The organism is Streptomyces sp. NPDC048696, from assembly GCF_043198895.1.
Lineage (GTDB): Bacteria > Actinomycetota > Actinomycetes > Streptomycetales > Streptomycetaceae > Streptomyces.
On the sequence record NZ_JBICVJ010000016.1, the window covers coordinates 1 to 114,226 of the forward strand.

At 72.0% G+C, this 114,226-nt stretch carries 97 protein-coding genes, 1 tRNA gene and 1 rRNA gene (1 of these 99 cut by a window edge); 35 read left to right on the forward strand and 64 right to left on the reverse strand.

Annotated features, from left to right (window positions below; all coding sequences use genetic code 11):
* Positions 1–289: ribosomal RNA gene (locus ACGFRG_RS28750) — 16S ribosomal RNA — on the reverse strand; the annotation flags it as partial.
* Positions 290–1,039: 750 nt separating this feature from the next.
* On the opposite strand from ACGFRG_RS28750, the gene ACGFRG_RS28755 reads away from it, so the two are divergent.
* The gene (locus tag ACGFRG_RS28755) at positions 1,040–1,513 is read left to right on the forward strand and encodes a hypothetical protein (RefSeq protein ID WP_361433784.1); all 474 of its coding nucleotides are present in this window, start codon (positions 1,040–1,042) and stop codon (positions 1,511–1,513) included.
* Positions 1,514–1,539: 26 nt separating this feature from the next.
* On the opposite strand, the gene proC is transcribed toward ACGFRG_RS28755, so the two are convergent.
* From proC to ACGFRG_RS28785, 6 genes are all read right to left on the reverse strand, one after another.
* Positions 1,540–2,349 (reverse strand): pyrroline-5-carboxylate reductase, encoded by an 810-nt coding sequence (proC, locus tag ACGFRG_RS28760; RefSeq protein ID WP_361433786.1) that lies wholly within the window; start codon positions 2,347–2,349, stop codon positions 1,540–1,542.
* Between the two features lie 99 nt (positions 2,350–2,448).
* Positions 2,449–3,186: an ABC transporter permease gene (locus ACGFRG_RS28765; protein WP_361433788.1), complete on the reverse strand. Its 738-nt coding sequence runs from the start codon at positions 3,184–3,186 to the stop codon at positions 2,449–2,451.
* Positions 3,183–4,070 (reverse strand): ABC transporter ATP-binding protein, encoded by an 888-nt coding sequence (locus ACGFRG_RS28770; protein ID WP_393268555.1) that lies wholly within the window; start codon positions 4,068–4,070, stop codon positions 3,183–3,185. The genes ACGFRG_RS28765 and ACGFRG_RS28770 overlap by 4 nt, the downstream gene beginning before the upstream one ends.
* 135 nt (positions 4,071–4,205) lie before the next feature.
* Complete coding sequence (locus ACGFRG_RS28775; protein ID WP_393268558.1) at positions 4,206–4,982, reverse strand: class I SAM-dependent methyltransferase; 777 nt, start codon at positions 4,980–4,982, stop codon at positions 4,206–4,208.
* 124 nt (positions 4,983–5,106) lie between these two features.
* On the reverse strand, positions 5,107–5,595 hold the full coding sequence (locus ACGFRG_RS28780; RefSeq protein ID WP_393268560.1) for a hypothetical protein: 489 nt from the start codon (positions 5,593–5,595) through the stop codon (positions 5,107–5,109).
* Between the two features lie 54 nt (positions 5,596–5,649).
* Positions 5,650–5,961, reverse strand: a complete 312-nt coding sequence (locus ACGFRG_RS28785; protein ID WP_361433797.1) for an SH3 domain-containing protein — start codon at positions 5,959–5,961, stop codon at positions 5,650–5,652.
* 148 nt (positions 5,962–6,109) lie between these two features.
* Here ACGFRG_RS28785 and ACGFRG_RS28790 point away from each other — a divergent pair, with 148 nt between their 5' ends.
* Positions 6,110–8,302: a PQQ-binding-like beta-propeller repeat protein gene (locus ACGFRG_RS28790; RefSeq protein ID WP_393268563.1), complete on the forward strand. Its 2,193-nt coding sequence runs from the start codon at positions 6,110–6,112 to the stop codon at positions 8,300–8,302.
* 268 nt (positions 8,303–8,570) lie between these two features.
* Here ACGFRG_RS28790 and ilvD read toward each other — a convergent pair whose 3' ends face one another.
* The 4 genes from ilvD to ACGFRG_RS28810 all read right to left on the reverse strand — a co-directional run bounded on the left by ilvD (position 8,571) and on the right by ACGFRG_RS28810 (position 13,096).
* Complete coding sequence (ilvD, locus tag ACGFRG_RS28795; RefSeq protein ID WP_393268566.1) at positions 8,571–10,421, reverse strand: dihydroxy-acid dehydratase; 1,851 nt, start codon at positions 10,419–10,421, stop codon at positions 8,571–8,573.
* A gap of 167 nt (positions 10,422–10,588) precedes the next feature.
* The gene (locus tag ACGFRG_RS28800; RefSeq protein ID WP_361433805.1) at positions 10,589–11,218 is read right to left on the reverse strand and encodes a TetR family transcriptional regulator; all 630 of its coding nucleotides are present in this window, start codon (positions 11,216–11,218) and stop codon (positions 10,589–10,591) included.
* Positions 11,215–12,030, reverse strand: a complete 816-nt coding sequence (locus ACGFRG_RS28805; RefSeq protein ID WP_361433808.1) for a sugar phosphate isomerase/epimerase — start codon at positions 12,028–12,030, stop codon at positions 11,215–11,217. The genes ACGFRG_RS28800 and ACGFRG_RS28805 overlap by 4 nt, the downstream gene beginning before the upstream one ends.
* Positions 12,031–12,163: 133 nt before the next feature.
* Complete coding sequence (locus ACGFRG_RS28810) at positions 12,164–13,096, reverse strand: Ppx/GppA family phosphatase (RefSeq protein ID WP_393268570.1); 933 nt, start codon at positions 13,094–13,096, stop codon at positions 12,164–12,166.
* Positions 13,097–13,136: 40 nt separating this feature from the next.
* Here ACGFRG_RS28810 and ACGFRG_RS28815 point away from each other — a divergent pair, with 40 nt between their 5' ends.
* A complete protein-coding gene (locus tag ACGFRG_RS28815; RefSeq protein ID WP_361433814.1) occupies positions 13,137–13,949 on the forward strand; it encodes a hypothetical protein in 813 nt (270 codons plus the stop codon).
* Positions 13,950–13,984: 35 nt separating this feature from the next.
* Here ACGFRG_RS28815 and ACGFRG_RS28820 read toward each other — a convergent pair whose 3' ends face one another.
* On the reverse strand, positions 13,985–15,664 hold the full coding sequence (locus tag ACGFRG_RS28820; RefSeq protein WP_393268573.1) for a hypothetical protein: 1,680 nt from the start codon (positions 15,662–15,664) through the stop codon (positions 13,985–13,987).
* A 455-nt stretch (positions 15,665–16,119) separates the two neighbouring features.
* Here ACGFRG_RS28820 and radA point away from each other — a divergent pair, with 455 nt between their 5' ends.
* Positions 16,120–17,529 (forward strand): DNA repair protein RadA, encoded by a 1,410-nt coding sequence (gene radA / locus ACGFRG_RS28825; protein ID WP_361433818.1) that lies wholly within the window; start codon positions 16,120–16,122, stop codon positions 17,527–17,529.
* A 36-nt stretch (positions 17,530–17,565) separates the two neighbouring features.
* The gene (gene disA, locus ACGFRG_RS28830; protein WP_361433821.1) at positions 17,566–18,690 is read left to right on the forward strand and encodes a DNA integrity scanning diadenylate cyclase DisA; all 1,125 of its coding nucleotides are present in this window, start codon (positions 17,566–17,568) and stop codon (positions 18,688–18,690) included.
* 270 nt (positions 18,691–18,960) lie between these two features.
* Here disA and ACGFRG_RS28835 read toward each other — a convergent pair whose 3' ends face one another.
* Positions 18,961–19,779: a hypothetical protein gene (locus ACGFRG_RS28835; protein WP_393268577.1), complete on the reverse strand. Its 819-nt coding sequence runs from the start codon at positions 19,777–19,779 to the stop codon at positions 18,961–18,963.
* A gap of 112 nt (positions 19,780–19,891) precedes the next feature.
* Here ACGFRG_RS28835 and ACGFRG_RS28840 point away from each other — a divergent pair, with 112 nt between their 5' ends.
* From ACGFRG_RS28840 to cseC, 6 genes are all read left to right on the forward strand, one after another.
* Positions 19,892–20,506 (forward strand): phosphatase PAP2 family protein, encoded by a 615-nt coding sequence (locus ACGFRG_RS28840; protein WP_393268580.1) that lies wholly within the window; start codon positions 19,892–19,894, stop codon positions 20,504–20,506.
* 63 nt (positions 20,507–20,569) lie between these two features.
* The gene (locus ACGFRG_RS28845) at positions 20,570–21,472 is read left to right on the forward strand and encodes an A/G-specific adenine glycosylase (RefSeq protein ID WP_361434137.1); all 903 of its coding nucleotides are present in this window, start codon (positions 20,570–20,572) and stop codon (positions 21,470–21,472) included.
* 262 nt (positions 21,473–21,734) lie between these two features.
* Complete coding sequence (locus ACGFRG_RS28850) at positions 21,735–22,343, forward strand: SigE family RNA polymerase sigma factor (RefSeq protein WP_361434129.1); 609 nt, start codon at positions 21,735–21,737, stop codon at positions 22,341–22,343.
* A gap of 17 nt (positions 22,344–22,360) precedes the next feature.
* Positions 22,361–22,984, forward strand: a complete 624-nt coding sequence (locus ACGFRG_RS28855; RefSeq protein WP_361434131.1) for a hypothetical protein — start codon at positions 22,361–22,363, stop codon at positions 22,982–22,984.
* Between the two features lie 60 nt (positions 22,985–23,044).
* Positions 23,045–23,749 carry a two-component system response regulator CseB gene (gene cseB / locus ACGFRG_RS28860; protein WP_361434133.1) on the forward strand — a complete coding sequence of 235 codons (705 nt, stop codon included), beginning with the start codon at positions 23,045–23,047 and terminating at the stop codon, positions 23,747–23,749.
* Between the two features lie 34 nt (positions 23,750–23,783).
* A complete protein-coding gene (gene cseC, locus ACGFRG_RS28865; RefSeq protein WP_361434135.1) occupies positions 23,784–25,094 on the forward strand; it encodes a two-component system sensor histidine kinase CseC in 1,311 nt (436 codons plus the stop codon).
* A 173-nt stretch (positions 25,095–25,267) separates the two neighbouring features.
* On the opposite strand, the gene ACGFRG_RS28870 is transcribed toward cseC, so the two are convergent.
* Positions 25,268–26,920: an MDR family MFS transporter gene (locus tag ACGFRG_RS28870; RefSeq protein WP_393268585.1), complete on the reverse strand. Its 1,653-nt coding sequence runs from the start codon at positions 26,918–26,920 to the stop codon at positions 25,268–25,270.
* A 111-nt stretch (positions 26,921–27,031) separates the two neighbouring features.
* On the opposite strand from ACGFRG_RS28870, the gene ACGFRG_RS28875 reads away from it, so the two are divergent.
* On the forward strand, positions 27,032–27,619 hold the full coding sequence (locus ACGFRG_RS28875; protein ID WP_393268587.1) for a TetR/AcrR family transcriptional regulator: 588 nt from the start codon (positions 27,032–27,034) through the stop codon (positions 27,617–27,619).
* 140 nt (positions 27,620–27,759) lie between these two features.
* Here the strand turns inward: ACGFRG_RS28875 and ACGFRG_RS28880 are convergent, their stop codons facing one another.
* Positions 27,760–28,383: a M23 family metallopeptidase gene (locus ACGFRG_RS28880; RefSeq protein WP_393268590.1), complete on the reverse strand. Its 624-nt coding sequence runs from the start codon at positions 28,381–28,383 to the stop codon at positions 27,760–27,762.
* 408 nt (positions 28,384–28,791) lie between these two features.
* Here ACGFRG_RS28880 and ACGFRG_RS28885 point away from each other — a divergent pair, with 408 nt between their 5' ends.
* Positions 28,792–31,944, forward strand: coding sequence for an NACHT domain-containing protein (locus tag ACGFRG_RS28885; protein ID WP_393268593.1), 3,153 nt, complete (start codon positions 28,792–28,794; stop codon positions 31,942–31,944).
* Positions 31,945–32,057: 113 nt separating this feature from the next.
* Here the strand turns inward: ACGFRG_RS28885 and ACGFRG_RS28890 are convergent, their stop codons facing one another.
* On the reverse strand, positions 32,058–34,583 hold the full coding sequence (locus ACGFRG_RS28890) for an ATP-dependent Clp protease ATP-binding subunit (RefSeq protein WP_361431223.1): 2,526 nt from the start codon (positions 34,581–34,583) through the stop codon (positions 32,058–32,060).
* Between the two features lie 450 nt (positions 34,584–35,033).
* Here ACGFRG_RS28890 and ACGFRG_RS28895 point away from each other — a divergent pair, with 450 nt between their 5' ends.
* Positions 35,034–35,741 carry an SCO3374 family protein gene (locus ACGFRG_RS28895; protein ID WP_393268596.1) on the forward strand — a complete coding sequence of 236 codons (708 nt, stop codon included), beginning with the start codon at positions 35,034–35,036 and terminating at the stop codon, positions 35,739–35,741.
* On the opposite strand, the gene ACGFRG_RS28900 is transcribed toward ACGFRG_RS28895, so the two are convergent.
* The 11 genes from ACGFRG_RS28900 to ACGFRG_RS28950 form a co-directional block, all read right to left on the reverse strand.
* Positions 35,720–36,058: an Lsr2 family protein gene (locus ACGFRG_RS28900; RefSeq protein ID WP_361431227.1), complete on the reverse strand. Its 339-nt coding sequence runs from the start codon at positions 36,056–36,058 to the stop codon at positions 35,720–35,722. The genes ACGFRG_RS28895 and ACGFRG_RS28900 overlap by 22 nt on opposite strands.
* Before the next feature lie 154 nt (positions 36,059–36,212).
* Positions 36,213–36,734: an amino-acid N-acetyltransferase gene (locus ACGFRG_RS28905; RefSeq protein WP_361431229.1), complete on the reverse strand. Its 522-nt coding sequence runs from the start codon at positions 36,732–36,734 to the stop codon at positions 36,213–36,215.
* Between the two features lie 9 nt (positions 36,735–36,743).
* Positions 36,744–37,178, reverse strand: coding sequence for a BlaI/MecI/CopY family transcriptional regulator (locus ACGFRG_RS28910; protein WP_361431232.1), 435 nt, complete (start codon positions 37,176–37,178; stop codon positions 36,744–36,746).
* A 179-nt stretch (positions 37,179–37,357) separates the two neighbouring features.
* On the reverse strand, positions 37,358–37,537 hold the full coding sequence (locus ACGFRG_RS28915; protein WP_361431234.1) for a hypothetical protein: 180 nt from the start codon (positions 37,535–37,537) through the stop codon (positions 37,358–37,360).
* A 14-nt stretch (positions 37,538–37,551) separates the two neighbouring features.
* Entirely contained in the window at positions 37,552–38,142 is a 591-nt protein-coding gene (locus ACGFRG_RS28920) for a hypothetical protein (RefSeq protein WP_361431334.1), read from the reverse strand.
* Positions 38,143–38,321: 179 nt separating this feature from the next.
* Entirely contained in the window at positions 38,322–39,197 is an 876-nt protein-coding gene (locus ACGFRG_RS28925; RefSeq protein WP_393268603.1) for an arylamine N-acetyltransferase, read from the reverse strand.
* A 137-nt stretch (positions 39,198–39,334) separates the two neighbouring features.
* A complete protein-coding gene (locus ACGFRG_RS28930) occupies positions 39,335–40,141 on the reverse strand; it encodes a type III pantothenate kinase (RefSeq protein ID WP_361431238.1) in 807 nt (268 codons plus the stop codon).
* Positions 40,142–40,144: 3 nt separating this feature from the next.
* Positions 40,145–41,155, reverse strand: a complete 1,011-nt coding sequence (gene nadC, locus ACGFRG_RS28935; protein ID WP_393268605.1) for a carboxylating nicotinate-nucleotide diphosphorylase — start codon at positions 41,153–41,155, stop codon at positions 40,145–40,147.
* A 2-nt stretch (positions 41,156–41,157) separates the two neighbouring features.
* Positions 41,158–42,906, reverse strand: a complete 1,749-nt coding sequence (locus tag ACGFRG_RS28940) for an L-aspartate oxidase (protein ID WP_393268608.1) — start codon at positions 42,904–42,906, stop codon at positions 41,158–41,160.
* Positions 42,903–43,889: a pantoate--beta-alanine ligase gene (gene panC / locus ACGFRG_RS28945; protein ID WP_393268610.1), complete on the reverse strand. Its 987-nt coding sequence runs from the start codon at positions 43,887–43,889 to the stop codon at positions 42,903–42,905. The genes ACGFRG_RS28940 and panC overlap by 4 nt, the downstream gene beginning before the upstream one ends.
* Positions 43,886–44,785 carry a Rossmann-like and DUF2520 domain-containing protein gene (locus ACGFRG_RS28950; RefSeq protein ID WP_393268613.1) on the reverse strand — a complete coding sequence of 300 codons (900 nt, stop codon included), beginning with the start codon at positions 44,783–44,785 and terminating at the stop codon, positions 43,886–43,888. Before ACGFRG_RS28950 ends, panC begins: the two co-directional genes overlap by 4 nt.
* 118 nt (positions 44,786–44,903) lie before the next feature.
* On the opposite strand from ACGFRG_RS28950, the gene ACGFRG_RS28955 reads away from it, so the two are divergent.
* A complete protein-coding gene (locus ACGFRG_RS28955) occupies positions 44,904–46,118 on the forward strand; it encodes a threonine aldolase family protein (protein WP_393268616.1) in 1,215 nt (404 codons plus the stop codon).
* A 20-nt stretch (positions 46,119–46,138) separates the two neighbouring features.
* Here ACGFRG_RS28955 and ACGFRG_RS28960 read toward each other — a convergent pair whose 3' ends face one another.
* Positions 46,139–46,363 (reverse strand): hypothetical protein, encoded by a 225-nt coding sequence (locus ACGFRG_RS28960; RefSeq protein WP_361431252.1) that lies wholly within the window; start codon positions 46,361–46,363, stop codon positions 46,139–46,141.
* 98 nt (positions 46,364–46,461) lie between these two features.
* On the opposite strand from ACGFRG_RS28960, the gene ACGFRG_RS28965 reads away from it, so the two are divergent.
* The gene (locus tag ACGFRG_RS28965) at positions 46,462–47,553 is read left to right on the forward strand and encodes a DUF5937 family protein (protein WP_361431254.1); all 1,092 of its coding nucleotides are present in this window, start codon (positions 46,462–46,464) and stop codon (positions 47,551–47,553) included.
* A 45-nt stretch (positions 47,554–47,598) separates the two neighbouring features.
* On the opposite strand, the gene ACGFRG_RS28970 is transcribed toward ACGFRG_RS28965, so the two are convergent.
* Positions 47,599–48,573, reverse strand: coding sequence for a zinc-binding dehydrogenase (locus ACGFRG_RS28970; RefSeq protein WP_361431257.1), 975 nt, complete (start codon positions 48,571–48,573; stop codon positions 47,599–47,601).
* A gap of 177 nt (positions 48,574–48,750) precedes the next feature.
* Here ACGFRG_RS28970 and ACGFRG_RS28975 point away from each other — a divergent pair, with 177 nt between their 5' ends.
* The gene (locus ACGFRG_RS28975) at positions 48,751–49,065 is read left to right on the forward strand and encodes an ArsR family transcriptional regulator (protein ID WP_361431259.1); all 315 of its coding nucleotides are present in this window, start codon (positions 48,751–48,753) and stop codon (positions 49,063–49,065) included.
* A gap of 175 nt (positions 49,066–49,240) precedes the next feature.
* Here ACGFRG_RS28975 and ACGFRG_RS28980 read toward each other — a convergent pair whose 3' ends face one another.
* Both ACGFRG_RS28980 and ACGFRG_RS28985 read right to left on the reverse strand, forming a co-directional pair.
* Entirely contained in the window at positions 49,241–49,915 is a 675-nt protein-coding gene (locus tag ACGFRG_RS28980) for a response regulator transcription factor (protein WP_361431262.1), read from the reverse strand.
* Positions 49,916–50,005: 90 nt separating this feature from the next.
* Complete coding sequence (locus ACGFRG_RS28985) at positions 50,006–51,220, reverse strand: sensor histidine kinase (RefSeq protein ID WP_361431265.1); 1,215 nt, start codon at positions 51,218–51,220, stop codon at positions 50,006–50,008.
* Positions 51,221–51,404: 184 nt separating this feature from the next.
* Between ACGFRG_RS28985 and ACGFRG_RS28990 the strand changes: the two genes are divergently transcribed.
* Both ACGFRG_RS28990 and ACGFRG_RS28995 read left to right on the forward strand, forming a co-directional pair.
* On the forward strand, positions 51,405–52,358 hold the full coding sequence (locus ACGFRG_RS28990; protein WP_393268622.1) for an SAM-dependent methyltransferase: 954 nt from the start codon (positions 51,405–51,407) through the stop codon (positions 52,356–52,358).
* Between the two features lie 361 nt (positions 52,359–52,719).
* Entirely contained in the window at positions 52,720–53,862 is a 1,143-nt protein-coding gene (locus ACGFRG_RS28995) for an NADH-quinone oxidoreductase subunit D (protein ID WP_361431270.1), read from the forward strand.
* A 111-nt stretch (positions 53,863–53,973) separates the two neighbouring features.
* Here ACGFRG_RS28995 and ACGFRG_RS29000 read toward each other — a convergent pair whose 3' ends face one another.
* The 4 genes from ACGFRG_RS29000 to ACGFRG_RS29015 form a co-directional block, all read right to left on the reverse strand.
* A complete protein-coding gene (locus tag ACGFRG_RS29000; RefSeq protein ID WP_393268626.1) occupies positions 53,974–55,011 on the reverse strand; it encodes a hypothetical protein in 1,038 nt (345 codons plus the stop codon).
* Between the two features lie 105 nt (positions 55,012–55,116).
* Positions 55,117–56,103 carry an ABC transporter substrate-binding protein gene (locus ACGFRG_RS29005; RefSeq protein WP_361431274.1) on the reverse strand — a complete coding sequence of 329 codons (987 nt, stop codon included), beginning with the start codon at positions 56,101–56,103 and terminating at the stop codon, positions 55,117–55,119.
* Between the two features lie 80 nt (positions 56,104–56,183).
* On the reverse strand, positions 56,184–56,870 hold the full coding sequence (locus ACGFRG_RS29010; protein WP_361431276.1) for an ABC transporter permease: 687 nt from the start codon (positions 56,868–56,870) through the stop codon (positions 56,184–56,186).
* Positions 56,870–57,556, reverse strand: a complete 687-nt coding sequence (locus ACGFRG_RS29015; protein WP_361431279.1) for an ABC transporter permease — start codon at positions 57,554–57,556, stop codon at positions 56,870–56,872. Before ACGFRG_RS29015 ends, ACGFRG_RS29010 begins: the two co-directional genes overlap by 1 nt.
* A gap of 174 nt (positions 57,557–57,730) precedes the next feature.
* Between ACGFRG_RS29015 and ACGFRG_RS29020 the strand changes: the two genes are divergently transcribed.
* Entirely contained in the window at positions 57,731–58,879 is a 1,149-nt protein-coding gene (locus ACGFRG_RS29020) for a betaine/proline/choline family ABC transporter ATP-binding protein (protein WP_361431281.1), read from the forward strand.
* 30 nt (positions 58,880–58,909) lie between these two features.
* Here the strand turns inward: ACGFRG_RS29020 and ACGFRG_RS29025 are convergent, their stop codons facing one another.
* Complete coding sequence (locus ACGFRG_RS29025; RefSeq protein WP_361431283.1) at positions 58,910–60,022, reverse strand: alpha/beta hydrolase-fold protein; 1,113 nt, start codon at positions 60,020–60,022, stop codon at positions 58,910–58,912.
* Positions 60,023–60,175: 153 nt separating this feature from the next.
* Between ACGFRG_RS29025 and ACGFRG_RS29030 the strand changes: the two genes are divergently transcribed.
* A complete protein-coding gene (locus tag ACGFRG_RS29030; protein ID WP_361431286.1) occupies positions 60,176–62,020 on the forward strand; it encodes a phosphatidylglycerol lysyltransferase domain-containing protein in 1,845 nt (614 codons plus the stop codon).
* A gap of 216 nt (positions 62,021–62,236) precedes the next feature.
* On the opposite strand, the gene ACGFRG_RS29035 is transcribed toward ACGFRG_RS29030, so the two are convergent.
* Positions 62,237–63,730 carry an MFS transporter gene (locus tag ACGFRG_RS29035; RefSeq protein ID WP_393268633.1) on the reverse strand — a complete coding sequence of 498 codons (1,494 nt, stop codon included), beginning with the start codon at positions 63,728–63,730 and terminating at the stop codon, positions 62,237–62,239.
* Positions 63,731–63,876: 146 nt separating this feature from the next.
* On the opposite strand from ACGFRG_RS29035, the gene ACGFRG_RS29040 reads away from it, so the two are divergent.
* From ACGFRG_RS29040 to ACGFRG_RS29065, 6 genes are all read left to right on the forward strand, one after another.
* The gene (locus ACGFRG_RS29040; RefSeq protein ID WP_361431289.1) at positions 63,877–64,359 is read left to right on the forward strand and encodes a MarR family transcriptional regulator; all 483 of its coding nucleotides are present in this window, start codon (positions 63,877–63,879) and stop codon (positions 64,357–64,359) included.
* A 16-nt stretch (positions 64,360–64,375) separates the two neighbouring features.
* On the forward strand, positions 64,376–65,236 hold the full coding sequence (gene folP / locus ACGFRG_RS29045; RefSeq protein WP_361431292.1) for a dihydropteroate synthase: 861 nt from the start codon (positions 64,376–64,378) through the stop codon (positions 65,234–65,236).
* Positions 65,233–65,685 carry a nuclear transport factor 2 family protein gene (locus ACGFRG_RS29050; protein WP_361431295.1) on the forward strand — a complete coding sequence of 151 codons (453 nt, stop codon included), beginning with the start codon at positions 65,233–65,235 and terminating at the stop codon, positions 65,683–65,685. Before folP ends, ACGFRG_RS29050 begins: the two co-directional genes overlap by 4 nt.
* Before the next feature lie 163 nt (positions 65,686–65,848).
* A complete protein-coding gene (gene folB / locus ACGFRG_RS29055; RefSeq protein WP_361431297.1) occupies positions 65,849–66,208 on the forward strand; it encodes a dihydroneopterin aldolase in 360 nt (119 codons plus the stop codon).
* A complete protein-coding gene (gene folK, locus ACGFRG_RS29060; protein WP_361431300.1) occupies positions 66,205–66,819 on the forward strand; it encodes a 2-amino-4-hydroxy-6-hydroxymethyldihydropteridine diphosphokinase in 615 nt (204 codons plus the stop codon). The genes folB and folK overlap by 4 nt, the downstream gene beginning before the upstream one ends.
* A 52-nt stretch (positions 66,820–66,871) precedes the next feature.
* Complete coding sequence (locus ACGFRG_RS29065) at positions 66,872–67,354, forward strand: DUF3180 domain-containing protein (protein ID WP_361431302.1); 483 nt, start codon at positions 66,872–66,874, stop codon at positions 67,352–67,354.
* A 106-nt stretch (positions 67,355–67,460) separates the two neighbouring features.
* Here the strand turns inward: ACGFRG_RS29065 and folE are convergent, their stop codons facing one another.
* From folE to dacB, 6 genes are all read right to left on the reverse strand, one after another.
* Positions 67,461–68,066, reverse strand: coding sequence for a GTP cyclohydrolase I FolE (folE, locus tag ACGFRG_RS29070; protein WP_361431338.1), 606 nt, complete (start codon positions 68,064–68,066; stop codon positions 67,461–67,463).
* 108 nt (positions 68,067–68,174) lie between these two features.
* Positions 68,175–70,202: an ATP-dependent zinc metalloprotease FtsH gene (gene ftsH, locus ACGFRG_RS29075; protein ID WP_361431304.1), complete on the reverse strand. Its 2,028-nt coding sequence runs from the start codon at positions 70,200–70,202 to the stop codon at positions 68,175–68,177.
* A 181-nt stretch (positions 70,203–70,383) separates the two neighbouring features.
* Positions 70,384–70,923, reverse strand: a complete 540-nt coding sequence (gene hpt / locus ACGFRG_RS29080) for a hypoxanthine phosphoribosyltransferase (protein ID WP_067161225.1) — start codon at positions 70,921–70,923, stop codon at positions 70,384–70,386.
* A gap of 45 nt (positions 70,924–70,968) precedes the next feature.
* Entirely contained in the window at positions 70,969–72,054 is a 1,086-nt protein-coding gene (gene tilS / locus ACGFRG_RS29085) for a tRNA lysidine(34) synthetase TilS (RefSeq protein WP_393268640.1), read from the reverse strand.
* Between the two features lie 209 nt (positions 72,055–72,263).
* Positions 72,264–73,394, reverse strand: a complete 1,131-nt coding sequence (locus ACGFRG_RS29090) for a zinc-dependent metalloprotease (RefSeq protein WP_361431309.1) — start codon at positions 73,392–73,394, stop codon at positions 72,264–72,266.
* 54 nt (positions 73,395–73,448) lie between these two features.
* Positions 73,449–74,837 (reverse strand): D-alanyl-D-alanine carboxypeptidase/D-alanyl-D-alanine-endopeptidase, encoded by a 1,389-nt coding sequence (gene dacB, locus ACGFRG_RS29095; RefSeq protein ID WP_393268802.1) that lies wholly within the window; start codon positions 74,835–74,837, stop codon positions 73,449–73,451.
* A 211-nt stretch (positions 74,838–75,048) separates the two neighbouring features.
* On the opposite strand from dacB, the gene ACGFRG_RS29100 reads away from it, so the two are divergent.
* The gene (locus ACGFRG_RS29100) at positions 75,049–75,543 is read left to right on the forward strand and encodes an inorganic diphosphatase (RefSeq protein ID WP_101389400.1); all 495 of its coding nucleotides are present in this window, start codon (positions 75,049–75,051) and stop codon (positions 75,541–75,543) included.
* 128 nt (positions 75,544–75,671) lie between these two features.
* Positions 75,672–77,321 (forward strand): threonine/serine exporter family protein, encoded by a 1,650-nt coding sequence (locus ACGFRG_RS29105; RefSeq protein WP_393268645.1) that lies wholly within the window; start codon positions 75,672–75,674, stop codon positions 77,319–77,321.
* 176 nt (positions 77,322–77,497) lie between these two features.
* Here ACGFRG_RS29105 and ACGFRG_RS29110 read toward each other — a convergent pair whose 3' ends face one another.
* Positions 77,498–78,199, reverse strand: coding sequence for a VTT domain-containing protein (locus ACGFRG_RS29110; protein ID WP_361431315.1), 702 nt, complete (start codon positions 78,197–78,199; stop codon positions 77,498–77,500).
* Between the two features lie 198 nt (positions 78,200–78,397).
* On the opposite strand from ACGFRG_RS29110, the gene ACGFRG_RS29115 reads away from it, so the two are divergent.
* Positions 78,398–78,763: a YbjQ family protein gene (locus ACGFRG_RS29115; protein WP_188272907.1), complete on the forward strand. Its 366-nt coding sequence runs from the start codon at positions 78,398–78,400 to the stop codon at positions 78,761–78,763.
* 61 nt (positions 78,764–78,824) lie between these two features.
* Positions 78,825–80,252, forward strand: a complete 1,428-nt coding sequence (locus ACGFRG_RS29120) for a glutamate decarboxylase (protein ID WP_361431317.1) — start codon at positions 78,825–78,827, stop codon at positions 80,250–80,252.
* 145 nt (positions 80,253–80,397) lie between these two features.
* Here ACGFRG_RS29120 and ACGFRG_RS29125 read toward each other — a convergent pair whose 3' ends face one another.
* The 3 genes from ACGFRG_RS29125 to ACGFRG_RS29135 form a co-directional block, all read right to left on the reverse strand.
* A complete protein-coding gene (locus ACGFRG_RS29125) occupies positions 80,398–81,015 on the reverse strand; it encodes a PadR family transcriptional regulator (protein WP_361431319.1) in 618 nt (205 codons plus the stop codon).
* A gap of 66 nt (positions 81,016–81,081) precedes the next feature.
* Complete coding sequence (locus ACGFRG_RS29130; protein ID WP_393268649.1) at positions 81,082–82,539, reverse strand: aldehyde dehydrogenase family protein; 1,458 nt, start codon at positions 82,537–82,539, stop codon at positions 81,082–81,084.
* Between the two features lie 122 nt (positions 82,540–82,661).
* Positions 82,662–83,525 (reverse strand): helix-turn-helix transcriptional regulator, encoded by an 864-nt coding sequence (locus ACGFRG_RS29135; protein ID WP_361431324.1) that lies wholly within the window; start codon positions 83,523–83,525, stop codon positions 82,662–82,664.
* Positions 83,526–83,836: 311 nt separating this feature from the next.
* On the opposite strand from ACGFRG_RS29135, the gene ACGFRG_RS29140 reads away from it, so the two are divergent.
* Entirely contained in the window at positions 83,837–84,340 is a 504-nt protein-coding gene (locus ACGFRG_RS29140; protein WP_361431326.1) for an ATP-binding protein, read from the forward strand.
* A gap of 102 nt (positions 84,341–84,442) precedes the next feature.
* Here ACGFRG_RS29140 and ACGFRG_RS29145 read toward each other — a convergent pair whose 3' ends face one another.
* Positions 84,443–84,682: a DUF397 domain-containing protein gene (locus tag ACGFRG_RS29145; protein ID WP_361431328.1), complete on the reverse strand. Its 240-nt coding sequence runs from the start codon at positions 84,680–84,682 to the stop codon at positions 84,443–84,445.
* Positions 84,683–84,988: 306 nt separating this feature from the next.
* Between ACGFRG_RS29145 and ACGFRG_RS29150 the strand changes: the two genes are divergently transcribed.
* Positions 84,989–85,504, forward strand: coding sequence for a hypothetical protein (locus ACGFRG_RS29150; RefSeq protein WP_393268653.1), 516 nt, complete (start codon positions 84,989–84,991; stop codon positions 85,502–85,504).
* 12 nt (positions 85,505–85,516) lie between these two features.
* Here the strand turns inward: ACGFRG_RS29150 and ACGFRG_RS29155 are convergent, their stop codons facing one another.
* Both ACGFRG_RS29155 and ACGFRG_RS29160 read right to left on the reverse strand, forming a co-directional pair.
* Positions 85,517–87,628 carry an FUSC family protein gene (locus tag ACGFRG_RS29155; protein WP_393268656.1) on the reverse strand — a complete coding sequence of 704 codons (2,112 nt, stop codon included), beginning with the start codon at positions 87,626–87,628 and terminating at the stop codon, positions 85,517–85,519.
* A 370-nt stretch (positions 87,629–87,998) separates the two neighbouring features.
* A complete protein-coding gene (locus tag ACGFRG_RS29160; protein WP_393268659.1) occupies positions 87,999–89,165 on the reverse strand; it encodes a DUF2786 domain-containing protein in 1,167 nt (388 codons plus the stop codon).
* A 78-nt stretch (positions 89,166–89,243) separates the two neighbouring features.
* Between ACGFRG_RS29160 and ACGFRG_RS29165 the strand changes: the two genes are divergently transcribed.
* A complete protein-coding gene (locus ACGFRG_RS29165; protein ID WP_393268662.1) occupies positions 89,244–90,938 on the forward strand; it encodes a bifunctional 3'-5' exonuclease/DNA polymerase in 1,695 nt (564 codons plus the stop codon).
* Positions 90,939–91,034: 96 nt separating this feature from the next.
* Here ACGFRG_RS29165 and ACGFRG_RS29170 read toward each other — a convergent pair whose 3' ends face one another.
* The 5 genes from ACGFRG_RS29170 to ACGFRG_RS29190 all read right to left on the reverse strand — a co-directional run bounded on the left by ACGFRG_RS29170 (position 91,035) and on the right by ACGFRG_RS29190 (position 99,656).
* The gene (locus ACGFRG_RS29170; RefSeq protein ID WP_393268665.1) at positions 91,035–92,273 is read right to left on the reverse strand and encodes a hypothetical protein; all 1,239 of its coding nucleotides are present in this window, start codon (positions 92,271–92,273) and stop codon (positions 91,035–91,037) included.
* Positions 92,274–92,365: 92 nt separating this feature from the next.
* Entirely contained in the window at positions 92,366–92,893 is a 528-nt protein-coding gene (locus ACGFRG_RS29175) for a SigE family RNA polymerase sigma factor (protein ID WP_361429562.1), read from the reverse strand.
* 70 nt (positions 92,894–92,963) lie between these two features.
* Positions 92,964–95,975, reverse strand: coding sequence for a BTAD domain-containing putative transcriptional regulator (locus tag ACGFRG_RS29180; protein ID WP_393268668.1), 3,012 nt, complete (start codon positions 95,973–95,975; stop codon positions 92,964–92,966).
* A 399-nt stretch (positions 95,976–96,374) separates the two neighbouring features.
* Positions 96,375–98,180, reverse strand: a complete 1,806-nt coding sequence (locus ACGFRG_RS29185; RefSeq protein WP_393268671.1) for an alpha/beta fold hydrolase — start codon at positions 98,178–98,180, stop codon at positions 96,375–96,377.
* 45 nt (positions 98,181–98,225) lie between these two features.
* A complete protein-coding gene (locus tag ACGFRG_RS29190) occupies positions 98,226–99,656 on the reverse strand; it encodes a PLP-dependent aminotransferase family protein (RefSeq protein WP_361429556.1) in 1,431 nt (476 codons plus the stop codon).
* Positions 99,657–99,948: 292 nt separating this feature from the next.
* Here ACGFRG_RS29190 and ACGFRG_RS29195 point away from each other — a divergent pair, with 292 nt between their 5' ends.
* Positions 99,949–101,460 (forward strand): FAD-binding oxidoreductase, encoded by a 1,512-nt coding sequence (locus ACGFRG_RS29195; protein ID WP_393268674.1) that lies wholly within the window; start codon positions 99,949–99,951, stop codon positions 101,458–101,460.
* On the opposite strand, the gene ACGFRG_RS29200 is transcribed toward ACGFRG_RS29195, so the two are convergent.
* The 9 genes from ACGFRG_RS29200 to ACGFRG_RS29240 form a co-directional block, all read right to left on the reverse strand.
* Positions 101,405–102,238, reverse strand: a complete 834-nt coding sequence (locus ACGFRG_RS29200) for a potassium channel family protein (protein ID WP_393268677.1) — start codon at positions 102,236–102,238, stop codon at positions 101,405–101,407. The two genes, ACGFRG_RS29195 and ACGFRG_RS29200, sit on opposite strands and share 56 nt — an antisense overlap.
* Before the next feature lie 82 nt (positions 102,239–102,320).
* Positions 102,321–102,394, reverse strand: a tRNA-Thr gene (locus tag ACGFRG_RS29205).
* A gap of 96 nt (positions 102,395–102,490) precedes the next feature.
* On the reverse strand, positions 102,491–104,035 hold the full coding sequence (locus tag ACGFRG_RS29210) for an alpha/beta hydrolase (RefSeq protein ID WP_361429550.1): 1,545 nt from the start codon (positions 104,033–104,035) through the stop codon (positions 102,491–102,493).
* A 262-nt stretch (positions 104,036–104,297) separates the two neighbouring features.
* Positions 104,298–105,503, reverse strand: coding sequence for a DNA polymerase III subunit delta' (locus tag ACGFRG_RS29215; RefSeq protein WP_361429548.1), 1,206 nt, complete (start codon positions 105,501–105,503; stop codon positions 104,298–104,300).
* Positions 105,504–105,640: 137 nt separating this feature from the next.
* Positions 105,641–108,919, reverse strand: coding sequence for a dTMP kinase (tmk, locus tag ACGFRG_RS29220; RefSeq protein ID WP_393268681.1), 3,279 nt, complete (start codon positions 108,917–108,919; stop codon positions 105,641–105,643).
* Positions 108,920–109,035: 116 nt separating this feature from the next.
* Positions 109,036–111,840 (reverse strand): type I DNA topoisomerase, encoded by a 2,805-nt coding sequence (topA, locus tag ACGFRG_RS29225; RefSeq protein WP_361429544.1) that lies wholly within the window; start codon positions 111,838–111,840, stop codon positions 109,036–109,038.
* Between the two features lie 343 nt (positions 111,841–112,183).
* Positions 112,184–112,399 (reverse strand): hypothetical protein, encoded by a 216-nt coding sequence (locus ACGFRG_RS29230; protein WP_361429542.1) that lies wholly within the window; start codon positions 112,397–112,399, stop codon positions 112,184–112,186.
* 261 nt (positions 112,400–112,660) lie between these two features.
* Positions 112,661–113,455, reverse strand: coding sequence for an ABC transporter permease (locus ACGFRG_RS29235; RefSeq protein WP_361429540.1), 795 nt, complete (start codon positions 113,453–113,455; stop codon positions 112,661–112,663).
* A gap of 9 nt (positions 113,456–113,464) precedes the next feature.
* Positions 113,465–114,226, reverse strand: the 3' portion of a protein-coding gene (locus ACGFRG_RS29240; protein ID WP_361429538.1) for an ABC transporter permease. It continues 21 nt past the right edge of the window; 762 of the gene's 783 nt are visible here — the last part of the coding sequence; the start codon falls outside the window, past its right edge; it ends in the stop codon at positions 113,465–113,467.

A 114,226-nucleotide genomic window follows, 5' to 3' on the forward strand; every position in this document is an offset into this window, starting at 1 on the left:
CAGGCCGGCTACCCGTCGTCGCCTTGGTAGGCCATTACCCCACCAACAAGCTGATAGGCCGCGGGCTCATCCTTCACCGCCGGAGCTTTCCACCCAAAAGCATGCGCTTCCAGGTCGTATCCGGTATTAGACCCCGTTTCCAGGGCTTGTCCCAGAGTGAAGGGCAGATTGCCCACGTGTTACTCACCCGTTCGCCACTAATCCACCCCGAAGGGCTTCATCGTTCGACTTGCATGTGTTAAGCACGCCGCCAGCGTTCGTCCTGAGCCAGGATCAAACTCTCCATGAATGTTTACCGGTAATCCGGTGCACACACACGTAAGAGCGGAACAACCCGGTCGGAATATGACCAGTTGTCCTCAGCGTCCTCGCTGTGTTGTTGCCTACCCGTCACAAGGACCGGCAGGACTTTTCAAAGGAACCTCCAACCCAACCGTGAACGGTGGGCCGGGGTTGTCAATCTGGCGTTGACTTTTGGCACGCTGTTGAGTTCTCAAGGTACGGACGCTTCCTTTGTTCCCGTTTCCGGGCCCTCCGGGCGCTTCCTTCGTTTCCGACTCTATCAGACCGTTTCCGTTCCGATTTCCTCGGTGCTTTCCAGGTTCTTCGCTCTCGCGTTTTCCCTTTCCGGCGGTTCCGACTCTATCAGATCCTTTCAGGTCTGATTTCCGGTCTCCCGGAGCCAAGTCGGCTTGTCTTCCCGGCTGTTGGGCCGTTCCGACGAGTGAGACTTTAGCGGAATCCTGGCCCCCGATGCCAATCGGGCTGCGTCCTCTCGAACGCGGATTCCTCATTTCGCAAAAGCGCACGAAAAACGAGACGACGGTGATCGCCGTTCGGATCAAGTGGTTGGTGCGGAATGGCTGCCCGGGGACCGACCGGAGTCGGCGCTCACGTCGGGCAACCCGGAGAACACTACGTACGGGCCTAGGGAGTGTCAACCCGGGTCCGGGGGCCTGTCGGCTGGTTCTTTCGGCCGAGACAAGGGGGGCTGGACGACCGATCTGTGGCGGGTGGGGGCGCGCCTAGTTTGGGGCGCATGAGGAGTCTTGTCCGGGTTGCCGGAGTCGCCGTGTGCACCGCGGCCCTGAGCGCCGCCGGGGTCGTCGGGGCGGTGACCACGTACGCGGCCGACGGGGACGAGCATGTCGCCCACATCCGCGCCCGCATGGTCGACACCGTCAATCAGGAGACGCGGCGCGAGATCGAGCGGCTGCGGGCGTGCGGGGACGAGGCGTCGCTGGCGGAGGCGGAACGGCTGGAAAGACGCCTCCGTGACGCGTGCCGGCTCTCGGATCAGCTGCATTCGGTACGGCAGCCCGTCGCCGGGGGCGCCACAGTGCGGAGTGCTTCCACCACCCCGTACTCGTATGAGTACGGGTCTCGGGCGTCCGCTTCCGACTCCGGCGAGGAGCCCGTCAGCACCACGGCGGTCGTGCTCGGGGCTTGTGTACTTCTTGCGGGTGGAGGTGCGACCGTCGCCGCCGTTCGGTGGCGGCGACGGGAGGAGTAGCGGAGGGGTGGAGGAGCGGCCGGGCGTCAGCCGTTGCCGGAGGCCAGTTCGCGGCTGCGGTCGCGGGCGGCTTCCAACGCGGCGATGAGGGCCGCCCGTACGCCGTGGTTCTCCAGTTCGCGGATAGCGCTGATCGTGGTGCCCGCGGGCGAGGTGACGGCCTCGCGGAGCTTGACCGGGTGTTCGCCGCTGTCGCGGAGCATGACGGCGGCGCCGATGGCGGCCTGCACGATCAGGTCGTGGGCCTGGGCGCGGGGCAGGCCGAGCAGGATTCCCGCGTCGGTCATCGCCTCGACCAGGTAGTAGAAGTACGCCGGGCCCGAGCCGGAGAGCGCGGTGGCCGCGTCCTGCTGGGACTCGGGGACGCGCAGGGTCTTGCCGACGCCGCCGAAGATCTCCTCGGCGTGGGCGAGGTGGGTGGGGGTCGCGTGGCTGCCCGCGCTGATGACGGACATGCCCTCGTCCACCAGGACCGGGGTGTTCGGCATGACGCGGACGACCGGGGTGTTCGCCGCCAGGCGCTCCTCGATGAACGCGGTCGGAATGCCGGCGGCGGCGCTGATGACCAGCCGGTCGGGGGTGACGTGCGGGGCGAGCTCGTCGAGGAGGCGGCCCATGTCCTGGGGCTTCACGGCGAGGATGAGGGTGTCGGCGCGCTTGGCGGCGTCGGCGTTGCTGACCGACTCGACGCCGTAACGGGTGCGCAGTTCCTCGGCGCGCTCCGGGCGGCGGGCGGTGACCAGGAGGCCGGCCGGGTTCCAGCCGGCGCGGATCATTCCGCTGAGGAGGGCTTCGCCGATCTTGCCGGTGCCGAGCACTGCGACGGTGTGGGTCATGCGGTCACCCTCCGGGTTGCGTGGTCTCTCCTCGTCATCCTCGCACCGCGCGCGGTGGCGGGGGTCGGGTGTCCGGGGAGCGGTCACGGTCCCGGGCTGTCATGCCGTACGGCGTCGCAGGGTCGCCGCGCCGAGTGCCAGGACGAGCAGGGCGCAGCCGCCGACGATCAGGACGTCCCGCACGAACGCCGTCGTCGGGTCCGGGTGGCTCTGGACCTGGGTCATCGCGTCGACCGCGTACGACATGGGCAGGACGTTCGAGACGGCGCGCAGGGCAGGCTGCATCGTGTCGCGGGCGGTGAGCAGGCCGCAGAGGAGCAGCTGCGGGAAGATCACGGCGGGCATGAACTGGACCGCCTGGTACTCGGACGCGGCGAACGCCGAGACGAAGAGGCCGAGCGCGGTGCCCAGGAGCGCGTCGAGCAGGGCGACGAGCAGGAGCAGCCACGGGGAGCCCAGGACGTCCAGGCCGAGGAACCAGACCGAGATGCTGGTGGCCAGGGCGGACTGGACGACGGCAAGGAGGCCGAACGCGAGGGCGTAGCCCGCGATCAGGTCGCCCTTGCCGAGCGGCATCGCCAGCAGGCGTTCGAGGGTGCCGGAGGTGCGTTCGCGCAGGGTGGCGATCGAGGTCACCAGGAACATCGTGATCAGCGGGAAGATGCCGAGCAGTGACGCGCCGGTGCTGTCGAAGGTGCGGGGCGAGGCGTCGAACACGTACCGCAGCAGCGTGATCATCAGGACCGGGACGAGCAGCATCAGCGCGATGGTGCGCGGGTCGTGGCGCAGCTGACGCAGCACGCGGGCGGCCGTCGCGAGGGTGCGGGAGGTGTTCATCGCGCTGCCTTCCTGCGCTCGGTGGGGGCTGCGGGGGTCACGGGGGCTGCCGTGGCGAGCTCGGCGTGGTCGACCAGGGTCAGGAAGGCGTCCTCGACCGTGGCCGCGCCCGTACGCGCGCGCAGCGCGGCGGGGGTGTCCTCGGCCAGGATGCGGCCCTCGCGCATGAGCAGGAGGCTGTGGCAGCGCTCCGCCTCGTCCATGACGTGCGAGGAGACCAGGATCGTGGTGCCGCGTTCGGCGGCGATGGCGTGGAACAGGTTCCACAGGTCGCGGCGCAGGACCGGGTCGAGGCCGACCGTCGGTTCGTCCAGGACGAGGAGTTCCGGGGTGCCGAGCAGGGCGACCGCGAGCGAGACGCGGCTGCGCTGGCCCCCGGAGAGGCGGCCCGCGAGGGCGTCGGCGTGCGAGGTGAGGGCGACGTCCGTGATGGCGCGCTCCACGGCCGCCGCGCGGTCGGCCCGGTGGGCGCGGCCGGGCTTGAGGACGGCCGCGAAGTAGTCCAGATTCTGACGTACCGTCAAGTCGTCGTATACGGACGGTGATTGCGTGACGTAGCCGACGAGCGGGCGCAGGGCGGGGGCGCCGGCGGGGTGGCCGAGGACCGTGAGGGTGCCGGTGACCTTGGCCTGGGTGCCGACGACGGACCGCATCAGGGTCGACTTGCCGCAGCCGGAGGGGCCGAGCAGGCCGGTGATGCGGCCGCGCGGGACGGCGAAGTGGAGGTCGCGCAGGACGGTGCGGTCGCCGCGTACGACGGTGAGGGCGCGGGCGGTGACGGCGGGCGGTCCGGGGGGTGCGGCGGCGGGCCCGAGGGGCTCTTCCCCGGGCCCGCCCGCCGGTGCCGCGGGGTCGCGGGCGCCTTCGGGCTCGTAATTCATCATGTGTTGAATAATGCGCCCGGTGCGGGCGGCCGTCAAGGAACGAGGCGTTCGGAAAGGCTTACGAACGGCTTCGGGGCGCCCCTCCCAACGGCTTCAGCGCGTGGCGGTCAACGCGTGGCGGTCAACGCGTGGCGGTCAGCGCGTGGCCGTCCAGAGGTCGACCACGTAGCTCTCCTCGACCGTGCCGTCCGGGAAGAGCGCGGACAGCACGCGGCGCTCCTCGGTCAGGAATTCCTGGGCGCGGGCTTCGCCGAGCATCAGGAAGGCGGAGTGGCTGCCGAGGTTCGCCAGATGGGTCGCGAGCGGGACGCGGCGCGTCCAGGGGATGCGGCGCTGCACGAAGTCGAAGACGGGCGGGTCGGGCTGGATCCTGCCGCCGCCCCGGGCGCCGTGCGCGCCTCCCGCGTCGGGGGCGTCGAGGAACGCGCGTACGCGCGCGTCCTGGTCGGCGAGCCACCCCACGGTGTGGTCGGTGGTGTTCCACCACACGGCGAGCGTGCCGCCCGGGCGCAGCACCCGGCGGGCCTCCGGGACGGACCTGGTCACGTCGGTCCAGTGCCAGGCCTGGGCGTACGTGATGAAGTCGGCGCAGGCGCTGGCAAGCGGGAGGTGGTCGCCGTCGCCGCGCACCAGGGGGACGTCGGGGAGCGCACGGCGGAGCTCGGCCGCCATGGCCGCGCCCGGCTCGACCGCGACCACGCGCGCGCCGCGTTCGCGCAGGAGGGCGGTGGCGATACCGGTGCCCGCGCCGACGTCCGCGACCACGGCCCCCTTCAGCGGGCTCGTCGCGCGCTCCTCGACCGCGTCCAGGAGCGCGGGCGGGTAGGAGGGGCGGTTGGCGGCGTACTGGGCGGCGGCGGTGTCGAACGACCGCGCGCGGGTGGTGGGTTGGGGTTCCGTGTCTGAGGCCATGGGGCCAGTCTCGCCCGGGGGCGCGGCCCGGGCCGAGGAGTTTCGGAACGGGGGTTTCGGAACGGGGGCGGGCCCGCAGGGCGCTACTGAGCGCTCCGGCACCGGGGAGTGGACCCCAAGCGCACTACTTGCGCTTCGGCTTCTTCTTGCGGCCCGCCGGGTTCCCCGCCCGGCGGCGTTCGTACGCCGTCACGGCCGCCTCGTACTCCCTGCGGCGCAGGGCCTCGCCCGGGGCCTCGGTCAGGGAGCGGAAGAAGTACGCGAGGAGCGAGCCGACGAAGCCGATCGCCTTCAGGCCCTGGAGGGAGCGCTCGGCGTCGGGGTCGGCCGGGCGGGCGGCGAAGCCCTCCCAGGTCTTGCGGAACGCCATCGCGCTGCACAGCGCGAACATCACCACGACCAGCACGTTCACAAAGCTGCCGGTGTCCGCGATCTGCAGGCCCTGGTACGCGAAGCGCAGCACGAAACACGCCGCGACCGCCGCCGCCAGCGAACCGGCCGCCACGCCGACGCGGCGCAGCCCGTAGCCGTTGTCGTGGCCGACCCAGGTCGTGCCGAAGAAACGGATGGGCTCGGGCTCGGGGCCGCCCCCGCCGCCGGTCTGCTCGCTCATGGGGTCGATTATCCCCCGCGTGCCACGGGCAGCACCGGACGGCCCTGAGCGGCGTTACGAGCAGGAGACCGCCACGTACCCGTCGCTGCCCGTCTTCACATACGCGTCCGACACGTACTGTCCGTTGGCGATGTTGTCCCAGATGTCCGTCGTGCCGTACGGGCCGGAGACCGTCGTCCCGGAGCACTGGCAGTTGATCGGGACGCTCACCCCGGCCGGCAGGACCCTGACCACGGGGTATCCCGTGCCCGGGCCGCTGCGGACGTTCAGGTGGGTGTCGGGCGCCACCGGATACCGCCGCGTGGCCGCGTCCGCCGCCACGCCCGCGGCCTCCGTGTCCACACCCGCGACCTCGTCACCAGTCATCTGCATCTCCCCCATCGGGCGCCATCGGCGTCACTGTGCGTACGCACCCCGCACGCGACCCGCAGGCTAGCAAGCCCTTCGGGGCTCGTACGCATCATCGACTAGGCTCCGAGCGTCGCGCTCGGGGACGAACACACGGGGGTGGGCGATGCCGCCGCTGCGCAGCACGGGGCCGGGGCCGGAAGCGGAGCATCCGGGACCTCCGGAGTACGCCGGGCAGTATCTGCTGGAGTCGACGCTCGGCTCCGGCGGCATGGGTGTGGTCCGGCTGGCCGCGTCCGCCTCCGGGCTGCGCCTCGCCGTCAAGGTCGTGCACGCCGAGCACGCCAAGGACCCGGAGTTCAGGGCGCGGTTCCGGCAGGAGGTGTCGGCCGCGCGGCGGGTGAGCGGGGCGTTCACCGCGTCCGTCGTCGACGCCGATCCGACGGCCGCGCGGCCCTGGATGGCGACGCTCTACATCCCCGGGCCGACGCTCGCCGAGGAGGTCAAGCGGAACGGGCCGCTCGATCCGTCGCAGGTGCGGCGGCTGGGGGCCGGGCTCGCCGAGGCGCTGCGGGACATCCATCGGGCCGGGGTCGTGCACCGCGATCTCAAGCCGAGCAATGTGCTGCTGGCGGCCGACGGGCCGAAGGTCATCGACTTCGGCATCTCCCGTCCGTACGACAGCGATCTGCGGACCGAGACGGGGAAGCTGATCGGTACGCCGCCGTTCATGGCGCCGGAGCAGTTCCAGACGCCGCGCGAGGTCGGGCCCGCCGCCGATGTGTTCGCGATGGGCGCGGTGCTCGTGCACGCGGCGACCGGGAACGGGCCGTTCGACTCGGAGAGCCACTACATCGTGGCGTACCAAGTCGTCCACAACGAGCCGGACTTGACCGGGGTGCCGGACGATCTCGTACCGCTGCTGCGGAGCTGTCTCGCCAAGAAGCCCGCGGACCGGCCGACTCCGGACGAGCTGATGGCGGAGCTGCGGTCGGCGGCGTACGGGACGGAGGCGTTCATCCCGACGCAGCGGTTCCGCAATCCGGTGGAGAAGGTGCCGGTGGCGGCTCCCGGGCGGCCGTGGCCCGCCGCCGACGACAGCGGTGACGACTCCTGCGACATCCCGACGCATCAACGGGCCGCGCAGGTTCCCTCGGCGCCCCGGCCGTGGCGCCGCCGGGCCCGCTGGGCGGCGGCCGCCGTCGCGCTGGTGGCCGTGGTCGCGGGCGGCGTCGTGGGCGTACGGGCGTGGTCCGGCGGTTCCGAACCGGCCCCCGCCGTGGGGCAGGAGGCGGCGCACCGCACCCCGGCGTTCAAGCCGTGGGCGGTCCGGCTGCCGGGCGGCTCGGGCGGGAACCGCACCCCGGCCTGTTCGCTCGCCGGGACGGCCCTGTACTGCGCCGCGCCCGGGGTGACGGCGGCCCGGCTCGATCCGGCCGACGGGCGAGTCCTGTGGTCGGTGACGGCGCAGGGCGCCCACGCGCGCGTGGCCGACGACGGGGAGCCCCGGGTCTCCGGCGGGCTCGTCCTCGTCGTGCCGCCGGGCGCGGGCCGCCTGGACGCGCTGGACCCGGCGACGGGCGCGGTCCGCTGGACCCGTCCGGTGCCGCCGCACGCGTCGGTACGTATGGACGACAGGTCCGTACTGCTCACCGGCACAGGCGAGGTCCGATGCCTGGACAGCGCGACGGGCAAGGAGCGCTGGCGCGGGCGGCCCGCCGCCGCGGCCGCGCAGTGGGTGGCGGCGCCGGGCGGGGCCGCGCTGTACGCCGTCGCGGTGGCCGAGGACGCGGCGTCGTCGCTGGTCACGGCCGTGGCGCCGGGCACGGGCAAGGTGCTGTGGACGAAGCGGCTGTCGGGGGCGCTGTTGCCGGTGGGCGCGTCCGCCGGGTCGCTCTCGCTGCTCGCGGCGGACGCGGACAGCTATACGACGGCGGTCGTACGCCTGGACACCGCGACCCGCTCGGCGCGCCGCACCGCGCTCGCCGCGCCGCTGGACCAGGCGCAGGCGGGTGTGGACGGCGACACGGTGTACGTGTTCGGGGCGGGCGGGGCGTTGCTCGCGGTGGATGCGCGGGCGGGGGTGCAGCGGTGGCGCCTGGAGACGGGCGCGGCGCGCGCGTCGCGGCCCGTCGCGGGCGGGGGCCGGGTGTACGTCACGGGCGCGGACGGGCGCCTCTTGGCGGTGGACTCGGCGCGGGGCGTGCTGGTCGGCCAGACGAATCCCCGCATGCCCGGCGGCCCGAACACCTTCACCCCGAGCCTGCCGTCCCCGGTACCGGCCGGACCCGTGGTGTACGCGAGCGCGCCGGACGGTTCAGTGTTCGGGGTATCGGCGTCGACGCTGTCACGGGGCTGAGGCGGGGGCGCGGCGGGGCGGGTGCGGGCTGAGGCAGGGGGTTGCAGGGTCCGGCGGGGCCGGGGTGCCGCTGTGCCCACCCGTGCCGCCCAGCGGCACGATTGCCCACAGCGACGGCGGGGGGTGAGGGGCGGAGCCCCCGTAGCGGGGTGCAGGGGCCGCAGGCCCCGCGAAAGGGGGGGCTGGGGGCGTAGCCCCCGGGAAAACCCCTCCCTCTCCACCTCGGCACCCCACCGGGCGGTGGGACGGGACGGGGCCAAGTGGGGCGTCAGGCCAGTTTGGACACGTCCCGGACCGCGCCCTTGTCCGCGCTGGTAGCCATCGCCGCGTACGCCCGCAACGCCGCCGAGACCTTCCGCTCACGGGACTTCGGCGCGTACACGCCGCCGAGCGCCTCCCGACGGGCCGTCAGCTCGGCCTCCGGGACGAGGAGTTCGATCGACCGGGCCGGGATGTCGATGCGGATGCGGTCGCCGTCCTCGACGAGCGCGATCGTGCCGCCCGAGGCCGCCTCGGGGGAAGCGTGGCCGATGGACAGGCCCGACGTGCCGCCGGAGAAGCGGCCGTCCGTCACCAGCGCGCAGGACTTGCCCAGGCCCCGCCCCTTCAGGAACGACGTCGGGTACAGCATCTCCTGCATGCCCGGGCCGCCCTTGGGGCCCTCGTAACGGATGACGACGACGTCGCCCTCCTTGATCTCCTTGCGGAGGATCTTGTCGACCGCCTCGTCCTGCGACTCGCAGACGACCGCCGGGCCCTCGAAGGTCCAGATGGACTCGTCGACGCCGGCCGTCTTCACGACACACCCGTCCTCGGCGAGGTTGCCGCGCAGCACCGCGAGGCCGCCGTCCTTGGAGTACGCGTGGGCCGCGTCCCGGATGCAGCCGTTCGCCGCGTCCGTGTCGAGCGTGTCCCACCGCTTGGACTGGGAGAACGCAGTCGCCGAGCGCTCGCAGCCGGGCGCCGCGTGCCACAGCTCGACGGCCTCGGGCGTGGTGGCGCCCGAGCGCACGTCCCACGCGTCCAGCCACTCCTTGATGGAGCGGGAGTGCACGGTGTGGACGTCCTCGTTGAGCAGGCCCGCGCGGTAGAGCTCGCCGAGGATGGCGGGGATGCCGCCCGCGCGGTGCACGTCCTCCATGTAGTACGTGGTCGTGGGCGCCACGTTGGGCGCGACCTTGGCCAGGCACGGGACCCGGCGCGACACCGCGTCGATGTCCTTGAGGTCGTACTCCAGCTCGGCCTCCTGCGCGGCGGCGAGCAGGTGCAGGATCGTGTTGGTGGAGCCGCCCATGGCGATGTCGAGCGCCATGGCGTTCTCGAACGCCGCGCGCGTGGCGATGGAGCGCGGCAGCACGGACGCGTCGTCGTCCTCGTAGTACCGCTTGGTGATGTCGACGACCGTGCGGGCCGCGTTCTCGTACAGGGCGCGGCGGGCGGTGTGGGTGGCCAGGACCGAGCCGTTGCCGGGCAGGCTCAGGCCGATGGCCTCGGTGAGGCAGTTCATCGAGTTGGCGGTGAACATGCCGGAACAGCTGCCGCAGGTGGGGCAGGCGTTCTCCTCGATACGGAGGATGTCCTCGTCGGAGACGTTCTCGTTGACCGCGTCGCTGATCGCATTGATCAGGTCGAGCTTGCGGACGGTGCCGTCGACGAGGGTGGCCTGGCCGGCCTCCATCGGGCCGCCGGAGACGAAGACGGCCGGGATGTTGAGGCGCATCGCGGCCATCAGCATGCCCGGGGTGATCTTGTCGCAGTTGGAGATGCAGATCAGCGCGTCCGCGCAGTGCGCCTCGACCATGTACTCCACGCTGTCCGCGATCAGGTCGCGGGAGGGGAGGCTGTAGAGCATGCCGCCGTGGCCCATCGCGATGCCGTCGTCGACCGCGATGGTGTTGAACTCGCGGGGCACGGCTCCGGCCGCCAGGATCGCGTCGGAGACGATGCGGCCGACGGGGGCGAGGTGGGTGTGCCCGGGGACGAACTCGGTGAAGCTGTTCGCCACCGCGATGATCGGCTTGCCGATGTCCGCGCCTGCTACGCCCGAGGCGCGCATCAGGGCGCGGGCGCCGGCCATGTTGCGGCCGTGGGTGACGGTGCGGGACCTCAGCTCGGGCATTTCGCTTGCTCCTTAGCGTCCTTCTCAGACAGCCTGCACAAAGAGGTGGGGCTGCTTCCGAGCGTACGCTCCGGCTCCAAGATCTGGACAGCGTGTCCGGATGGCGGGATGCCCGACTCGGCATGCGGGCGGCCGCACTCGCCATGCGGGCGGCCGCGGCCCGAGGGTCAGTTCGGGTCCGTCAGATACCGCTGCAACGTCGGCGCCACCATCCGTACGATCTCCTCCGGGTCCGCCGACGCCAGCGGCTCGACCTTGATCACGTAGCGCAGGACCGCGATGCCCACCATCTGCGAGGCGGCCAGTTCCGCGCGCAGCCGGGCGTCGGGGACCTTCAGGTCGGCCGCGACCCGCTCCAGGACCCGGCGCAGGACGAACGCGCGCAGCACCTTGGCGGCGGCCTCGTGGGTGAGGGCCGAGCGGAAGACGGCGAGCAGCTGCGCGCGCGTGGCGGGGTTCTCCCAGACGCCGATGAAGTAGCGGGCCAGGCGTTCGCCGACGCCGTCGATGTCGTCCTCGGCGCCGAGGACCAGCGGCACCAGCTGGACCGGCTCCAGGGTCATCTCGACCGCCGCCTCGAACACCTCGTCCTTGGTGCCGAAGTAGTGGTGGACCAGCGCCGCGTCTACCCCGGCCGCCTTGGCGATGCCGCGTACGGACGTCTTGTCGTAGCCGCGCTGGGCGAACTCCGCGCGGGCCGCCTCCAGGATCCGCTCGCGCGCCCCCGGCCCGGCCTCGGCCTGCGCGCGCGGGGGGCGGCCCCGGCGGCGCGGCGCGGGGGCCTCGGCGGCGCTCACCGGCGCACCGTGGCGGCCAGGTGCAGCCGGGTGAAGGCCAGCGCCTCCGCCAGGTCGGCCTCGCGTTCGGCGGCCGACATGGCCCGGCGGGTGTTGACCTCGATGACCACGTGCCCGTCGAAGCCGGTGCGGGCCAGGCCCTCCAGGAGCTCGGCGCACGGCTGGTTGCCCCGGCCCGGGACCAGGTGCTCGTCCTTGGCCGAGCCCTTGCCGTCGGCGAGGTGGACGTGGGCGAGCCGGTCGCCCATCCGGTCGACGAGCGCCATGGCGTCGGTGCGGGCGGTCGCGGCGTGCGAGAGGTCGACCGTGAAGTGCCGGTAGTCGTCCTTGGTGACGTCCCAGTCGGGGGCGTACGCCAGCATCTCGCGGTCGCGGTAGCGCCACGGGTACATGTTCTCGACGGCGAATCGCACGTCCGTCTCGTCGGCCATCCGCCAGATGCCGGTGACGAAGTCGCGCGCGTACTGGCGCTGCCAGCGGAACGGCGGATGCACCACCACGGTGGAGGCGCCCAGCTTCTCGGCCGCGGCTCTCGCGCGCTGGAGCTTCACCCACGGGTCGGTCGACCAGACCCGCTGGGTGATCAGCAGACAGGGGGCGTGAACGGCCAGGATCGGCACCTGGTGGTAGTCCGACAGCCGCCGCAGCGCGTCGATGTCCTGGCTGACAGGGTCGGTCCAGACCATGACCTCGACACCGTCGTACCCCAGGCGCGCGGCGATCTCGAAGGCCGTCGCCGTCGACTCCGGATAGACCGAAGCCGTCGACAGGGCGACCTTCGCATCCGGGATGCGCACTACTGGTTCTGCCACGGAGACAGCGTACGGGCACCCACAAGAGGGACCGCGAGGGGACCGCCCCTTGGCCGGAACCTGCCGCGTCCCGGTCCTGGGCGGCCCGACAGCCGCCGCGCGCGTCACGCCCGCCGGTCGCGCCCCGCCCCCGTCACCCCACCGGCAGCTGGTCCAGGTGGCGCAGGATGACGCCCTCGCGCAGCGCCCACGGGCAGATCTCCAGCTCCTCCACCCCGAACAGGTCCATCGCGCCCTCGGCCACCAGCGCGCCCGCGAGCAGCTGGCGCGAGCGCCCCTCGGAGACGCCCGGCAGCGCGGCGCGCTGCTCGGCGGTCATCGCGGCGAGCTTGGGCACCCACTCCTCCAGCGCCTTGCGGCTCAGGGTGCGCTGGACGTACACGCCCTCGGTCGAGCGGGCGGCGCCCGCGATCCGGGCGAGCTGCTTGAACGTCTTGGAGGTGGCGACCACGTGGTCGGGCGTGCCGGACCGGGTGAACTCGCCGACCGTACGGGCGATCTGCGCGCGTACGTGGCGGCGCAGCGCCCGTACGTCGGAGGCGTCCGGCGGGTCGCCCGGCAGCCAGGCGGCGGTCAGCCGGCCCGCGCCGAGCGGCAGCGAGACGGCCGCGTCGGGCTCCTCGTCGATGCCGTACGCGACCTCAAGGGAGCCGCCGCCGATGTCCAGGAGCAGCAGTTTCCCGGCGGACCAGCCGTACCAGCGGCGGGCCGCCAGGAAGGTGAGGCGGGCCTCCTCCTCGCCGGACAGGACCCCGAGGTCGACCCCGGTCTCCTCCTTGACCCGGGCGATCACCTGGTCCGCGTTGCTGGCCTCGCGCACCGCCGAGGTGGCGAACGGCAGCAGCTCCTCGACACCCTTGTCCTCGGCCGCGAGCAGCGCGCCACTGATCGTGGCCACCAGCCGGTCGACGCCCACCGGTCCGATCGCGCCGTCCTCGTCGAGGAGTTCGGCGAGCCTCAGCTCGGCCTTGTGCGAGTACGCCGGCAGCGGCGCGCCACCGGCGTGCGCGTCCACCACCAGCAGGTGAACCGTATTCGACCCCACATCGAGGACTCCGAGTCTCATGGGCTGAACGCTACTGCCGTCGCGGACATACGCTTGTCCCGTGCCAAAGACGAAAAAGGCGAAGCCGGGCAAAGCCAAGGCTCCCAAGACCCCCAAGCAGCGAGCGGACGAGCAGGGGGTCGACTTCCCGCGCGCGTGGGTCGAGTTCCCGGACCCGGCCGACGACGAGCAGATCTTCCGCTGCGACCTGACCTGGCTGACCTCCCGGTGGACCTGCGTCTTCGGCAGCGGCTGCCAGGGCATCCAGGCGGGCCGCGCCGACGACGGCTGCTGCACGCTCGGCGCGCACTTCTCGGACGAGGACGACGAGAAGCGGGTGGCGAAGAACGTGGCCCGGCTCACCCCCGATCTGTGGCAGTTCCACGACGTGGGCACCGAGAGCGGCTGGACGCAGGTCGACGAGGACGGCGAGCGGCAGACCCGCAGGTGGGAAGGTTCCTGCATCTTCCAGAACCGGCCCGGCTTCGAGGGCGGCGCGGGCTGCTCGCTGCACATCCTGGCGCTGCGCGAGGGCAAGGAGCCGCTGGAGACCAAGCCGGACGTCTGCTGGCAGCTGCCGGTGCGCCGTACGTACGACTGGATCGACCGGCCGGACGACACGCGCGTGCTGCAGATCTCGATCGGCGAGTACGACCGGCGCGGCTGGGGGCCGGGCGGCCACGACCTGCACTGGTGGTGCACCTCGGCGACCTCCGCGCACGGCGCGGGCGAGCCCGTCTACGTCACCTACCGGCCGGAGCTGACCGAGCTGATGGGCAAGAAGGCGTACGCGGTGCTGGTCGGGCTCTGCGAGGCGCGGCTCGCCTCCAGCCTGCCGCTGGTGGCCCCGCACCCGGCGGACCCGGCGCGCTGACGGAGGGCTCCTGAAGGGCCCGTTCACCGGCCCGCTCATGACGACGGCTGCGGCGCCGACGCTGTCAGGCTCGGCGAGGCCGGTGACGAGGGGGCCGACGGGGTCGGGGACGGCGAGCCGGGCGTCGGCGAGGCGGACGTCGGGGTCGGCGCCGGGGACGTGGGCGGCTGCCGGGTCGGCGTCGGGTTCGGCGACGACGGCGTCCCGGGGGCGGACGAGCCGGGCGAGGACGGCGGCGGGGTGGGCCGGGCGCCCGCCCCGGTGATCCGCACGACCGCGCCCGACGGCTCCACGCCCAGCCGGGCCGACCAGAAGCCGCGCGGCTCGCGCGCGTGGTTGACGGCGACGTACACGGATACGTTTCCGCCCGGCGACAGCACCCCGGCCGTACGGCTGAAGGTGAGCCAGGGCGCGTCCGTCCACAGCGACCACTCCACCGGCGAGCCGCCGGTCGCGGTGATCGTCAGCACCGTCGTACCGCCCGCCGAGCGCGCGGAGACCGAGAGCTCGCCCGGGCCCGCCGGGGTGGAGCCGGAACTGATCACCTCGACGGAGACACCGGCGGGCGGACGGCTGCCCGTGCTGACGCGCGGGTCGGCCTCGGCGCGCGCGTTGCCCGCGTTCTGGTAGCGCTCGTACGGGGTCTGCGCGAGGCCGCCGGGGCCGTCCGCCTCGCTCGCGGTGATCTTGGCGCCGTCGCGGGTCTCGCCGGTCGCGGGCGCGCCACGATAGGCCGCCCAGAGCGCGAACGCGGGGGCCGCCACCACCGTCGCCACCACCGTGGTCGTCACGGCACGCGCGCGCAGCCGGTCCCGGCGGGCCGCGCGGTCCTTGGGGTCCATCGGGAACCCGGCCCGGTCGAAGCGGGGCGCGCCGGCCCGGGTCCTGGGCACGTGGAGCATCGCCGTGTACGCGGCCGCGCGCGGCGCCTCGGCGAGCGGCAGCGCGGCCGGGGTCACCGAGGAGCCCGGCCAGGGCCCGGCGGCGCCCGCCCGCTCGGCGGCGCGGCGGCAGCGCGGACAGTCGTCGACGTGCCGTACCAGCTCCTGGCGCAGGGCGGCCGAGAGCAGCACCTGGTGGTCGCCGGTGAGCCGGGCCACCGACGGGCAGCCGCCGGTCTCGACGACGGCGAGCGCGGCCCGGGTCCGCTCGACCTCGCAGGCGCCGGCGGCGAGCAGCTCGCGGGCGGCCGGGTAGTTCATGCCGAGCACCGAGGCGACCTCGCGCGGGCCCAGCTGATGGCGCACGGCGAGCTCCAGGGCCTCGCGCTGCTCGGGCGTGGTGCCGGCGGCTTCGGGCCAGGCGAGCAGGGCCAGTTCGCGCCCGCGCCGCTCGGCCTCCTCTGCGGAGACGGACCCGGCCGTGCTCTGCTCGCACGGCTCGGCGCGGCCGGTGTGGGCGCCTTTACGCGCGCGTTTGCGCTCGGCGAGCTTGCGCAGACAGGCCCAGCGGGCCAGCGCGTACAGCCAGGCCCGGCGCTCGGCCTCCGGTTCGGGGCAGCGCGCGTGCTGCCGCTCGGAGACGGCGAGCACGTCACCGAGGACGTGCACCGCCTCGTCGTGGTCGCAGAGCACGGACAGGCAGTACGTGAACAGGCCGTCGAGATACGCCTCGTAGCGCGCGGGCGGGCGCTGCGCCAACGTCCGGGGCGCACGACGGTGCGCCCGGTGTGCGCCGGTGGTGTGCGTGGGGTGATCCAGACCGCTGCTCTTCACCCGGCGAAGGTAGGCGCAGGATCCAGGGTCCTCCGTGCCGCTTGAGCACATTTACTCCCTACGGGTGAATGTATCCCTCAAAAGGGGACAGGAATCCGCCCTTCCATCGCGGAGGATTGCCTTCCCCGGCGCGGAACATTGCCTTCCTCTCGGGCCGCCGCCCGGCACCCGGCCGCGCTAGGGCCTGTCCGGTGGATCTGGCCGCCTTCGGTGTGGGTCGCTGTTCGGTGCTGGTGAGCGGGGTCGTGGTGCGTGCAGCTGCAAGGCGGAGGAGGGCGGCGACGCGTGGGGGTGCCCCCTGGTCGAGCGGAGCCGAGAGCTTGGGGGAGTCGGCAACCGACGACAACGCCGCAGATGCGCGTGCCACGACCCCGCGGCCCAGGCAAGATCCACCGGACAGGCCCTAGGCCCCGGGGCCCGGCCGCGTTGTCAGTGGGCGCCTATACCGTGACGTCATGGCTACCCGTACGAAATCCGCGAAGGACCGGCCGTCCTACCGCTGCACCGAGTGCGGCTGGACGACCGCCAAGTGGCTCGGCCGCTGCCCCGAATGCCAGGCGTGGGGCACGGTCGAGGAGTACGGCGCGCCCGCGGTGCGCACGACGGCGGCGGGCCGGGTCTCCACGGCCGCCCTGCCCATCGGCCAGGTGGACGCCCGGCAGGCCACCGCGCGCTCGACGGGCGTCGACGAGCTGGACCGGGTGCTCGGCGGCGGGCTCGTGCCGGGCGCGGTGGTGCTGCTGGCGGGCGAGCCCGGGGTGGGCAAGTCGACGCTGCTGCTCGACGTGGCGGCGAAGGCGGCGGGCGACGAGCACCGCACGCTCTATGTGACCGGCGAGGAGTCCGCCAGCCAGGTGCGCCTGCGCGCGGACCGGATCAACGCGCTCAACGACCATCTGTACCTGGCCGCCGAGACCGATCTGTCGGCGGTCCTGGGCCATCTGGACGCGGTGAAGCCGTCCCTGCTCGTCCTGGACTCCGTACAGACGGTGGCCTCGCCGGAGATCGACGGCGCGCCCGGCGGGATGGCGCAGGTGCGCGAGGTGGCGGGCGCGCTGATCCGCGCGTCCAAGGAGCGCGGCATGGCGACCCTGCTGGTCGGCCATGTGACCAAGGACGGCGCGATCGCGGGCCCGCGCCTGCTCGAACACCTCGTGGACGTGGTCCTCTCCTTCGAGGGCGACCGCCACGCGCGCCTGCGCCTGGTGCGGGGCGTGAAGAACCGGTTCGGGGCGACGGACGAGGTGGGCTGCTTCGAGCTGCACGACGAGGGCATCACGGGCCTGGCCGACCCCTCGGGCCTCTTCCTCACCCGCCGCGACGTGGCGGTGCCGGGTACGTGTCTGACGGTGACCCTGGAGGGCCGCAGGCCGCTGGTGGCCGAGGTCCAGGCGCTCACCGTCGACTCCCAGATCCCCTCGCCCCGCCGCACCACCTCCGGCCTGGAGACGTCCCGGGTCTCGATGATGCTGGCGGTCCTGGAGCAGCGCGGGCGGATCACCGCGCTGGGCAAGCGCGACATCTACAGCGCGACCGTCGGCGGTGTGAAGCTCTCCGAGCCCGCCGCCGACCTCGCCATCGCGCTCGCGCTCGCGTCGGCGGCGAGCGACACCCCGCTGCCGAAGAACCTGGTGGCGATCGGCGAGGTGGGGCTCGCGGGCGAGGTCAGGCGGGTGACGGGGGTCCAGCGCCGCCTCGCGGAGGCCCACCGCCTGGGCTTCACGCACGCGCTGGTGCCGTCCGACCCGGGGAAGGTCCCGGCCGGTATGAAGGTCACGGAAGTCGCCGACATGGGGGACGCGCTGCGGGTGCTCCCGCGCGGGCGTCGTGCCGAGGCCCCACGGGGGGAGGAAGAGCGCCGGTAGACTTTGCAGTCGAACGTCTGCGACCGGAGGAGTGCAGTGGCAGCCAACGACCGGGCAGCGGGATCCGGCAAGTCCGGCACAGGCTCCGGCAATGAAGCGCTGATGCGTGCCGCGCTGAGCGCTGTCGCGCCCGGCACCGCACTCCGCGACGGCCTGGAGCGCATCCTCCGGGGCAACACGGGCGGCCTCATCGTCCTCGGCCTCGACAAGACCGTGGACTCGATGTGCACGGGCGGCTTCGTCCTGGACGTCGAGTTCACGGCGACGCGGCTGCGCGAGCTGTGCAAGCTCGACGGCGCGCTGGTCCTGGACAAGGACATCACCAAGATCCACCGGGCCGGGGTGCAGCTGGTCCCGGACGCGGGCATCCCCACCGAGGAGACCGGCACCCGCCACCGCACGGCGGACCGGGTCTCCAAGCAGTGCAACTTCCCGGTCGTCTCGGTCTCCCAGTCCATGCGCCTGATCGCGCTGTACGTGAACGGGGAGCGCCGGGTCCTGGAGGAGTCGGCGGCGATCCTGTCCCGCGCGAACCAGGCGCTGGCGACCCTTGAGCGCTACAAGCTGCGCCTCGACGAGGTGGCGGGCACGCTCTCCGCGCTGGAGATCGAGGACCTGGTGACGGTCCGGGACGTGACGGCGGTCGCCCAGCGCCTGGAGATGGTGCGCCGTATCGCGACGGAAATCGCCGAGTACGTGGTGGAGTTGGGCACGGACGGGCGGCTGCTGTCGCTCCAGCTCGACGAGCTGATCGCGGGCGTCGAGCCCGAGCGGGAGCTGGTGGTCCGGGACTATGTGCCCGAGCCCACCGCGAAGCGGTCGCGCACGGTCGCGGAGGCGTTGACCGAGCTGAACGATCTCACCCATGCGGAGCTGCTCGAACTTCCCATAGTGGCGAGGGCGTTGGGCTACAGCGGGTCGCCCGAGACTCTGGACTCGGCGGTGTCCCCTCGGGGGTACCGGCTCCTGGCGAAGGTTCCCCGGCTGCCGGGGGCGATCATCGAGCGTCTGGTGGAGCACTTCGGTGGGCTGCAGAAGCTGCTCGCCGCGTCCGTGGACGACCTGCAGACCGTCGACGGCGTCGGCGAGGCGCGTGCGCGCAGCGTTCGCGAGGGGCTGTCGCGGCTGGCGGAGTCTTCCATTCTGGAGCGGTACGTGTAGGTCGGCGGGGGGTTCGATTCCCCACCCCGCCCCTTCCCGAAACCCTGCCGGGGGCTTACGTTCGACCGCCCGCCGGTGGGGGGCTGGTCGCGCAGTTCCCCGCGCCCCTACAGGAGGGCCCGAAGGGCCCATCTAAGGGGCGCGGGGAACTGCGCGAGAACCCAGCACGGTCCGCAGACGAAGACCCAGGCCGCCCGCCCAGGGCTTTCGGGAAGGGGCGGGGTGGGGAAAATCTGCGCGGGCAACCCCCGCCGGCGGCCAGGCGAAGGACTAGTCCCGCGACAGCGAGAACGGGGCCCGGGCCACCGGGAGGCCCGGGAGTTTCACCTCTGCGAGGTACGTGCCCGCACCCACCGCCCCCGGCCCCGGCGTCGCGCAGTGGGCCGCGCTGCGCGTCCGGTCCCACTCCACGGTGTGCGTGATCGTCGACGAGCCCGGCACCTGGAACAGCACGCTCCCCGACCCGATCGGGCAGTCGTCCGACGCCCACACCTTCGCGTCGGTGGAGTCCGTCACCACCAGCACCGCGTTCGCCGGGCCGAGATCGGCCTTGCAGGCCGAGGCCACCGTGTTCTGGAGGGCGAGTTCGAGCTTGGGCTTCTCGCCGGGCGCGTACGCGTTCTTCAGGCTGCGCACCGACAGCTTCAGCTGACCCGGCGCACAGGTCGGCAGCGAGGACCCGGCCGGCACCTGGTGTCCCACCGAGCCGCCCGAACCGCCGGACCCCGAACCGCCCCCGTCCGTACCGCCGTTGCCGCTCCCGTCGGAGCCGCCCGTACCGCCTGCGGATGAACCGGAGCCACCGGAGCCCGAACCGCCGCCGCCCGTACCTCCCGCTGCCGACGACTCGTCACGTCCCCCTGGCGCGGTACTGATCGCGGGTCCCGAGCTGCCCGGGCCGGGCGTGATCGAGGGGGCCGGGTGGGCGCCCTTGTCGTTGCTGGTGCCCTTGCTGCCGCCTGAGCCACCGGAACTGACGGCCCACAGGATCAGGATCACCGCCAGCGCGAGCAGGGACAGCGCGACTGCCCTCCGTCGCCAGTAGATGGAGGAGGGAAGCGGCCCGACCGGATTGCGCAGAGATCCCACGAACGAAACTCTACGAGAGTTCCGGCGCAACTCCCGCCCCACCCGCCGCTCGCCCTTCTCAACTTTTCCGGATCATCATTCCGGAGGTGGATGTTCCATACTGTCCGTCACCATGGATAGCGACCTCTACCGCGACGTCACCGACTTCGCCCACGACACCCCCTCGTGGGTGCAGCACCTCTTCGAGCTCTGGACGGAGGTGGGCCTCGTCCTGTTCGGCGTGCTGTTCGTCGTCGGCTGGTGGCGAGCCCGCCGGGCCGGTTCATCGGCGATGGCGCTGGCCCTGCTCGCCCCGCTGGCGACGGCCGCCGCGTACATCTGCAGCGAGGTGATCAAGGCGTTGATCGACGAGGAGCGGCCGTGCCGGGCCGTCAAGGGCGCCGCCGCGTCCCTGATCACGTGCCCGGCCAACGGCGACTGGTCGTTCCCGTCCAACCACGCCACCATCGCGGGCGCCGCCGCCGTCGCGCTGGCGCTGGCCTGGCCGCGCATCTGGCTGCTGACCGTGCCGATGGCGCTGCTCATGGCCTTCTCGCGGGTGTACGTCGGGGTGCACTACCCGCACGACGTCGCGGTGGGCCTGATCCTCGGCACCGCCGTCGCGTTCCTGGTGGCCAAGGCCGGTGCGCGCCCGGTGACCTCGCTGGTCGAGTCGATGCGTACGAGCCGCATCGGCGCGGCCGCCTGGTTCGCCGGTCCGGGCGCCCCCCTGCACGCCCGGCGCTAGCGCCGCCCACCCGCGCCCGCCGCACCCCCGTTCCGTGCCAGGATCGGGGGTGCCATGACGACGATGCCGACGACCGACCCCTTCGCGGTCTCCCCCGACGCCCTCCACACGCCCGTCCTCGGGTGGTTCGACCAGCACGCGCGCGACCTGCCCTGGCGCCGCCCCGAGGCCGGTGCCTGGGGGGTGATGGTCAGCGAGTTCATGCTCCAGCAGACGCCGGTGAGCCGGGTGCTCCCGGTGTACGAGCAGTGGCTGGCCCGCTGGCCGCGCCCCGCCGACCTGGCCGCCGACGCCCCGGGCGAGGCCGTGCGCGCCTGGGGGCGGCTCGGCTACCCGCGCCGCGCGCTGCGGCTGCACGGGGCCGCGGTGGCGATCACGGAACGGCACGGCGGCGAGGTGCCGCCCGACCACGCCCGGCTGCTCGCGCTGCCCGGCGTCGGCGAGTACACGGCGGCGGCCGTCGCCTCCTTCGCGTTCGGGCAGCGCCACGCGGTGCTCGACACCAATGTCCGCCGGGTCTTCGCCCGGGCGGTCACCGGCGTCCAGTACCCGCCGAACGCCACCACCGCCGCCGAGCGGCGCCTGGCCCGCGCCCTGCTGCCCGACGACGAGGCCCGGGCAGCGCGCTGGGCGGCCGCCTCGATGGAGCTGGGCGCCCTGGTGTGCACGGCGCGCAACGAGGACTGCGGACGGTGCCCGATCGCCGCGCGCTGCGCATGGCAGCTGGCGGGCAAGCCCGCCCACGACGGCCCGCCGCGCCGCGGCCAGACGTACGCCGGTACGGACCGCCAGGTGCGGGGCAAGCTGCTGGCCGTGCTGCGGGAGGCCGTGGAGCCGGTGCCGCAGACGGTGCTGGACGCGGTGTGGCACGAACCGGTGCAGCGGGCGCGCGCCCTTGACGGGCTGGTCTCCGACGGCCTGGTGGAACCGCTCGCGGGCGGCGTCTACCGGCTGCCGCTCACGTAACCGCGGCGCCGCTCACGTAACGCCGCGGCACCCGCTACTCACGTAACGCCACGGCCCCTGTGTCACAGCCCTCGTCACGGCCGGAACACCCCCATACCCCTTGAAAACACGGGCCAAACCTGCGCTGTTACACAACCGATGGCTCTCCGTGCGCCGCCCGACGGCTCTCCCGCACAGGGCCGTGACAGACCGTCCGTAGGTTCAGTCAGGTAAGCGACCAGCAGGACGAGCGGGACAGTCACGGGGACGGAGGCGGTTGGGTATGGCGCAGGGTGAGGTGCTTGAGTTCGAGGAGTACGTGCGCACCCGGCAGGAGGCCCTGCTGCGCAGCGCCCGGCGACTCGTTCCGGACCCGGTCGACGCGCAGGACCTGCTCCAGACCGCTCTGGCCCGTACGTACGGCCGCTGGGACGGCATCGCCGACAAGGCGCTCGCCGACGCCTATCTGCGCCGCGTGATGATCAACACCCGCACCGAGTGGTGGCGCGCCCGCAAGCTCGAAGAGGTGCCCACCGAGACGATGCCCGACGCGCGCATCGAGGACGGCTCCGAGCAGCGCGCCGACCGCGCCCTGCTGATGGACGTCCTCAAGGTGCTCGCTCCCAAGCAGCGCAGCGTCGTGGTGCTGCGACACTGGGAGCAGATGAGCACGGAGGAGACCGCCGCCGCCCTCGGAATGTCCGCGGGTACCGTCAAGAGCACGCTGCACCGGGCCCTGGCCCGTCTCCGCCAGGAGCTGGAGAGCCGCGAGGTGGAGTTCCACGCTGTCGGCGGCGCGGCGGGACAGGGCGGCCTGGTCGGCCGCCAGGCGGACCGGCGGGCCGGCCGTGACGAGCGCGACGAAAAGGGGCGGGAGCGGTGCGCGGCCTAGGCAGGGGCAGAGGGGGCGTGCTGGCGGCGGGTACCACGGCGATGGCCGGGCTCGCCGCCTTCGGGCTGCTCGCGGCCGGGTGCTCGACGGGCGGTACGGGGACGCGCGACGAGGGCGAGGCGCACACCGACAAGGTGAGCCACGCCACGCCGTCGCCCAGCGCGAGCAGCGAGGCACCGTTCAAGAAGGTCAACGCGGTCCAGCTGCTCAAGGCCGACCCCAAGGTCAGCGAGCGCGTCAAGGCCGATCTGAAGCCCTGCGTGAAGAGCGAGTACCCGATCGACGTCAGCTACGGCCATCTGACCGGCGCCACCGGCCAGGATGTCGTGGTCAACGTGATGACCTGCGGCGACGCGGTGGGACTCGGCTCATATGTGTACCGCGCGGACGGCTCCTCGTACGACAATGTCTTCACCTCCGAGGAAGCGCCGGTCTACGCGGAGATCGACCGGGGCGACCTGGTGGTGACCAGGCAGATGTACGCCAAGGGCGACAAGCCGGCGTTCGCCTCCAGTGAGATCGTGACCACGTACCGCTGGTCGGGAACGAAGTTCTCGGCACACGATCAGGTGGAGAACGACTTCAGCAAGGCGGTCGGCAACGACGAGGGCACCGAACCGCCCGTGCCCCCCTCGCCCTGACCGCATCCGCACGCACGCACGGACCAGGCAAGCGCACGCCGAGGAACTGAGAGCAGCACGATGGCCGAGACCCATGTCCTGTTCGTCGAGGACGACGACGTCATCCGTGAAGCCACCCAGCTCGCGCTGGAGCGCGACGGCTTCACCGTGACCGCGATGCCCGACGGTCTTTCCGGCCTGGAGGCGTTCCGCGCCGACCAGCCGGACATCGCGCTGCTGGACGTGATGCTGCCGGGCCTGGACGGCGTGAGCCTGTGCCGCCGCATCCGCGACGAGTCCACCGTTCCGGTGATCATGCTCTCCGCGCGCGCCGACTCCATCGACGTGGTCCTGGGCCTGGAGGCGGGCGCGGACGACTACGTCACCAAGCCGTTCGACGGGGCCGTGCTCGTCGCCCGGATCCGCGCGGTGCTGCGCCGCTTCGGGCACGCGGGCGGGCCCGGCGCGGGCGCCGCCGAGGCCGACGACGACACCGAGCGGGGCCTGCTCGCCTTCGGCGACCTGGAGGTCGACACCGAGGGCATGGAGGTCCGCAAGGGCGGCGAGACGGTCGCGCTGACCCCGACCGAGATGCGGCTGCTCCTGGAGTTCTCCTCGGCGCCCGGTACCGTGCTCTCCCGCGACAAGCTCCTGGAGCGGGTCTGGGACTACGGGTGGGGCGGCGACACCCGGGTGGTGGACGTGCATGTACAGCGGCTGCGCACGAAGATCGGCCAGGACCGGATCGAGACCGTGCGTGGCTTCGGCTACAAACTGAAGGCGTGAGGCGGATGGTGTGCCCCGAGGGCGGGAGTCGCGCGTGAGGCGCCCCGCCTTGCGGACCGGTGTCCGCTGGAAGATCAGCATCGCCATCACCGCGGTCGGCGCGCTGACCGTGATGGCACTGAGCCTGGTCGTGCACAACGCGGCGCGGGTCTCGATGCTCGACAACGCGCGCGACCTCCAGCTCGACCGGGTCCTGTTCGCGCAGCGGATCTACGAGACGAGCAAGCAGACCCGGTTCGGCGCCAAGCTCAACGACCCCAAGCTGCCGCCCGACCTGAAGGCGAAGGCGGAAGCGGGCCGGCGGGCCACGTCCGTGCACGAGCCGAAGAACGGCGTGCCGGACATCTGGGCGGCCGTGCCGGTCGGCAACGGCGACATCCTGTCGCTGCACAGCACGTTCACCGACCGCAGCTCCAACGTCATAGCGGACCTCGACCGCGCCCTGGTCATCGGCTCGGTCGCGGTCGTGTTCGGCGGCTGCGCGCTCGGCATCCTGATCGGCGGCCAGATCTCGCGCCGCCTGCGCAAGGCCGCCGCGGCCGCGACGAAGGTGGCCGAAGGCCATACGGACGTACGCGTACGGGACGCGATCGGCGGCGTCGTACGCGACGAGACCGACGAACTGGCGCGCGCCGTCGACGCGTTGACGGACGCGCTCCAGGAGCGCCTGGAGGCCGAGCGCCGCGTCACCGCCGACATCGCGCACGAGCTGCGCACCCCGGTGACGGGCCTGCTCACGGCCGCCGAACTGCTGCCCCCCGGCCGCCCCACCGAGCTGGTACGCAACCGGGCACAGGCGATGCGGACGCTGGTGGAGGACGTGCTGGAGGTGGCGCGCCTGGACAGCGCGTCGGAGCGGGCGGAGCTCCAGGAGATCGCGCTGGGCGAGTTCGTCAGCCGCCGCGTGGCGCTCCTGGACCCCGACGTGACGGTCCGGGTGGTCCACGAATCCTGGGTGAACACGGACCCGCGCCGGCTGGAGCGGATCCTGGGCAACCTGCTCGGCAACGCGGCGAAGCATGGGAAGGGGCCGGTGGAGGTCACGGTGGAGGGCCGGGTGGTCCGCGTCCGCGACCACGGTCCCGGCTTCCCGGAGGCCCTGCTGCGCGAGGGGCCGAGCCGGTTCCGCACCGGCAGCAGCGATCGGGCGGGGCATGGGCACGGGCTGGGTCTGACGATCGCGGCGGGCCAGGCGCGGGTGTTGGGCGCGCGGCTGACCTTCCGTAACGCCGCTCCCGAAGGGAGCACGGCCGGCACGACCGCGAGCGGCGCGATCGCGGTCCTGTGGCTGCCGGAGCACGCTCCGACGGCCACGGGGAGCTTTCCGGTGCTGCCGGGGCAGTAGCGCGAAAGCGTCCGGCGGTTGTCGTTCGTCTGCGGGCCGGTGGGGGCTGGTCGCGCAGTTCCCCGCGCCCCTTGATGGGCCCTTCGGGCCCTCCTAGGGGCGCGGGGAACTGCGCGAGCAACCCAGCACGGTCCGCAGACGAACAACGGGGTCCGGGGCGCGGCCCCGGTGGGTCAGACCTTCTCGTGGACGTCGGCGTCGGAACGGTCCACGGACCCAGCCGCGTCGGCCGGAGCCGAACCAGGAGTCGACGCCGAGGCCGCAGCCTCATCCGGCGTCGTGGCCGCAGCCGGACCGGCCGCAGCCCCCCGCAGCGGAACTTCCTTCACGAACAGCGCCGCCCCCAGCGCGCCGAGCGCGACCACCGCACCCAGCAGGAACGCCCCGTGCGTACCGGACGACACCGCGTGCTGGTACGCCTCCCGCAGCTGCGGCGGCAGCTTCGCCAGGCTCGCCGCGTTGAGCTGGGCGGACCGCTCGGTCACCCCGGCCCCGCCGCGCGCGGTCATCTCGTCCTGCACCCGGCTGTTGAACAGCGCGCCCATGATGGCGACACCGAACGACGAGCCGAGCGTACGGGCGAGCGTGCTGGTCGAGGAGCCGACGCCGATGTCCCGCAGCTCCACGCTGTTCTGCGCGACCAGCATGGTGATCTGGAGCAGGCAGCCCATGCCCGCACCCAGCACCGCCATGTACAGGCCGGAGGTGAGCCGCGTGGTGCCGGTGCCCATCGTCGACAGCAGGTACATGCCGACCGCCACCAGGACGCTGCCCACGATCGGGAACGCCTTGTAGCGGCCCGTCGAGGTGGTGACGCGGCCCGCGAAGAGCGAGACGACCGTCATCGACAGCAGCATCGGAAGCAGCAGCAGGCCCGAGTTGGTCGCCGAGGCGCCCTGCACGGACTGCTGGTACAGCGGCAGGAACAGCACCGCGCCGAACATCACGAACCCGGTGATGAAGGCGGTCCCCGCCATCAGCGAGAAGTTGCGGCTGCGGAAGATGTGCAGCGGCACGATCGGCTCGGCGGCCTTCGTCTCGACGAAGAAGAACCCGACCAGGGACGCGACGCCGAGCGCGATCAGCTCCATGATCCGGGCCGAGCCCCAGGCGTACTCCGTCCCGCCCCACGTCGTGACCAGCACGATCGCGGTGATCCCGACGGTCAGCAGCACCGTACCGAGGTAGTCGATCTTCGGCTTGGACTTCTTCTTCGGCAGATGCAGTACGGCCGTCACCATCGCGAGCGCGACCACGCCGAGCGGCAGGTTGATGTAGAACGACCAGCGCCAGCCGAGGTGGTCGGTGATGGAGCCGCCGACCAGCGGACCGCCGATCATGGCGATGCCCATGACACCGGCCATCATGCCCTGGTACTTGCCCCGTTCCCGGGGCGGAATGAGCTCGCCGATGATCGCCATGACACCGACGATCAGACCGCCGGCGCCGAGGCCCTGGATCGCCCGGAAGCCGATCAACTGCCCCATGTCCTGGGCCATACCGCTGAGCGCGGAGCCGATCAGGAAGACCACGATGGAGCTGAGGAACGCGCCCTTGCGGCCGTACATGTCGCCGAGCTTGCCCCAGATGGGCGTGGAGGCGGCGGTGGCCAGGGTGTACGCGGTGACCACCCACGACAGGTGGGCCATGCCGCCGAGGTCACCGACGATGGTGGGCATCGCGGTGCCCACGATCATGTTGTCGAGCATCGCGAGGAGCATCGCGATCATCAGGGCCAGCAGGACCACCCGCACACTGCGCTGCTTGGGTCCCGCCGGTGGAGCCACCGGCCCGGCGCCGGCCTCCGTCTGTATCTGTTCGGCCATCTTTCCCACTCCCCTGCCCGACACTTACTTGCCGCCCGGCTAGTTACTACTACACTGGGGAAAGTAGACCCCTCACTAGCCGGGCGTCAAGTAAGTTTTCGGGAGAGCTCGATGACCAGTGAAAACCCCCGTCGACGGGTCAACACCCGCCAGCGGATCCAGGACGTGGCCCTGGAGCTCTTCGGCGAGCAGGGGTACGAGAAGACGTCACTGCGGGAGATCGCCGAGCGCCTCGACGTCACCAAGGCGGCGCTCTACTACCACTTCAAAACCAAGGAAGACATCCTGGTCAGCGTCTTTCGGGATCTCACCACACCGATGGACGAACTCCTGGAATGGGGCCGGACGCAGCCCCAGACCTTGGATTCCAAGATCGAGCTCCTGCGACGTTACAGCGACGCCCTCATCGACGCGGCCCCCCTCTTCCGCTTCATGCAGGAGAACCAGGCGACCGTCCGCGAACTCTCGATCGGCGAGAACTTCAAGGACCGCGTCCTGGCGATGGTCGAACTCCTGAAGGACCCCGGCGCCCCCCTGACCGACCAGATCCGCTGCTTCACGGCCCTGTTCTCCATGCACGTGGGCATGCACGCCCTACGAGACCTGGAGGGCGACCCGGAAGAAAAGCGCAAGGCGATCCTGGAGGTAGCGATCGACCTGGTGACGCAGGCGCACAGCGGAACGCCCCCTACCCCCTAGGAGGACGGGGCTTTAGGGGCGCGGGGCTGTGACATGTGCGGCTCCGCCGCGCGGGCGCGACCGGCAACCCCCTAGGGGCGCGGGGAACTGCGCGACCAGCCACACTCAACCCGCACCCAACACCCGACCGACCGCACGGGTCAGACAGTGACACCCTCGGCCCGCAGAAAGGCAACCGGATCAACGGCGGAGCCGTAATCCGCCGTGGTCCGCACCTCGAAGTGCAGATGCGGCCCGCTGGAGTTCCCGGTGTTACCGGACAGCGCGATCACCTGATCCGTGCCCACCGCCTCCCCCACCCGCACATCGACCCGCGACAGATGCGCGTACTGCGAATACGTGGCATCGGCATGCCGAATCACCACGGCGTTCCCGTACGCGGGACCGTCACCCCCGCCACCGGGCCCGGCCTTGACGACGACACCCGCGTGCACGGCCTTGACCGGCGTACCGACAGGCACCGCGAAGTCCTGCCCCGAGTGCCGATGCGCCCACATGGACCCACCGCTGCCGAACGTCGCGCTGAGCGTGTACGAGTCCACCGGGTCCACCCACGACGCGGCCTTCTTCGCCGCCGCCTCCTTGGCCTGCGCAGCCGCCTTGGCCTGCGCGGCAGCCTGCGCGGCCACGCCGGCGGCCGGACCGGTCAGGCCAGGAGCGTCCGCACCGGCCGCCACGGCCGCCCCCGTACCCAGCAGGGCCGCGACTCCCACACCCGCCCCCACGACGGCGGCGGACAGACGGAAAGCGGTGCGCTGAGACATACGGGGACGAACCTCCGGGCAGGAACGGACGCAGAAGCGGGTGCGGAAACGGATATACGGGCAGGCGCAAAACGAGCCAGAACTTGGTAACCCGAACCCCCACCCCGCCCCAAAACGCCCATCTACTACCCAAAGCCGTATCGATCACCGACGGAATCCGGCCCAGCCACGCACCACCCCGCACCCGCGACCTGCTATCGGGCGTAGTAGGGCCCGAACCCCCTGTGCGACTTGTCACCGCCCCGGCCCCCACCAGGGACGTAAGTCCGTCCGTTTCGGGACCAAGGTCCCGCACCCCCCGCTACGCTGACGCGTCGTGGAACCCGGACTGATAGGCACGAAGTCCCAACTGCCGGAGGATGCGGAAGTGTTCGGCATCTCGATCCCGTCGAGCGGGGCCGGGGCGTCATGAACACGTTCCGGGGCGCGGAGCACACGGTCGCCGTGCTGGGGGCGCAGCAGGGCACCGGCGTCCTGATCAAGCCCGGGCTCGTACTGACCTGTGCGCACATCCTCGGCCGGGGCGACGGGCCGTATGTCGCCTTCCCCGGTCTCGACGGTCAGGTCCGGTTCGTGCCGCTGTGGGTGGACCCCGACCTCGACGCCGCTCTTCTCCTGCACCAGGACGAGAAGCCCCTTCCCCCGTCCGTCGGCCTCGCCATGGGCGTGATCGCCACCGACCGGCCGATCGCCGACTGCGAGATCATCGGCCTGCCGGACATCCAGCGGTACGACGGCAACCGGCTGGACCTCGACCAGTTCACGGGAACGGTCCTGCCCGTCGCGGGCCGTATGCGCAACTCGCTGACCTTCGAGTTCGACCGCCCTCCGGCGACCGAGCGGGCCGACGGCACCTCACCGCTCGCCGGGCTCTCCGGCGCCCCGGTCTTCGCCGCGGACAAGCTGATCGGCATCGTCCAGCAGGTACCCCGGGGGCGTGGCCACCGCCGCGTTGAGTGCCTCGCCCTTTCGACGATCACCAAGAACACCGAGTTCGCCATCGCGTACAGCCCCTTCGACAGCGTCTCGCCGAGAGCGCGCCTCCAGGAGGTGACCAGCAGCCACCCCGAGGACACCCAATACGAGTGGGAGTACGCCCGCGCCCTGCGCGCCCAGTACCGCCGTACCAAGATCTTCGGCCTGGACGAGCTCAACAAGCGCGACTCCGAGTGGGACCTGGACACCGCGTATCTGAGCCTGGAGGCCCAGTCGAAGGAGCCGGGCGCGTCCGGGGTCCCGGAGAGCGGTGCTCCGCAGCGCGTCGACGCCCTGCTGGCATCCCGGCCGCGCGTCCTGCTGCGGGGCGACGCGGGCGCGGGCAAGACGACCCTGGTGTGGTGGCTGGCCGCGCACGCGGCGGCGGGCACGCTCGGCCCCCAGCTGGCGGACCTCAACGGCCTGGTCCCGTTCGTGGTCCCCCTGCGCTCACTGCGCGCGGCCAGCGGCACGTATCCACTGCCCGGCCAACTCCCCTACGCCGCACGCCTGATGATCGACAGGGCCCCGGAGGGCTGGGCCACCCGGGTCCTGCACGCGGGACGGGCACTGCTGCTCGTGGACGGGCTCGACGAGGTCCCGCCGGACGCCCGCGAGGAGGCCTATTGGTGGCTCTCCCACCTCCTCGACCTCTACCCGGCGAACCGATGCGTCGCGACCGTACGCCCGCTCGCGGTCGAGCCGGGCTGGCTGCGGCGCGAGGGGTTCGAGGAGCTGCGGCTGCTTCCGATGCGGGACGACGACATCCAGGCGTTCGTGGCCGCCTGGCACAACGCGGCCCGCCTGGACGGCGACGCGCACGAGCCACTGGACGAACTGGAACGCGACCTGGCCCACCAGTTCCGCACCAACCCCACCCTGACCGGCCTCGCCCGTACGCCCCTGCTCTGCGCGGTCATCTGCGCCCTGCACCGGTTACGTCAGGGCTTCCTGCCGAAGACGCGCTGGGAGCTCTACCAGTCGGCCCTGCGGATGCTCCTCGGCGAACGGGACGAGCGCCGCAAGGTGGGTGCGCCGGAACGGATCACCCTCACGGTCGAGGAGTCCACGCAACTGCTCCAGCGGATCGCGGTGTGGCTGGTGCGGGAGGGGCAGGCGGAGTTCACGGCCGAGCAGGCCGTGCTCCAGATCGAGCGGGCGCTGAGGGGGATGGACCGCGTACGGGCGCAGGGCGGTGCGGCAGACGTGCTGCGGTATCTGCTGAACCGCACAGGCCTGCTCCAGGAACGGACGGATGACGTCTACCAGTTCGCCCACCGCACCTTCCAGGACTTCCTCGCGGCGAAGGAACTGGTCGAGGACGACCACATCAAGGAACTGCTGCGGCACGCCACGGAGGAGCCGTGGCAGGACGTCATTTTGCTGGCAGCGGGGCATTGCGGGCGGCATCAACTGGCAGGTTTGGTCAATGGGTTGCTGAAAGTGCGGGTCCGGTCGGACTTCTTGGGTCAGGCAGCGGAGGTCCGCGTTCTGGGGGCGCTGTGTGCCCAGCACGCCGCGTGGCTCGACGAGGAGACCCGTACCCGGGTCAGGCGTTGCGTCGATGCGCTCCTGCCACCCACCGGATCGCGGGAGATCCGCTTGCTCGCCCGCCTCGGCCCCGCTCTGCTCGATCAGCTGCCCGGGCCGCGGGATGTCGGCGAGCACGGCTCAGCCGCGTACTACACGCCCCTTCTGATCAGCATGATCGGAGGGCCCGAAGCCATCCCGTACGCACGTGCATGGGTCGATGTTCCTGTGGCGGCCCAGAACCTCGCCGGTACCTGGGCCAGCTTTCCCACCGGGGACTACGCGCGCGAAGTGCTGGCGCGGATCGACTTGGCCGCATGCACATTGTGCGTGACCTCACGGGAGCAATTCCGAGAGCTTCACACACTCGCCGACGTCCAAGGGCTTGAGCTCATGGGGTCCTTCACCACCGAGGAACTGGCCGGTCCCCTGCGCGACTTGCGACTGCGCACGCTCGCCGTGGTGGACAACAGAGCCGTTCGTGACCTGTCGTTCCTGGGCGACGGCAGCGAGGAACTTCGGGAACTCCGGGTGGCCGGCTGTCCCGTACTCGACGACTTCTCCGCGCTTCCCGACCTCCCGGCGCTCACCACCCTGCGCCTCCACGAAGCAGCGGTCGACCGGCTGGCCGCGATACCGGCGCTTCCCGGCGTGTCCTCGCTGACTTTCGTGGCGGGGAGCGCGGTGGACATGGCGGGGATCGAAGCCTGGCGGGGCCTGTCCTCGCTACAGGTGGATCGCCCTGCCGACCCGTCCGATCTACTCAATCGGATCGCGGGAATGCCCAAGATCACCGATCTGGATCTGTCCGTCATCTCGGCCGAGCAGTTCCTCGCGGCGGAGCCCTGCCCCGCGGTGCGCAGCCTCGTCCTGCGCCTGTCCCTCATTCGCTCGGACTTCGAGGTCTACGGTCTTGAGCTCCTGCCCCAGCGGTTCCCCTCACTGACCCGGCTGACGCTCCATGGGCTGGGCCACCAGCGGCGTCACGCCGTCAAGGCACTCCGTCGTCCCCTGCTCGGGGTGGAGCTTGTCATCGACGGCGGGAAGGTGTCCTGACCGACCCCGGCCGCACCCACGAAAGCCGTACCCACGAAAAGGGGCTGCCCCGGCCCGTACGACATACGCGTACGGAATCCGGGGCAGCCCCTTTCGAGACGAGCCCTCGGAGGCTACGCCTCCTTGCTCAGGTTCGGGCCGGCGCCGCCTGCCGCCTGCTCGATCGGGGGGACGTCGGGCAGGGCCGACTTCTCCTCGCCTCGGAAGGTGAAGGTCTTCGCCTCGCCCTCGCCCTCGGTGTCGACGACCACGATGTGGCCGGGGCGCAGCTCGCCGAAGAGGATCTTCTCCGAGAGGATGTCCTCGATCTCGCGCTGGATCGTGCGGCGCAGCGGGCGGGCACCCATGATCGGGTCGTAGCCCTTCTTCGCCAGCAGCGACTTCGCGTCCGCGCTGAGCTCGATGCCCATGTCGCGGTCCTTCAGCCGCTCGTCCACCTTGGCGATCATGAGGTCGACGATCTGGATGATGTCTTCCTCGGTGAGCTGGTGGAAGACCACCGTGTCGTCGACACGGTTCAGGAACTCGGGGCGGAAGTGCTGCTTCAGCTCCTCGTTGACCTTGGCCTTCATACGCTCGTAGCCGGTCTTCACATCGCCCTGGGCGGCGAAGCCCAGGTTGAAGCCCTTGGAGATGTCCCGGGTGCCGAGGTTCGTGGTCATGATGATGACCGTGTTCTTGAAGTCGACGACCCGGCCCTGGGAGTCGGTCAGCCGACCGTCCTCCAGGATCTGCAGCAGGGAATTGAAGATGTCGGGGTGAGCCTTTTCGACCTCGTCGAAGAGGACGACGGAGAACGGCTTCCGGCGGACCTTCTCGGTCAGCTGGCCGCCCTCTTCGTAGCCCACGTATCCGGGCGGGGAACCGAAGAGACGGGAAACCGTGTGCTTCTCGCTGAACTCCGACATGTCGAGGGAGATCAGCGCGTCCTCGTCGCCGAAGAGGAATTCGGCGAGCGTCTTGGAGAGCTCGGTCTTACCGACGCCGGACGGGCCGGCGAAGATGAACGAGCCACCGGGGCGCTTCGGGTCCTTCAGACCCGCACGGGTGCGCCGGATCGCCTGGGAGAGCGCCTTGATGGCGTCCTTCTGGCCGATGACGCGCTTGTGGAGCTCGTCCTCCATGCGCAGCAGTCGCGAGGACTCCTCCTCGGTCAGCTTGAAGACGGGAATGCCGGTCGCGGTCGCGAGGACCTCGGCGATGAGCTCGCCGTCGACCTCGGCGACGACGTCCATGTCGCCGGCCTTCCACTCCTTCTCGCGCTTGGCCTTCGCCGCCAGCAGCTGCTTCTCCTTGTCGCGGAGAGAGGCCGCCTTCTCGAAGTCCTGGGAGTCGATGGCCGACTCCTTGTCGCGGCGCACGCCCGCGATCTTCTCGTCGAACTCGCGCAGGTCCGGCGGCGCGGTCATCCGGCGGATGCGCATCCGGGAACCGGCCTCGTCGATCAGGTCGATCGCCTTGTCCGGCAGGAAGCGGTCCGAGATGTACCGGTCGGCCAGCGTCGCGGCCTGGACCAGCGCCTCGTCCGTGATGGACACGCGGTGGTGGGCCTCGTACCGGTCGCGCAGACCCTTGAGGATCTCGATGGTGTGCGGCAGCGACGGCTCGGCGACCTGGATGGGCTGGAAGCGGCGCTCAAGGGCCGCGTCCTTCTCCAGGTGCTTGCGGTACTCGTCGAGCGTGGTGGCGCCGATGGTCTGGAGCTCACCGCGCGCGAGCATCGGCTTCAGGATCGAAGCCGCGTCGATCGCGCCCTCGGCGGCACCCGCACCCACCAGGGTGTGGAGCTCGTCGATGAACAGGATGATGTCGCCGCGGGTGCGGATCTCCTTGAGGACCTTCTTCAGGCGCTCCTCGAAGTCACCGCGGTAGCGGGAACCGGCGACCAGCGCGCCCAGGTCGAGGGTGTAGAGGTGCTTGTCCTTGAGGGTCTCGGGCACCTCGCCCTTGACGATGGCCTGCGCCAGGCCCTCGACGACGGCGGTCTTGCCGACGCCGGGCTCGCCGATGAGCACCGGGTTGTTCTTGGTACGGCGGGACAGCACCTGCATGACCCGCTCGATCTCCTTCTCGCGCCCGATGACCGGGTCGAGCTTGGACTCACGAGCGGCCTGGGTGAGGTTCCGGCCGAACTGGTCGAGGACCAGGGAGGTCGAGGGGGTGCCCTCGGCCGGGCCGCCGGCGGTGGCGGCCTCCTTGCCCTGGTAGCCGGAGAGCAGCTGGATGACCTGCTGCCGCACCCGGTTGAGATCGGCGCCCAGCTTCACGAGGACCTGGGCGGCGACGCCCTCGCCCTCGCGGATCAGGCCGAGCAGGATGTGCTCGGTGCCGATGTAGTTGTGGCCGAGCTGGAGGGCCTCGCGGAGCGACAGCTCCAGGACCTTCTTGGCACGCGGGGTGAAGGGGATGTGACCGGACGGGGCCTGCTGGCCCTGGCCGATGATCTCCTCGACCTGCTGACGGACCGCCTCAAGAGAAATCCCGAGGCTCTCCAGGGCCTTAGCGGCGACACCCTCACCCTCATGGATCAAACCCAGGAGGATGTGCTCGGTGCCGATGTAGTTGTGGTTGAGCATCCGGGCTTCTTCCTGAGCCAGGACGACAACCCGCCGCGCGCGGTCGGTGAACCTCTCGAACATCGTTAATCGCTCCTCAGAGCGGTCGGGCAGTTAGGGGTCGGTCCCCTCCCTGTCCTTCCGCATGCTAGTCCCGTGGGACGGGACAGCTCATTCCAACTGCCGACATCCGACCCGATCACCCCCGCCCAGGCGGGGAAACTTACTGCCGAACAGCCGACAACTGCTCCAACCCGATGGTGCGAGACGATGTTCCCGCAGGCCAGGCAGATACCCCTGTCTCCAGTACGCCGATGGCGAACGCGAGACGGCCCGACGAGCGTGTCGCCCCTCCCCACTAGGAATGTCTTACCCGTAAGCACTGACAGTCCATGCGGCGCGCCCTGGTTCCCTCAGCTACGGGCGAACACACTTGCGCTGCCGAATGCCTCCGCGCGCCCCCATTGTCGCAACGGAGCGCGATCGTCCGGAAACTCTGCGTAACTCCCGGCCGTTTCGGAAGTTGCTCCGGACATGGCCCTCACCGTGCCCTCACCCGAGCTGTCGGCTCCTCCCCCAAGCTCTCGGCTTCGCTCGGGCAGGGGGGACCCCCCTGCGCAGGCGGTCCCCCCACCCCGCGCCGCGCCGGGCCGCTCGCTCGCCCAGTGGTACGAGCGGGAGCTCGGCTGGGCCGTGGCGCCGGGGCCGCCGGTGCGGCTGCTGACGGGGCTGCGCTTCGACGTGCTCGATATGCCGGCTCCCGCCGGCGCCGCGCTGCTGAGCCGGTACGCGCGTACCGGCCCGGTCGCCCTCATGGGGCGGCGGATGCGGTTCCTGGTGGCCGCGGGCGGCGCGGAGGAGCTGCCGGGGCTGCTCGACTGGCTGGAGTGGGGCGGGGTCGACCTGGACCTGTCGGCTGTCGGCGCCGACGGCCGGATCACCGCTCCCGTGCCGCCCGGGTGGGACGGCTCGCGGGAGACCGCCGTATGGCTGCGGCCTCCCGAGCCGGGGTGCGAGGTAGAGGCGACCCTTCCGGCGTTCGCCGGATTCGCCGGACGCGCGGCGGACGGGGGCGGTGGGGGCACCCCCGACCTCGTCCGGCTGGTCGCCGCGGCGGCCACGGAATGCCACCGCGCCCGGCTGTTCCCCACGAAATCGGTAACCGGCTCCGCGATCGCCCCGCGAAGGGCGGACGCGAAGAGGTCGGGTAACGCGGGAACTCAGCCGTTCGCCTTCTCGTAGGCCTCACGGATATCGGCCGGGACGCGTCCGCGGTCGTTCACGTTGTAGCCCTGCTCCTTGGCCCACTTGCGGATCTGGGCCGTGTCCTGGTTGCCGGCCGCCACGACCGCGCCACGGGCCTTGCCCCGGCCGCCCGCGGTACGGCCGGTACGCCGTCCGCTCTTCGTGTAGGGCTCAAGCAGTTCCCGGAGCTTGTCTGCGTTCGCGGTGGTGAGGTCGATCTCGAAGCTCTTGCCGTCGAGAGCGAACGTCACGGTCTCGTCCGCCTCGCCGCCGTCGAGGTCGTCGACAAGAAGGACCTGAACCTTCTGTGCCACGGGATTTCCTTTCATCGAAAATGCAGTACGCGGAAAGGAAACCGCTTTTGCCTGGAAAACACAAACCCTCGGGACAGGTTCAGGTGCCCGGCCGAGCGGGAAACGTACGCGATTCGGACATAGGGTTCTGTCGGCTTCCCCAGGCTTCCCGCGATCACAGGTGCAGAAGCATCCGACTGTTGCCCAAGGTGTTCGGCTTCACTCGTTCGAGACCCAGGAACTCGGCGACACCCTCGTCATAGGAGCGCAGCAGCTCGCTGTAGACATCTGTGTCGACCGGAGTCTCGCCGATCTCGGTGAAGCCGTGCTTCGCGAAGAAGTCCACTTCGAAGGTGAGACAGAAAACCCTGCGCACGCCCAGCCAGCGGGCGGTCCCGAGGAGCTTGTCGAGTACGAGATGTCCGACCCCGGAGCCCTTCACGTCGCGGTCGACCGCGAGAGTGCGCACTTCGGCGAGGTCTTCCCACATCACGTGCAGCGCGCCGCAGCCGACCACCCGGGCATCCGAGTCGCGTTCCGCGACCCAGAACTCCTGGATGTCCTCGTAAAGCGTCACGGTCGCTTTGTCGAGCAGGATCCCCGCGCCGACGTACGCGTCGAGAAGGCGGCGTACCTCCGGTACATCACTGGTCCTGGCCCGGCGGACGGTGACGGCATTTGCAGGGGCATAAGACATGAGCGGACGCTATCGCCCCGGGGCGTCCCCGGTCTCATCGGGCCCGGGCGGGGGCGGGGAGTCGGTGTCCGGCGCGCTCTCCATAGGCTGTCCGGCCATCCGTACGGCATCACGCAGAGCTTCCCGCTGCTCCGGCGACATCATGCCGAAGAAGGCGACAAGGGCGGCGGCCGGGTTGTCGCTCTGCGACCACGCTTCGTTCATCAGTGCGGCCGCGTAGGCGGCTCGGGTGGAGACAGCGGTATATCGATAGGCCCGCCCGTCGACTTCCCGGCGCACCCAGCCCTTCTGATGGAGATTGTCCATTACCGTCATGACGGTCGTGTAGGCGATGGACCGTTCCTGCTGAAGGTCTTCCAGGACTTCCCGGACGGTGACCGGTCGGTTCCACTGCCAGACGCGCGTCATCACGGCGTCTTCCAGCTCTCCCAATTGGCGAGGCACATCTGCACCATAGTGGGAGATGTCGCGAATGGCTGGTTATTTACGGTGGTGAACAGCAAAAAGAGCGCGCGCCCCGATAAGGGACGCGCGCTCTTGTCACGCTTACGTGTACGTGTGCGTACGCGCGTATGCGGGTACGCACGGCCGGGCGGGCCGCACGGGCCCGGCGGCGGTACGGCTCAGGCCTGGCCGGCGGTCGGCTGCTGCTGGGCCGCCTCGGCGCGGGCGATCGCGGCGTCCACGGCCGCGTCCTCCTTGCCCTTGTTGGGGCCGCCCTGGCTCTTGACGATCGTCGCGATGAGCCCGATGAAGAAGACGGCCATCACCACGGGGGGAACGAGCGCGGAAACGTAGTCCATGCCGACCAGAGTAGCTACCCGGCCGCGCGTGCCGCCGGTGGGGGCGTGGGCTTGCGGCGCGGCGGGAAGACCTCGCCGGGCGTGGGGATGGGGCGGTCCGGGCGCGGCGCCTTGGGCTGCGGCCGCGCGGGCTGCGGCTCGGCCTTGGGCTGCGGCTTCGGCGTCGGCCTCGGGTCGTCGGCGGCGGCGCGCCCGCCCGGGAAGGCGAGCAGGCGGGTGCGGGGCCCGGGGGTCGCGGCCGCCAGGCGGGTCCGTACCGACCGCTCGGCCAGCCGCCGGCACCGTTCGAGCAGCGCGGCGGCGACCGGGTGGGCGCGCAGGCCGCGCAGCGCCATCAGGTCGTCGGGCTGCGGGTCGTAACCGGCCGCCAGGGCGTCCTGGAGCAGCTCCAGATAGCCGGGCGCGGAGCCGGGCAGGGCGGTGCGGTAACGGGCGAGATCGGCCAGCAGAAACGCGCGCAGCCGACTCGCCTCCCGCGCCGCCTCGTCCACGGAGCCGGCGAGCCGCAGGCAGTCCTGGACGTCCGCGTCCGCGAGGGGGACAGGGTGGAGGGCGACGGCGAGGGCGCGTCGGAGCACCCGCAGCTCCTCTGCGCTGAAGGCCATTCCGCCGCGGGATCCGTAGGGCGTGGGCATGCGGCGACAATACGTCGTAAATGGACAAAATCCGTTTAATGGACAGTGTCCGGCGCGTTGGGCCGGGGCCGGGGGTTCGCGCCCCGGCTCCGGCCCGGCCCGCGCGGATCGGCTCGGACCGGCTCGGACCGGCCCCGGCCCGGCCCCGCTCAGCTCAGCTTCGTCAGCAGCAGCTCGGCGTCCTCGGGCGACAGCTCGACCCCGAACACCTCGGCCAGCGCCTTCGGCACCTCGTGCGGCTCCAGCTCCCGGGTCTCCGGCGGGCCCGGCTCCCCAGGGCGGACCGTGAGCAGCCGCCGGTCGTCCAGGATGTGCAGCCGGTCCGGGTGCACGCGCTGCGCGAAGACGCGGTCGCTGAACGGCGAGAACGGGCTGCTGGAGCCGAAGTGGTTCGTCACCCGGAAGTCGGCCGGATACTGCGGGTTGAGCGTGAAGGTGTGCCGGACCATCCAGCCGTCGCCGGTGTTGTCGACCTGGTCCTCGCCCTCGCGGGTGGGCTGGTAGAGGGTGAACCCGTCGGCGCCGGGCGTGACCTCACCGCGCCGCAGCCGGTACGCCCACACGCCGTCCGTGGTCTCGGTCGCGTCGGTCAGCTCGATGGGCTCCAGGGGGCTCGCGCCGAAGCCGATGTCGCTGAGCCAGCGCCTGCCGTCCAGCTCCACGATCACCATGGCGTGCGTCTCGGGCCGCACCTTGGCCGCGCCCATCTGGACCCGGCCCTGGACCGCGAAGAACGTGAAGCCCAGGCGCTCCAGGGCGGCCGCGTAGAGGGTGACGTGCTCGTAGCAGGTGCCACCGCGCGCGCCGCCGACGAGCTTGGCCTGGACCGAGGCCAGGTCGAGCGAGCGGTGCTTGTACAGCACCGCCTCCAGGTTCTCCCAGCGCACCGAGAGCACATGGGCCCGGTGCAGCGCGCGCAGCGTCTCAAGGGAGGGCGAGCGGTCGCCGTCGTATCCGAGGCGGTCCAGATAGGCGTCCAGATCGAGTGCGTCGCCGTTCCACATGCTGCGGGCTCCTGGTGTCATCGCGTCAATCGCCAACATACGTACGACGGTTGGAGCGACGCGGAGCGCGGCGGTATTCCGCCCCTGACCTCGGCCCTTGGCCTCGGGGCCCGGGTCCTGGGGCCGGGGCGCCCGGTACGGGGCCCCGGCCCGGGCAACTACAGGCGGGAGATGTTGCGTTCGTAGACCAGCCGCAGGCCGATCAGCGTCAGCCACGGCTCGTGCTCGTCGATGACGTGCGACTCGCCCAGGACCATCGGCGCCAGGCCGCCCGTCGCGATCACCGTGACGTCGTCCGGGTCGCCCCCGGGGCCGACGAGCTCGCGGGCCATCCGGGTCACGACCCCGTCGACCTGCCCGGCGAACCCGTACACGATGCCGGCCTGCATCGCCTCGACCGTGTTCTTGCCGATCACCGCGCGCGGCCGGGCCAGTTCGATCTTGCGGAGCTGGGCGCCCTTGACGCCCAGCGCCTCGACCGAGATCTCGATGCCGGGCGCGATGACCCCGCCCGCGTACTCCCCGCGCGCGCTGACCGCGTCGAACGTGGTCGCGGTGCCGAAGTCGACGACGATCGCCGGGCCCCCGTAGAGCTCGACGGCCGCGACCGCGTTGACGATGCGGTCCGCGCCGACCTCCTTCGGGTTGTCCATCAGGATCGGCACGCCGGTCTTGATGCCGGGCTCGACCAGCACCGCCGGGACGTCGCCGTAGTAGCGGCGGGTCACCTCGCGCAGCTCGTGCAGCACCGACGGCACCGTCGAACAGATCGCGATGCCCTCGATGTTGTCGCCCAGCTCGGCGCCGAGCAGCGGGTGCATGCCCATCAGACCGTTGAGCAGGACCGCCATCTCGTCGGCCGTGCGGCGCGCGTCGGTGGAGATGCGCCAGTGCTCGACGACCTCCTCGCCGTCGAACAGGCCGAGGACCGTGTGCGTGTTGCCTACGTCGATCGTCAGGAGCATCGGTTACTCCGCCTCGCGGAGGTCGAGGCCGATGTCGAGGACCGGGGAGGAGTGGGTGAGCGCGCCCACCGCCAGGTAGTCGACGCCGGTCGCGGCGTACGCGGCGGCGTTGTCCAGGGTGAGGCGGCCCGAGGACTCCAGGAAGGCGCGCCCGGCGACCAGTTCGACGGCCTCGGCGGTCTGCTCCGGGGTGAAGTTGTCCAGCAGGATCAGGTCGGCGCCGGCCGCCAGGACCTCGCCGACCTGGTCGAGCGTGTCGACCTCGACCTCGATCGCCAGGCCCGGGAACGCCTCCCGTACGGCCTTGAACGCCTCGGCGACGCCGCCCGCCGCCACCACGTGGTTGTCCTTGACCAGCGCGGCGTCCGACAGCGACATCCGGTGGTTGACGCCACCGCCGCAGCGGACCGCGTACTTCTCCAGGGCGCGCAGCCCCGGCGTGGTCTTGCGGGTGTCGCGGACCTTGGTCTTCGTGCCCTCCAGCGCGTCCGCCCACGCGCGCGTGGCGGTCGCGATGCCGGACAGGCGGCACATGATGTTCAGCGCGCTGCGCTCGCCGGTGAGCAGGTCGCGGGTGCGGGTGGTGACGCTGAGCAGCTTCTGCCCGGCCTCGACGCGGTCGCCGTCCTGGACGTGCCGCTCGACCTCGAACTCCTCGGTGCAGACGATCGACAGGACCGCCTCCGCGATGTGCAGACCGGAGACGACGCCCGCCTCGCGCGCGCTGAAGTCACCCGTGGCGACGGCCTCTTCGGGCACGGTCGCCGCGGTCGTCACGTCCACGCCGCCGTCCAGGTCCTCCTCGATGGCGACGTGCGCGATGTCCTCGACCTGCACGGGGTCCAGGCCCGCCTCGGCGAGCAGCACGGCGAGCGAGGGGTCGAGCCCGCACTCGTACACGTCCTCCTCGCCGCAGCCGCAGTCGTCGCCGCAGCCGCCTGAGCCGGCGGGGGCGCCGATCTGGATCAGCGGTACGTCCACCGGCTCGGGACGGTGTTCGTCGGGGGTGCTCACGGTTACGGCTCCCTGGGGGCGTCGGAGACGGCCGGTGCGACCGTCGGGGGGAAGTCTGCGGAATCGGTACGGCGGAGGTCGAGCGTACGGTCCGGTGTCACCCGTACGACGAGGTGGCGGCGCCAGTGCTCGTCGTCGCGGTCGGGCCGGTCCTCGCGCCAGTGGCAGCCGCGGGTCTCCTCGCGGGCGGCGGCCGCGGCCACCAGCACGCGCGCGACCAGCAGCAGGTTGGTGGTCTCCCACGCGTCCACGCCGGGCTCGGCGGCCTTGCGCTCGTCGGCGCCGTCGGCACCCGCCCGGATCGCCTCAAGGCGGGCGGCGGCCTCGGCGAGGCTGTCGGCGGAGCGGAGCACTCCGGCGCCCTTGGTCATCGTGCGCTGGATCTGGATGCGCGCCTCGGGGGCGAGCAGCGGGCAGACCGCGGCGTCCTTGGCGGGAGCGGCGGGGACGGCGGGCTCGGCGGCCGCCACGCGTGCGTGGCCGCCCGCCGCGATGTCCGCCGCGATGCGCTCGGCGAACACCAGGCCCTCCAGGAGGGAGTTGGAGGCGAGCCGGTTGGCGCCGTGCACGCCGGTGCAGGCGACCTCACCGCACGCGTAGAGGCCCGGCACCGTGGTGCGGCCGTGCAGGTCGGTGCGCACGCCGCCGGAGGCGTGGTGGGCGGCCGGGGCGATCGGGATGGGCTCGGTGACCGGGTCGATGCCGTGCGCGCGGCAGGCCGCGAGGATGGTCGGGAAGCGCTGCTCCCACATCCGCGCACCGAAGTGCCGGGCGTCCAGGTACATGTTCTCGGTGCCGTGCAGCTGCATCTGGCGGGTGATGGCCTTGGCGACGATGTCGCGCGGGGCGAGCTCCGCCAGCTCGTGCTGCCCCAGCATGAACCGGGTCCCGAAGGCGTCGACGAGGTGGGCGCCTTCTCCCCGTACGGCCTCGGAGACCAGCGGCTGCTGGCCCTCCGAGTCGGCGCCGAGGAAGAGCACCGTGGGGTGGAACTGGAGGAACTCCAGGTCGGAGACCTCCGCGCCGGCGCGCAGCGCGAGGGCGACGCCGTCGCCGGTGGCCACCGCCGGGTTGGTGGTGGCCGAGAAGACCTGGCCCAGGCCGCCGGTGGCGAGCACCACGGCGGGGGCGTGGACGGCTCCCACGCCGTCGTGCTGGCCCTCGCCCATGACGTGCAGGGTGACGCCCGCGGTACGCCCCTCCTCGTCCCGCAGGAGGTCGAGGACGAGGGCGTTCTCGATGGTCCGTACGGCCTGTTCGCGGACCGCCTCGACCAGCGCGCGCGAGACCTCGGCGCCGGTGGCGTCTCCCCCCGCGTGGGCGATGCGGCGGCGGTGGTGGCCGCCCTCGCGGGTCAGCGAGATCTCGCCGGACTCGTCGGTGTCGAACCGGGCGCCGGTGGCGATCAGGCGCCGGACCGCGTCCGGGCCCTCGGTGACCAGGGCGTCCACGGCGTTCTCGTCGCACACCCCCGCGCCCGCCACCAGCGTGTCGTCGAGGTGCTGCCGGGGCGTGTCGCCCTCGCCGAGCGCCGCCGCTATGCCGCCCTGCGCCCAGCGCGTGGAGCCGGCGTCGAGCCGGGCCTTGGTCACCACCACGGTCGCGAGGCCCGCGGCGGTGCAGCGCAGGGCCGCGGTGAGGCCCGCGACGCCCGAGCCGACGACCACGACGTCCGCGTCGATGGCCCAGCCGGGTTCGGGGGCGTCCAGCCGTATTCCGGTCGGGGTCGGACCGTCGGTCGTCCTGGTCATTCGGGTGCTCCGAAAGTCAGCGGGATGTTGTCGATGAGGCGGGTGGTGCCGACGCGCGCGGCGACCGCGAGGACCGCCTCACCGGCGAAGCCCTCCTCGGCGTCGCCGAACGTCGCCGGGTCGACCAGCGCCAGATAGTCGAGTTCGAGCGGGGGCTCGGCCTTGGCGGCCTCGTCGAGGACGCTCTGGGCGGCGGCCCGGACGACCGCCGGGGACGGCCCGGCAACCTCCACCGCGTACGCGTCGGCGGCCGCGCGGGCCTCGCCGATCCGGGAGAGCGCGTCGGCGCGCCCGGCGTTGACGTGGGAGGCGGCGGCGCGCGCGTGGAGGGCGTGCTCGGCGGTGAGCCGGTCGCGGGCCGCGAACAGCGCGCGCGAGAGGGCGAGCGCGGTGGTGCGCTCGGCCGTCGACAGATAGCGGTTGCGGCTGGAGAGCGCGAGCCCGTCGGTCTCCCGGACCGTGGGGACGCCGACGATCTCGACGGGGAAGTTCAGATCGCGCACCATCCGCCGGATCAGGGCGAGTTGCTGGGCGTCCTTCTGCCCGAACAGCGCGAGGTCCGGCGCGGTGAGGTGGAGCAGCTTGGCGACGACCGTGAGCATGCCGTCGAAGTGGCCGGGGCGCGAGGAGCCTTCCAGGCGCTCGCCCATGGGCCCGGCGGTGATGCGGACCTGCGGGTCCCCGCCCGGGTACACCTCGTCCACGGACGGCGCGAACACGGCGTCGGCGCCGGCCCGTTCGGCGATCTCCCGGTCCGCGTCCAGGGTGCGCGGATAGCGGTCCAGGTCCTCGCCCGCGCCGAACTGGAGCGGGTTGACGAAGACCGTGACGACGACCTGGCCCTGGGGGCCCGCCGCCTCGCGCGCGGTGCGGATCAAGGTGGCGTGGCCCTCGTGCAGGGCCCCCATGGTCATGACGACGGCACGGCGCCCGGCGCGCTCCAGGGCGGCCAGCTCGGCGGCGGTGCGGACCAGTCGGCTCATCGGTTCTCTCCGTCCGCGAGCACGCCCAGCAGGTCCTCGGCGAGCTCGGGCTTCAGCAGGCCGTGGGCGAGTGCCCGGTCGGCGGTCGTACGGGCCATCGCCAGGTATCCGGCGACGGCGGCGGGGGCGTGCTTGCGCAGCTCGGCCACGTGCGCCGCGACCGTGCCCGCGTCACCGCGCGCGACGGGGCCGGTCAGGGCCGCGTCGCCGGAGCGCAGCGCGTTGTCCAGCGCTGCGCCGAGCAGCGGGCCGAGCATCCGGTCGGGCGCCTCGACACCGGCCGTGCGCAGCAGCTCCATGGACTGGGCCACCAGGGTGACCAGGTGGTTCGCGCCGAGGGCGAGGGCCGCGTGGTAGAGCGGGCGGTTCTCCTCCTCGATCCACTCGGGCTCGCCGCCCATCTCGATGACCAGCGCCTCGGCGGCCAGGCGCAGCTCCTCGGGCGCGGTGACGCCGAACGAGCACCCGGCCAGGCGCTGGACGTCGACGCTGGTCCCGGTGAAGGTCATCGCGGGGTGCAGGGCCAGCGGGAGCGCGCCCGCGCGCGTGGCGGGTGCCAGGACGGCCGTCCCGTACCGCCCGGAGGTGTGCACCAGCAGCTGGCCGGGGCGTACGGCGCCGGTCTCGGCAAGGCCCTCCACCAGGCCCGGCAGCGCGTCGTCCGGGACGGTGAGCAGCACCAGGTCGGCGGCGGCCAGCACATCGGCGGGCGCCACCAGGGGCACGTCCGGCAGCAGCGCGGCCGCCCGGCGCACGGAGGCGTCGGACACGCCGGAGACCGCGACCGGGTGGTGCCCGGCGAGCTGGAGCGAGGCGGCGAGGGCAGGGCCGACCCGCCCGGCACCGACGACGCCGACGGTGAGGCGGGCTGGGCGGGTTTCTGGTTGTGCGTTCACGCGGCGGGGGCCTTCCGTTCCAGTCCGCGAGGGGTACCGGACGATTTCTCCGTCATGCTACGCCCAGGTTTCGACAGACCCCTGTGGTTGTCCACAGGCTGTGGGTGATGATCGAGCCATGGAAGATCGACGAGGTCTGGAAGACCAGCACGAGCACGCTCGGATCGAGAACGGCGCGGGCGAGAGCGCCCCGGCCCCGGAGCAGGACGCGCGCCGGCGCAGGATCGCCGCGTGGCGCGCCTCGGCGCGGACCCTGTGCCGGATGCCCGGCGAGTTCAGCATGGGCGAGCGGCTGACCACGCTCGCGGCCGACGCGCGCGAGGTGTACGACACCACCGAGATGCCGGACTTCTACGGGGACGGCCCGGTCGCGGAGCTGGAGCGGCGCACCGCCGACCTGCTCGGCTTCCCGGCGGCGGCGTTCTTCCCGACCGGCACCATGGCCCAGCAGGCCGCCCTGCGCGCGTGGGCCGGGCGCACCGGGAACGCGACGGTGGCGCTGCACCCGCTCGGCCACCCCGAGGTGCACGAGCGGCGCGCCCTCACCGCGGTCAGCGGGCTGCGCACGGTCCACCCGACGGACGCGCCCCGGCTGCCCACCGCCCAGGAGGTGCGCGACTTCGAGGAGCCGTTCGGCACCCTGATGCTGGAACTGCCGCTGCGCGACGCCGGGTTCGTCCTGCCCACCTGGCAGGAGCTGACCGAGGTGGTCGAGGCGGCCCGGGAGCGCGACGCGGTGGTCCACTTCGACGGCGCCCGGCTGTGGGACTGCGCCGTGCACTTCGACCGCCCGCTGGAGGAGATCGCAGGCCTCGCGGACAGCGTCTACGTGTCGTACTACAAGTCCCTGGGGGGACTGTCGGGCGCGGCCCTCGTCGGGCCCGAGTCGCTGGTAGAGGAGACCCGCACCTGGCGGCACCGCTACGGGGGCCAGCTCTTCCAGCAGTATCCGACGGCCCTGTCCGCGCTGGTCGGCCTTGAGCGGGAGCTGCCGAAGCTCCCGTCGTACGTCGCCCACGCGCGCGTGGTGGCCGAGGGGCTCGCGGACGGCTTCGCCAAGGCGGGCGTGCCGTGGTTCCGGATCAACCCCGAGGTGCCGCACACCCACCAGTTCCAGGTGTGGCTGCCGTACGAGGCGGACGTCCTGGACGACGCGGGCCTCGGCCAGTCCGAGGAGACCGGCGTGACGCTCTTCCGCCGCTGGTTCCCGGCGCCCGCGGGCGGCCCGCCCGGGGTCGCCTACACCGAGCTGACGGTGACGGAGCCGGGCCTTGAGTGGTCGGTGGAGGACGTACGGGACGCGGTGGCCGAGTTCGTACGAAGGCTGCGGTAGCGGGGCTCAGAGCCTGACTCTCAGTGGCAGGCGGGGGTGCGGGGGCGCGGGGAGGGCAGGAGGCGGCCGAGGGCGGCGCGCAGACGGCCGTGGGCCAGGTGGCCCGCGAGGACCGCCTCGAAGCGCCGGTAGTCGCGCGCCGCGCGCAGGGTCGCCACGTCGTGCGTACCCGGCAGGGGCGGGGCGGGCTGCTGGAGGCGGGCGGCGCGGTAGGTGTCGAGCATGTGCTGCTGAATGGCGTCCATGCATCCAGGCTGCGCCTGTCCCGGCGGCACGGCACGTCGATTGACCAGGGGCGTCAATCGACGGGGCGTTGTCGGTGGGGCGGTGCACCATGGGGCGCATGAGCGTGTGCATCGACATCACGGGACTGCCGCCGGAGCGGATCGTTTTCGGACCCTCTCCCCTGGCGGAGCTGGGCGCCGCCCTGCACGCGCTGTCCGAGCCCGCGCACCACGCGCGGCTGCACGGCTGGATCACCACGACGGCGTGCGGCCTCAAGCCCGAGCTCGCCGACCGGCTGCACGAGGCGGACTTCCTGTGGCGCTCCACCCGTTCCGACATCCTGCTGCCCGCCCGGCCGCGCGAGACCCTGGCCGAGGAGCTGGACGACCTCGACCGGCTGGACGACGAGACGTACGTGGCGGCGGCGCTGGAGATCTCCTGCGCCGCCAGCCTCTACAACAGGGGGGCGCCATCCCCGCTGACCGACGAGCGGATGCGGGACCGAGCCCTGGAGCTCGCGGCCGCGCGCGGCCCCCGCCAGGCCGCCTTCGTACGGCGGGTGCTGCTCGACCCGCCGGGGGCGCGCGCGTGGATACGGCGGCTGCTGGAGGACTGCGACGAGGCGTTCTTCGGTGACACCTGGAAGCGCGTACGGGTCCAACTGGCCGCCGACGCGCGGCACAAGACGGAGCTCCTCAAGCGCAAGGGCACGGCCGAGGCAATCGGCGCGGTGTCGGGCGCGGTCACGCTCGAAGAGCACGAGGGCCGCAGCCGGGTCGTGGTCGACAAGCTCAGCCACGGCCGCACCAGCGCGGCGGGCACGGGGCTGACGTTCATCCCCACCGCGTTCGGCTGGCCGCACCTGTTCGCGCTGCACGCGCCGGGGTGGCAGCCGGTCGTCCAGTACCCGGTGTCCAGCGGCGAGTTGAGCGGGTCCGCGCCGGTGGACGTGGTGAAGGCCCGGCTGGAGGCGGTGGCGCATCCGATGCGGATGCGGTTGTGCCGGAGTCTGGCGCGGGGGGCGTATACGACGAGCGAGCTGGCGGACTCGTACGGGATCAGTGCGCCTGAAGTGTCCCGGCATCTTTCTGTGATGAAGAGGGCCGGTTTGCTCACTACGCAGCGGCGTGGGCGGTATGTGCTGCATCAGCTGGACGTGGCGGTGGTTGCCCGGCTGGGCAGCGACTTCCTGGAGGGGGTGCTTCGCTGACGCGGGGTCTTGTTTCGTCTGCGGGCCGCGCATTCCAGACGGCGCTCAGTTGACCCTCAGCAGCAGCTTGCCCGTCGACGTTCGGCTTTCCATCAGGCGGTGGGCCTCCGGGGCCTGGTCCAGGGGGAACTCGGCCGTTACCGGGAGCTTCACCCGGCCGTCCGTCGCCAGGGCGAACGCCCGGGACGCGAGTTCGCGCAGGGCGTCGGGGCCGGCTGCCGCCAGGGTCAGGAGCGAGAAGCCGGAGGTCGAGAGGGCGCGCGGGTACAGCTCGGGCTGGCCGACCTGCCAGGGGGCCTCGCCGCCCGCGTTCCCGTACGAGACGAGCCGGCCGAACAGGGCCAGCGCGTCCAGGCCCCGGCGCAGGGTCTCGCCGCCGACCGGGTCGAGGACGAGGTCGACGCCCCGGCCGCCGGTCGCCCGGCGTACGTCGTCGGCGAAGGTGGCGGTGAGGAACACGTCGTCGTACCCGTGCTCGCGCGCGTACGCGGCCTTGGCCTCGCTGGACACCACGCCGTACACCGCGCCCGCGCCCGCGAGCTTCGCGACCTGGCCGACGACCGTGCCGACGCCGCCCGCCGCGCCCTGGACCAGCACCGTCTCGCCGGAGCGCAGCCGCCCCACCTCGTGGATCAGGGCGTGCGCGGTCGGCAGGACGGTGGGCAGCGTCGCGGCGGTCCGCAGATCGACGCCCTCGGGCACCGGGAAGACGGTGGCGGCCGCGACCACGGCGACGTCCGCGTAGCCGCCGCCCTCGGACATCGCGGCGACCTCCTGGCCGACCGCGAGTCCCTGGACGCCCGCGCCGAGCGCCCGTACCCGACCGGAGACCTCAAGGCCCGGCACGAACGGCAGGGCCGTCACCCGGTAGCCGACGGAGCGGGCCTTCACCTCGGCGAAGTTGACCCCGGCGTACGCCACGTCGATCGCGACCTCGCCTGGCCCGGGCGCGGGCGCCTCGGTCTCCACCAACCGCAGCTTTTCCGGACCGCCCAGCTCGCTGACCTGAATCGCACGCATGACGTGGTTCCCCCTCGCCGCATAAAGTGTTCAATGAAGGTCGAACACCGGGGAGTGTACGACCCTCGTCGAACACCGGGCAAGGGGCCTGGCGACGGACAGGACACCGCACCAGGCACGGCACCGGCACATCCAGCGGGGATCCAGGCAAGGACCGGCCGAGGAAAGGAACACCCGATGACCCATCGCACGGCCCCCGAGCACACCCACCCCGAGAAGGTTCCGCTGATCACGGCGCTGGACGCCCTCGGCGACCCCGTCCGCCTGCAGCTCGTGCGCGAGCTGGCCGAGTCGGAGGAGTGGACGCGCAGCTGCGGCTCGTTCGACGTGCCCGTACGCAAGGCGGCGCTCAGCCATCACTTCGCGGTGCTGCGCGCCGCCGGTCTGGTCGAGCAGCGCGACAGCGGGCCCAAGCGGGTGAACCGACTGCGCCGCGAGGAGTTCGACTCCCGCTTCCCGGGGCTGCTGGAACTGGTCCTGCGCGGCGACTGACCGCCGGGCCCGCACCACCGGGTAGCAGGAGAACGCCCGCCGCCAGGGCACGGCCCGCCCCGCGTTCCGCCGGCCCCCACCGGACCCGCACGCCCGCGGGACGCCTCACAGACTCCCGGTCGCACCGGTCACCCCGGTAACGGGACGCCTCACGGCCCCCGCCACGGACCTCCGGTCACAGCCCCCCGGCCCGGACCAGCCCCGTCTCGTACGCGAGGACGACGACCTGGACCCGGTCGCGCAGGGCCAGCTTCGTCAGGATCCGGCCGACATGGGTCTTCACGGTGGCCTCCGAGAGGACCAGACGCGCCGCGATCTCGCCATTCGAGAGACCCTGCGCGACCAGCAGCATGACCTCGCGCTCGCGCTCGGTCAGCTTCTCCATCGCACTTCCGCCGGGCCCGGACTCCTTGCCGGTCGTCGGCAGCATCGGGGCGAACCGGTCGAGCAGGCGCCGGGTGGTGGAGGGGGCGACGACCGCGTCGCCGCTGTGCACCGAACGGATGGCGCCGAGCAGTTCGGCCGGCGGCACGTCCTTGAGCATGAAGCCGCTGGCGCCCGCCTTGAGGCCGGAGAAGGCGTATTCGTCCAGGTCGAACGTGGTCAGGATCAGCACCTTGGGATGCGTCTCGGCCGAGCAGATCCGCCGGGTCGCCTCCACCCCGTCCAGCCTCGGCATGCGCACGTCCATCAGCACCACGTCCACGGCCGTGGCGCGGAGGATCTCGATCGCCTCCGCCCCGTCGCCCGCCTCCGCGACGACCTCCATGTCCGGCTGCGCGGCGAGCACCATCCGGAAACCGGTGCGCAGAAGCACCTGGTCGTCGACGAGCATCACGCGGATCGTCATCGGGTCCCTTTCATCACGACGTACGGGGAAAGCGGGCGTAAGCGGGGCGCAAACGGGGCGTGCAGGCAAACAACAGGGCGCACTAGGTCGCTAATGCGCGGGTTTGAGCGGCAGCAGGGCGCTGATGCGGAAGCCGCCGCCGGGACGCGGCCCCGCGTCCAGGGTGCCGCCGACCATCCCGACGCGCTCGCGCATACCGATCAGACCGTGCCCCTGGCCGTCGGCGCCGCCGTCCTCGTACACCTCGTGCGCGGCGCCGCGGCCGTCGTCCTCGACCAGCAGGCCGAGCCCGTCGTCGAAGTAGACGAGCCGCACGCTGGCGCCCGCGTCCGGGCCGCCGTGCTTGCGCGTGTTCGTCAGCGCCTCCTGCACAATGCGGTACGCCGTGAGCTCGACGCCGCTGGGCAGCGGGCGCGGGGTGCCCTCGATCTTGAAGTCCACGGTGAGCCCGGCCGTACGCACCTGCTCGACCAGCTCCTCGATCTGCTCCACGTCCGGCTGCGGCACGTACTCCCCGGCCTCGCGGTGCTCGCCGGTGCGCAGCACGCCCAGCAGGCGGCGCATCTCGGCGAGCGCCTGGCGCCCGGTCATCGAGATCGTCTCCAGCGCGATCCTCGCCTGGTCGGGCGCGCTCTCCATCACGTACGCGGCGCCGTCCGCCTGCACCACCATCACCGACACGTTGTGCGCGACCACGTCGTGGAGCTCGCGCGCGATACGGGCGCGCTCGGCGGCGACCGCCACCTTCGCCTGCGCCTCGCGCTCCTTCTCCAGCCGGGCGGCGCGCTCCTCCAGCTGGGCGAAGTACGCCCGGCGGGTGCGCATCGAGTCGCCGAGGACCCAGGCGAGGACGAACGGGACGGTCATCACCACGATGACGAAGGCGAACTGCCCCACGCTCATGGCGTTGTCGGTGCCGTCGTTGTAGTCCGGCCAGCGCCACGTGGCGATCGTCGCGGCGACGAGAGACCCGCCGAGCGCGAGGCGCGAGGCCCAGCGCTCGCCTACGGCGGCGGCCGTGTAGATGGCGACGAGCATGGCCAGGTCCGCCACGTTCGGCCCCACGTTCAGGGCGAGCTGTGCCAGGCCCATCAGTATCGCGAGCACCAGCATCTTCTCGGGCGCGCGTCGGCGCAGCGCGACCACGACACTCAGACCCGCGCCGCAGAACAGAGCGGGCAGGGTATGGCCGTGGCTGATGCCGTTGGACACGTACGACATGCCGGAGATCCCGAAGAGGAAGACGGCCCAGAGGGAGTCGACCGCGGTCGGGTGTCTGCGGATGAAGTCGTAGAGGCGCTGCACGTAACCCAGCGTAGGGAAGCCGAATCGGTGCATGGGTCAACCGGAGGGTCGATCCGGGTCGCGCTGGCGTACTCCCCAAGGTGGAGGGCCCATAAGGTCTCTCCCTGTGAGGTACGAGGTGACAGGCGGTTCGAACGGCGGGAGCGGTGTGACGGACGGGGCGGATGCGGCGGGTGAGCACGGGGTGTCCGGCGCTTCCGGCGATTGGTGCGGCTGGCGGGAGGCGACCGAGCGGGCGCTGTACGGTCCCGGCGGCTTCTACCTCCGCCCCGAGGGCCCTGCGGGCCACTTCCGTACCTCCGTGCACGCCTCCCCCCTCTTCGCGGGTGCGGTGGCCCGGCTGCTCCAGGAGGTGGCGGCGGAGCTGGGCGGCGGCGAGGTCGCCTTCGTCGACATGGGCGCGGGCCGGGGCGAGCTGGTGACGGGGGTGCTGGCCGCGCTGCCCGCGGGCTTCCCGGTACGGGCGTACGCCGTGGAGCGCGCGGCGCGTCCGGCCGGGCTCGACGCGCGCGTGGCCTGGGTCGCCGAGCCGCCGCGTGGCGTACGGGGGCTCCTGTTCGCCAACGAGTGGCTGGACAACGTCCCCGTGGACGTCGCCGAGGCCGACGCGGACGGCGTGCCCCGGCAGGTCCTGGTCCGCCCCGACGGCACCGAACGCCTCGGCCCGCGCGTGGCCGACGCGGACGCGCGGTGGCTGGAGCGGTGGTGGCCGCTGCGGGAACCGGGGGCGCGGGCGGAGGTGGGGCGGGCGCGGGACTCGGCGTGGGCCGGGGCCGTGTCGACGCTGGCGGCGGGGCTCGCGGTCGCGGTGGACTACGGCCACACGGCCGCGGCCCGTCCGCCCTTCGGCACGCTCACCGGCTTCCGGGCGGGCCGGGAGTGTCCCCCGGTCCCGGACGGCACCTGCGACATCACGTCGCATGTGGCCCTGGACGCCTGCGCGGGCCCGCGCGGCGAACTCGTCCCCCAACGCGAGGCCCTGACCCACCTCGGCCTCACGTCCACTCGTCCCCCGCTCGCCCTCGCCTCGACGGACCCGACGGCGTACGTACGGGCGCTGGCGCGGGCGGGGGAGGCGGCGGAGCTTTTGGCACGGGGTGGGTTGGGGGACTTCGTGTGGCTGCGCGAGCGGGTGTGACGGCGCCCTGTTGCCTGCGGCGCAGCCCCCACCCCGCCCCTTCCCGAAAGCCCTGGGCGGGCGGCCTGGTTATTCGTCTGCGGCCCGGTGGGGGCTGGTCGCGCCCACGCGGCGGAGCCGCAAATGTCACAGCCCCGCGCCCCTTGATGGGCCCTTCGGGCCCTCTTTAGGGGCGCGGGGAACTGCGCGAGCAACCCAGCACGGTCCGCAGACGAAGCGGGGTGCAGGGGCGCAGCCCCCGCAAAAGGGGTCCGGGGGCGTAGCCCCCGGGAGAACCACCTCCACCCCCACCCACCCCCGGAGGGTTCAGGTGGAGGGGCGGGGTGGGGGAATCCACCCCCGGCCGGGGATACTGTCGCCCATGACGGAGACCACGGTCGGCATCGGCGGCGCGGCGGAGAGCACCGACATGGTGCTCAACATCGGCCCGCAGCACCCCTCCACCCACGGCGTGCTCCGCCTCCGCCTGGTCCTGGACGGCGAGCGCATCCAGCACGCCGAGCCGGTCGTCGGCTACATGCACCGCGGCGCCGAGAAACTCTTCGAGGCGCGCGACTACCGCCAGATCGTCATGCTCGCCAACCGCCACGACTGGCTCTCCGCCTTCTCCAACGAGCTGGGCGTGGTCATGGCCGTCGAGCGCATGCTCGGCATGGAGGTCCCCGAGCGCGCGGTCTGGACCCGTACGCTCCTCGCCGAGCTGAACCGGGCCCTGAACCACCTGATGTTCCTCGGCTCGTACCCCCTCGAACTGGGCGGAATCACCCCGATCTTCCACGCCTTCCGCGAGCGCGAAGAGCTCCAGCACGTGATGGAGGAGGTCTCCGGCGGGCGTATGCACTACATGTTCAACCGCGTCGGCGGCCTCAAGGAGGACCTGCCGCTCGGCTGGCTCGGCCGCGCCCGCGACGCCGTCGCCGCCGCCAACTCGCGGATGGACGTGTACGACCGCCTGGTGCTCGGCAACGAGATCTTCCGGGGCCGCACCCGGGGCGTCGGCGTCCTGTCCCAGGAGGCCGTGCACGCGTACGGCGTCAGCGGCCCCATCGCGCGCGGCTCCGGCGTCGACTTCGACCTGCGCCGCGACGAGCCGTACCTCGCGTACGGCGAGCTCCAGGACACCCTGCGGGTCGTCACCCGTACCGAGGGCGACTGCCTGGCCCGCTTCGAGGTCCTGCTCGAACAGACCCACAACGCCCTGGAACTGGCCGCCGCCTGCCTCGACCGGCTCGCCGAGCTGCCGCCCGGCCCGATCAACCAGCGGCTCCCGAAGGTCCTCAAAGCCCCCGAGGGCCACACCTACGCCTGGACCGAGAACCCGCTGGGCATCAACGGCTACTACCTCGTCAGCAAGGGCGAGAAGACCCCGTACCGCCTCAAGCTCCGCTCGGCCTCGTACAACAACATCCAGGCCCTCACCGAGCTGCTGCCGGGAACGCTGGTCGCCGACATGGTCGCGATCCTGGGCTCGCTGTTCTTCGTCGTCGGCGACATCGACAAGTAATCGACGAGTAACCGCACCAGCGCGGACAGCAGGCCGCGGACATACGACAGGGCCCCGGCGCGACGCCAGGGCCCTGTTCCAGTTTCGTCTACGTCTACGTCTGTGTTTCGCCTACGAGATCGCCGACCGCAGCCGGACCACGTCCAGCTGCTCCGTCTCGTCGTGCGCCGTCAGGTCGATGACCTTGCCGACGACCCGGTCGGGGCCGTTCTTGGGGCGCTCGGACAGGACCTCCTCGCCGACCACGTCGGCCAGGTCCTCCTCCTCGACCGCGGCTATCGCGGCCTGGGCCGCCTCCTTCTCGGCGGCGGTCCCGAAGAAGTCGAAGCGTCCCTCGGGCCGTACGGCCGGGCGCGCGACGTACGGAACGACCGCCGAGGCGACCGGTGCCGGGGCCGCGGGCAGCGCGGGAAGAGCGGCGGACGCCGGGCGTACGTGCTCCCCGCTCCCGGCGGCCGCCGAGCGCTTCCCCTGCGGCTCCTCCGACTCCCGGGAGTCGTTCTCGGCGCCCCGCGCCGCGTCGGCCTCGCGGGGCTGGTCGACCGGGCTCGGCTGAGGGGCGAGTTCGGCCCGGGCGGGCCGGGCCGCCTCCTGGGCCCGCCGTACGTACGGCAGGTTCTCCAGCGCCAGGGACGCGGCCGCGTACGCCGCCGGGCCGGGCATGCCGGACGTCATGGGCAGCTCCTTGGGGGCGGCCGCCTCCAGGGCGAGCCGGCGGCGGCCCTCCAGGGCGCTGGCGCGCTCCGTCTCCGCCGTCGCGTACCGCCGCAGCAGCGCCGCGTGTTCGCCGCGCAACCCGGCCAGCTCCATGCGCTTGGCACGGAGCTTGGCGTCCAGACGGCCGCGCAGCTCGCGCGACTCCTCCAGCTCGGACTCCAGCTCGGCGATCCGCTCCTCGGTGCGCCACTGGTCGGCGGCGCGCGAGCGGGTCAGCTCGGCGACCCGGCGACCCGCGGCCCGGTCCCAGCCGCGCATCAGCACGGAGCCGCTGACGGCGGCCACCGCGGCGGCCGCGGCCAGGCTCCTCAGTGCCAGTGGCTGATCGAACAGCCAGGCGCCACCGGCGCAGAGGACCGCGGCACCGGCGACGGCGGACGGTGGAAGAAGTCTGTGCAGAGGAGGGGAATGGCGGTGGCGTCCACGTGGCATGGCCTGAAATTTACCGTGCGTAGACGCCCTATGGAGCCCCAGCCCGCCAATCTCCTGAATCTTCTTGCCACCTATAGCCGACCGATGGCCATCCGATGGCTTTCCCTACTTCTTGATCAGTCCCTTCGACTGGAGATAGTCCTTCGCCACGTCGACCGGCTTGGCCCGCTCCGCGTCCACCTTGCGGTTCAGTTCCACGAGATCACTGGTCGTCAGCACCTTGGTGAGCTTCGCGAGTACGTCCGCTATCTCCTGGCCGCCCGCGCCCTTCGCATTGACCACCGGAAGGATGTTGTCGGCGTTCTGGAGCTTCTTGTCGTCCTCCAGGAGCACCAGGCCGTACTGGTCGAGCGTGGCGTCCGTGGTCGTGGTGAGCACCAGCTGGTCGGCGCCGTCCTTGACCGCCTGCTTGGACTGCGGGGTGCCGACGCCCTTGGGGTCGATCCCGCTGACGTCGATGCCGTACTTCGCTTTGAGACCGGGCGCGCAGAACGGCCGGATCGTGCACTCGTCGCCCGCCGCGATCTTGACCTTGACCTTCGACCTGCCAAGATCCGAAAGGGTCTTGAGGTTGTTCTTGGCGGCGAATTCCTTGGTCACCGCGAACGCGTTCTGGTCGACGGCCGCACCCGACGGGAGCGCCTTGAGCCCGCGCGGACCGGCGAGCTTGGTGAGCTCGGCGACGGTCGCCGTGACATCGCTGGAGGCGAGCGGCTTGTCCTTCGCCTTGTCGCCGTTCACCTTGGCGTTGAGGAATTCGGTAAGCGTAGCCGCGTATTCCGGAACGACGTCGATCTCGCCCTTCTCCAGGGCGGGTTCATACAGCTCGCGGTTCTTCACCGTGGTGATCGAGGTGCCGTATCCGTCGTCGTGCAGGATCTGGGCGTAGAGCTCGGCGAGGACGGCGGACTCGGTGAAGCCGGCGGCGCCGACGGTCAGCGAGCCCTTCTTGCCGCCCCCGCCACTACTCGCCCCGCTGCTGCCGCTCTTGTCCTTGTCCTTCTCCAGGCTGTCGCCGCCGCACGCGGCCAGCGAACCGGCCAGCGCCACCGTGCCGAGGACCGCACCGGCCGTACGCAGGATCTTGCTCATGAACGTTCACCATCCGAGAGTTGGAAGAGTCCGAAGGATCTGTTGGGCGCAGAGGTCCGGCGTGGCGATCCGCCGTGCGATCAGGCGGCCGTGGGCCGTCCTCCGCGTCGCCGCAGCGGGCTGAACAGCCGGTCGGCCACCACCAGCACGCCCTCGACCAGCAACGCGAGCAGCGCGGCGAGGATCGCCCCCGCGACCACCTGCGGTGTGTTGTACGTGGCGAACCCGGCCGTGATGATCCGGCCGAGTCCCCCGAGGCCCACCATCGAGGCGATCGTCGCCGTCGCCACCACCTGCACCGCCGCCGACCGCACCCCGATCATGATCAGCGGATACGCGAGCGGCAGCTCCACCCGGGCGAACAGCTGCGGCCCGGACATCCCCATCCCGCGCGCGGCCTCCACCACCGACCGGTCCACCTCCCGCATGCCCACATAGGCGTTGGTCAGCAGCGGCGGCACCGCGAAGAGCACCAGGGCGATGATCGTCGGCGCGTACCCGGCCTTGCGCAGCGGTGTGAGCATCAGCAGGGCGAGCACCGCGAACACGGGCACCGCCCGGCCGACGTTGGAGATGTTGACCGCGAGCGCGCCGCCCCGGCCGAGGTGCCCGAGCCACAGCGCGACCGGCAGCGCGATGGCGCAGGCCACCAGGAGCGAGACCCCGCTCACGTACGCGTGCTCGCCGAGCCGGTGCCAGGCGCCGTCCTCGCCCGACCAGTTGGACCCCGTCGTCAGCCAGGTCCAGGCGTCCGCCATGACCCCCATCAGCGCGCCCCCGCCTTCGTACGCACCCGCGTCCAGGGCGTGAGGAGCCGCTGGAGGCCGAGCAGCAGCAGGTCCGCCACGAGCGCGAGCAGCACGCACAGCACCGACGCGGTGAGCACCTGTGCCTTGAACGTGGACTGCACCCCGTCACCGATGAGGTTGCCCAGACCGCCCTTGCCGACCACCGACCCGACCGTGGTGAGCGCGACCGTCGACACCGTCGCGATCCGCACCCCGGCCAGCAGCGCCGGGAGCGCCAGCGGCAGCTCCACCTCGACCAGCATCCGTATGCGTCCGTATCCCATCCCGCGCGCGGCTTCGCGCACGTCGGCCGGGACCGCTTCGAGGCCCGCCAGGATGTTCCGTACGAGAATCGTCAGCGAATAGAGCACAAGGCCGGTGACGACCAGCGCCGCCGAGAGGCCGAACACCGGCAGCAGCAGCGAGAACATGGCGAGCGACGGCACCGTGTAGAGCACGGTCGTCAGGGTCAGCACCGCTCCCGCGACCGATCTGCGGCCGCGCGCGAGCAGCGCCAGCGGCAGCGCGATCGCCAGCCCGATCAGCACCGACACCGCCGTGATCCAGACATGCTGGACCGTGGCGTCGGTCAGCTCATGGCTGCGGGAGCGCACGTACTCCCAGCAGATCCAGTCGTTTCGCACCAGACAGTTCTGCGCGCTCACCGCGCCCCACCTCCCCCGCCGGATCTCCCCGTATCTCCCGAACGTATGTCTGGCGACCTTATCCCCGACCACTGACAATCGCCGAGAGCCGGCCGGCGGATCCGCTCATCGCACACAGGGCAGCAATATGGGGTTCACACAAGCGGGATCGAACACCGGCCACAATGGGGAACCATGATCCGATTCGAGCATGTCACCAAGCGGTACGCCGACGGCACCACCGCCGTCGACGACCTCTCCTTCGAGGTGGCCGAGGGTGAACTGGTCACGCTCGTCGGACCGTCGGGCTGCGGCAAGACCACCACGATGAAGATGGTGAACCGGCTGATCGAGCCGACCGACGGCCGGATATACCTGGACGGCGAGGACATATCCACCGTCGACCCGGTCCAACTGCGGCGCCGCATCGGCTATGTGATCCAGCAGGTCGGGCTCTTCCCGCACAAGACGGTCCTGGAGAACACCGCGACCGTCCCGCATCTGCTGGGCGTCAAGCGCGCCAAGGCCCGCGAGCGCGCGGCCGAACTCCTCGACCTGGTCGGCCTCGACCCCAAGGTCTTCGGGTCCCGCTACCCCGAGCAGCTCTCCGGCGGCCAGCGCCAACGGGTCGGCGTGGCACGGGCGTTGGCGGCGGACCCGCCGGTGCTCCTGATGGACGAGCCGTTCGGCGCGGTCGACCCGGTGGTGCGCGAGCGGCTGCAGAACGAGTTCCTGCGGCTTCAGTCGCAGGTGCGCAAGACCGTCCTGTTCGTCACCCATGACATCGAGGAGGCGGTCCGCCTGGGCGATCGCATCGCGGTCTACGGCGCGGGCCGCATCGAGCAGTTCGACGCCCCGGCGGCCGTGCTCGGCGCCCCCGCGACCCCGTACGTCGCGGACTTCGTCGGCGCCGACCGGGGCCTGAAGCGGCTCTCGGTGACCCCCATCGAGCCGGGCGACCTGGAACAGCCGCCCGTGGTGCGGCTCGACGACCCGCTCCCCGCCGACCTGGGCGCCCCCTGGGCGGTCGTCCTGGACGCCTCCGGCGATCTGCACGGCTGGATCTCCGCCGACGCCGCCGAGCGCGGGACGGGCACGGTGCGCGAGCACGCCCGCCGGATGGAGGCCTGGCTGCCGGTCGGCGCCTCCCTCAAGCAGGCGTTCGCGACGATGCTCCAGTACGACGCCGGCTGGATCGCGGTGATCGACAGCGCGGAGACGGGCCGCTTCCTCGGAGTGCTCACCCCGGCCCGCCTCCACGAGGCGCTGCGCCGCTCGATCGACGCGGACGCCCAGGACGTCCCGCGGACCGAAGTGGAAGTGGAGACGATCAGCTCGCGCTGAGGCGGCCGGTGATCGTCTCCGGGAACGCGGTCAGCTGCCGGTGAGGCGGCCGCTGATCCACTCCAGGGTCGGGGGGATCTCCCGGCGCCAGGTGTTGAAGTTGTGGCCGCCGCTGTTGAGCGTGATCGACGACACGCGCGCGGGCGACTTCACCTTCTCGATGAACTTCAGCGTCGGCTTCAGGTTGTCCTCGCCCGACTTCGAGCTGGTGACCAGGAACGACGACTTGCCCGCGGGCACGTGGTCCAGGGCCCACAGCAGGTTGGAGCGGTCGCGCGCCTTCTTGTCGCCGTGGAACAGGTCGCCGGTGGTCGGGTCGCTGGCGGCCTTGTAGTACGCCGAGAGACCGGCGGTGGCGCCGAAGACCTCGGGGTGGTGGATGCCGATCTTCAGGGCGCAGTAGCCGCCCGTCGAGTTCCCGATGAAGCCCCAGTTCTGCGGCTTGGTGCCGACGCGGTACGTCTGCGAGACGGCCTTGGGGAGGTCCTTGGCGAAGAAGGTCTCGGTCTGCGGGCCGCCCGGGATGTCCACGCACTCGGTGTCACGCGGCGGCGCGACGGTCGGGCGCATCATCACGAGGATCATGGGCTGCGCCTTCTTCTGCTTGACCTGCGCCCATGCCGTCTTCGGGTACCTCAGCCCTTTGATCAGGTTCTCCGCGGTGCCGGGGTAGCCGGTGAGGACCACGGCGGCGGGAAAGTGCTGGTTCTCGTACTTCTTCTGGAAGTACTCGGGGGGCAGATAGACGTAGGCGGGGCTGGCTATTTTGGACTGCTGGCCCGAGACGACGATCTTCTGGATCTCGCCGCCCATGGCGCGGTTGCCGGCGCCCGGAGTGTCGGGCTTCTCCTTGCCCACCACCTTGATGTCCTTGCTGCCGGCGGAGTGGTCGACCACCACGCCCATGTCCTGCTCCTGGCCGAACAGGTCCGCCCACGAGCCGTAGAAGAGGAAGGAGTTGTTGGCCGCGAGGCCCACCGAGGCGAAAAGCATCAGCTGTGTACCGAGGAGCAGGCCGATGCGGCCCACGACCGCTCGCCAGCCGCGCTTGGCCAGTCGCGGCCAGAGCCAGATGGTGAGCCCGAACAGCACTATCGCCAGGATGATGGCGAGTGCCAGGACCGTGTTGCTCGTGAGACCCATGAGTCGTAGAAACTTTCTGACTGAGATTTTCCTGAGACCGAGGGAACCCGCCCCCTGGAAGTGCCGTCCTAGAGGGCGCAAATTGTCCGGAAGACAGCGGCTACCTTGTCACTGTTCCGGCAACCAGGATCTCTCGCGGAGTCACGGGAAGCGATGTCTGTCAGGATAGATGGGGACAAAAAGGGTTCGGTTCCGGCCGGCGCGCGCAAAGTCCTCCGCGGACCGCGCCCCGAGTCGGTTCCCTCACTGGTCGGCACGGCCGCGACCTTCGTAGGCCTGCTCAACATCGCCGCCGGCATCTTCCCGCGCTTCCGCGCCAGCAGGATGCACGCTGTGACGGAAGTCCTACCGGGCACGACGGGCCCCTTCGCGGCGGCCCTGGCGCTCAGCACCGGCGTACTGCTGCTGCTCCTGGCCCACGGCCTCAAGCGGCGCAAGCGGCGGGCCTGGCGGGCCGCGGTCGCCCTGCTGCCGATCGGCGCGGTGGCCCAGTTCCTCTACCGGCACTCGATCGTCGGCGTGCTGATCTCGGTCGCGCTGCTCGTACTGCTCGTACGGCACCGCGAGGAGTTCACCGCGCTGCCCGATCCGCGCAGCCGCTGGAAGGCGCTGGCCAACTTCATCCTGCTCGGCTCCGGCTCGCTGGGCCTCGGCCTGGTGATCGTCTCGGTCCACCCGGGCCGGGTCGTCGGCAACCCGTCGATCGCCGACCGGATCCAGCACGTGATGTTCGGCCTGTTCGGCTTCGAGGGCCCGGTCGAGTACGCGGGCGACACCAGCTGGACCGTCGCCTACTCGCTGGGCGCGCTCGGCCTGCTGACCGCGATCACCACGATCTACCTGGCCTTCCGCCCCGAGCACCCGGCCGCCCGGCTCACCGAGGACGACGAGCGCCAGCTGCGCGACCTGCTCGCCAAGCACGGCGCCCGCGACTCTCTCGGCCACTTCGCGCTCCGCCGCGACAAGGCCGTCGTCTTCTCCCCCAGCGGCAAGGCCGCCGTCACCTACCGGGTGGTCTCCGGTGTGATGCTCGCCTCGGGCGACCCGATCGGCGACGTCGAGGCCTGGCCTGGCGCCATCGAGCGCTTCATGGACGAGGCCAAGGCGCACTCCTGGACGCCGGCCGTGGTCGGCTGCTCGGAGACCGGCGGCGAGGTCTGGACCCGCGAGACCGGGCTCGACGCCCTGGAGCTGGGTGACGAGGCGGTGGTGGACGCCGCGGATTTCTCCCTTTCCGGGCGCGCCATGCGGAACGTACGCCAGATGGTCAAGCGCATCGAGCGCAATGGCTACGAAACCCGCGTACGGCGCGTCCGTGATCTCTCCGTAGGTGAGCTGGAACGGATTCAGCGGGCCGCCGAGGCCTGGCGCGGCACCGACACCGAGCGCGGCTTCTCCATGGCGCTCGGACGGATCGGCGACCCGGACGACGGCGACTGCGTGATCGCCACCGCCCACAAGGCCGACGACGACGGCTCGGGCGAGCCGGGGCCGTACGGCGATCTGAAGGCCATGATCCACTTCGTCCCCTGGGGTACCGACGGAATGTCGCTGGAGCTCATGCGCCGCGACCGTGCCGCCGACCCGGGCATGAACGAGCTGCTGATCGTCGCCTCGCTTCAGGCCGCCCCGAAGCTCGGCATCGAGCACGTCTCGCTGAACTTCGCGATGTTCCGCTCGGCCCTGGCGCGCGGCGAGAAGATCGGCGCCGGCCCGGTGCTGCGGCTCTGGCGCGGACTGCTTGTCTTCCTGTCCCGCTGGTTCCAGATTGAGTCGCTGTACAAGTTCAACGCCAAGTTCCAGCCACGCTGGGAGCCGCGCTTCATGGTCTACCGCGCCCACGGTGACCTGCCGCGCATCGGCTTCGCGGTGATGCAGGCCGAGGGCTTCGTGAACGTCGCCCTCCCCCGCCCGTTCGCCCGCTTCAGCCGCGCCCGCAAGCGCCCGTGCGCCCACCTGACCTCGACGGACACGGACAGGGCGGTCCGGGCGGCGTAGGTCACGCCTTCGGCTGTCGGAAGCCGGCGCAGCCTTCACGGGCTGCGCCGGCTTCTGGCTTTCCGGGGCCGCGCCGATCTTGTGCCTTTGGGGGCGCGGGGAACTGCGCGACCAGCCCCCACCGGCCCGCAGCAAACGGTCAACGGGCGAAGCCCAAAGCGAAGGGGCCCGGGGAAAACCCCGGGCCCCTTCGGCGTTGCCCGCGAGGGCATCGGGTCAGGCGCTGACCTTCGCCTCTTCGGAGGCATCCGCGTCGGCCCCGGCAACCGCAGCCGCGGCGGGCGTACGGTCGGACCGCAGTCCGAGCAGAGCCACCACCACGACCAGCAGGAACGCACCCCCGGCGAGCGCGAAGCTCAGCGTGAACTGGCTCTCCTGCGGCAGCGCGGGAACCCCCGGCGGCAGGTGCTGGATCGTCTTCGACGCGAGCAGCGACGTGATCACCGCACTGGCGATCGCGCTGCCGACCGACCGCGAGATCGAGTTGATGCCGTTGGCGATACCCGTCTGGTGGTGCGGGACGCTCGCCACGATCAGCGCGGGCATCGCCGCGTAACCGAAGCTGATCGCGACACCGATCACCATGCCCGCGAGGATCACCGACGCGGTGGTGTCGTGCGCACCGGTCAGCCAGGCGAAGCCGATGACACCGAACACGGCGCCGACGGTCAGCGTGAAGCGCGCGCCGATGCGGCGGACCAGCATGCCGCCGAGCTGGGCGGCGAGCAGCGACATGATCGTGGTCGGCAGCAGGTACTCGACCGAGGCGCGCAGCACGGACGCCGTGAACCCGTAACCGGTGATCTTCTCCGGCATCTGCACCAGGTACGAGACGCCGATGAACTGCGAGAACATCGCGAAGCCGAGCAGCAGACCGGCCATGTTGGTGAAGAAGACCGGGCGGTGGGCGAACATCTTCATGTCCACCATGGGCGACTTGACCTTGCGCTCGACCAGGACCCAGACCACGGTCATCACGATCGCGGCGGCGAACAGGCCCAGCGTGCGGCCGGACGACCAGCCCCACTCGTGGCCCTGCGAGATCGGCAGCAGCAGGAGGACCAGGAGGGCCGCCAGCGTGCCCGCGCCCAGCCAGTCGGTGCGCCCGCCGGGCTTGTGGCGCGAGGCCGGGACGCCCGCGACGACGGCCACCAGGGCGACGATCGCGAGGACGGCGGCGAGCCAGAAGACCCGGTGGTAGTCGGGGTGGTCGCCCTGGGTGAGCAGACCGGCGCCGACCAGCGCGAGACCGCTGCCGAACGCCAGGGTGCCGCTGACCAGCGCCATCGCGCCGTGCAGCTTCTCCGGGCGGACCTCCTCGCGCAGCACGGACAGGGCGAGCGGGAAGATCGCGGTGGCCGCGCCCTGCATGACCCGGCCGACGATCAGCCAGAGCAGCGAGCTGGTGGTGGCGGCGAGCACGGAGCCCGCGACCATGAGGACGAGCACGCCTATGAGCGTGGGCTTCTTGCCGTGCATGTCGCCGAAGCGGCCGAGCAGCGGGGTGAAGACGGCGGCGGACAGCAGGGTCGCGGTGGTGACCCAGCTGACGTTGGAGGTGGAGGTGCCGAGGTCGTTCTGGATGATGCCCAGGATCGGCACGACCAGGGTCTGCATCATCGAGACGACCATGGCGGCCAGCCCGAGGACCAGGACGAGCGCGGGGCCGCCGGTGGGGCGCGTGGGCGCCACGTGATGTGTGGGAGTCACGGTTTCTTCCGTAGGAGTCCGTAGGGAGGGATTGCTTGAGGTGGTCGATGCTTGATTACCTCAAGTGCTTGATTACCTCAAGCAACTAGAGTGACGGTAAACCTCAAAGGTTGAGATCGTCAAGTTTCTCGCGGTAAGGTGGCGCCATGTCTGGAACCAGCCGCCCGGCCGCCCTGACCGACGCGGTGACGAACGACGTGCTCATGGACGCCCTCTGGGACTCCCTGGCGGACTACTACGGCGACTTCACCTCGGCCGCCGCCGAGGTGAGCCTCACCGCGAGCCAGGCCAAGATGCTGACCGTGCTGCGCCGGGGCCCCGCCTCGATGCGCTCGCTCGCCACCACGCTGCACTGCGACGCCTCCAACGTGACCGGCATCGTGGACCGCCTGGAGAGCCGCGCCCTGGTCCGCCGCGAGCCCAGCCCCACCGACCGCCGGGTCAAGAACGTCGTCCTCACCGAGGAGGGCGCCCAGGCCGTCGAGACCGTCCGGGCCGGCATGCACGGCACGCACACCGCCCTGGACGCGCTCACCGCCGCCGACCGGGGCGCCCTGCGCGACCTGCTGCGGCGCCTGACCGGCGGCCGGGGACCGCGTACGGGGTCTGGTCCGGGCACCCTCGGCTGACGCCTACGCTGGACGTATGAGTACGTTGCGCCGACGCGGCACGGTCACCGGGCTGCCCGAGTGGGACCGCTGCGCGGTCATGGGCGTGGTCAATGTCACGCCCGACTCCTTCTCCGACGGCGGCCGCTGGTTCGACACGGCGGCCGCCATCAAGCACGGCCTCGACCTGGTGGCCGAGGGCGCCGACCTGGTGGACGTCGGCGGCGAGTCGACCCGCCCGGGCGCCACCCGCGTCGACGAGGACGAGGAACTGCGCCGGGTGGTGCCCGTGGTGCGCGGCCTCGCCGCCGAGGGCGTCACCGTCTCCGTCGACACCATGCGCGCCTCGGTCGCCGAACAGGCGGTCGCGGCGGGCGCGTTGCTCGTCAACGACGTCAGCGGCGGCCTCGCCGACCCGGCCATGATCCCGGCGGTCGCCGCCTGCGGCGCCCCGTTCGTCGTCATGCACTGGCGCGGCTTCAGCCAGGACATGAACAGCCGCGCGGTGTACGGGGATGTGGTCGCCGAGGTCGTCGCCGAGCTCCACGCGCGCGTGGCGGCCGTCGTCGCGGGCGGCATCGCCCCCGAGAAGATCGTCGTCGACCCCGGCCTCGGCTTCGCCAAGCAGGCCGAGCACGACCTGGCGCTCGTCGCCCACCTCGCCGACCTGCGCGCGCTCGGCCACCCGCTGCTCGTCGCGGCCTCCCGCAAGCGGTTCCTGGGCCATGTGCTCGCCGGGGACGGCTCCGGGCCGCCGCCCGCGCGCGAGCGGGACGCCGCCACGGCGGCCGTCTCCGCCATCGCCGCGCACGAGGGCGCCTGGGCGGTCCGGGTCCACGAGGTGCGGGCCACGGCCGACGCGGTGCGCGTCGCGCGCGCGGTCGAGGGAGCCACGTGAGTGCCCGTACGGACATCGAAGCGGTGGAGCTGGCCAACACCGCCTTCTACGAGACGCTGGAGCGCGGCGACTTCGACGAGCTCTCCGAGCTCTGGCTGAGCGCCACCGACGCCGGGGACACCGCGATCTCCTGCGTCCACCCCGGCTGGCCGGTGCTCTCCGGCCGCGGCGAAGTGCTCCGCTCGTACGCGCTGATCATGGCGAACACGGAGTACATCCAGTTCTTCCTGACCGATGTGAAGGTCGTCGTGCTGGCCGACACCGCCCTGGTCACCTGCACCGAGAACATCCTCAGCGGCGGCCCCGCCCAGGACGGCGGCGAGCTGGGGCCGCTGGTCGGCCAGCTCGTGGTGGCCACCAATGTGTTCCGCCGCACACCCGAGGGCTGGAAGCTCTGGTCCCACCACGGCTCGCCCGTACTGGCGGAAACGGGCGACGACGAGGATTGAAACGGGGGGCGCGGGGTAGGGGCGGGTACCAGTCCTGACGCCGTCTGTCCATAGCCCCCGTGGGCGAGCGTTGTCAGTGCCCGCAGGTAGATTCGATGGTGGGTAATGAGCCGCCCGCACGCGGCCGTGTCCCGTCTGACCAACGACAGCAGGAGTGATTCGCGTGGATCGTGTCGCGCTGCGCGGCCTCAAGGCCCGCGGGCACCATGGCGTCTTCCCCCGGGAGCGCGAAGAGGGCCAGACCTTCATCGTGGACCTGGTGCTGGGCCTCGACACCCGCCCCGCGGCGGCCGACGACGACCTGACGAAGACCGTGCACTACGGAGTGGTGGCCGAGGAGGTCGTGGACGTGGTCCAGGGCGAGCCGGTCGACCTGATCGAGACGCTGGCCGAGCGCATCGCCCAGCAGTGCCTGAAGCATGCCGGGGTGCAGCAGGTGGAGGTGTGCGTCCACAAGCCGGACGCGCCGATCACCGTCCCCTTCGACGACGTGACCATCACCATCACCCGGAGCCGAGTATGACTGTGTTCTCGCACGAGGGCCCGCAGAGCGACCCGACCGTACAGCCGGTGCCCGCCTCGGTGGTCGAGCAGGTGGACGCGGCCGACGTCACCCTGTCCAACCCGAAACGCGCCGTGATCTCCCTCGGCTCCAACCTCGGCAACCGCATGGAGACGCTCCAGGGCGCCATCGACGCGCTTGAGGACACCCCGGGCCTGCGGGTCAAGGCGGTCTCCCCGGTGTACGAGACGGAGCCCTGGGGCGTCGCCCCCGGCTCCCAGCCCTCGTACTTCAACGCGGTGGTCGTGGTGAAGACGACGCTGCCCCCCACCTCGCTCCTGGAGCGCGGCCAGGCCATCGAGGAGGCCTTCGACCGGGTCCGCGAGGAGCGCTGGGGCCCGCGCACGATCGACGTGGACATCGTTGCCTACGCCGATGTGATCAGCGACGACCCGGTCCTGACGCTCCCCCACCCGCGCGCCCACGAGCGGGCGTTCGTCCTCGCCCCCTGGCACGACGTGGACCCGGAGGCCCAGCTGCCCGGCCGGGGCCCGGTCGCCGAACTGCTCGCCGCGATCGGCCGCGAAGGCGTGCTGCCGCGCGCCGACCTGGAACTGCGCCTGCCCGAGTAGTCGTTAGGCTGCTGACGGCGGATAGGTTCTGGAGACGAAGGGCACTCTTTCGGTGAAACAACTGCGGCTGGGCGTACTGGCGGGACTGTTCGCCGTCGCCGGAGTGCTCTCCTGGGCCGGCGCCCGGCTGTGGGACTCGCTGGGCACCCTGCCGAGCGTCCCGCTGGCGGCGCCGATCGTGCTCGCGGTGATCGCGGTGGTCCTGTTCGCCACCGCGCTCTCCATCCGCGCCCGGCTGCGCGCCCAGCGCGAGCGCCGCCCGGGCGCCAAGGGCGTCGAGCCGCTGATGGCGGCCCGCGCCGTGGTCTTCGGCCAGTCCAGCGCCCTGGTGGCCGCGCTGGTCTCCGGAATGTACGGCGGCACCGGCGTCTTCCTGCTCGGCTCCCTGGACATCCCCGCCCGCCGCGACCAGGCGATCTACGCGGGCTTCTCGGTAGCGGCCGGCATCGCGGTAGTAGCGGCGGCGTTCTTCCTGGAACGAGTCTGCAAACTCCCGGAAGACGAGGACGAGGGCAAGGCGCCTGCGGCGCAGTAGGGGGCCCGGAGGGCCCTTTTAGGGGCGCGGGGAACTGCGCGACCAGCCCCCACCGGCCCGCAGCCAAACACCCACGCCCCCGGCGAACCCGCACCGCCCGGGGGGGCTACCGAGCCATGATCAGGCTCATGGCCTCCGCCCGAGTCGCCGCATCCCGCAACTGCCCACGAACGGCAGACGTAATGGTCTTCGCCCCGGGCTTACGCACACCCCGCATCGTCATGCACATGTGCTCGCACTCCACGACCACGATCACCCCACGCGGCTCAAGGATCTCCATGAGCGCGTCAGCGATCTGCGTGGTCAGCCGCTCCTGCACCTGCGGCCGACGCGCGTACACATCCACGAGCCGCGCCAGCTTCGACAGGCCCGTGATCTTCCCGTCCGACGACGGGATGTACCCGACGTGCGCCACACCCACGAACGGCACGAGGTGGTGCTCGCAGCTGCTCATGACCTCGATGTCCTTCACCAGGACCATCTCGTCGTGGCCGAGGTCGAACGTCGTCGTCAGCACGTCCTGCGGCTCCTGCCACAGACCCGCGAATATCTCCCTGTAGGCCCGCGCCACCCGCGCCGGCGTCTCGCGCAGACCCTCGCGGTCCGGGTCCTCTCCGACCGCGATGAGGAGCTCGCGCACGGCGTTCTCGGCCCGCTTCTCGTCGAACTCGCCGATACGGCCCTCGCCGTCCAGCGTCACCGGGTCGGTCATCTGTGCCTCGTTCCTCGTCACGTCTGCACGGGCGTACGAAAGCGCCGCGCCCCCACAGGCTAAAACCTGGGGGGCGCGGCGTGCATTCCGGGTCCGAGGAGCCGGGGGTCAGCTCTCGGGGCGGTCGTCCACACCCGGCAGCTGCTCGGTCGGGACCGAGTCCGTCGGGGCGGCACCGTTGGCGGTGGACGCTCCGTTGGTCAGCGCCAGCTCCCTGGGCGACAGGACCGGCGGGCGGGTCGACGGCGTACGCCGCGACGAGCCCGTCCAGGCCGGACGCGCGGGGCGCCGCACGATCGGGGCGAAGATCTCGGCGATCTGCTCCTTGCCCAGCGTCTCCTTCTCCAGGAGCTGCAGGACCAGGTTGTCGAGGACGTCACGGTTCTCGACCAGGATCTCCCACGCCTCGTTGTGCGCGGTCTCGATGAGCTTCTTGACCTCTTCGTCGACCAGCGCGGCGACCTCTTCCGAGTAGTCGCGCTGGTGCGCCATCTCACGGCCCAGGAACGGCTCCGTGTTGTCGCCGCCGAACTTGATCGCGCCGAGCCGCTCGGTCATGCCGTACTGCGTGACCATCGCGCGCGCGGTGGCCGTGGCCTTCTCGATGTCGTTCGCCGCGCCCGTCGTCGGGTCGTGGAAGACGAGCTCCTCGGCCGCGCGCCCGCCCAGCATGTACGCGAGCTGGTCGAGCATCTCGTTGCGCGTGGTCGAGTACTTGTCCTCGTCCGGCAGCACCATCGTGTAGCCGAGGGCACGGCCGCGCGACAGGATCGTGATCTTGTGGACCGGGTCCGAGTTCGGAGACGCCGCCGCGACCAGGGCGTGACCGCCCTCGTGGTACGCGGTGATCTTCTTCTCCTTGTCGGACATGATCCGGGTCCGCTTCTGCGGGCCCGCCACGACGCGGTCGATCGCCTCGTCCAGCATGTTGTTGTCGATCAGCTTCTGGTTGCTGCGCGCCGTCAGGAGCGCCGCCTCGTTCAGCACGTTCGACAGGTCGGCGCCGGTGAAGCCGGGGGTGCGACGGGCGACGGCCGAGAGGTCGACGTCCGGGGCGACCGGCTTGCCCTTCTGGTGGACCTTGAGGATCTCCAGACGGCCCTGCATGTCCGGACGGTCGACGGCGATCTGGCGGTCGAACCGGCCGGGGCGCAGCAGCGCCGGGTCGAGGATGTCGGGCCGGTTCGTGGCGGCGATCAGGATGACGCCGCCCTTCACGTCGAAGCCGTCCATCTCGACGAGCAGCTGGTTGAGCGTCTGCTCGCGCTCGTCGTGGCCACCGCCGAGACCCGCACCGCGGTGCCGGCCGACGGCGTCGATCTCGTCGACGAAGACGATCGCCGGGGCGTTCGCCTTGGCCTGCTCGAAGAGGTCGCGCACACGCGAGGCGCCGACACCGACGAACATCTCGACGAAGTCGGAACCGGAGATCGAGTAGAACGGCACGCCCGCCTCGCCCGCGACGGCGCGCGCGAGGAGCGTCTTGCCGGTGCCGGGCGGGCCGTACAGCAGCACGCCCTTGGGGATCTTGGCGCCGACGGCCTGGAACTTCGCCGGCTCCTGGAGGAACTCCTTGATCTCGTGGAGCTCCTCGACGGCCTCGTCGGCCCCGGCCACGTCCGCGAACGTCGTCTTCGGGGTGTCCTTGGTGATGAGCTTCGCCTTGGACTTCCCGAAGTTCATGACCCGGGAGCCGCCGCCCTGCATCTGGTTCATCAGGAACAGGAAGACGACGACGATGAGGACGAAGGGGAGCAGCGAGAGCAGGATCCCCACGATCGGGTTCTGCTTGGAGGGGGAGACCGTGTAGCCCTTGGTCAGATCCCCGCTGTCGAACTTGCCCTGCAGCTTGTTGGCCAGGCTCGTACCCTGGGCGTCGCCGATGTAGCTCGCCTGGATCTTGCCGCTGCCCTTGACCTTCTGGCCGTCCTTGAGGTCGACCTTGATGACCGACTCGTCGCCGGTGGTGATCTTGGCCTGTTCGACCTGGTTCTTGTCGATCGCCTGGACGACCTCGGAGGTGTCCACCGTCTTGTAGCCGCCCGACGAGCCGACGACCTGCATCAACACGACCACGGCGAGGACGGCCAGCACGATCCACATGACCGGCCCACGGAAGTATCGCTTCACGTCCATCCATACGGAGCGAGAACGCCCCGTCCCTCCTGCCCGTAGGTAAATGCTGCTGTGAGTAAAGACTGTTCTTCGGACGGTACCCCAGCATTGTCACCCGCGGCCGCAAGGGACGGCTGGCAAACCCGCCTTCCCAAGCTCCAACGCGGGAAGGGGGCTCTGGGTTCCCGGCCGGGTTGCCGGCTCAGCCGCCGTAGACGTGCGGAGCGAGCGTCCCGACAAACGGGAGATTGCGGTACTTCTCGGCGTAGTCGAGGCCGTAACCGACGACGAATTCATTCGGAATGTCGAACCCGATCCACTTCACGTCGATCGCGACCTTTGCGGCATCCGGCTTACGGAGCAGCGTGCAGACCTCAAGGGAGGCGGGCTCGCGGGATCCGAGGTTGGAGAGCAGCCACGACAGGGTGAGGCCCGAGTCGATGATGTCCTCGACGATCAGGACGTGCTTGCCCTTGATGTCGGTGTCGAGGTCCTTGAGGATCCGCACGACGCCGGAGGACTGGGTGCCCGCGCCGTAGGACGAGACGGCCATCCAGTCCATGGTGACCGGGGTGGACAGCGCGCGCGCCAGGTCCGCCATGACCATCACCGCGCCCTTGAGGACGCCGACGATCAGGAGGTCCTTGCCCGCGTACTCCGCGTCGATCTTCGCGGCCAGCTCGGCCAGCTTGGCGTCGATCTCTTCCTTGGTGATGAGCACCGACTGGAGGTCGGTGCCCATGTCCTTCTCGTTCACCCGGGCCACTTTCGTTGTACGTACGTGAGCTCAGCTCTGCCGGATGACCAGTCTGCCACCCTGGCGCCGCGCTTCGACGCGCCCGGGGAGGTTGATGGCCCGCTGGCCGCGCCAGCCCGTGATCAGGCGGTCGACCTCCTCGACATGGCGGGCGAAGAGCGAACCGGCGGGTGAACCGGCGTCGATGAGCGACGTGCGCAGCACCCGGCGCCGGACGGCGGGGGGCAGCGTGTACAGCTTCTGGCACACCAGCTCGCCCGCGTCGTCGCGGACGGAGGCGTCGGCGTCGGCGGCCCATGCGTCCAGGGCGTCGGCGTCGTCGCGGGAGAGCTCGGCGGTGCGGGCCAGCGCCTCCACGACGCCCTTGCCGAGCGCCTTCTCCAGGGCGGGCAGCCCTTCGTGGCGCAGCCGCGAACGGGTGTAGGCGGGGTCCGCGTTGTGCGGGTCGTCCCAGACGGGCAGCGACTGGACGAGGCAGGCCTTGCGGGCGGTCTGCCGGTCGATCTGGAGGAACGGGCGGCGGTAGCGGCCGCGCGTACCGGAGACGGCGGCCATGCCGGACAGGGAGCGGGTGCCGGAGCCGCGGGCGAGGCCGAGCAGCACCGTCTCCGCCTGGTCGTCGCGGGTGTGGCCGAGCAGGATCGCGGCGGCGCCGTGGCGCTCTGCGGCGGCGTCCAGGGCGGCGTAGCGGGCGTCCCGGGCGGCGGCCTCGGGCCCGCCCTCACGGCCCACGTGCACGGTGACGGCCTCTACGGGGTCGAGGCCGAGCGCGGTGAGCCGGACGGCGACCTCGGCGGCGCGCAGGTCCGAGCCGTGCTGGAGGCCGTGGTCGACGGTGATGGCGCCCGCGCGCAAGGAGAGCTTGCGGGATTCGAAGGCGAGGGCGGAGGCGAGCGCCATGGAGTCGGCGCCGCCCGAGCAGGCGACGAGGACCAGCGGGTCGCTCACGCGGCCCTCGCGCGCGTGGTCGCGGGGTGTTTCGGGGGAACGGGGAGCTTCGGGGATGTCGTGGGGTGCGACGGCCGCGTCCTGGAGGACGAGCGCGTCGCGCAGTACGTCGTGGAGTACGCGGCGGACCGCCAGGCGTATCGCCGCGACCGCAGGATGGGGACCCATGTCCGGTGCCCTTCGGTGAAGTTGGGGGGTGCCTCGGGACGAGGGAAAAGATCGGTCACACAGAGTGCGTAGATGGTGACAGAACCGAGCCGTTACCCGAGCATTGCACGCCTACCCATGCCCTACGGTCCCTCGGATGGGTGATCCTGCGCATTTCCGGGGGACACCAGTGGGCCCCGGGCCCATGGGTACCGTCGGCGCTGTTGTGGTCAGCCCTCCGTCTTGCGGTGCACCCGCGCGACCCAGTCCGCCGGTTTGGCGATCTCCGCCTTGGTCGGCAGTGTGTTCGGCGAGGTCCACACCCGGTTGAAGCCGTCCATGCCGACCTGCTCGACCACCGCCCGTACGAACCGCTCGCCGTCGCGGTACTGGCGCAGTTTCGCGTCGAGCCCGAGCAGCTTGCGCAGCGCCTGGTCGAGCCGCGAGGCGCCCTTGGCGCGCCGCTGCTGGAACTTCTCGCGGATCTCCGCGACCGAGGGCACGACCTGCGGCCCGACCCCGTCCATCACGAAGTCCGCGTGCCCTTCGAGCAGCGACATCACGGCCGTGAGCCGGCTCAGGATCTCCCGCTGGGCGGGCGTCTGCACCAGCTCGACCAGGGAGCGGCCGCTGTCGCCCTCCTCGCCCTCGGGGCGGCTGCCGGTGAGCGACTGGGCGGCCTCGCGCAGCCGCTCCAGGACGGTCATCGGGTCGACCTCGGTCTCGCCGAGGAATGACTGGATTTCGCCCTCCAGATGGTCGCGCAGCCAGGGCACGGCCGTGAACTGGGTGCGGTGGGTCTCCTCGTGCAGACAGACCCAGAGCCGGAAGTCGTGCGGGTCGACGTCGAGTTCGCGCTCGACGTGGACGATGTTGGGGGCCACGAGCAGCAGCCGGCCGCCGCCGTCCGCCCCGGCGGGCAGCTCCCGGGTGGCGGGTGCGAACGTCTCGTACTGACCGAGGACGCGCGAGGACAGGAAGCTCAGCAGCATCCCGAGCTCCACGCCGGTGACCTTGCCGCCGACCGCGCCGAGCACGGCGCCGCCCGGGCTGCTCCCCCGGCGCTCCTGCATCTTGTCGAGCAGCGGCTTCAGGACCTCCCTGAAACCCGCCACGTTGGCCTTGACCCAGCCCGCCCGGTCGACCACCAGGACCGGGGTGTCGGCCGGTTCGGCGCCCTCCGGGATCATCCGGGTGAACGCCCGCACATGTTCCTCGGCGGACTTGGCATGCCGGCGCAGCTCGGCGACGACGGCCCGCGCCTCGTCCCGGCTCACGTCGGGGCCCGGCCTCACCAGTCGGGTCGCGGTCGCCACCGCGAGGTTCCAGTCGACCATCTCGGCACCACCGATGCTCGTCATGCGTCAACCGTACGTTGTCCCCTCCTCCAGGGGAGGAGGGATGACGCCGGGCAGTTACGACGCGGGGCTCGGCGAGCCGCTGCGGCAGCCGCATCCGGCGAGGCGCGCGGCCAGCCGGTCGAGGGCGCGCTGGGCAGGGTCGGGGCCCGGGGTGTTCGCGGCCAGGAAGGCGAACGCCAGGAGATGGCCGTCGGCGTCGACGACCGTACCGGCGAGGGTGTTGACGCCGGAGAGCGTGCCGGTCTTGGCGCGGACCAGGCCCGTGCCGGACGAGCCCGCGCCGAAGCGGGCGCGCAGGGTGCCGGTGAACCCGGCGACCGGCAGCCCCGTCAGGACCGGGCGCAGCTCCGGACGGCCCGGGTCGGCGGCGCGCGCGAGGAGCCGGGTCAGCAGCTCGGCGGTGACCTTGTCGTCGCGGTCGAGACCGCTGCCGTCGGCGAACCGGGCGGCGGCGGCCTGCGGCAGGTCCAGCTTGGCGAGCCGGTCGGCGACCGCGCGCGAGGCGCCCTCGAAGGAGGCGGGCTGCCCGGCCGCGACGGCCGTCTGGCGGGCCAGCGCCTCGGCGATGTCGTTGTCGCTGTTCGTCAGCATCCGCTCGACCAGCGAGGACAGCGGCGCCGACAGCGTGCGGGCGACCTCGGCGGCGCCCTGCGGGGCCGCGGCGGGCCGGGGCGCGGCGGCCGTGATCCCCCGCTCCTTGAGCAGCGCCGCGAACGTACGGGCGGTGTCCCCGGCCGGGTCCCCCGTGCGCGGCGCGGGCCCGCTGTCGGAGCCGTCCGTACGCCCCTCGCCGGTCATCAGCGCGACGACCGGGGCGAGGTTCTCGTTCGGGCCGATGGGATGCGTCTCGGGGCCGCTGTAGCGCGAGACGTCGTACGTGAGGGCCGCCTCGGTGACGCCCCGGCCGCGCAGCACGCGCGCGGTGGTGTCCGCCAGGGCGCGCAGGCCGTCCTTGTCGAGCGTGGGGTCGCCGCCGCCGACGAGGGTGAGCGTCCGGCCGTCGGCCGGGGCCACGACGGTCGTCGCGATCCGGTGGTCGGGGCCGAGGGCGGAGAGCGCGGCGACAGCGGTGGCGATCTTGACGGTGGAGGCGGGCGTCATGGCGGCGTCCGCGCGCTCCCCGTAGAGCTGCTTGCCGGTCGCGGTATCGAACACGGCCGCGGCGGGCTGCGGGCCGAGGCCCGGCGCGTTCAGCAGCGGGGCGAGCGCCTGGGGCAGCCCGTCCTCAGAGGCGCCCGCAGGGGCGCTCAACGCGGCGAGCACGCCCCTCGCACTGGGCGCGGGCGCCGGTGCGGGGGGCGCCTGGCCGTGATGTGCGCCACCTGTCCGCTCACGGGCGCCGGCCCGGACGCGCTCGGCCGTACGCTGGCCGGAGTCCCATGGACCGGCCGCAGCCACCGCTCCGGCCGCCAGTGCCAGGCCTGCGGCAGCGGCACCCGCCATGAGCTGCCACGTCTTGGGTCCCGGCACCGAGGACCAGCCCCTTTCGCGATCACACACCTGCGTGAGGGACACTTAATCACCAGAACTGCGTCTTGCCGCGAACATGGCACACCGGGTCAGCACCGGCGGCCCATCCGGCTGAGTGTCCCGGGTCCGCCCGGGGGACGCAGGAACCGTCACAGCATGTGCTGATCATGGAGGAGAGCCACCCGTGGAGTTCGACGTCACCATCGAGATCCCGAAGGGTTCGCGGAACAAGTACGAGGTGGACCACGAGACCGGCCGGATCCGCCTGGACCGTCGACTCTTCACCTCGACCAGCTACCCGGCCGACTACGGCTTCGTCGAGAACACCCTCGGCGAGGACGGCGACCCGCTGGACGCGCTGGTCATCCTGGACGAGCCGACCTTCCCGGGCTGCCTCATCCGCTGCCGCGCCATCGGCATGTTCCGCATGACCGACGAGGCGGGCGGCGACGACAAGCTGCTCTGCGTGCCGGCCTCGGACCCGCGCGTGGAGCACCTGCGCGACATCCACCACGTGTCCGAGTTCGACCGCCTGGAGATCCAGCACTTCTTCGAGGTCTACAAGGACCTGGAGCCCGGCAAGTCCGTCGAGGGCGCCAACTGGGTCGGCCGCGCCGAGGCCGAGGAGGAGATCAAGGCCTCCTACAAGCGCCTTGAGGCGCAGGGCGGCGCGCACTGACGCGCCTTTGATCCACCACAGCGGGCGGTGCACCTTCCGGGGTGCGCCGCCCGCTGTCGTATGTGGTCATGCGCGCCCACATACTGGGCACACGCATACGTACTGAAGGGGCTGGAGGGAGGCACGGGGTGGCTGAGCAGCAGGCCGGGGCCGAGGACCGCAAGCCACCGTCCGACGAGGCGCGCAGCGCGTTCTCGCCCCCCGAGGGGGTGGAGCAGCCCGCACCGCCGGAGGAGGACGCGCCGACCTCCGAGTTCGCCCTGCCCGCCGGTGTCCCCGAGCCCGAGCCCGTCACCGAGCAGCCCGCCTCCGCCTTCGCGCCCCCGAGCACCTACTCGGCCCGCGAGGCGCCGTCCGCGCTGATCACCACCGCCGGGCTGCCGCTGGTGCGGCTCTCCAAGGACGCGCCCTGGCAGGACCGGATGCGCACCATGCTGCGGATGCCGGTGGGCGAGCGGCCGGTGCCCGAGTCGCCCCAGCGCTCCGACGAGACCGGCCCCGCCGTGCCGCGCGTGCTGGACCTGACCCTGCGTATCGGCGAGCTGCTGCTCGCGGGCGGGGAGGGCGCGGAGGACGTCGAGGCGGCGATGTTCGCCATCTGCCGCTCGTACGGCCTGGACCGCTGCGAGCCGACGGTGACCTTCACGCTGCTGTCGATCACGCATCAGCCGTCGCTGGTGGAGGACCCGGTCACGGCGAACCGGACGGTACGCCGCCGGGGCACCGACTACACGCGGCTCGCGGCCGTGCACCGCCTCGTCACGGACATGACCAACGCCGAGGAGCACGACGTCTCGCTGGAGGAGGCCTACCGCCGCCTCGCCGAGATCCGCCGCAACCGGCACCCGTACCCCGGCTGGGTCCTCACCACCGCGGCGGGCGGCCTGGCCGGTGCGGCCTCGGTGCTGGTCGGCGGCGGCGTGACGGTGTTCCTGGTGGCGGCGGCCGGCGCGATCCTCGGCGACCGGCTCGCCTGGCTGTGCGCGGCGCGCGGGCTGCCGGAGTTCTACCAGTTCGTGGTGGCGGCGATGCCCCCGGCGGCGATGGGTGTGGCGCTCAGCCTGCTCGGCTGGGATCTGCGGCCCTCGGCGGTGATCACCGGTGGGCTCTTCGCCCTGATCCCCGGGCGGGCGCTCGTGGCTGCCGTCCAGGACGGCCTGACCGGCTTCTACATCACCGCCTCGGCCCGCCTCCTGGAGGTCGCCTACTTCTTCGTGGCGATCGTGATCGGCGTGCTCACCGTGTTGTACGGGGGGCTCCAGGTCGACGCCAAGCTGAACCCGGAGGGGGCGCTGAGCCCCATCGAACGGCCCGTCGTGCAGACGCTCGCGTCGATGGTGCTGTGCCTGACCTTCGCCGTACTGCTCCAGCAGGAACGATCCACCGTGTGGATCGCGACGGTGAACGGCGGGATCGCCTGGGTGATCTACGCGTCGATCGCGGTCACCGCGAAGGGGTCGCCGATCATGGCGACGGCGGTGGCGGCGGGGCTCGTCGGCCTGTTCGGGCAGCTGCTCGCGCGCTACCGCAACACGTCCGCGCTGCCGTACGTGACGGCGGCGATCGGGCCGTTGCTGCCCGGTAGTGCCACGTACTTCGGCGTCCTTGCGATCGCGCAGAACCACCGTGACGTGGGGCTTGCCAGTATCGCCAAGGCGGCGGCGCTGGCGATGGCCATCGCCATCGGGGTGAATCTCGGGAGCGAGATGTCCCGGATGTTCCTGAAGGCGCCGGGAGCGGAGGCCCGGCGGGCGGCCAAGCGGACGCGGGGTTTCTGACGGTCGTTCGACTGCGGGCCGTCGTGGGCTGGTCGCTCCCCCAAGCTCTCGACTCCGCTCGAACAGGGGGGACCCCCACCGCGGCGGAGCCGCAAATGTCACAGCCCCGCGCCCCTGTAGGGCGCCCAGTACCGCACGAGCAGCCACAAGGTTGCCCGGCCCGACATACGCGCGCGTCAGCGCTTCGCGTGCCGCCTGCGCTGCGGCGGGCGGGGCTGCGTCGTCTCCGACCGGGCCTGGGCTCCCGGGCCCGCCTTCTTCGCCTTGCCGCGGGCCCGTAGGAACTCGATCGCGATCGGGATCACCGAGATCAGCACGATCGCGACCAGCATCAGCTCGATGTTCTTGTGGACGAACTCGACGTTGCCCAGCGCCGCGCCCAGCAGCGTCACGCCCGCGCCCCACAGCGCGCCGCCGATCAGGTTGAACGTGATGAAGGAGCGGTAGTTCATCCGGCTCACGCCCGCGATGATCGGCGTGAAGGTCCGGACGATCGGTACGAAGCGGGCCAGGACCAGGGACTTCGGGCCGTACTTCTCGAAGAACTCGTGGGCCTTCTCCACGTTCTCCTGCTTGAACAGCTTGGAGTCCGGCCGGTTGAACAGGGACGGGCCGACCTTGCGGCCGAACAGATAGCCCACCTGGTCGCCGAGCACGGCCGCGGCCACGACCAGCAGGCACACCAGCCACAACGGGGTGCCGATCTTGCCGGTGGTGACCAGCAGGCCGGTGGTGAAGAGCAGCGAGTCGCCCGGCAGGAAGAAGCCGATGAGCAGGCCCGACTCGGCGAAGACGATCACCAGCAGACCGGCCAGCCCGAAGGACGTCAGCAACTGGTCGGGGTCCAGCCAGCTCGGACCGAGTGCGAGGTTGGTCACGGGTTCCGGGCTCCTGGGTCAGGGGTAGGGAGGCGACAAGTGCGTAAGCGCGCGTTGACGGGCCAAAGTTATCAACGCGTTCGGCTCAATCCAGGTTCCGGAGTGCGCCTGGGGATGCGCTGTGCTCTGACCGGTACAAAGCTGTGTCCCAGGATCTCCCCGCAGGACCCCGGCAGGACCCCCAGGAGGAAGACGAAGATGGGCATCGAGGATTTCGGCGGCGGGCAGGGTGCGCAGTCCGACGTACTGGTCGTGACCACGAACGACGTACCCGGCTATCAGGTCCAGCAGGTCATCGGCGAGGTCTTCGGCCTCACCGTGCGCTCCCGGCACATCGGCAGCCAGATCGGGGCCGGCCTGAAGTCGATGATCGGCGGTGAGCTGAAGGGGCTGACGAAGACCCTGGTGCAGACCCGGAACCAGGCCATGGAGCGGCTGGTGGAGCAGGCACGCGCGCGTGGGGCGAACGCGGTCCTCATGATGCGCTTCGACGTCACGGAGGCGGCCGACGTCGGCACGGAGGTCTGCGCGTACGGGACGGCCGTGGTGATCACGAAGCTCTGACGCGAGGGGATCACGGGCCGAACCCGGCCGAGCCGAGCGGAGCTACCCGAAAGGACCGGACATGGCGCTGCACCGAGGCGGCGACAAGGACCAGGAGCGCGACAAGGAGGGCGGGCGGCTCGCCCTCAACCCGTTCTACGGGGACGCCGACCCGGTCGGCTCCATGACGTCCGCGCCGCCCCGGCACCGGCTGCCGGACCGGCCGATGGTCCCGTCGACGGCGTACCAGATCGTCCATGACGAGTTGATGCTGGACGGCAACTCCCGGCTGAATCTGGCCACTTTCGTCACCACCTGGATGGAGCCGCAGGCCACGGTGCTGATGGCGGAGTGCCGCGACAAGAACATGATCGACAAGGACGAGTACCCGCGTACGGCCGAGCTGGAGCGGCGGTGCGTGGCGATGCTCGCGGATCTGTGGCACGCGCCGGACCCGGCCGGGGCGGTCGGCTGCTCGACGACGGGGTCGAGCGAGGCGTGCATGCTGGCCGGGATGGCCCTGAAGCGGCGCTGGGCGAAGAAGAACGCGGACCGCTATCCCGGCCGGGACGCCCGTCCCAACCTGGTGATGGGCGTCAACGTCCAGGTCTGCTGGGAGAAGTTCTGCGCCTTCTGGGAGGTCGAGGCGCGCCAGGTCCCGATGGAGGGCGGCCGCTTCCACCTCGACCCGCAGGCCGCGGCCGAGCTCTGCGACGAGAACACGATCGGCGTGGTCGGTGTGCTCGGCTCGACCTTCGACGGATCGTACGAGCCGATCGGGGAACTCTGCGCGGCGCTCGACGCGTTGCAGGAGCGTACGGGGTTGGATGTGCCGGTCCATGTGGACGGCGCGTCCGGGGCGATGGTGGCGCCCTTCCTGGACGAGGACCTGGTGTGGGACTTCCGGCTGCCCAGGGTCTCGTCGATCAATACGTCGGGGCACAAGTACGGGCTCGTGTACCCCGGGGTGGGCTGGGCGCTGTGGCGTTCGGCGGCGGAGCTCCCGGAGGAGCTGGTGTTCCGGGTGAACTATCTGGGCGGCGACATGCCCACGTTCGCGCTGAACTTCTCGCGGCCGGGGGCGCAGGTGGTCGCGCAGTACTACACGTTCCTGCGGCTGGGGCGGGAGGGGTTCCGGGCGGTGCAGCAGACCACGCGGGACGTCGCGCGGACGCTGGCGGCGGAGGTGGAGGCGCTGGGGGACTTCGAACTGCTCACGCGGGGCGACGAGTTGCCGGTGTTCGCGTTCACGACGGCCGCGGAGGTGAAGCGGTACGACGTGTTCGATGTGTCGCGGCGGCTGCGGGAGCGGGGGTGGCTGGTGCCCGCGTATACGTTCCCGCCCAACCGGGAGGATCTGTCGGTGTTGCGGGTCGTGTGCCGCAACGGGTTCTCTTCCGACCTTGCGGCGATGCTGGTGGAGGATCTGGGGCGGTTGCTGCCGGAGCTGCGGCGGCAGTCCGGTCCTTTGGACCGGGATGAGTCGGTGGCTACCGCGTTCCACCACTGAGCCGCGCGCTCGGCGGGGGGCGTGGTCGTTTGGCTGCGGGCCGTCTTGGGCTGGTCGCGCAGTTCCCCGCGCCCCTTATCGGGTGCGCTTTGGTCTGCGAGCCGGTGGGGCTGGTCGCGACCGCCCGGCGGAGCCCCGGTGGCCCTCAAGTGCTCGCGTACGGGTTTTCCTCGTCCTCGCCCAGTACGCCCACGAACGGGGCGCCCTCCCCCGCGAAGACGTACGCGCCGGACTCGATTCGGGTGATCAGGCCTCGGGTCCATTCCGCGTCCGCGTCCGCCGAGTGGAGCCACATGTTCATGATCTCGCCGATGTGGCCCAGCGACTGGGGGCCGTCCGCCGGGGTGTAGTAGTCGGTCACCGAGATGCGCCATGCCGCCAGTTTCTCCAGGCGTACGCGCAGGAGCGCCACCACCTCGTCGCGCGGGAGGTCGACCATGAAGCCGATGGCCGCCGACAGGAGGTCCATCTTCTGGTCGTACGACGTCAGCGCCGTACGCAGGAGTTTCAGGAACTCCTCGCGGCCGGCGTCCGTCAGCTCGTACTCGGTGCGGGGCGGGCCGCCCGCCGTGCTCGGGGCGGTCTCATGGGCGTGCAGCACGCCCTGCTTCGCCATCTGCTTCAGCGCGTGGTAGATCGAACCGGGCTTGGCGTTGGACCACTCGTGGGCGCCCCAGTACTCCAGGTCGTTGCGGACCTGGTACCCGTGCGCCCGCCCGTGCTGGCGGACCGCGCCGAGCACGAGGAGGCGGATCGTCGACATGCGTTCCAGGCTATGCCCCCGGGCACGGGCCCCCGCGGACAACCTCGGACGCCTCCGCAGTCGCACTCAGAACGGGAAGCGGCTCCTCCCGTGCTGGACCGAGATCCACTTCTGCGTCGTGAACGCCTCGATCGTCGAGTCGCCGTTGAGGCGGCCGAGGCCCGAGTACTTCTCGCCGCCGAACGACACCAGCGGCTCGTCCTGGATCGTGGAGTCGTTGACGTGGATCATCCCGGTGACGATCCGCTTCGCGAACCGCACACCGCGCTCCACGTTGGCGGTGTGGACGGCGCCGCTCAGTCCGTACGGGCTGTCGTTGGCCATCCGTACCCCCTCCTCCTCGCCGTCGAAGGAGAGCAGCAGCACCACCGGGCCGAAGATCTCCTGGCGCAGCAGCGGGGAGTCGTCGGGCAGGCCGGTCAGGACGGTCGGCTCGACGAGGTTGCCGCGCGTGCGGCCCCGTACGAGTGCGGTGGCGCCCTCGGCGACGGCCTGTTCGACCAGTGAGGTCAGCGCGTCCGCCTGGAAGTTGTTGATCACCGGGCCGATGTCGGTCGCCGGGTCGGACGGGTCGCCGGTCTTCAGGGCCAGCACGCGCGCGACGAACTTCTCGGTGAACTTCTGCTCGATGCTGCGGTCCACCAGCACCCGGTTGGCGGCCATGCAGACCTGCCCCTGGTACACGAAACGACTGAAAACCGCCGCCTCGACCGCGTAGTCGATGTCCGCGTCCTCAAGGACCACCAGCGCGCTGTTGCCGCTGAGTTCGAGGATCGCCCGCTTGAAGTGGCTGCCCGCGACGGCGGCCACATGGCGGCCGGTGCGGTCGGAGCCCGCGAACGAGATCACCTTGGGCACCGGGTGCTCTATCAGCGCGTCGCCGATCTCGGCGATATCCGTGACCAGCACGTTCAGCAGCCCGGCGGGCAGACCCGCGTCCTCGAAGATCTTGGCGATGAGCCCGCCGCCGACCACCGGCGCGTTCTGATTCGGCTTGATGACGACGGCGTTGCCGAGCGCGAGGGCGGGTGCGACCGACTTCATCGTCACCAGGAACGGGAAGTTGAAGGGGCTTATCACCCCGACGACGCCGACCGGCAGCCGGTAGACGCGGTTCTCCTTGCCGTCGACCGGGGAGGGCAGGATGCGGCCCTCGGGGCGTATCGCCAGCTGTATCGCCTCGCGCAGGAACTCCTTGGCGAGGTGCACCTCGTAACCGGCCTTGAGGCGGGTGCCGCCCAGTTCGGTGACGATGGCCTCGACGATCTCGGACTCGCGCTCCTCGGTGATCCGCAGGGCGCGCTCGAAGACCAGTCTTCGGCTGTAGGGGTTGGTCGCGCCCCAGCCGGTCTGGGCCCGCTCGGCCGCGCGATAGGCCTGGTCGACCTCGTCCACCGTGGCGACCGTGATGGCTGCGAGCTTCTCCCCGTTGTACGGATCGAAGTCGATGATGTCCCAGGACCCACTGCCGGTGCGCCACTCGCCGTCGATGTACTGGTGGGCCAGGTCGGTGAAGAAGGACATGCCATCCCTTACTGCTGCCACTGCGCCGCCACCGTGTCCGTCGCGAACGGGTTCGTCGTCGCGTCCACTGTGTCCCCCGCTTCTGGTGCACAACCCTGATGTGACGTCATCGTACTGACGTATCAGATGAGTTGGAGTAGTCCACGGAGAAGATCGCGGCTCTCCTCGGGCCCCGGGCTGTCCTTCTGGAGGCGTTCCATCGCCCTTTCGTACTGGGCGACCTCCTCGGGCTTGTCCAGGTAGAGCGAGCTGGTGAGCTGCTCCAGGTACACGATGTCGGAGAGGTCCGACTCGGGGAAGCGCAGCAAGGTGAACGCCCCGCTCTCGCCCGCGTGGCCGCCGAAGCTGAACGGCATGACCTGGAGGGTCACGTTCGGCTGCTCGGACACCTCGATGAGATGTTTCAACTGGCCGCGCATCACGTCCCGTTCGCCGTACGGGCGGCGCAGCGCGGCCTCGTCGAGCACCGCGTGGAACTTCGGGGCGCGCTCGGAGACGAGGGCCTTCTGGCGCTCCAGGCGCAGGGCCACGCGGCGGTCGATCTCCGCGTGCGACCCGTTCGGCATGCCGCGCTTGACGACGGCGTGCGCGTACGCCTCGGTCTGCAACAGGCCGTGCACGAACTGCACTTCGTAGATCCGGATGAGCGAGGCCGCCCCCTCCAGACCGATGTACGTCTGGAACCAGCCGGGCAGCACGTCGCCGTAACTGTGCCACCATCCCGCGATGTTGGCCTCTTTCGCCAGCCCCAGGAGCGACGCGCGCTCGGCGTCGTCGGTGACCCCGTAGAGCGTCAGCAGGTCTTCGACATCCCTTGCCTTGAAGCTCACCCGCCCCAACTCCATACGACTGATCTTCGACTCGGACGCCCTGATCGAATACCCGGCGGCCTCACGGGTGATGCCCCGGGACTCGCGCAGGCGCCTGAGCTGTGAGCCCAGCAGAATGCGCCGGACCACCGACCCGCTCGACTCTCCTGCGGTCACTTCGCTGTCCCTCCCCAACCGACGGTGCACGGCAGTCTGCCACCAAAACGCTTCACCCCGTACTCAATCGATTACGGAAATGGTCAAGCTCAGAAATCGGCCTCGGGAAGAAATGAGCAACAATCACCACGGGGTTGGACAGGTCCGGCGCGTGCACGTGCATCTGCCCTTGCATCAGGAGCGGGCATTCGGAACCATGGTCCCCGCGCACCTGCGTGCTCGTCTTGTGTCCTGCTGTGTCCTGCGTTCTGTTCTGCTGTACGCCACGTTCGCCTGTACCGCCACGGCCGCGAATCCCGGGAGTGCCTCGCATGGGGACGAATGGATCGACCATGCTGGAGCCGTTGGAGCCTTTAAGGCAGGCCCTCCCGCCCATCGACCCGTCCGCCGTGGCCAGTTCCGCCTCCTGTGCGCTGCCCGCCCGCTATGAAGCGGTGCGCGGCGCCAGACAGTTCACCAAGAAGACACTCGGCCAGTGGGACCTGACGGAGCGGTTCGACGAAGTGGCCCTGGTCGTCTCGGAACTCGTCACCAACGCCCTGCGCCACGCGCTGCCCGCCGACACCGCCCGCGAGCCGGACGCGCCGCCCGTGCGGCTGCATCTGATGCGCTGGACCAGCCGGCTGGTGTGCGCGGTGCGCGACCCCAGTGTGGACAGCCCGTCCTCGCCCGGCTCGGACGACTGCGACGCGGAGTCGGGGCGCGGCCTGTTCCTGGTCGACTCGTTCAGCGACTCCTGGGGCTGGCACCCGCTCACCGGCACGCTGAGCGGCAAGGTGGTCTGGGCCTTGTTCCGGCTCCAGCCGGTCGAGTGAGAGCACCGCGCAGTACTGACTGACCCGACTGAACCGGCCGTCCCGCGCGGGGGCGGCCGGTTTTCTTTGCTTCGTACGACAAATGGATCAATCGGCGGCTGATCAGTCCACGATCAGGTGGTCGAACTCGCCGTCCTTGATGCCGAGGAGCATCGCCTCGATCTCCGCCCGGGTGTAGACCAGCGCGGGTCCGTCCGGAAACGTCGAGTTGCGGACGGCGACCCTTCCTCCCGACAGCCTGGCGAACTCCACACAGGTTCCCTGGGAGTTGCTGTGCCGGCTCTTCTGCCAGACGACACCGTGAAGCTCTGTTGCCGCCATGCCGTTGTACGCGTGGTGCAAGGTCGCTCCCGGGGGATGTGCAGACGTACATCTGTGAAAGGTCAACTGCCCCGGATCATAGCCGTGTTCACATGCGTCTGCATGAGCATATGCACGTGCACGCGGGGTGCTCGGGCCGTTACAGTCATTTCGCGTACGCTCCGGGGCACGTCCACGGCGTACGAGCGCGGGCCCTTCCCCTAAGAAGAGACGCCTGCCGGGCCCCTCTGGTTCAAACCACCGGGCGACGGCGGGAGCAACGTGGTGAAGGCCACTGGCTGGTAGCTTGTCGCGGTCCGGGAAGCGTGGAAGCAAGGGGATTTCGCAGTGCGCAGGCATGTACGTACCGGGGCGGGCGCCGTGGCGCTGGCCGCCTGTCTCGCCCTGGCCGGGTGCTCCAGCTCAAGCAGCGGCGGCGACAAGCCCAAGGACAAGAACACCGGCGGCACGCAGAGCGCGAGCCCCAGCGGCAGCGGCGGCGGCCAGAGCGGCGGCGGCCAGAGCGGCGGTGACAGCGCCAAGGTGAGCGCCAAGGACATCGCCGGGGCCTGGGCGACGATCGCGAACGGCAAGCCCACCGCTCTGGTGATCAGCGGGACGACCGTGGCGCTCGGCGGCGAGCACACGTGCACCGGCAAGGTCAACGACAACGGCATGGCGATGATCGAGCTCAAGTGCGCGGACGGCAACACCGAACGCGTCGCGGGCATGCCCAAGCTGAGCGCGGACGGCAAGACGCTCACCGTCAAGTGGGAGAGCGGGACGACGGACAAGTTCGCCAAGTCGGCGCTGGACGGCAAGCTCCCGACCAGCGTGCCGACGACCGGGCTGCCGACGCCCTGATCCTGGCCCCGTCTAGGTTCCCGAACTCCCGGAACTGCCGGAACTGCCGGACGGTTCGGCGTCCTTCACGGACATCGGCGGGGCGGGCGCGGTGAGCGCTTCGGAGAAGTCGTCCAGGGAGCGGAGCAGCAGACCCGCTCCCTTGCGTACGACGCGGTCCGGAACGCCCTCCCCGTCCCACGCCGCCAGCGCCCGCTCGACCTCGTCCCAGGCCGGGACGCGCCGCTCCCGTACCGCCTTCGCGCCCCCCTCGGTGGCGCGGCGCAGCGCGTCGGCGTACGCGGCGGCGGCCGGGACCGGGGTCGCGCCCCTCTCCGGCACATGCGCCTCCATCAGCATCGCGATCCGGCCCAACTGGCTCACCGCGTGCGCGGCTTCCTCGGCGGCGGCGCGGGACAGGCCCCGGTGGCGTACGGGCTCGTGGGTGGCGCGGTCGTGCGCCTCCTGCCAGGCGATCCGGGCCGCGCGGGTGGCGAGCAGCGCCCGGCGCACCTCGTCGGCGGGGGCCGCGGGGTCGGCGTAGCGGGTGACGACGGCGGCCGCGTACCGCCCGCAGGCGGCCAGCCAGTCGGCGAGCCGGGTGCGCAGCCGGGGCGTCTCCCAGGCCGGGTACAGGGCGTACGAGGCCATCGCGAGCAGACCGCCGAGCAGGGTGAGCAGCACCCGGTCGGGCACGGTCTGCGTCCAGCGCAGCCCGCCCATGCCGAGCAGGAAGACCACATACGCGGACACGCAGGCGCTGGCCGCCGCGTATCCCGTACGCATCAGCAGATACATCAGGAACGCGCAGAGCACCGCGAGGGCGGCGGAGAGCGCGGTGCCGGGGTGAGTGAGCCGCACGATCCCGGTGGCCAGGGCGACGCCGACGAGGGTGCCGCCGAAGCGGGCGACCGCGCGCGAGTACGTCTGGGAGAAGTCCGGGCGCATCACCATGACGGAAGCCATCGGCGCCCAGTAGCCGTGGCCCAGCGGCAGGGCCTTGGCCAGCAGATATCCGGCGGCGGCGACCGCGGTGACGCGCACCGCGTGCCGGAAGACCGGGGAGTCGCGGCGGCCGCATTCCGTACGCATGGTGCGCAGGGCGAGCGGGACGAGGCGGGGCAGGGTGGGCCGCAGCAAGGGCTCGGACCCGGCGCCTGCGGTGCCCGCGGCCGTCTCCACCACGTCGCCGAGCAGCGCGGTCAGCCGGGTCGCGGCGCGGTAGGCGGGGCCGGAGAGGATCGCGCCGGTGTCGGGCGTACGCAGCGCGGCCTCGGCGGGGGCGGGGATGTCGACGGCCACGCCGTGCCGGATGGCGCGGGCGGCCGCGTCGAGCACGGAGGCGGCGGCGCCGAGCAGTTCGCGCACCCGGTCGCGCTCGGGGCCCTCGTCCGGCACGCCCAGCGCCGGGTCGGCGAGCGAGGCCAGGACCGGGCGGATCCGCTCGGCGACGCCCCGGGTGCCGTGCAGCTGGGCCGGGCGGCGACGGGCCTCCCGGGGCGTGACGGCGGCGGCGAGGCGGGCGGTCATCAGGGGCTCGGGGTCGAACGGGGCGCGGGGGTCGTGCCGGAGCCTGCGGGCGTAGTCGGCCTCGGCGGCGAGGGCGTCGGCGAGCGCGTCGCGCTGGGCGCCCCAGCGGCGTACCGGGACCAGCACGATGAGCGCGGCCTGCACGACCCCGCCGAGCGCGATCATCGCGGCGTGGCCGGCGGCGGTCGCGAGGTCGGTGGGGAGGGTGACGGTGACGAGCATGATCGCGACGTTCGAGGACGCGATGATGCCCACGGTCGGGCCGACGGCCCAGGCCAGTCCCGACGCGAACGTCCACGCGGCGAGCAGGAGCAGGAAGAACGGGGAGTGGGCGCCGACGAGGTAGCCGAGGAAGGTGGAGAGCGCGAGGCTGGCGCCGGATGCCAGGGCCAGTACGGGGCGGGGGCGCCAGCTGCGCTGGAAGGTGGCGACGGCCGCCTGGAGGGCGCCGAAGGCGGAGCTGACGGCTGCGGTCGGGCCGAGCAGTACGAGGCTTGCCCCGACGACGAGGGCCAGTCCTGCCGCGCCGCGCAGGGCGATGGCCGGCTCCAGCCGCCTGCGCTCCACGGTCAGGCCCGAGCGGGCGGTGTGCTTGATCGAACTGACCCAGGCCATGGCCAGAGCCTAGGACATCTCCCCCACCCCGCCCGTTCCCTCAACCCTCCGGGGGGTGGGCGGGGGTAAGGGTGGTCTCCCGGGGGCTCCGCCCCCGGACCCCTGGGCGGGGCCTGCGGCCCCTGCACCCCTTCGGCTGCGGACCGTGCTGGGTTGCTCGCGCAGTTCCCCGCGCCCCTTAGATGGGCCCTTCGGGCCCTCCTGTAGGGGCGCGGGGCTGTGACATATGCGGCTCCGCCGCGATGGGGGTCCCCCCTGTTCGAGCGGAGTCGAGAACTTGGGGGAGCGACCAGCCCCCACCGGGTCGCAGACGAAACGACAACCGCCGCAGGCGGAAACGGGGTTCGGGGCGCAGCCCGAGCAGTGGCCGTCAGGGGGTTGGGGGGAGCGCGCCCCGGGACGGGGTGCGGTGGGCGCGGTCCGCCGCAGCCGTGCCGTCCTGCCACCCCGCCGCATCCGTCGCCCCCCGCACCCGCGCCCGCACCGTCCGCGGAAACATCTCGTCCGCGCGGTCGGCGACCGCCACCGCGCGCGTGGCGAGCACCGGGAGGAGGCTGTCGTCGGCGCGTTCGGCGGACTCCTCCACCTGCCGGGCCGTGGCCGCGAGCAGGTCGCCCAGACGGTGCGCGTAGGCCAGCAGGAACGACTGGCGGAACGTCTTCGTGCGCTTGCGCCCACCCGCCCGCTGCGCGGCCTCCGCGCGCGTCATCGCCGCCGTCCCCTGCACGAGGAGCGAGGTGTAGAGCAGCTCCACCGCCTCCAGGTCGGGTTCGAAGCCGACGACCGTGGAGAAGCCGAGCTCGCCGTTCCACACCGCGCGGCAGTGGTTGGCCGAGGCGACCGCGTCGAGCAGGATCGCCTTGGACGTCTCGTACGGCGCGTCCACCCCGATCCGGCACGCCCCCGGCCCGTCCGCGCTCCGCCCGCCCGCCGCGAGCACCGCCTCGTCGATGCTGTGCAGCGCCATCAGCTCCTGCGCCTTGGCGCTCAGCGCCTCCGCCTCGTCCGGGAACTCGGTCCGTTCCGCCTTCACCAGCAGCGCCCGGATCCGCGTCAGCGCCTTCGGCTCGCCGTGCGGCGGCGGCGCGTGCACGGTGGCGCCCGGCACCGGCCCCACCGGCTCGATCGCGGGCAGCCGCAGCAGCAGCCGGTAGAGCTCCAGCACGGTCGTCGCGCGCGTGAAGCGGTCCTCCGCCCGGCCGGACGGCTCCGGCTCGGCGAGCGCGTCCACCTGCTCCCGCCAGCGCGGCGGCACCTGCGCGTACCGCCCCAGCTGTACGCGTACGAGCTCGCCCGCCAGCCGTACGTGCGGCTCCGCCAGTTCGCGGCGGACCATCCGGATCACATCCGCCGGCTGCCAGCCCCGCTCCCACGCCTGAGTGATCAAGTCATGGCCCCGCAGGGCGAGTTCCGTGTCGCAGGACGGGTCGGCGGCCAGCAGCGAGGCGCCCGTGTCCAGGCCCGCGTCCGTCTGCGCGTACAGCGCCGCGGCCAGCGCCCGCTCGACCGTCGTTCCCCCCGCGTGCCCCGCTGACATCGAAGTGTCTCCCTTTGCGTATCCGTGCGCGCCGCGCTCACCAGGGCATTGTCAGTGCCCGGTGTCACACTCGCACTCGTGGACGGAAAGTGGGCAATCGACCCCACCGAGGACGGCGGCGCGCGGCTCGTCGCCCTCGGGCGGGACGGGCTGCCCGAGGGGGCCGTGGTGCACGAGGGCGACCTGGCGGCCGCCGTGCGGTCGCGGCCCGAGGTGACGCGCTGGGTGTGGCGATCGACCGCCGACATCTATCCGCGCCTGCTCGCCGCGGGCGCGCGCGTCGAGCGGTGTTACGACATCGAGGCCGCCGAACTGCTGCTCCTGGGCCACGAGGGGCGGCTCGGCGAGCCGCGTTCGGCGGCGGCCGCGTGGGCCCGGCTGCACCGCCTCCCGGTGCCGCCGGATCCGCCCGCCCGGGCCGCCGAGCCCGGCCGCCAGTCCCCGCTCTTCGAGCCGCCGAGCGGCACCTCCCCGCCGCTGGAGGCGCTGGTCGAGGTGTACGCGGACCAGCACAGGCGGCACGACGCGGCGGCGCACCCCGGCCGGATGCGGCTGCTCACCGCGTCCGAGTCCGCCGGGACGCTGGTCGCGGCGGAGATGAACCGGGCGGGCCTGCCCTGGCGCGCGGACGTGCACCGCGAGGTGCTGCACGGCCTGCTCGGCGAGCGGTACGCGGGCGGTGGCGAGCCCCGGCGTCTGGCCGAGCTCGCGGACGAGGTGTCGGCCGCGTTCGGCCGCCGGGTGCGGCCCGATCTGCCCGCCGACGTCATCAAGGCGTTCGCGGAGGCCGGGATCCGTATCACCTCGACCCGGCGATGGGCGCTGGAGGAGATCGACCACCCGGCCGTCGCGCCGCTGGTCGCGTACAAGAAGCTCTACCGGATCTGGACCGCGCACGGCTGGAGCTGGCTGCAGGACTGGGTGCGCGACGGCCGCTTCCGCCCGGAGTACACCCCGGGCGGCACGGTGAGCGGCCGGTGGACCACCAACGGCGGGGGCGCCCTGCAGATCCCCAAGGTCATACGGCAGGCGGTCGTCGCCGACGAGGGCTGGCGGCTGGTGGTCGCGGACGCCGACCAGATGGAGCCGCGCGTGCTCGCCGCCATCTCCCGCGACCCGGGGCTGATGGAGGTGGCCGGTCACGACGGCGACCTGTACACATCGCTGTCCGACCGCGCGTTCTCCGGCGACCGCGAGCACGCGAAGATCGCGCTGCTCGGCGCGATCTACGGCCAGACGTCCGGCGACGGCCTGAAGAACCTCGCCGCGCTGCGCCGCCGCTTCCCGAAGGCCGTGGCGTACGTCGACGACGCGGCGAAGGCGGGCGAGGAGGGCCGACTCGTACGGACGTGGCTCGGGCGGACCAGTCCGCCGGCGGCCGGTGCGGGCGAGGACGGCGAGGCGGGGCTGCCCCAGGAGGGCGGCGAACTTCCCTCACAGGACGGCGAGTTCACCCCGGGCCACGCGTCGAGCAACGCGCGCGCCCGGGGCCGGTTCACCCGTAACTTCGTCGTCCAGGGCAGCGCCGCCGACTGGGCGCTGCTGCTCCTCGCCGCGCTCCGCCAGGAGCTCTCGGCCGCCGGGATGCGGGCCGAGCTCGTCTTCTTCCAGCACGACGAGGTGATCGTGCACTGTCCTCGCGAGGAGGCGGCGGCTGTGGTGACGGCGATCCGCTCGGCGGGTGAGCTGGCCGGGCGGATCGCCTTCGGGGACACGCCCGTTCGGTTTCCGTTCACCACGGCGGTGGTGGAGCGGTACTCCGAGGCGAAGTGACGCATCGCTGAGGTGCGGGTTTCGGGTGCGGGTCGGTGGGGGCTGGTCGCGCAGTTCCCCGCGCCCCTCAAGCGGGCCCTTCGGGCCCCCCAACACCTACCTCAGCATCGCCCACTTCTTGTCCAGCGCTATCGCCCTCAGCTGAGCCATCGTCAGGGCGGGGGCCTCACGCGTGGCCGGGGAGTTCTGGTTGCCCGTGTTGAACGCGCTGACGACCACCCGCAGGCCCGTCGAGCGGACCGAGTCGACCGTCCACCACACCACACCCGCGCCGCCCTTCTCGCCCGGGCGCTTGTCCTCGCCCACCCGGGTGCCGTCGGGCAGGGTCGACACGGGTTCCGGGAGCGGTACGTCCTTCATCCCGGGCTGGACGTTGATCTCGACGAGGCTCTTGCCCTTGCCGTCGTTCACGACCACGAACGCGTAGCCGCTCTGGCCGCCCTTGTCCTCGACCGTGAGCCCCTTCGGCATCGAGGCGGTCAGCTCCCGCTGCATCGCCGCCGCGCTCGGCTCGTCGTGCGGCACCCGCTCCCGGCTCGGCACCTTCGCGCCCGCCATGACCTGCTTCCACACCTCGGCGGTGACCAGCGCCTTCATCCGCTCCCCGGTCAGCGGCGGGTTGACCCGGCTGACCGTGGCGCCCTTCTCGGCGGGCGCGTTGTACTCGCTCGCGTCCACCAGTACGCCCTTCGGCGTGAGCAGCGTGGCCCGCCAGTTCTTGGTCTCCTCGTGGCGGTCGGGGTACTCGTACCCCTGCAGGAACATGTACTTGGAGCCGTCCGGCAGCACCTCGGCCGCGCACTGGTCGTAGTCCACGATCGCCTTGGACGGGCAGGTCACGAACTGCGCGGCGCTCTGGCCCGCGGGGTCGACCGTGCTCAGCGCGATCCCGACGGCCGCCGCGCCCTTGCCGTCGTCGAGGACGACCGACGCGGTCGGCGAGGCGAACGTGTCGCCCGGGCCCGTGCCCCGGCCCGTCTCCTGGCTGGTCTTCCCGGGCGGAAGCAGCGCCTTGAGGTTCTTGATCATCTGGTCGGAGGTGACCACCACCCCGTCGGGGAGCGAGGGCTTCGGCGGCGCCGCCACAGGCGCGGTCGCGCCGGAGCCGGAGCTGGAGCCGCCGGACGAGCCGTCGGTCAGTCCGCCCGCCCAGGCGCCGCCGAAGCCCACCGCCGCGAGCGCCACCACGCTCCCGGTCACCGTGGCCGCCCGCCTGCGGGCCAACCGGCGGCGGCCGCTGCGCAGGCTCCGGTCGAGCAGCGCGCTGCGGTCCTGCGGATCGAAACTGTCGCCGGTGCGGCGCATCGCCTCGCCGAGCTGGTCTTCAAAAGGCATGGTGGGACCCCACTCCTTACGTCGTGACCGAAGCCCCGTGGTCGAAGCCCCGTGATGATCGAATGCCGTACTCAGTGCGTCGAGTGCCGTGGTCAGTGCGCGGACAGCTCCGCGAGGGTGCCGCCCAGGTGCTCGCGGAGTTTGGCCAGCGCGCGCACCGAGCGGGTGCGGACGGCGGCCGAGCTGACGTGCATCGCGTCCGCCGTGTCCTCGACGCTGCGGTCCTCCCAGTACCGCAGCACCACCACCGCCCGGTCCTTGGGCGCGAGGCGGCCGAGCGCGTCGAGCAGCGCGAGGCGCAGCGCCGGGTCCTCGCCGCCGCGCTCGGCACAGTCCGGCAGCTCGCCCAGGGGGCGTTCGGTGGCCGAGCGCCGCCGCCGATGGGTGAGAAACGTCCGTACGAGAACGGTCTGGGCGTAGCCCGCGGGGTTGTCGATCCGGGAGGTCCGGCCCCACAGCGCGTACATCCGGCCCAGCGTCTCCTGCACCAGGTCCTCGGCGAGGTGGACGTCTCCGCTGGTCAGCAGGCAGGCGGAGCGGAAGAGGTGGTTCGCGCGGCCGGCCGCGAACTCCATGAACTCCTCCGCGCGCGACTGCCTGGACTGCCCCGGCTTTCTCATGCCCTCCCCCGACCCCCGTGCCGCTTCCCGCCCCTACACCTCACTGACGCGACGGGGGTCGCGAAATGTTTCACACGAGTTCTGCGGCCTCGTCGCCGTGCCGGTCCAGGGCCGCGAGCAGCGCCTCGACCTCCGCGTGCGCCTTGGGGTCGCGGCCCTCCAGAGCCGTCAGGGCCAGGCGCCACTGGGCGCGCGCCTCGGCGACGCGCCCGCGCGCGTGCTCCAGGCGCCCGTACTCGCGGCGGGCCAGGCCCTCGGTGTAGCAGTCGCAGCGCTCGCTCGCCTGGTCGATGAGGACCGTGCAGGTGGTGAACGCCTCGTCGACGCGGCCCAGTTCGCCGAGCACCCGGACCAGGCCCACGCCGGACTGGGAGCGGCCGTGCCAGTCGCCGTTCTCGCCGAGGACGCGCAGCGCGTCCTCGAAGTGGACGACGCCCTGGGCCCATTCGCCGAGCGTGATGTGCGCGTAGCCGATGTTGCAGTGGGCGGTGTGCGTCAGCAGGTCGCTGCCGATGCGGCGCCCGGCGGCGAGGCTGCGCTCGTGGTAGCCGATGGCCACGCGCGCGTCGGTGTGCTCATGGAGGTTGCCGAGATGGCTGAGGATGATCGCCTCGCCGTACGCGTCGTCGAGCTCACGGGTCAGCGCCAGGCTCCGCTCCAGCGGCTCGGCGGCCTCGGCGTGGCGGCCCAGGCGCTCCAGGAGCATGCCCCGGTTGGCGAGGGTGCGCTGGGTGCGCTGCCGCTCGCCGAGCTCCTGCCAGAGCGCGATCGCCTCGTCGTTGAGGGCGAGCGCCTCCTCGATCCGGCTGCCCAGGAAGTGCGCGCCGGCCAGGTCGCCGATGGCGTGCGCCTGGGCCACCCGGTCGCCGCACGCGCGCGCGGCGGTCAGGACGAACCGGTTGAGGTGGCGCAGCGCGCCGTATCTGCCCCGGTACTGCAGATGGCTGAAGTACGCCCGGACCAGCAGGAACACGGTCGGCGACGTGCGCGCGTACCGCTCGGTCAGGGTGAGGACGGCGGGCATCTCGCGGTCGCCCCAGGCAAGCGCGGCCTCGACGTCCTGGAACGGCGCCGCGTCGCCGACCGGGTCCGGGACCCGCGCCGGGCCCTCGCGGTCGGGCGGGGCGAGCACCAGGCTGCTCTGCCGGGCCGCCTCGGCGTACCAGCGCAGGGCGCGCTCGACGGCCTCCTCGCGCTCCCCGTCCTGCCCGGCCAGCTCGCGGGCGAAGTCCCGTACCAGGTCGTGCGGCGCGTAACGGCCGTACGAGATCTCCTCCAGGAGCGCCACCTCGACCAGCCGGTCGAGCGCGGCCCCGGTCCGCTGCTCGTCGCACCCCATCAGCCGGGCGACGACCGGGACTTCGTACGCGGGCAGGTCGAGCGCGCCCAGGCGGCGCAGCGCGAGCGCCGCGTCCGGGTCGAGCGCGCCGAGCGCGACGGCCAGCGAGCGCCGCACGCTCAGGTCGTCGTACTCCAGGTGGTCCAGCCGCCCGTCCTCGGCGTCGAGCAGCCCGGCGAGCGCGTCGGGGCTGAGCGCGCTGCGGGCGGCGAGCCGGGCCGCCGCGACCCGCAGCGCCAGCGGGAGACGCCCGCACAGCTCGACCAACCGGGCCGCGCCGTCGGGCAGTTGGCGCCCGGAGACGGCCCGCAGCAGCCCCAGGCTCTCCGCCGGGGTCATCGGGGTGAGCGGGAAGCGGGTCGCGCCGTCCAGCGCGGCCAGCGGCGAACGGCTGGTGACGACCACCGCGCAGCCGTCCCCGGCGGGCAGCAGCGGCCGCACCTGCGCGGCCGAGGCCGCGTCGTCGAGGACGAGGAGCGTACGGGTCGGGGCGAGGCGGGAGCGCAGCAGGGCGGCGGCCGCGTCGGGCACGTCCGGGACCTGCCGGGAGTCGACGCCGAGCGCGCTGAGCAGCGCGGCGAGCGCCTGGATCGGCGGCAGCGGGGCGAGGCCGGGGGTCGCGCCGCGCAGGTTCAGATAGAGCTGCCCGTCCGGGAACTCCTCGCGCAGCGTGTGCGCCACATGCAGGGCGAGCGCGCTCTTGCCGACCCCGGCCATGCCGGTGACCACGGCGAGCGGGGCGGCGCTCGGCGCGCTCACGGGGCCGGGCCGGGCCGCGCCGCGGCTTCCGGCGAGCACCGGCACGCCCGGACCGGCGAGCGCGGACAGGGCGGCGAAGGCGGCGGGGTAGCCCGATCCGGCCGGTGCGCATCCGGCGCGCACCACTCCGGCGAGCTCGCCCGCGCGGTCCACGGCCTGCGGGGACGCGACGGCCTCCCCGTCCCGGCGCCCGGTCAGCGCGGTGCGCAGCGCGGCCACCACATCGGCGCGCCCGGTGAAGTGGGCGGGTCCCGGCGGGAGTTGGGCCGGTGCGGGCAGCTCGACGGGCCGGGCGGGCTCGCGCAGGATCTCCTGGTACGCCTCCTGGACGGCGGGGCCCGGGTCGACCCCCAGCTCCTCCACCAGGGTGCGGCGCAGCCGCTGGTGCACGGCCAGCGCCTCGGCCTGGCGCCCGGTGCGGTGCAGCACCAGCATCAACTGCCGGTGGAACGCCTCCCGCAGCGGGAACTCCCCGGTCAGCGCCGCCAGTTCCGGCCCGATCCCCTCATGGCGGCCGAGCCGCAGCTCCGCCTCGTACTTCCACTCCAGGACCAGGAGTCTGGTCTCGCCGAGCCGCTGCACGAGGGCGGGCTCGCCGTCGGCCGGGTCGTAGAGGCCGCCGAGCGGCGCGCCGCGCCACAGCGCGAGGGCGGCGGCGCTCTCCTCGGCCACCACCGTCCAGTCACCCGTGTTGTACGCGGCGAGCGCCACGCGCGCGTGGGCCTCGAAGACCTGGGCGTCGAGCTCGCCCGGGTCGACCCGCAGGGCGTACCCCGGCGGCACGGCCCGCACCCGGTCCTCACCGCCCAGCAGCCGCCGCAGCCGGGCGACATGGTTGTGCAGCGACGCGGTGGCGGACGCGGGCGGTTCGTCGCCCCACAGCGCCAGTTTCAGGTCCTCGATCGGGACGACCCGGCCCGGCCGCATCAGCAGGGCGGTGAGCAGGGACCGGATCTTGCCACTTCCGACCGGCTCCCCGCGCACGGTCAATGGTCCGAGAAGGCCGAACCGAATGCACACACCGACCTCCACCGGTTGCCCCATCGACCGTCCAGCGGCTGCCCTCATGACCGTTGACCGTTGGCCACATGTTAGCGATCTGTTGGTGCCGCCTGGTTTGATCAGTGCATCGGTTCCGGCCAGCCGGTGCTCGGTGGATGCCCACACTCGGGGGAGTGTCACCGTCCGGCCGGGACCGAAGGACAGAGAGATCCTCGGGCGCCTCTAGGCGGTGCCCGGGGATCTCGTCCGTCCTCGGCTGTTGCCCCGGCCGTCCGAGGGCCGAGATGACCGCTTGCGGCGGTCGGGCTTCTTTGCGGCAATTTTACGTGGGCGTACAACCTTTGGGCCGCGCCAGGTGTCGGTGTGCGGCCTGCGGGCCGGTCAGAGGTGGCCGTCGACAATCGCCGTCACATACTCCTCCAGCCTTGCCCCCAACACCTCCTGCGTCAGATCCGTTCGGCCCAGGGTTCGCCATGGAGTGGCCAGTTTTACCGCGTCCGGGGCGTAGGTGAGGGCGTCCAATAGGAGCCAGTACGGGGTGCTTTGGGCGACGTGAGCGGATTCGGTCGCGTAGTGGTGGCGAAACTTCGTTGCCGCGTGTACGCCGTGCAGCAGGGCCAGGGCTGTCGCGCAGTGGGCCACGTCCAGGTCGGCCGGGCCCCAGGATGTCTCGACCCAGTCGACGACGCCGGTGATCCGCGTCTGCTCGCCCGCGCCGCTGAACAGCACGTTTCCGGGGTGGAAGTCGCGGTGCAGGAAACGTCCCTGGTACGGGGGCGGGTCCTGGCGCAGGACGTCGACCGCCCGGTGCCAGACGTCGGGGCGGTGGGTGGCGGCCGGGATGCGGACGCGGTCGGGTGCGGTCCAGGGCTCGTACGCGCGGGGGCGGTCGGGGCCCTCGGCCCGTACCCGGTGGATCAGCGCCAACTGGCTTGCGAGGAGCGGGATCCGGTGGTCCAGGCCGTCCTCGTCCAGGCGCACCTCGCCCTCCAGGCGGGTCATGAGCAGGGACGGGTGGTCGCAGTGCGCGCCGTGCGGGTCGGCCGCGAGCAGGGCGGGCGCGGGGACGTCCGTGTCCGCCAGGAGCGTGAGCACCGCGGCCTCGCGCGCGAGGAGGCCGGGTGCGTGGCGGCGGTAGAACGGCTTGGCGAAGGACCGCAGGACCAATTGCCGCTCGGCGCGGTCGCCTTCGGCTCGCTGTCCCGTGCCGTTCCCTTCGGCTCGCTGTCCCGTGCCGCTGCCTTCGGCCTCCATCCGTAGGCCGTCGCCTTCGTCCTCCGTACGTAGGCCGCTGCCTTCGGCCTCCGTACGTACGAGACGCATCTGGGACGTCCAGCCGCCCCGCAGCGCCACCGCGTCCCGTACGCGCTCGCCCTCCGGCAGGTTCTTGTCGACCCACGCCCGGGTCAGCTCCCAGCCGTCCGCGCCCAGGTCGTCGAGGACGGCGTCCACGAACCGGGCGCGCTCGACGGGGTTCTCGCGGAACCACATCCCCAGGCGGTGATGCGCCCCCTCGAAGGTCAGGCGGCTGAAGCGGGGCTCGTTGTCGCAGGCCAGCGCGGTCGCGACCGCCTCGGTGACGGCGTACGGAATGATCTCGTCCACGGCCGGTACGGCCAGCACCGCGCGCGTGCGCAGCGACCGCAGGACGTCCAGGGCGCGGCAGTCGCGCCAGCTGTCGGGCGTACGGATGATCTCGGTGAAGCGGGAGACGGGCGCCCCCGGCGGCGTTCCGGGCGCACCCGGCTCCACCCCGAACCGCTCGGACCACGCCTCGTCGGCGTACACGGCGGGCGCGCAGAGCCCGATGCCCGCCACCCGGGAGCCGTAGTGCGCGGCCAGGTCGGCGACGGTCTGACCGCTCATGCTGAAGCCGGTCAGGACGAGGCTGTGCTGCGGCGGTACGTACGCGTCGATCGCCGCCCGTGCCTGGCGGAACCGCCGCTCCAGGCTCAACTCGCCCAGGTCCCCGCTGGATTCGCCGTGCCCGGAGAAGTCGAGAGCGAGGACGCGGTGGCCCCGGACCCGGAAGTCCTCCCCCAGTTCGACGAGCCGCGCCTTGTCGCCGATTCCGGCACCGTGGAGCAGGACGACGGTGACGGAGGGGATCACTCCGGTCGGCTCGGCGACCGCGCAGCTGATCCGCTCACCGTCGAACTCGCCTATGAGGCCGGTTACTTCTGCCACCTCTGCCACTCCCTTTTGCGCTTGCCTGTCCGTAAACCCTAGAACTCACAGTGCGGGCGGCAGCGCCCGGCACAGGGCGTCGAGAGCCGCCGGGTAGGCGTGGTCGGGCGGGGTGGCGTAGCCGACGACCAGGCCGTCCCGGTGCGGCGTCGGGGTATCCGGATGGCGGAACTCCGCGAGCCCGTCCAGGGCGATCCCCTGCCAGGCCGCGGCCTTCAGCGCGGCGCGCTCGGTTCCCGGCGGGAGCCGCAGTACCGCGTGCAGACCGGCCGCGATGCCGGTCGCCGTGATGTGCGGGGCCCGTTCGGCGAGGGCTGCCACGAGCTGGTCGCGGCGGCCCCGGTAGCGCTGGCGCATCCGCCGCACATGCCGGTCGTAGTGGCCGCCCTCGATGAACTCGGCGAGGGTGAGCTGGTCCAGGACGCTCGCCCACGCCTCGCGCTCGCCCTTGACCGCGAGCACCGGCCCGACGAGGTGTTCCGGCAGCACCATCCAGCCGAGCCGCACCGCCGGGGACAGGCTCTTGCTGACCGAGCCGACGTACACGACCCGCTCGGGGTCGAGCCCCTGCACGGCCCCGACGGGCTCGCGGTCGTACCGGAACTCGCCGTCGTAGTCGTCCTCCACGATCACCCGCCCCCGGGCCCGCGCCCAGTCGACGACGCCCGCGCGGCGCGCGGGGTGCAGCGGGCCGCCGGTCGGGAACTGGTGGGCGGGCGTGAGGAGTGCGGCGCGTACGCCCTTGAACCGCTCCTGGTCCCTGATCTCGTCGACCTGTGCGCCCTGTTCGTCGAGGCCGACCGGAACCGTACGTACGCCCGCCGCCGCCAGGACGGACCGGTGGAAGCCGAGTCCGTACGCCTCCACGGCTAGCGGGCCGTGCAGCACACCGCCGCCGAACAGCAGCCGCAGGGCGTGGGCGAAGCCGGAGCAGATCACGATGCGGTCGGGGGTGGTGCGTACGCCGCGCACGCGCGCGAGGTAGCCCGCGAGGGCGTGCCGCAGCTCGGTGCGCCCCTGCGGATCACCCGGCCCGAACGCCTCGTTGGGCGCGGCACCCAGCGCGCGGCGGGCGGCCGACAGCCAGGCGGCGCGCGGAAACGATCCGGCGTCCGGCTGCCCCTGGCGCAGTTGGTGCGCGGGCGCGGGGGCCCGGTACGGCACCTTCTTGGGCACCCGGGCCGCCTTCACCGGCTCGGCGCGCGGCGCGACCCGGGTCCCCGAGCCCTGGCGCGCGGTCAGCCAGCCCTCGGCGACGAGTTCGGCGTACGCGTCGGCCACGGTGTTGCGGGCGATACCCAGGTCGGCGGCGAGGGAACGGTACGGCGGCAGCCGCGTCCCGGGCGCGAGCCGTCCGTCCCGTACTGCCTCGCGCAGCGCATGGATGAGCGCGGCCCGCCGACTGCCGGATCCGGTCAGTTCCACATGGAGGTCGGTACCGATCCGCTCGGCGGAATTGACCCATGAGTCCGCCATGTCCACCCGCTTTCCGTCTGGTCTCCGTGGCCCCACCCTAGGCGGGAGCGCGAGGGACAACACCAGGTGCGCGCCCCGGGTCAAGGTCCACACTTGAACGCCGCGCCCGGCGCGAGGGCGCCTCAACGCCCCTGAATCCACCGTGACTTGAGTGAGGGTCGCGCTCTCGCCGTACTGGCCAACTGCCCCACGCGTCTGACGGAAACATGGCAGGATTCCCAGCCCTTGGGGTGGGGGCACACGGGCCGAGGATCGCATTCATGCCATGCGGCATCACAGGGGAGAGCAAGGAATGATCACACGCAGGTCGTTCATCGGGATGGCGGGGGCCGGGGCCGCGGCCCTGTCCCTGTCGGGGTTCACCACCGCGACCGCCACGACCACCAGCCAGTGGGACCGGCTGCGCGCGAATCTGACGGGCACGCTGGTGCTGCCGTCCGACTCCTCGTACCAGACGGCCAAGACCGTCGAGTACGCCCAGTTCAGCCTGACCAACCCGCAGGCCGTCGTGTACGCGGCGAACGCCAACGACGTGACCAACAGCCTCATCTTCGCGCAGTACCACGACATCCCCGTCGCCGCGCGCAGCGGCGGCCACAGCGGCGGCGGCTACTCGACCACGACCGGCCTGGTCATCGACGTCTCGCGGCTGAACACGGTGACGCCCGGCTCCGGCACGGCGACCGTCGGCGGCGGTACGCAGCTGGTCGACGTCGTCAACGGCCTCGGCGCGAGCGGCCTGGCGATCCCGGGCGGCCTGTTCCCGACCGTCGCGCTCGGCGGCTTCCTCCAGGGCGGCGGCGTCGGCCTGCTCACCCGCCAGCACGGCCTGGGCCTGGACAAGGTGACGGCCGCCAAGGTGGTCCTGGCCAACGGCCGCCAGGTGACGGCCTCGGCGACCTCGAACCCGGACCTCTTCTGGGCGATCCGCGGCGGTGGCGGCGGCAACTTCGGCATCGTGACGCAGTACACGGTGACCCCGGCGGCGGTCCCGACCCTGCACTTCGCCGAACTGACCTACAGCTACGACCACGCGGTCGGCGCGCTGCACGGCCTGACCCAGTGGCTGGAGGGCGCGCCGACGACGTTCGGCAGCCGCTCCAACATCGACCTGTTCGACGCGAAGCCGGGCGCCGCGCCGCTGGTGGTACTGCAGGTGGCGTCGGTCGGCACGCGCGCGGAGTTCGACACGGAGATCGCCCGTCTGATCGCCGCGACCGGCGCGAGCCCCATCCAGCAGAACATCTACACGGACACGTACCAGTCCGCGATGATGAAGATCTTCGGCTGCGGCTCGTACTCGCAGCAGCAGTGCCACAACAACACCTGGGACCCGGCGACCGGCAAGCTCGCCCCGTTCGGCAACGCGCTGGGCCGCGGCCGCCTGCTGAGCGAGTCGCCCAGCGAGTCCGACTGGGCCCGGATGGTCGGCGTCTTCGACACCGAGCGCACGGCCGGCCACTTCCACATGTTCGAGATCGTGGCGCTCGGCGGCGCCGCGAACACGGTCTCGCGCACGGCGACGGCGTACGTCCACCGTGACAGCACGCTCCTGACGTCGTACTACAGCTTCGCGTACGGAGTCCTGTCCGGCGCCGAACTCGACTCGGCCCAGCGCTTCTGCGACAACGGCTTCGCGGCGGTGGACCCGATCTCGCGCGGCGAGTCCTACCAGAACTTCATCGACCCGAAGCTGGCGGACTGGCGCGAGGCCTACTACGGCGAGAACTACCCCCGCCTGTCGTACCTCAAGTCGAAGTACGACCCGTACGGGACGTTCTCGTTCGCGCAGGGCATCGACTGACGGCACCCGGGCATCGGGAAGCCCGCGAAGGCCGGGTCGGACCAGGATCCGACCCGGCCTTTGTTTCCACGGCGTACCGGTACGCACCGGTACGGCACTGTCCGCCGCTGTCACCCGGTGACGTCCTCAGCGGCCGGTGTCCCGCGTCCCGCCTCCGCCGGAACCGGCCCGCGCGGCCGTGACGACGATCCGTGTAGGCGACGCCGAGCAGGAGGAGATCGCCGGTCACCTGCGCCATGGTGACGATCGGGGCGGCCTCGCTCTGGGCGGTGATGTCGCCGTATCCCACGGTGCTGAAGGTGACGAGGGTGAAGTACAGGGCGTCGGTCCTGGTGAGCGGTTCGCTGAAGCTGCCGGGGTCGGCCCGTTCCAGCAGGTAGTAGGCGGCTGGCTGGTGGTGGCGAGTGCCTGGACCGCCCGCAGTTGGGGGGTGGGCGAGCGCATGATGCGACGGATCTGCCACACGAACAGCGCCAGCAGCGCGGCGAGTCCGACGGCGAGGGCCGCGACCACGCTCTCGGAGAGCCTGCGGTCCATGGGAAGCAGGAAATAGCCGGTCAGGAGCCCTACCGCGGTGAGCAGGAGCCAGGCCGGGGCCGCTTTCACCTCGGCGTTCCCGGCTGCGGCGCGGCAGGTGATCGTCCGCACAGAGGTCACCTCGGTTTCCACGTGCTGTGCGAGCAGACCGGCAGATTGTTGGCACTCTGCCTGGCCGCACGAGAGCCTGCACGTCCTGGCCGACGTCATCGGTCCGCCCGTCCAGGGCCCGCCCTTCCACGGCACCCCCGTGGTACGGCTCGGCATGCCCCCGGGCATGAAAAAACCCCAGGTCACGGCGAGTGAGTCCTGGGGTTAATCCGAGCCGCCTTCGGGATTCGAACCCGAGACCTACGCATTACGAGTGCGTTGCTCTGGCCAACTGAGCTAAGGCGGCGCGCCGTCCGCACCATGGTGCGATCAGCAACGCGGCCAAGTCTACACAGTTTCCGGGGGTGCTCCTGACCACCCTTGTTCGAGGGACTCGCGCAGCTCAGGTGCACTTCTTGGCGGCGGGCGGGGGTGTGCCCTCCAGGAGGTAGGTGTTGATCGCGGTGTCGATGCAGTCGCTGCCCCGGCCGTACGCGGTGTGGCCGTCGCCCTCGTACGTGAGGAGGCGGCCCGAGGAGAGCTGGGAGGCGAGGGACTGGGCCCACTTGTAGGGGGTGGCCGGGTCGCGGGTGGTGCCGACCACCACGATCGGGGCCGCGCCCTTCGCCTCGATCCGGTGCGGGGCGCCGGTCGCCTTCACGGGCCAGTACGCGCAGTTCAGGGCCGCCCACGCGAAGCCCTCGCCGAAGACCGGGGACGCCTTCTCGAAGGACGGGAGCGCGGCGGCGACCGCGTCCGGGCCGGTGAAGGCCGGGGGCAGGTCCAGGCAGTTCACGGCCGCGTTGGCGTACATGAGGTTGGCGTACTTCCCGTCGGCGTCCCGCTCGTAGTACGAGTCGGCGAGGGTCAGCAGGCCGCCGCCGTCGCCGCGCAGGGCGCGGGTGAGGCTGGTGCGCAGCTCGGGCCAGGTCGTCTCGTCGTACATCGCGGCGATCACCCCGGTCGTGGCCAGCGCCTCGCCGAGCTTGCGGGTCTCGCCGGTATCGACCGGCCTCGCGTCGAGCTCGCGGAAGAACGCCTTGAGCCGCGCCGACGCGTCCGCCACCGACTTCGTGCCCAGCGGGCACTCCTTGCGCTGGACGCAGTCCGCCGCGAACGACTGGAACGCCGTCTCGAAGCCCGCCGTCTGGTCCCGGTTCATCTCCAGCGCCGGCAGGGACGGGTCCATGGCGCCGTCCAGAACCAGGCGCCCGGTGCGGTCCGGGAACAGCTCGGCGTAGGTCGCGCCCAGGAACGTGCCGTAGGAAGCGCCCACGTAGTGCAGCTTCTCGTCGCCGAGCAGCGCCCGCAGGATGTCCATGTCACGGGCCGCCTCCACGGTGGAGACATGCGGCAGGATCCTCCCGGAGTGCTTCTCGCAGCCCGCCGCGAAGTTCTTGAACGAGTTCTCCAGGGCCGTCCTCTCGGCGGCGTCGTCGGGGGTCTGGTCGACCTGCGTGAACGCGTCCATCTCCTGGCTCGTCAGACACTCGACGGGCTCGCTGCGGGCGACCCCGCGCGGGTCGACGGCCACCATGTCGTACCGGGCGCGCACGGGAGCGGGGTAGCCGAGCCCCGCGTACTGCTGGAGGTAGCCGACCGCCGTGCCGCCGGGGCCGCCCGGGTTCACCAGGAGCGAGCCGATCCGCTTGCCCGGGCCGGTGGCCTTCTTGCGGGCGACCGCGAGGTTCACCGACCCGCTCGCGGGCTTCGCGTAGTCGAGCGGCGCCTTCATCGTGGAGCACTCGAAGCCGGGCACACCGCACGCCCGCCAGCTCAGTTTCTGCTGGTAGTACGTGCGCAGTGCGGCCGACGTCTGGGCGCCGCCGACCGAAGCGGTGGACGCTGTCGCGGTGGTGGACGAGCCCCCGGACGAGCACCCGGAGACGAGCAGTCCGGCGGTCACGGCGGCGATGGCGGAGGAACGGAGCAGACGCCTGGAGTCCATCCCGGGAGCGTAACCGCCCGGTGACACGAAGTGCCCTGCCCGTGGGCGGACGACGGCTCGTACGAGTGAGGCCGGTCAACCGTGTGTGCGGATCGACGCCGCCGGTCCGTACGGATCGACCCGGCCGGCGTGCGGCTCGGCCCGGCCCGGCGTACGGGCCCCCGCCAGGGCGGCCCGACGCGGTGGACGGGTCGGCCCGGTGGACGGGTCGACCAAGTGGACGGGTCGCCTCACCCTTCCGGCCGGGCCGCCGCCCCTCGGCTCACCCCGCCCGCAGCGCCACCGTCATCGCCTCGACCGCCAGCAGCGGTGCCACGTTGCGGTCCAGCGCCTCGCGGCAGGCCAGGACCGCCTCGATGCGGCGCAGGGTGGCCTCGGGACCGGAGCCCCGGGCGATCCGGTCCACCGCCTCGCGCGCGTCGTCGTTCGCCAGTGCCGTGCGCGCGCCGAGCTGTATCGCCAGTACGTCACGGTAGAAACCGGTCAGGTCGGTGAGCGCGAGGTCCAGGCTGTCCCGCTGCGTACGCGTCTTGCGGCGCTTCTGGCGGTCCTCCAGCTCCTTCATCGCCCCGGCGGTGCCGCGCGGCATCCGGCCGCCCGCCTGGGCGCCCAGGGCCTGCTTCAGGTCCTCCGTCTCCTTGACGTCGACCTCCTCGGCGAGTTGCTTGGCGTCCTCGGCGGCGGTGTCCACCAGCTCCTGCGCTGCCTTCAGGCAGCCGCCGATGTCCTCGACCCGCAGCGGCACCTTCAGGACGGCGGCGCGGCGGGCGCGCGCGCCCTCGTCGGTGGCCAGGCGGCGGGCCCGGCCGATGTGCCCCTGCGTGGCGCGGGCAGCGGCCGCCGCGACCTCGGGCGCGATGCCGTCGCGGCGCACCAGCACGTCGGCCACGGCCTCCACGGGCGGCGTCCGCAGCGTCAGGTGGCGGCACCGCGAGCGGATCGTCGGCAGCACGTCCTCCAGGGACGGCGCGCACAGCAGCCACACCGTGCGCGGGGCGGGCTCCTCCACGGCCTTCAGGAGCACATTGCCGGCGCCCTCGGTCAGCCGGTCCGCGTCCTCCAGGACGATCACCTGCCAGCGGCCGACAGCCGGGGACAGCTGAGCCCTGCGGACGAGATCGCGGGTCTCCTTGACGCCGATGGAGAGCAGATCCGTACGGACGATCTCCACGTCCGCGTGCGTGCCGACCAGGCTGGTGTGGCAGCCGTCGCAGAACCCGCACCCCGGCACGCCGCCCAGCGCCCGGTCCGGGCTGACGCACTGCAGCGCGGCGGCGAACGCGCGCGCGGCCGTGGAACGGCCCGACCCCGGCGGACCGGTGAACAGCCACGCGTGCGTCATCTTCGACGCGTCCGGCAGCGCCGCCCCCGCCGACACGGCGGTGACCAGCGCGTCGGCGTCCCGCGCGGCGGCGGCCAGCTGCTCCTGCACCCGGTCCTGCCCGACCAGGTCGTCCCACACCGTCATGGCTCACCGCCTCCCCGCTCTGTGCGCGATCCAGCGCCCGGAGTCCGAATTCCGCGTTCCGACCCGTACGTCCCCGTTACGCACCCCATTGTGGGGCAGGGGTCTGACAATCCCGTCCCGCACCGCTCCCCCGCAGGTCAGCGGCGGCGGCCCCGCCGGTCGTCATCGTCGTCGGCGTGCGGCCCGAGCAGTTCGTCGGCGAGCGTCGGCAGATCGTCCAGCGGGGTCTCCTCGGCCCAGTCCGAACGCCGCCGGGGCCGCGCCGCGCGCCCCTGCTCCGGCTCGGCCCGCAGCTGCTCCGGGTCGACCTGCGGCAGCTCCCGCGTCCGGTCGTTCTCCGGGCTCTCGCCCCGCGCGGCCCGCTCGTCGCGGAAGATGCCGGGCGGGAAGCGGTCCGCGTCCGTGCCCCGTACGGGCCGCTGCGCGCCGCGCCCCGGGGCCTGCCCGCGTACGGGCGGCAGCACGGCCGTCTCGTCGGCGTCCCGCACCGGCGGCAGCACCGTCGTCTCGGCCGCGTCGGCCGGGATCTGCGGCAGAACCGTGGTCTCGGCGATGTCAGCGGCGGCCTTGGCCTCCCCGGCGGTGTCCCCGGCGGCCGATTCCGCTCCGGCCGTTCCCGAACCCGCGTCGGCTCCCGGCACCGGCACCTCCTGGGTGACCTCGCCGTCGCTCGCGCCCGGCTCGGGGCTCACCACCGGCGTCGCCACCGTGACCTCGGAGTCCGACTCCGGCGCCGCCTTCGACCTCGCGCGCGTGGCCGCGGCCGACGCCGACTCGGTCGCCGCGGTGGCCGTCGCGGCGGCGGCCGCGGCCGCCGCCTCCGCGAGCCGCCGGGCCTCCTCGGCCCGCAGCAGCGCCTCCTCGGCCTTGCGCTGCTTCTCCAGGCGGCGCTCCTCCGCCTCGGCGCGCAGCCGGGCCTGCTCCTCCGCCAGCCTGCGCAGCCGCTCCTGCTCGGCCGCGGCGGCCTTGGCCTCCGCCTCGCGCCGTAGGCGCTCCTCCTCGGCGAGCCGCCTGGCCTCCTCCGCCTTGCGGCGGGCCTCCTCGGCCTGGCGCTCCTCCTCGCGGCGGCGCGCCTCCTCCAGCTCCAGCCGCTTGCGCTCCTCCTCCTCCTCGGCGCGCAGCTTGGCGAGCTGCTCCTGGCGCTCGCGCTCCAGGCGCTCCTCCTCGGCCTTGCGCGCGGCCTCCTCCTCGGCCCTGCGGCGGGCTTCCTCCTCGGCGGCCTTGCGCGCCTCCTCCTGGGCCTTCACCTCGGCCTCGGAGAGCGGCAGCATCTGGTCGAGCCGATGGCGTACGACCGTGGTGACCGCCTCCGGCTCCTGGCCCGCGTCCACCACCAGATAGCGGGACGGGTCGGCGGCCGCGAGGGTCAGGAACCCGGCACGTACGCGCGCGTGGAACTCGGGCGGCTCCGACTCCAGGCGGTCCGGCGCCTCCGTGAACCGCTCGCGCGCGGTCTCCGGCGCGACATCCAGGAGCACCGTCAGATGCGGTACGAGACCGCCGGTCGCCCAGCGGTTGATCCGGGCGATCTCGGTCGGCGACAGATCGCGCCCGGCGCCCTGGTAGGCGACCGAGGAGTCGATGTAGCGGTCCGAGATGACGATCGCGCCGCGCTCCAGGGCGGGGCGCACCAGCGAGTCGATGTGCTCGGCGCGGTCCGCCGCGTACAGCAGCGCCTCCGCGCGGTTGGAGAGCCCGGCGCTGGAGACGTCCAGCAGGATCGAGCGCAGCCGCTTGCCGACCGGCGTCGCGCCCGGCTCGCGGGTCACCACGACCTCGTGGCCCTTGGCCCGGATCCACTCGGCCAGCGCCTGCGCCTGGGTGGACTTGCCCGCGCCGTCGCCGCCCTCCAGGGCGATGAAGAAGCCGGTGGCGGCCGGGGCCTGGGCCGGGTCGGCGCCGCGCACCGCGTCCCGCAGATCGCGCCGCAGCGGCACGCCCTGCCGGTCGTCGGTCTTGGCCAGCACCACCGCGGCGACCGGCAGCAGCAGCGCACCGGCCAGCATCAGCGTGAAGCCCGCGCCGCCGTGCGCGAAGACGAAGCCGTCCCCGGCGAGCCGGTGCGGGCCGATGGCGGCGGCGACCAGCGGCGCGAGGACGGCGCCGAGGCCGATCGCGACCCGTACGACCGCCTGGAGGTGATCGGTGGTGCGGGCCCGGCGGTACTCCTCGGTCTCCTGGTCGATCAGCGTGTGCCCGCTGTTCGCGGCGACACCGGCCGTGACACCGGCGGCCAGCGCGATGAACAGCACGGTCGCCGTGTCCGGCACCAGGCCCATCGCGAGCAGCGCGACACCGGTGACGGCGATCGCCAGCGCCAGCAGCCGCCGCCGCGACAGCACCGGCAGCACCTTCGGCGCCACCCGGACGCCGACGCCCGTGCCGCCGACCAGCGCGAGGATCAGCAGGGCGAACGCGGCCGGGCCGCCGCCCAGGTCGGCGGCGTGCAGCACGGCGACGGCCGCGGCCGCGGCGATCGCCCCGGCGACCGCGCCGCAGGCCAGTACGAGCAGCGGAACCGCGCCCGTACGCCCCTTGTCGGGCCCGCCGGCGGTCGACGGCCTGCGCAGCCCCTCCAGCGGGGAACGCGCGCGTGGCGTCTGTGTGTCCGGCAGCTGGAGCATCGCCAGGACCGACACGGACGCGGCGAACAGACCCGCCGCCACATACGAGCCGAGGGCCGCCTGGTGCAGCGAGAACCAGTCGACGCCCTTGCCCAGGCCCTTGCTCACGAGAGCCGCGACGAGCAGCGCGACGGCCGCCGTGGGCATCGCCGCGAACGTCGTACGCAACGACAGGCGCCGCAGCGCGTCCACATGGTCCGGCAGGGGGCGCACGGCGGCACCCTCCAGCGGGGGCGCGGGCAGCAGCGCGGGCGCCGCGCTCTCCTTGGCGACCGTCCAGAACCGCTCGGCCACCCCCGCCACGAAGGCCGTGGCCAGGATGAACACCAGCGCGTTGTCGGGCGTCCAGTCGATCCACAGCGGCGCGACGATCAAGAGCGCGGCCCGTACGCCGTCCGCCCCGATCATGGTCCAGCGCCGGTCGAGGGGACCGCTGGGCACAGTCAGCGCGGAGACGGGGCCGAGCAGCACCGCCCCGAAGAGCACCGTCGCGACCAGGCGGGCGCCGAACACCGCGGCCACGGCGAAGGCCGCGCCCCGGTAGCCGCCGCCGAGGGCGTCCTCAAAGACCGCCGCCTGGAGCCCGAGCAGCAGCAGCACGAGTACGGCGAGAGCGTCACCGACCCCGCCGACGAACTGGGCGCTCCACAGCCGCCGCAGCGACGGGATGCGCAACAGGGCGCGTACGGCGCGCTCGCGTGAGTCTGCGGCTAGGGCGTCGGAGGTGGGGCTCACGCCCGTGGGGGTCCCCCCTGCGCCTTCAGAGCTGTGGGGCTGCTCGGCTCGCGTCATCCGCCCAGCCTATCCGGACCCCCCGGGTCCTTGCGGGCCCGCCCGAACATACGGGCGGGGGCGGCTTGCCCACGGTCCCGGCAGGAACCATGGGCGAGCCGCCCCCTTGAGCCGTCCTACTCGGCCGGGGCCGCCTTCTTCGCGGCCGCCGCCGTCTTCTTGGCGGGCGCCTTCTTGGCCGTGGCCGCCGTCTTCTTCGCGGCCGTCTTCTTGGCCGCGGTCTTCTTCGCCGGGGCCTTCTTGGCGGGCGCCTTCTTGGCCGTCTTCTTGGCCGGACCCTTCGCCCGCTTCTCCGCCAGCAGCTCGTAGCCGCGCTCCGGCGTGATGTCCTCCACGCTGTCGCCGGTCCGCAGCGTCGCGTTGGTCTCGCCGTCCGTGACGTACGGGCCGAAGCGGCCGTCCTTCACGACCACCGGACGCTCGCTCACCGGGTCCGTGCCCAGCTCCTTGAGCGGCGGCTTGGCGGCCGCGCGCCCACGGGCCTTCGGCTGGGCGTAGATCGCCAGCGCCTCCTCCAGAGTGATGGAGAAGAGCTGGTCCTCCGACTCCAGCGACCGCGAGTCCGTGCCCTTCTTCAGGTACGGCCCGTACCGCCCGTTCTGCGCGGTGATCTCCACGCCCTCGGCGTCGACGCCCACCACACGCGGCAGCGACATCAGCTTCAGCGCGTCATCGAGCGTGACCGTGTCCAGCGCCATCGACTTGAACAGCGAGGCCGTACGCGGCTTCACCGCGTTCTTGCCCGTCTTCGGCGTGCCCTCGGGCAGGATCTCGGTGACATACGGCCCGTACCGGCCGTCCTTCGCCACGATCTGGTTGCCGCTCACCGGGTCCGCGCCCAGCTCGAAGTCGCCGCTCGGCTTGGCCAGCAGCTCCTCCGCCAGCTCCACCGTCAGCTCGTCCGGCGCCAGGTCCTCCGGCACGTCCGCGCGCTGGTGGCCCTCGGCGTCCTTCTCACCGCGCTCGATGTACGGCCCGTAGCGGCCGACCCGCAGCACGATCCCGTTCCCCACGGGGAACGAGGAGATCTCGCGCGCGTCGATCGCGCCGAGGTCCGTGACGAGCTCCTTGAGACCGCCCAGGTGGTCGCCGTCGCCGTTCCCGGCGTCGGAGGCCGCGCCGCCCTCGCCCTCACCGAAGTAGAAACGCTTCAGCCACGGCACCGCCTGCGCCTCGCCGCGCGCGATGCGGTCGAGGTCGTCCTCCATCCGCGCGGTGAAGTCGTAGTCGACCAGCCGGCCGAAGTGCTTCTCCAGCAGGTTGACCACGGCGAAGCTCAGGAACGACGGGACCAGCGCCGTGCCCTTCTTGAAGACGTAGCCGCGGTCGAGGATCGTGCCGATGATCGAGGCGTACGTCGACGGCCGCCCGATCTCGCGCTCTTCCAGCTCCTTGACCAGCGACGCCTCGGTGTAGCGCGCCGGCGGCTTGGTCGCGTGGCCGTCCGCCGTGATCTCCTCGGCCGACAGCGCGTCGCCCTCGGCGACCTGCGGAAGGCGCCGCTCGCGGTCGTCCAGCTCCGCGTTCGGGTCGTCGGCGCCCTCGACGTACGCCTTCATGAAGCCGTGGAAGGTGATCGTCTTGCCGGACGCGGTGAACTCCGCGTCCCGCCCGTCGCTCGCCCGGCCCGCGATCTTCACGGTGACGGAGTTGCCGACCGCGTCCTTCATCTGGGACGCGACCGTCCGCTTCCAGATCAGCTCGTAGAGCCGGAACTGGTCGCCGGTCAGACCGGTCTCCGCCGGAGTGCGGAAACGATCACCCGACGGGCGGATCGCCTCGTGCGCCTCCTGCGCGTTCTTGACCTTCCCGGCGTACGTACGCGGCTTCTCCGGCAGATAGTCCGCGCCGTACAGCTGCGTCACCTGCGCACGGGCCGCCGAGACCGCCGTCTCGGACAGCGTGGTGGAGTCCGTACGCATATAGGTGATGAAGCCGTTCTCATACAGCTTCTGGGCGACCTGCATGGTGGCCTTGGCCCCGAAGCCGAGCTTGCGGGAGGCCTCCTGCTGGAGCGTCGTCGTACGGAACGGGGCGTACGGCGAGCGGCGGTACGGCTTGGACTCCACCGAGCGCACGGCGAAGGCCGTGTCGGCGAGAGCGGCCGCCAGGGCTCGGGCGTTCGCCTCGTCGAGGTGGAGGACATCGCTCTTCAGTTGTCCGTCGGGACCGAAGTCGCGGCCCTGCGCCACACGGCGGCCGTCGACCGTCGCCAGCCGTGCCACCAGCGAGGACGGGTCGGAGGCGTCGCCCGCCCGGCCGGTGGAGAACGTCCCGGTCAGGTCCCAGTACTCAGCAGAACGAAAAGCGATGCGCTCGCGTTCCCGCTCCACCACGAGCCGGGTCGCCACCGACTGGACACGGCCCGCCGACAGTCTCGGCATGACCTTCTTCCACAGCACCGGCGAGACCTCGTAGCCGTAAAGGCGGTCGAGGATACGGCGGGTCTCCTGGGCGTCGACCATGCGCTGGTTGAGCTCGCGCGGGTTGGCGACGGCGTCCCGGATCGCGTCCTTGGTGATCTCGTGGAAGACCATCCGGTGGACCGGGACCTTGGGCTTCAGGACTTCCTGCAGATGCCACGCGATGGCTTCGCCCTCGCGGTCCTCATCGGTGGCGAGGAAGAGTTCATCGGACTCGGCCAGAAGCTCCTTGAGCTTCCTGACCTGCGCCTTCTTGTCGGCGTTGACGACATAGATGGGCTGGAAGTCATGCTCGACGTCGACGCCGAGGCGGCGCACCTCGCCGGTGTACTTGTCGGGCACCTCGGCGGCGCCGTTCGGCAGGTCGCGGATGTGCCCGACACTCGCCTCGACGACATAACCGGGGCCCAGGTAGCCCTTGATCGTCTTCGCCTTGGCAGGAGACTCGACGATGACGAGTCGGCGGCCGCCCTTTGCGGTCTCGCTGGTCGGGGACAACTTCGCTCTTCTCTCCGGTCGGCACTCGGGTGGCACGTACGAGCTGTACGGTCGCTGCGGAGTGTGACGGTACAACCCGCCCCCGTGTCAAACAGCAAAAGCCCGCAGCGGCCACTCGAACGGTAACCCGACTTACGGCGAATCTGCCGCCTGGACCGTCCGACAACGTTGTGAAAAGCGTTTCGTCCCAGCGCCGAGCCGGGCCCGCGTCCTGGTGCCCACCCGGTCACCGACCCGGTCACCGACCCGGGCATCGCCCCGGCCGGACCGGCAGCCGACCCGGCGGGTCGGCACTACTGCCCGGCATGATCGCCGACGATCCGCCCGCCGCGCCGCCGACGCGTCACAGGCGTGTGAAGCACCACACCCCGGCCACCAGGAACGCCACGCCGAAGCAGGTCGCCAGCGCCGCCGACACCGCGGGACCGCCCTCGTCCGCGACCGGCTCGCGATGCCGGACACGGGCCCCCGTCCATGCCAGCAGCGCGCCCCCGAACAGTACGAAGACCGTCCCCGCGAACACGGCCGGAGCCGCCTCCGCCCCACCCATCCCGTTCATGGCGCGGATCCTGGCACCCCCGGGCAGAGCCCCGGCGAACTCCAGGTGAACGGGCACACCTCGGCGCACGCCATGGCACATCCCGGCGCATCCGGGCACACCTCCATACGGCCCAGCGGGGGACGGGGGGTGTGTTGGGGCGGGGTGGGGAGGGGCGTGGGGAGGGGGTGGGGAGGGGCATTTGTTGGCCGAAATCGGACCCTACGGGGGGGATCCCCTCCCCCCCACCCCACTCCCCCTCCCCCTCCCCTCCCGCCCACGTCACATCACGTCGAGCGTGGCCCGGCGGCGGCTGCCGTGTTCGAAGACGGTCAGCAGCAGCACCGCGAGCACGGCCCAGCCCGCGCCCACCGCCAGTTCCGCCCCGACCTGGCGCCATGCGGTAGCGCCACCCGACGCGAGCCGCCGGGCCGCACCCGCCGCATGGGTGAGCGGCAGTACCTCACCTGTCGTACGCATCCATCCCGGCAGGGACGCACGCGGCACATTGGCACCGGTGAGCAGCAGTAGTGCCGAACTGGCCACATTCGACACCAGGAACACGTCCCGGAAGCGCAGCCCCAGCGCGCCCAGCGCGAGCCCGAACGCCGAGCACGCGACGGCTGCGGCGACCAGGACCAGGGCGAGCCCGGGCACCGCCCCGGCGGGCAGGCTCAGCCCCAGCACCAGACACGCGGCGGCGAGCGTGAAGGCACTGACCACCAGCCCGTTGAGGACATACGGGAGGGCGCGGCCGAACCACAGGGGCGCGCGGCGCCTCGGCGAGAGCAGGACGGCGCCCAGCGTGCCGAACCGCCGCTCGTTCGAGACGGCCATCGTGCCGCCGTACACGCACGCGGTGGAGGAGGCGAGTACGGCGTTTCCTATGAGGTAGAAACGGTCGTCGGCGACGCCGAGTTCCCGGCCGAGGAAGACGAAGAAGAGAAGTTGGAGGACGGGGCCTACCAGCAGCGTTCCGATGAACATGGGCGGGGTGGTCCAGTTGAAGAGCGCCCGGTAGGAGATGGCGCCGCCGACGACCACGAGCCGTCCGGTGCGGATGAGTTGACGCAGCATCGGTGGCTCCTAGGCGAGGGCGAGGGTGGCGGCGGCGCGGGCCCGGCGCTCGACCCGGCCGAGGACAGCGACGGCGAGCAGCGCGTAGGCGGCGCCGAGGGCGAGGGCGAGTCCCATCGGGCCGAGCACGTCGCCGCCGGAGGTCGCGGCGTGGACCGCGCGGGAGCCCCAAGTGGTGGGCAGGATCCAGGAGATGGGCCGGGTCCAGCCGGGCAGCGACCCGATCGGGACGAGCATGCCGGACAGCATCCACACGGGTGCGTCCAGCGGGTTGGCCAGGGCGTTGGCGTTGCGCAGGAGGACGAAGGTGGCCGCGAGCAGGAGCCCCGTCATGCCGAGCGCGAGCACGCACACCGGTACGGCGAGGAGGAAGAGGAGGGGGTGGGCGAAGTCGAGCGGCACGCCGAACAGCAGCCATCCCCAGCCGACGGTGGCCACCATGGCGTAGGTGCCGATGACGGCGGTGGCGAGGGTGATGGGCAGCAGGATCAGCGGCAGCCGGGTCGGGGAGACGACCAGGGTCTCCAGGGTGCCGAGCCAGCGCTGGTTCTGGACGGCGCCGCCCGAGCCGAAGAGCACCGACGACCAGATGCCCATGAGCCCGGCGCCTACGGAGGCGGTCAGCAGCCGGTCGGGGTCGCCGGCGGCGCGGAAGAGGTAGACGGCGAGGGTGGCGTAGACGAGCGGGACCAGGACGGCGAAGGTGATCTCGATCGGCGAGCGCGACATATAGGTGACGTGGGTGCGCACGCCGACGCGTACGAGCCGGCC

Bases quoted from the DNA above. Each gene is read 5' to 3' on its own strand.
- ACGFRG_RS28755 (WP_361433784.1), top strand. From the start codon at position 1,040: ATGAGGAGTCTTGTCCGGGTTGCCGGAGTCGCCGTGTGCACCGCGGCC.
- proC (WP_361433786.1), bottom strand. From the start codon at position 2,349: ATGACCCACACCGTCGCAGTGCTCGGCACCGGCAAGATCGGCGAAGCC.
- ACGFRG_RS28765 (WP_361433788.1), bottom strand. From the start codon at position 3,186: ATGAACACCTCCCGCACCCTCGCGACGGCCGCCCGCGTGCTGCGTCAG.
- ACGFRG_RS28770 (WP_393268555.1), bottom strand. From the start codon at position 4,070: ATGATGAATTACGAGCCCGAAGGCGCCCGCGACCCCGCGGCACCGGCG.
- ACGFRG_RS28775 (WP_393268558.1), bottom strand. From the start codon at position 4,982: ATGGCCTCAGACACGGAACCCCAACCCACCACCCGCGCGCGGTCGTTC.
- ACGFRG_RS28780 (WP_393268560.1), bottom strand. From the start codon at position 5,595: ATGAGCGAGCAGACCGGCGGCGGGGGCGGCCCCGAGCCCGAGCCCATC.
- ACGFRG_RS28785 (WP_361433797.1), bottom strand. From the start codon at position 5,961: ATGACTGGTGACGAGGTCGCGGGTGTGGACACGGAGGCCGCGGGCGTG.
- ACGFRG_RS28790 (WP_393268563.1), top strand. From the start codon at position 6,110: ATGCCGCCGCTGCGCAGCACGGGGCCGGGGCCGGAAGCGGAGCATCCG.
- ilvD (WP_393268566.1), bottom strand. From the start codon at position 10,421: ATGCCCGAGCTGAGGTCCCGCACCGTCACCCACGGCCGCAACATGGCC.
- ACGFRG_RS28810 (WP_393268570.1), bottom strand. From the start codon at position 13,096: ATGAGACTCGGAGTCCTCGATGTGGGGTCGAATACGGTTCACCTGCTG.
- radA (WP_361433818.1), top strand. From the start codon at position 16,120: ATGGCTACCCGTACGAAATCCGCGAAGGACCGGCCGTCCTACCGCTGC.
- ACGFRG_RS28840 (WP_393268580.1), top strand. From the start codon at position 19,892: ATGGATAGCGACCTCTACCGCGACGTCACCGACTTCGCCCACGACACC.
- ACGFRG_RS28845 (WP_361434137.1), top strand. From the start codon at position 20,570: ATGCCGACGACCGACCCCTTCGCGGTCTCCCCCGACGCCCTCCACACG.
- ACGFRG_RS28850 (WP_361434129.1), top strand. From the start codon at position 21,735: ATGGCGCAGGGTGAGGTGCTTGAGTTCGAGGAGTACGTGCGCACCCGG.
- cseB (WP_361434133.1), top strand. From the start codon at position 23,045: ATGGCCGAGACCCATGTCCTGTTCGTCGAGGACGACGACGTCATCCGT.
- ACGFRG_RS28870 (WP_393268585.1), bottom strand. From the start codon at position 26,920: ATGGCCGAACAGATACAGACGGAGGCCGGCGCCGGGCCGGTGGCTCCA.
- ACGFRG_RS28875 (WP_393268587.1), top strand. From the start codon at position 27,032: ATGACCAGTGAAAACCCCCGTCGACGGGTCAACACCCGCCAGCGGATC.
- ACGFRG_RS28880 (WP_393268590.1), bottom strand. From the start codon at position 28,383: ATGTCTCAGCGCACCGCTTTCCGTCTGTCCGCCGCCGTCGTGGGGGCG.
- ACGFRG_RS28885 (WP_393268593.1), top strand. From the start codon at position 28,792: ATGAACACGTTCCGGGGCGCGGAGCACACGGTCGCCGTGCTGGGGGCG.
- ACGFRG_RS28890 (WP_361431223.1), bottom strand. From the start codon at position 34,583: ATGTTCGAGAGGTTCACCGACCGCGCGCGGCGGGTTGTCGTCCTGGCT.
- ACGFRG_RS28895 (WP_393268596.1), top strand. From the start codon at position 35,034: ATGGCCCTCACCGTGCCCTCACCCGAGCTGTCGGCTCCTCCCCCAAGC.
- ACGFRG_RS28905 (WP_361431229.1), bottom strand. From the start codon at position 36,734: ATGTCTTATGCCCCTGCAAATGCCGTCACCGTCCGCCGGGCCAGGACC.
- ACGFRG_RS28915 (WP_361431234.1), bottom strand. From the start codon at position 37,537: ATGGACTACGTTTCCGCGCTCGTTCCCCCCGTGGTGATGGCCGTCTTC.
- ACGFRG_RS28920 (WP_361431334.1), bottom strand. From the start codon at position 38,142: ATGGCCTTCAGCGCAGAGGAGCTGCGGGTGCTCCGACGCGCCCTCGCC.
- ACGFRG_RS28925 (WP_393268603.1), bottom strand. From the start codon at position 39,197: ATGACACCAGGAGCCCGCAGCATGTGGAACGGCGACGCACTCGATCTG.
- ACGFRG_RS28930 (WP_361431238.1), bottom strand. From the start codon at position 40,141: ATGCTCCTGACGATCGACGTAGGCAACACGCACACGGTCCTCGGCCTG.
- ACGFRG_RS28940 (WP_393268608.1), bottom strand. From the start codon at position 42,906: ATGACCAGGACGACCGACGGTCCGACCCCGACCGGAATACGGCTGGAC.
- panC (WP_393268610.1), bottom strand. From the start codon at position 43,889: ATGAGCCGACTGGTCCGCACCGCCGCCGAGCTGGCCGCCCTGGAGCGC.
- ACGFRG_RS28955 (WP_393268616.1), top strand. From the start codon at position 44,904: ATGGAAGATCGACGAGGTCTGGAAGACCAGCACGAGCACGCTCGGATC.
- ACGFRG_RS28960 (WP_361431252.1), bottom strand. From the start codon at position 46,363: ATGGACGCCATTCAGCAGCACATGCTCGACACCTACCGCGCCGCCCGC.
- ACGFRG_RS28965 (WP_361431254.1), top strand. From the start codon at position 46,462: ATGAGCGTGTGCATCGACATCACGGGACTGCCGCCGGAGCGGATCGTT.
- ACGFRG_RS28970 (WP_361431257.1), bottom strand. From the start codon at position 48,573: ATGCGTGCGATTCAGGTCAGCGAGCTGGGCGGTCCGGAAAAGCTGCGG.
- ACGFRG_RS28975 (WP_361431259.1), top strand. From the start codon at position 48,751: ATGACCCATCGCACGGCCCCCGAGCACACCCACCCCGAGAAGGTTCCG.
- ACGFRG_RS28980 (WP_361431262.1), bottom strand. From the start codon at position 49,915: ATGACGATCCGCGTGATGCTCGTCGACGACCAGGTGCTTCTGCGCACC.
- ACGFRG_RS28995 (WP_361431270.1), top strand. From the start codon at position 52,720: ATGACGGAGACCACGGTCGGCATCGGCGGCGCGGCGGAGAGCACCGAC.
- ACGFRG_RS29000 (WP_393268626.1), bottom strand. From the start codon at position 55,011: ATGCCACGTGGACGCCACCGCCATTCCCCTCCTCTGCACAGACTTCTT.
- ACGFRG_RS29005 (WP_361431274.1), bottom strand. From the start codon at position 56,103: ATGAGCAAGATCCTGCGTACGGCCGGTGCGGTCCTCGGCACGGTGGCG.
- ACGFRG_RS29010 (WP_361431276.1), bottom strand. From the start codon at position 56,870: ATGGGGGTCATGGCGGACGCCTGGACCTGGCTGACGACGGGGTCCAAC.
- ACGFRG_RS29020 (WP_361431281.1), top strand. From the start codon at position 57,731: ATGATCCGATTCGAGCATGTCACCAAGCGGTACGCCGACGGCACCACC.
- ACGFRG_RS29025 (WP_361431283.1), bottom strand. From the start codon at position 60,022: ATGGGTCTCACGAGCAACACGGTCCTGGCACTCGCCATCATCCTGGCG.
- ACGFRG_RS29030 (WP_361431286.1), top strand. From the start codon at position 60,176: ATGTCTGTCAGGATAGATGGGGACAAAAAGGGTTCGGTTCCGGCCGGC.
- ACGFRG_RS29040 (WP_361431289.1), top strand. From the start codon at position 63,877: ATGTCTGGAACCAGCCGCCCGGCCGCCCTGACCGACGCGGTGACGAAC.
- folP (WP_361431292.1), top strand. From the start codon at position 64,376: ATGAGTACGTTGCGCCGACGCGGCACGGTCACCGGGCTGCCCGAGTGG.
- folK (WP_361431300.1), top strand. From the start codon at position 66,205: ATGACTGTGTTCTCGCACGAGGGCCCGCAGAGCGACCCGACCGTACAG.
- folE (WP_361431338.1), bottom strand. From the start codon at position 68,066: ATGACCGACCCGGTGACGCTGGACGGCGAGGGCCGTATCGGCGAGTTC.
- ftsH (WP_361431304.1), bottom strand. From the start codon at position 70,202: ATGGACGTGAAGCGATACTTCCGTGGGCCGGTCATGTGGATCGTGCTG.
- hpt (WP_067161225.1), bottom strand. From the start codon at position 70,923: ATGGGCACCGACCTCCAGTCGGTGCTCATCACCAAGGAAGAGATCGAC.
- tilS (WP_393268640.1), bottom strand. From the start codon at position 72,054: ATGGGTCCCCATCCTGCGGTCGCGGCGATACGCCTGGCGGTCCGCCGC.
- ACGFRG_RS29090 (WP_361431309.1), bottom strand. From the start codon at position 73,394: ATGACGAGCATCGGTGGTGCCGAGATGGTCGACTGGAACCTCGCGGTG.
- dacB (WP_393268802.1), bottom strand. From the start codon at position 74,837: ATGGCGGGTGCCGCTGCCGCAGGCCTGGCACTGGCGGCCGGAGCGGTG.
- ACGFRG_RS29115 (WP_188272907.1), top strand. From the start codon at position 78,398: ATGGGCATCGAGGATTTCGGCGGCGGGCAGGGTGCGCAGTCCGACGTA.
- ACGFRG_RS29120 (WP_361431317.1), top strand. From the start codon at position 78,825: ATGGCGCTGCACCGAGGCGGCGACAAGGACCAGGAGCGCGACAAGGAG.
- ACGFRG_RS29125 (WP_361431319.1), bottom strand. From the start codon at position 81,015: ATGTCGACGATCCGCCTCCTCGTGCTCGGCGCGGTCCGCCAGCACGGG.
- ACGFRG_RS29130 (WP_393268649.1), bottom strand. From the start codon at position 82,539: ATGTCCTTCTTCACCGACCTGGCCCACCAGTACATCGACGGCGAGTGG.
- ACGFRG_RS29140 (WP_361431326.1), top strand. From the start codon at position 83,837: ATGGGGACGAATGGATCGACCATGCTGGAGCCGTTGGAGCCTTTAAGG.
- ACGFRG_RS29155 (WP_393268656.1), bottom strand. From the start codon at position 87,628: ATGGCCTGGGTCAGTTCGATCAAGCACACCGCCCGCTCGGGCCTGACC.
- ACGFRG_RS29160 (WP_393268659.1), bottom strand. From the start codon at position 89,165: ATGTCAGCGGGGCACGCGGGGGGAACGACGGTCGAGCGGGCGCTGGCC.
- ACGFRG_RS29170 (WP_393268665.1), bottom strand. From the start codon at position 92,273: ATGCCTTTTGAAGACCAGCTCGGCGAGGCGATGCGCCGCACCGGCGAC.
- ACGFRG_RS29175 (WP_361429562.1), bottom strand. From the start codon at position 92,893: ATGAGAAAGCCGGGGCAGTCCAGGCAGTCGCGCGCGGAGGAGTTCATG.
- ACGFRG_RS29190 (WP_361429556.1), bottom strand. From the start codon at position 99,656: ATGGCGGACTCATGGGTCAATTCCGCCGAGCGGATCGGTACCGACCTC.
- ACGFRG_RS29195 (WP_393268674.1), top strand. From the start codon at position 99,949: ATGATCACACGCAGGTCGTTCATCGGGATGGCGGGGGCCGGGGCCGCG.
- ACGFRG_RS29210 (WP_361429550.1), bottom strand. From the start codon at position 104,035: ATGGACTCCAGGCGTCTGCTCCGTTCCTCCGCCATCGCCGCCGTGACC.
- ACGFRG_RS29215 (WP_361429548.1), bottom strand. From the start codon at position 105,503: ATGACGGTGTGGGACGACCTGGTCGGGCAGGACCGGGTGCAGGAGCAG.
- tmk (WP_393268681.1), bottom strand. From the start codon at position 108,919: ATGACGCGAGCCGAGCAGCCCCACAGCTCTGAAGGCGCAGGGGGGACC.
- ACGFRG_RS29230 (WP_361429542.1), bottom strand. From the start codon at position 112,399: ATGAACGGGATGGGTGGGGCGGAGGCGGCTCCGGCCGTGTTCGCGGGG.
- ACGFRG_RS29235 (WP_361429540.1), bottom strand. From the start codon at position 113,455: ATGCTGCGTCAACTCATCCGCACCGGACGGCTCGTGGTCGTCGGCGGC.